This window comes from Oceanirhabdus seepicola, from assembly GCF_023684385.1.
GTDB classification, from domain to species: Bacteria; Bacillota; Clostridia; order Clostridiales; family Clostridiaceae; genus Oceanirhabdus; species Oceanirhabdus seepicola.
In genome coordinates this window covers 1,006,489-1,121,831 of record NZ_JAGSOJ010000001.1, presented here as the reverse complement: position 1 = coordinate 1,121,831, position 115,343 = coordinate 1,006,489, and the positions used below count along the sequence as shown (strand labels likewise).

The window sequence follows — 115,343 nt, the reverse complement described above, 5'->3', positions numbered from 1 at the left end:
AAGAATCACTACTTTTAATTAGAAACTTTAAAAAATCAAGTTTTAGGTATGATGATATAAATAGATACTTTATGGACAATATTGAAACATATAAGAATATACGGAGTTGTAAAGAAGCCTTAAGATTTATGTATAAGAAGGGCGTTCTAGGAAACTCCTGGATATATAAAAAGAACAAAAGAGGGAAAGAGATATACCATTTTTCATGGGCATTCAGAAATGATTCAAGTCCAGAACCAAATTATACTCAAGCGTTTACAGTGCATAAAGCAATACATAAAAAGTTTTCTATGTAAGAATAAAGAGTACTTGAGTAGAAAAGAGAGTCCTAGTAACCATGAGATTGGGCTTTTTCAACAGCCTGAAAGAAAGAGAGCTCATAAGAGCTCTCTTTCTTTATATTCGTAGGCATGAATAGCCTAGTTTTTTTTCGTAGGCACTTTAGTCCTAGTTAATATATCAAATTATAAAATTTGAACAAATTTAGTTTATAGCTAAAGTCTATCCATATTAATATATGTTTATTCCTTTAATAAATGATACTATTTTCAAAAAATTTTAAGGGAAATAATTACTAAAATTTAGGATAGGAATAAACTCTCCACATATTATTATAAACCAAATAAAGGGAAAAGTACAGTATAAATGTAAAAAAATAACAATAGAATGGAGGCTTAATTAAAGTAATAGCGATTATCTGTGAAATGTAAAAATATAATATGAGAAAATATTTACTTTATTGCTTCCATATGCTAAAATTAAAGTAAATATTTACATATAAGGAGATTTGAGTTTATGGAATTTGGGATTATTACACAGGGCTATAGATTAAGGGAAATAAGAAAAAAATTAGAGTTAAAGCAAGAAGATGTAAGCGGAAATGAAATAACTAGAAATCTTGTAAGTATGATTGAAACAGATAAAGCAACTCTAACTGAAAAAGCTGCTAAAGTAATACATGGTAATCTGAAAGATGTAATAAAGAAAAGAAATATAAAATGTGATGTAAATATAGATGAAATTTTTATAACTGAAAAAGACCAAGCAGAAGAAATATTTACAAGATATTTAAAATACATAGAAGAAATAGGCATATTGGCAGAAGAAAAGCTTGAAAATATGTTATTTCTCTTAAATAAATATAATATGAATAGTAACAAAGTGTTTATGTATAAAAAACTCGCTGAAAACTTTGAAACTTCAGGTAAATATGAAAAGGCATTAAAATATTTTAATCTTGCAAATGAATTTGCTGTTATGAGTAATATTGATCATGAAGTACATGAAGAGATTATATTGAGTTTAACTCACTGCTGTTCAGAATTAAATTTACATGAAGAAGTAATTAGAGTAATTGATAAATACATGGATAATAATGAAGAAAGAGATATTACTAAATCAAATCATATCAAGATTTTATATAATAAAAGTGTTACACTTAAATTGATGAAAAGGTATGATGAGGCATTAGATACATTGAAGAAAATTCAAATATCCTATTCAAAAAAAATAACTGATAACAATATGTTTATTAAGAGTGAGATGATAAAGGGTAATTGTTACAGAGAAAAAGGATATTACTCTAGAGCTCTTTCAATTCATAAAAAAATATATAATAAATTAAGCAAAAGCAAAGAAAATTCAATATATGAAATTCTTGCTTTAGCAAATATATTAGAAATTGGAAGAATCCTAGAAGAGGATGTTGTGGAATATATTGAGCTTATTATAAACAAAATAGAAGAGACTAACGAATTCGATGATTATAATTTGGCGGGAGAGATTTGTAATATAATTGCAGAGGCTTGTGAAAATTCTAATATTCATGATGCGGATAATCAATCCATTAAGTACTATTACAAAGCTCTAGAATTATCTAAGAATAAGAAAAATAAGGCTGTTATTGATGTAGCAGTATCAAGAATACTAGATAAGGTTATTAAAAAAGAAAACAGTTCAGAAATTAATGATATTAGAGGAGAAATATTAGAATTATTGTCTTTAGAATTATTAATGGTTAATTCAAAAGTTGTAATGATTTTATTAGGATATTATATGTCAAAAGAAGAACTTGGAAAAGTGCAAGGAATAATTAAATATTGTGAGGAAAGAGTATCTTAATAAAAGCGTAATGGAAAATTGAAAATGGATAATGGAGAATGTAGGACATTTCTCTTCGAGAAATTTTAATATTATTGTTTTTTGGACAAGGTGGGGTTACTCGTTTTATTTTGGATGAAACATTGTATTTGAAATACTCATAAAGAATGAAACTTTATTGTAGAAAGACTTATAAAAAAACTGATAATAGACTTAATCTATTATCAGTTTTTTTGTTAGTATATTATTTTTGATTGTCTTACTTTGATAATACATTTAAATTTGGCTATGTTTAAGAACTTTTTTGATATTGTATATTAATTTCACACTAAGATATAATTAAAATAAGAATATTGGTTCGGAAGATTGTCATTATGCCAAATGTGTGATTATGGGATATTCCATTAGAAGGTGTGCTAAAATAGTTGAAATTAACATATCGACTGCATTCTTTTGGAGACATAAGATTTTAGATGATATAATATATTATATAGTAAATTTTCAAGAGATTTATAAAGAGGAGTGAGATTATATGTATAAATATATATATGTTGAAGCAAATGCACAAGGCTTATTATTTCAACAGGCAAATCATAGAGAATTAATTGATAAATATAGTGCAGAAGGTTGGAGATTTGTTACTGCTATCCCTTCAGCATTCGATGGACATGGGGTAATTAAAAATTTTGATTTAGTTTTTGAAAAAGAAGAATAAATTTATAATTTATATAAATTATAAACATCTCTTTAAAACATAACCTTTAATTTAAATACAATATTTTATCTATTGATAAAATGAGTAAACACATATACTTCTAAAGAACAATAAGATGTAGGTTCTGCGAAAGCAGAACCATCCATCATTCTCCATTCTACATTTTCAATTCTACATTTGTTTTTAAAAGTACGGAGTACTTTTAGATTTTAAACTTGCCAGCAAGTTCATCTAATTCATTTGAAAGTTCAAATAATCCTTCGCTTGAATTTGCTATTTGTTCCATAGAAGATACTTGTTCTTCGATATGAGAAGCGGCTTCTTCTGTGTTTGCAGCGTTTTCTTGAGATATAGCAGATAGATTATTTATTATATCTTGTGTTTCATTTTTTCTATGTGTAATTTCTTTGATTACAATGTCAAGTTCATCGATATTATTGCTAGAATCAGCAATAGCATCTGATATAAGCTTATATTTATCCTCAGTTTTTTTAGCAGAAAACTCTTGTCTTTCAACGTTGTCAGTTACAGTTTTCATTTTTTCAACAACGTTTCCTACTCTTATCTCAAGTTCATTTACCATTAAATCAATTTCCTTTGTAGACTCAGTTGATTGCTCAGCTAATTTTCGTATTTCATCTGCTACAACTGCAAATCCTTTTCCAGATTCTCCGGCTCTTGCAGCTTCAATAGCTGCATTTAATGCAAGGAGATTTGTTTGTTCTGCAATAGAAGCAATCATAGTGCTTGCTGTTCCGATTTTCTTACTACTTTCATTTGCTTCATGTATCACACTAGTGATATCTTTAGCTGATTTTCCACTCTCTTCAACAGCAGATTTTAATGATGCGATTTCAATTAGCCCTTCATTTGCTAAATCAGTTACTTTATCAGAGTTAGCTCTTGTCTCAATCATATGTTCATTTTGTTTCTCAATAAGATTACCTAATTCGGTTAAATTATTGAACCCAGATTGTGTATTGTGTGCTTGATCAGATGCGCCTGTTGCTATATATTGGATTGTGGAAGATATTTCTTCCGATGATTTAACTGTTTCGGCAGTTACTTCAGTCATCATACCAGATGCAGAGTTTACATCTTTTGATATATCAGTTATTTTCTTTATTAAATCTGTGAAGTTTTCTTGCATAGTGAAAAGAGATTTTGTTATAACTCCAATTTCATCTTTTCTTTTTAGATATTTATTTGTTACGGAATCATTATTGACTTGCAAGTCATAATTTGATAATTTATTTATTATTTCTGATAATTTAACCAAAGGAGTAGTAAAGGATACTCCAATAAAATAAATTACTACAGCTGAAATAAAAAGCATAATGATTGCAGCGATTATACTAGATCTTTTAAGATTATCTAATCCACGTAGTACTTCATCAATAGGTGCAGTTACTCCAAGAGTCCATTTTGTATTTGCTATAGGAGCATATCCAACTATTTTTGTTACATCATTATATGTATAATCTCCTGTACCAGCTTCGCCGTTCATCATGTTAGTAGCTATTTTTTCTAAACTCTTATTATTTAACTTCTTTGAGTCGTCAAGCATGTTAACGTTAGACATTACTCTATCTATATTTTTATCTGCTACAACATATCCTTTGTTATTAATAACATATGCATATCCTGTTTCTCCTATTTTTATGTCAGATATTATCTTACTGAATACACTTGCATCATATACAGCAACTAAGACACTATTGATTTTTCCATTGTGTTTAAGTGGAGTAGCGTAAACAATTACTTTTGTTCCTTTTGCTCTTTTACTATCCAATAAATCAGAAACTACAGTTTCACCCTTGGATGCTCTTTGGAAGTATTCTCTATCACTTACATTTATTGTATTACCAGAATGGGGGGTTGCTTGGCCGGTTAAATCAGCAATATACATAACTTCATAACCGCTTCTATTAACTTCCTTGTTTAATAATTCTAATTTTTTATTAAAATCATAGTTAGGATCCGATAATCTATTATCAGATGCAATTGCCTCTAATACCGACATTCCATTTTGAATTCTTTGGCCAATAACCTTTGATGATTCTCCAGAAATAATTTTTAGATTAGCTGTAGTTTCAGATAATAATGTACCTGCACTACTATTGTATGAGGTATAAGCTAATCCAAAACAAGTGATGGAAATCAAAATAATAAGTCCTAGTATTAATTTTGTTTTAATGCTCTTCATGGTGAATTTCTCCTTTGTGTTTTTTTAGTAATGCTCAAAATAGTAATAAATTAGAAATATTCCTTTGAAATTCAATAAAAGGACGTTTAGGTCGCAAAAACGAGAAAAATATCCTTTTTTGGCGTATAATATATTTATCGAATGAATTATATTAAAGTTTAGTAAATATCTACTATTATTAACGATAGCATGAAAATATTTAGAAAATTATTATTAAAGAATTGTGAATAAAGAGTAAAAACTACTGAATGAATGTTCAAAAAAACTTAAAATGTAGACTTTTATTTATTGTGTAAAGACATAGAATTTTAATCAACATTATTGGGACAATAAGATTAAAGGGATATGGAGATATCCCCACGAATAAAATAATTAAGGTTATGTATTATTAATTTATAATAATTAAAAAATAAAAAAATATTACTATTGGAGGCAATTGATGATTGCAGGGTTTGAGTTAACAAGGGAATTTATTCAGTTTCAAGATGAAGTGCATTCATGGCAAGATGCTATAGTGGAATCATCTAGGCCATTATTGGAAAAAGGATATATTGAACAAACATATGTAGATGCAATGATAGATTCCGTTAAGAAATACGGACCATATATTGTTATAGCTCCCCAAATAGCATTACCACATGCAAGACCAGATAGAGGAGCTAAAAAAGCAGGATTCAGTATTTTGAAATTAGAAAAGCCAGTAGCGTTTTCAGAAGAGGAAGATCATAATGTTCAATTGTTGATAGTATTATCATGTGAAGATTCTAGTACGCACATGGAGCTGTTACAAGCAATTGTTACCATATTAGCAAATGAAGAGAAACAAAAGCTTGTCTTCCAAGCTAAGACACCTGAAGAGTTATTAGATATATTTTCATAACGGGTGACAAGTTCACTTTAAAAAGGTAGAAAAAATTTAAAAATATAGAAAAAGCCATCCTTTATAGGGTGGCTTTTTACTTTAATTAATATCAAAAGAATATTAGAAAAGCATAAAAAAAACATAAAAAAAACTTATTTGATATCTATACTATATTTCATACCAAATAATATTTAAAAAGGAGTAAATAAACTATGCTTAAATTTAAAAAGTTTATATCAATATTATTGCTAGGAGCAATCACACTATCTTCTGTTGGATGTTCAAAACAAGGGGTTGTTAAAAACAACGACCAATCAGAAGGTGCAAAGGTAACAGCTAGTACTGTCCATGTAAATACAAAAATATCTATCGAAAAATTAGGTATTAAATTTGATACTCCTAAGTCTTGGATAGATAATGTAATTAAAAACCTTTTTGCAAAACAGATATATCCAATGAATCAAAATGAAGAGGAGGCTATTTTTGGTGCCTTAACGTATTATTTCTCACCTGAGGAGATAAACAAAGAGTTTAGAGCAAGCGAAAAACAAGAAGAGAATTATAAAAAAGCCATAGAAAATTCAAAACTATTAGTATCTATCACTGTGTTTAGTAAAGCTAATTTAGAAAGGGAATTAAATAGCGGAAAGAAATTAGAGGACTATATAAACGGTGAGAATATTGAAAAGCTAGGTGAAGAAGGGGAATATGCATTCTATTTTAGCTATGATGAAGTGAATGATGAAGGGCTAAAAGATGAAGACAAAGCTGTATACAAAGAGATGTATTCAGGAATAGAAGATGTAAAAAATACTTTAGAAATATCTGAACCATACAAATTTGATTTTGGATACATTGGTGATTTTAATACTAAGGATTTACAAGGAAATAACATTGATACAAGCATTTTTGAAGATTATAAATTGACAATGGTAAATGTATGGGGAACAGGCTGTAATCCATGTATACGTGAAATGCCTGAACTTGAAGAATTATACCAAGAAATGAAAGATAATGGAGTTAATGTAGTTGGAATTGTGACAGATGGGGATAATGAAAAGAGAAAAGAAAATATTGAAAAGATTATAGAGATGACTGGTGTGACTTATCCAAATATAATACCAGATGAAGTGCTGAAAAAAGGATTATTAAGTCAGGTAATCGGGTACCCAACTACAGTATTTTTTGACAGTAAAGGTAATGTAGTAGGAAAAGAAGTAGTAGGTGCAGGAAGTAAAGATTATTATGAAAAAGCTATAGAAGAGAGACTTGAAAATATCAAATAGAAATTAGAGGTGGATAATGATAAATAAATTGAAGTATGGAGTTCTTACAATGAGTATCCTATCTATTCTGTATGGCATCAGTGATGGTGAAGTAGACGTTGTACTCAATAAGGCGATAAATATATGTTTGGAGTGTATAGGAATTGGATAAAAGAAGAATAGTACAAATATTATCTGCATCATTTACAAATGGATATATAATAGGTTTTTTAAAAGGTAAGATATATACTGGTAATCTAAAGAAAATTTGTGTTCCAGGATTAAATTGTTATTCATGTCCTGGTGCTTTAGGTTCATGTCCTATAGGTTCATTACAAGCAGTTATAGGAAGCATGATGCATAAGTTTTCTTTTTATATTCTAGGTTTTATAACAACTATAGGGATATTATTTGGAAGACTAATTTGTGGGTGGGTATGTCCCTTTGGATTAATACAGGATCTACTTAATAAGATTCCTTCACCTAAAATAAGAATTGTAAAAGGGGACAAGTTCTTAAAATATTTGAAATATGTAATATTAATAATGTTTGTTATATTGCTTCCTATGGTTCTAGCAGATGAACTTGGGATGTCAGATCCATATTTTTGCAAATACATATGCCCAGTTGGAACATTAGAAGGTGGAATCCCTTTAGTGTTAATGAATGAGCCGCTAAAATCTACCATAGGGTTATTATATACATGGAAAGTTACGCTTTTGGTCATTACAATTATTTTATCAATTCTAATATATAGACCATTTTGTAGATACGTATGTCCACTGGGAGCTATGTATTCAATATTTAATCCTATTAGTTTTTATAAATTTAAAATAGATAAAGATAAATGTACTGAATGTGGATTGTGTACAAAAAAATGCAAAATAAATATTGAAGTTTATAAAAAGCCTAATAGCCCAGAATGTATACGATGTGGAGAATGTAAAAATGCATGTCCTCAGAAAGCAATAAAAAGTGGTATAATTAAGTAATAAATATGAGAAAAAGCTCAGGTGTAGAGGATTCTACACCTTGATTGTGTTATATGGAGGGATTTAGATAATGCGTTATACTGTATTAGTTATTGAAGACGAGGATAATATCAGAAAAATTATATGTGATTATTTTAGAGCAGAAGGATTTCATGTTATACAAGCCCCTAATGGTAAAGAGGGTATAGAAAGATTTGAAGAAGAAAAAATAGATCTGATTATTCTAGATATAATGATGCCTGAGTTAGATGGCTGGACAGTATGTCGACGAATACGTAAAAAGTCAGATGTTCCTATTATTATATTAACTGCTAGAACAGAAGAAGATGATGAATTAATGGGATTTGAGCTTAAAGCAGATGATTATGTAAAAAAGCCCTTTAGTCCTGGGATATTAGTTGCTAGAGCAAAGGTTTTATTAAACAGAACAAGAGGAACAATTTTAGAAGATAAAGATAAAATCACAAAAGCTGGGTTAGAAGTTAATAAACTAGTAAGAGAAGTTAATATTCATGGCAAAAATATTGAATTAACACCTAAAGAGTTTGAAATATTATGGTATCTTATGGAACACAGTGAAATGGTTCTTTCTAGAGAGAAAATTTTAAATTCAATATGGGGTTATGATTATTTTGGAGATATAAGAGTAGTTGATAATCATATTAAAAAGCTTCGTAAAGCATTAGGAGATAAATCATATTTAATAAGGACGATTTTTGGAGTAGGATATAAATTTGAGGTGAAGGAATGAGAAAAAAAAGTATTGTAACAAAGTTATTTGTTATAACGGCATTATTATTGCTGATTTTTTTTAGTATGCAATTTATTTTTCAATGCTTTTGTTTGGAGAAATTTTATGCATATAATAAGAACAAAAGAATGATGGAAAATGTGGTCACATTAAAAGAAAAGTTAGAGAACAGCTTATTAAATGATAAAGAAATAGATAAGCTATTAATGATGTTATCTGAAGAAAATAATTCTTCATCAGGAATTGTAAATATATATGGAATACCTAAGTACGGTTTCAGTGGAAATAGTAGTGTTTCACATATAAAAATCAAAGAAATAAAAGGTGATCAACATTTAGTATACATTGAAAAATTTTTAAGGTATCCAGGTTTCCAAGAGGCACTTCAGAATAAGAAAAATATCAATATAACGGGATATGTAATACCAGGAAAAGAAAACGAATTTTATCCTTCTAATATCACAATAGATCATAAGACTTTTGGGTTACAATCAGCGGATATGGAGTCAATTGTAATTCCACAAACAAAAGATGCAATTAAAAATATGGTTGAAGGTAATAAAGAACCTAGTAAGGATAAAAAAACATATGTTTTAATACCAACATTGAGTGAGATAGATGGAATTATAGAAGAGATTCAACTAATGGAACAAAAAGATTATGTCATGGAATATAAGAAGAATCAATTAATGAAAGAAGTCAGTTTGTTTTTACAAGAGAATAAAGATATGAATGAATTATTTTCGAATAGGGAAGTAATCCACTATTCTAAAGTTGATCCTATCACTGGAATTAAGAACTTGATATTTATTCAGCCTGTATTTTTAAAAAGTGAGGAACCCATGTTTTTGTTTTCATTAACTTCTTTAGAAACTATTAATGAAGTAACAGAGATAATGGAAAGTTATTTTTTTATAACATTTTTAATAGTATTAGTTGCAGCAGTTATTGCAGCCTTTTTTTACTCTAGAATAATCACCAAACCACTTTTAGAAATAAATAAAGTTACAAAGCAGATGGCTGGATTAGATTTTTCAAATCAATGTAATATGAATAAGGAAGATGAAATTGGAGAATTAGGGGAAAATATAAATATATTATCTGTAAAATTAAAAGAAGCAGTGGGAGAATTAGAGACTACAAATGAAAAATTGTTAGAAGATATAGAAGTAAAAGAAAAAGTAGATAAATTTAGGAAAGAATTTATTGCTAATGTTTCACATGAACTTAAAACTCCTTTAACTGTGGCTAAAGGAATTTGTGAGGGCATTCGGGATGGAATTTATGATCCAACTGATGTTCAGTATATAAATCAAGTGTTAAATGAAATTAATGGTATGAATCGATTAGTATACAATCTATTACAATCATCAAAAATTCAGGTGGAAGTTCAACAATTGAGAAATGATATTTTTCAATTATCAGATGTAATATTAAAAGTTCATAATAGGTTAAAACCATTGATTGAGGATAAGAGTATACAGGTTATGATGGAACTAACTGATGAATTTGTTATGGCTGATGAGCAGAAGATAGAAACTATAATAGAGAATTTATATAGTAATAGTATCAGATATTCAACCATAGGAGAAAAGATTAGAATTAAAATGGAAACTAAACAGGGCAAGTGTATGTGTATAATCGAAAATAGTGGAGCAAGGATTCCAGAGGAAGAACTATTTAAAATATGGGAGCCTTTTTATAGAATCGAAAAATCAAGAAATAAAGATTTAGGTGGAACAGGACTAGGGCTATATATTGTGAAACAAATTTTAGAAAAGCATAAAAGTGAATATGGAATAGAAAATACTGAATGGGGAGTTAAGGCTTATTTTTCTTTACCAGTAATAGATGCAGATTAGATAATTGAGGACTAAGAGATAGTCCTCAATTTTCATATAGAGATTTTTAAAAACAATACGGATTTAAAGTGATTATATTTAAGTATTGACTTTAATTGGAGGTGCATGTTTTGCGTAATATAAATAAAATATCTGATGGGGAGATATTATCTATAAATGGCTTGTACAGTTGACTGTTTGCATCCATTGGTTTAATCCTATTGTTTATATTGTCAGTAAAGAAATAAATAAAGCTTGTGAGTTTTCTTGCGATGAGAGTGTACTAGCAAGTGATTATGTTGCAAATAAATATATTAAACAAGCAGAGGAGCAACAATATGGTGAATTTTTTGTTCCATATCTAAAAGGGGAATAGAAGTATTTGAAAATAAAAAAATGATTAATATAGTATGTTAAAGCATAACTATATTAATCAGTAAATCCTTTAATAGCATTTAAAGAAAAACTATAAATATTATCAGCAATTTTTTCGATTTCTGCTAAAGAAAGTGTTGAGATTTCAAAATGTTTTTTTATAATATGGGGTGAATACTGATAGAATGTACATTGTCCTAAAATGCTTGAACTGTAAAGACGAATTGTTTCGTCATTAGCATTCTTTCCTAAGAGTGCTTTCACTATTGAAAAAAGAAGGTCAATAGCAGGGCCGATGCTATCTTCTGTCAGTTCTTGTATTGCCTTCGTAGGCTCAATACTTTCTCTTGACATGAAGGTTCCAAACCATGGAGATTCAATTTCATAAAGTGTATGAAGTAGAACACATTTAATAAAATATCTAAGTCGATCTTCAGGTGGATTTGATTCATCCTCTGCAAAATCAAAAGGATATTTTTCAAAAGCAATATTTTTCCAATGTTTTACAACTTCAATATATAAGGATTCCTTATTGCCGAAATAGTAATTAATAGCAGCAGTATTAACTTCTGCACTTTTACATATCTCACGCACTGAGGCATTCTTAAATCCTTTTTTTGCAAAGATTTTTCCAGCAGCTTTTAAAATTCGTTGCTCAACATTAGACTTTGAATCAGTGTTTTTTTCCAATTTTTCCACCTCGTATATTTATTCGCATGTAATTATCTAGCATATTCTTAGTTTTAACAAGTCATTTACCTAGACCATTAGCACAAATTATAGCATAAATTCTAGGCATTTTCCATAACTGCAAAACGTCTTCACCTTATTTTTAGTTATTCTTCAGATTACTAGAATCTAAAATTAAGCTATAATTTATTTAAAATAAACGAAAAAGAGTATATTATTCAAATAAAATACTCTTTTCCTTAGTTAGCTATAAATCCTTATCAATACATGTGAAATATTACAATAAAATACATATTAAAAATCATTCTAAATATCAATATAATATTAGTTTTTGTTTAGATTCTTGATGCAAAATAATTTGCTTGGTAAACAGCATCAGCTATCTTACGAGCACGAACAGCGTCTCCAACAACATATACTTCAGATACTTTTTCATTTAAACTTTCAACAATTTTATTATTAGCAACATATCCTAATGCTAAAACAACTGTATCTGCTTCAACTTCGTATTCGTTCCAATTCTTACCGCAAATACGAACACCTTTTTCAGTAATCTCTTGAAGTTTAGTTTCAGTAACTATCTTAAGTCCGTTTCTCATATGCTTAGGGAAAACAGAATCGTTATGGAAAAGCATAGCCTTATCTAAAGGACTCATATCTGCTCCAACTTCTTTCTGCATTTCTACAACAGTAAGATTTTGGATTTCGTAGTTCTCCATAATTGAATCAGCTGTCTCAAGTCCAACTTCTCCAGCACCTGCTACAACAACGTTATTACCAACTTTTACTTTACCTTGTAATACATCTTCAGCTGTAACAACGTGAGGCATGTCAACACCTTTAATAGGTGGAACAAGTGGGTTTGAACCTGATGCAACTATAACAACATCTGGCTTTAACTCATCAACCATTTCTGCTGTAGCTTCAGTATTAAGTTTGATTGTTACACCAAGCTTTTCACATTGCTTCTCAGCCCAGATAGCAAACTTCATAAGGTCATCTTTAGAAACTGGAAGAGATGCAATATAAAGGTTTCCGCCAACTTTTTCTTGTTTTTCAACAAGTGTTACTGAATGTCCTCTAAGAGCAGCTACTCTAGCAGCTTCAAGACCAGCAGGACCAGCTCCGATAACTAAAACATTTTTAGAAACAAGTGCTGGAGTAACGGGTTTGTCCATTCTTCCACAACCAGAATTTACTGCACAACTTAGTTGCCAGTTACTTATTTCGCCACTAAACAGACAGTTTCCACACTTGATGCAAGAACGTATATCTTCAAGGTCACCTCTTACAGCTTTACCAGCTACATCTGGATCTGCAAGCATTTGTTTTCCTAATCTTACAGCATCAGCTCTATCATTTTCAAAAGCTTCATTCCACTCGATTGGGTTGTATTGTCCAGCACCACGTGTTACTACTGGAATGTTTAGTATTGATTTATAGTATTCAGTTTTATCAAATTGACCTAAAGGTTGACGTCTATATCCTGCTGATGCAGTTACAAGATGGAATGTTTCGTATGTACCATCTGTTTGTAAATCAAGATAATTAATTCCAGCTCTCTCTAGCTCTTTTGCAAATACAGTAGTTTGTTCACGAGTTATTCCGCCCTCGATCATATCACAATCTACTACTGTATAACCTATTACAAAATGAGGTCCGCAGTTTGCACGAATTCCTCGTACTATTTCTAGAGCTAATTGCATACGTCCTTGTAGGCTACCACCGTATTTATCAGTACGTTTGTTGTTGTGAGGAGAATAGAATTGTTCTAGTAAGTAAGCTGTAGAACCGTGTAATTCTACTCCATCATATCCAACTTCATGTGCTCTTTCAGCAGCTGCAATGAACATATCTCTAATTTCTTCTACTTCTTTAGTAGTAAGTTCACGAGGCTCTATGAATTGTCCGATTTTTCCCATATCCTGACATGGTATACCTGATGGAGATACTGGGTCATTTCCAAACATACCTGCGTGATGAAGCTGACAGATAATTGGTACATTATACATATGAACTTCTTCAACTAGTCTACGGTGACCAGGAGCAAATCTATTGTGGTCAAGGCGCATTTGGGGTTCTACCCAAGTATGTCTACCATCAACGGCAACACCCTCAGTTGAGATTACACCAGTTCCACCTTTAGCACGTGCTACGTAGTGTGCTATTGTTCTTTCAGTTACTTCACCCTCTGCAGAAGCAGTACGAGTCCATAGAGGTGAATTCCAAATTCTGTTTTTAACATTAAGTCTTCCTAAACGAAGTGGTTTAGTTAATCCATTTAACTTGTTGTTCATATTGTCATCTCCCTTAATCGAATAAATTAAAACAAGTATTTAAAACACTTGTTTTAAACGTGTGTTTAATATAACACTTTCCTTGTGTTTTTACAAGGGTTTTTTGATATTTTTTTGACAAAGAAATATCTTCCAGATCTTGTTGCCGTTCTAGTGTTGCATTTATGTGATATTTAAAGGTTGACAATAAAAAGATACTTTAAAATGAGAAGAACTATCCATTTTCAAGTATCTTTCTTTATCGCAGAACACTAATTGGTAAAAAAAGATATCAAAAGGGCGTAGGTATACTGTTAAGACAAGAGTAAAAATGCTAAATTGTGGGAGCTGAACAGTTTGATATTGATAATATTTCTACAGATTCTAATAAGTTCACTTTTATGATTCTAGTAAAGGAAATCACAGTTATTTTAACATCTAAATTAATCCTAAGTAGATCTAAAAGCAGATATGCTATTAAGGCAGAATAAATTTGAATTTTAACAGCATTCTCATTATATCCAAGCAATCATTTAATGGGATGGTTCACGAAATTCATGAACCGTCCTAAATTTATATAGCAAATCAGTTTACTATGTTAAGTGAAAACTTTTATCCTGGTATAAGATATTATTTTAGAAGAAAAGATATTGAGGCACATTCTAAATATTGTCTTGACGGATATCATGCAGGAAAAGTAAGAGATTTTATAGATTTGGATGAATATATGATTTGTTGTATAATGCCTAAAGCTGAAGAAGAAAATTTTAGGAATATAATACCTCAAAATTTGATAGATAGAGTGGTATTTGTAGATTATAAAGAAGCTAAAGATATTTTTGAATGGACAAGCAGAGTTTATAAGATTGCTAATGAGAGGGGATAGTTTATTCAAGTTTTAATTGAAACATAACTCTCTTTTTTAAAAAGATGTTGAAAAATATTTAGGTCTAATGGACAAGTACGTTTTTCAACATTATATTAAAAAAGAGAGCTATTAATTAATATACATAAACAATTCATGCAAATTGTTTATTCGTTAAATCACATTTTATTTTAGGTTATCTTTTAAAATAGTGTTGATATTAGGACAAATTAACTCATACGGTGCTGTTCCATCAAAAGTATTTTTATAAGAACACATCCAAGTTGGAATAAAACCACTTCTATATGCTACGGATTGTGATGGTATATTAGATGAAGCAGTTCCATAGTATGGAACTATTCCTCTATCCATAATCATTATAGCAAGATTGCTAACTAAAGTTGTAGCTAGACCCTTATTTCTGAATTTGGGTAATACATCAATACCTATTTGCCACATTAAACTACTATCGGCAGATGCTCCTGCCATGGCTACAATTTCATAACCGTACATTGCATATATTACAAGTGTATCAGGACAAGGATGGTTGATATCATATTGAATTGCATTTTCAAAACCTGGAATTTTATATAGTTTGTGTATTTCTTTCCCCTCTTTTATGTGAAACGTAAAACCATCAGGGGGAGATATCTTTTTTATCCTATCGCAATCAGGAATATAATAAAGAGAATGTCCGAATAAAAACGGGGCTACAAATATATCTTCTCTTGTTTTAGTCTCCAATAAAGGTTTTACCTTTGTTAAAATATCACTATCTGCTGAAACAACTGTGCTTTTCCCCATTGTTGCAATCTCAAGAAAAGGAGATTGTCTATCAAACATTCTTCGCCCTTCATTGGATTTTGCTTCACAAAATACTATGCCATCTTTAATAAAATCTTGTATATTACAATTCATATCTATTGCTAATTGTTTTCTTACAATTTCTATCATTTTTGATTTGTTAAATTCCATAATATACACCTCCATAAGTAACTCTTGTACTACTATATAAATAATTTTGTTTCATATTTTTTTGCTAATTCAGAGATTGTTCATGTGCTAAATACTATATCTATCAAGAATCATTTCTTGTAATATTTCATTCAGTTTCCTAGCATCAAAACTAAAAATATCAATTAATAGTTTACCATCAAAATCAGAAGTTTGGTTTTTTACCTTTCCTCCAAGTTTACGGTAATATTGATTTGAAGGGGAAATGTTGTAGTTGTAAACAATAAGTTCTTTAAAATCCCTAGGTATAAATTCACTCAATAATTTATTAATTAGCTTAAGTGAAATCCCTTGTCCTCTATATTCTTCCTTAACAAATAGATAATTTAACTCGATTCCATTTTCTGAATCGATATTTTCAGCAATACTTGCTCCTGCAAACCCCATGAATTTTTCATTATCAAAAGCACCGTATAGTAATCTAATATCATTATATTTTTCTGCTGAATTTATCCAATCTAGTATTAAGTTTAATTCTTTTTCTTTTATCAAAGGATTAGAGACTGTTCCAGCCACTTCTTCATTAAAAGAGTAAATTTTAAAATCAATTGCTTGTGAATATTCTTCTTCATTTAACTTTCTTATAATCATATAAACATCCCCTTAAATATAGATATTTTTTAAAACAAAAATGCATAATATAAATATTTATCTGTTTTTTCAAAGCCAAGTTTTTCAGCTAAAGCTACTGATGAATAGTTATCTTCATATGCATCCCAATGAGGAGTAATATTATTTGATACACAGTAATCTACAAAAGCAGTTGCTGCAAGCGAGCCATATCCTTTGTTTCTATCAGTCTCGTTATAGGTGACTATTGATATTTCATATTCTCTATTAACAGCCTGACATGAAATACAACTGCTTACGGTACGACCATCTTTTATTACACAGAAGCCAATACCTTTTTCAAAAAATTTATCTTTACTGTTCCAAAACTCATGAACATCAACACTTATTGTTTCGTCAGTATCACTTTGTAAAAGTTCATTATCTATTTTTTTTACATAACAGTTCTCTGGAAGTTCGCTTGTTATATTGGTAGATTCTAAATATTTTCTTTTATTAAATCTAAAGTTTTGTCTAAATCCTATTTCAGGATTTTTACATTTAAAAATAGAATCAAGAGTATCTTTCCATCCATCATCCCCTAAAAAACAACCAATAAATGTTGTAGCACCTAAAGATAAATTTTCAGGTCCAAGTTTATGGGTAAAAAAATCTTCTAGTGAGTTGATAAACTCAGGATTTTTGCTATCACCGATGAGAATGTACATGGAAAACATAGCCCAAACAAGTGCTGTTTTAGGTTTTTCAATATTATCTACATATATTTTCCCTCTGTTATTACCTTCAAGGATTGCGTTTAGAGTTACATGATTCTGAGCATCATATTTTTCCATTAGTGATCTAATTCTTTCAAACTGACTTTTGTCTAATTCATATATCATATATTAACATCCCTCTCGTATTAGTAATTATATAGATAAATCCATAATTTAACCCCAGCGTATGTTTTTTGATTAAGCACCGCATTATTTCAAGTTAGTATAAATTAAGTTCTTAATCTCATAAATATCTTTCAGTTCATGAACATTCTTACCAGTATATTTCTTATAAATATCTTCAATAAAATTAGCACCAAAATCATGTAATAAGGTACTAATAAAGAGTTTTTCTATGAAAATATCATAATCCATCTCCTTGATAAATTCGTGGATTAATTCAAGAGCAAAGTCGAATAACTCAAATATGATAGGTGGATATTCATATTCAACAGGCGCTATAGTGCTATCTGCAAAATCGATTATAAAGAGATTAGCATCCTTATCAATCATAACATTATCAGCGGTGATATCACCATGAACATATACACATTGTGAAATATCATAGTCACTTAATATATCTGCAATTTGCGATTTTACTGAAGGTGAGAATTTATTCCATCTCTCATTATTTATCGCTCTTTCTTTAATAAAACTACCATTTGTATGTTCTTTGGGTTTTGCATTAAGCTTGTTCAAATTCGCTTTAAGTTTCTGTACAAAACTAGCTTTTTGAGCATAGGAGTAATCTTTAAGTATACTACCAGCTTCTTTGCCATCAATATAATCCATTATAAAATATTTGAACAAGTATTTATCTTGTATACTACCAGCTGAAATTATATTAGGTGTATTTATACTTTTGGCAATAGCTCTTTCCATTGCCTCCATTTCTACAGTATAGTCAGCATCAGTATTGGCACCAGATTCCTTCGGCGCAAAGAGTTTGATTACATAGTTACCTACTTTAAAGACTGCATTAGTTCCAGGTGTCAAATTAGATATATTATCATATCCCTGAAGATTCTCTTTTTTAAATATTTCTTCTATTAGTTTTTTAAAATCATCAATTGATTGAAAGACCGCCGCCCATGAATTCCAATCACTAATATCTTTTTTAAATAAATATCCCATATTCTTGCCTCCACAGTTCTATTATTTATATATTAGCATTTTAAGTCATTAATTTTAACCTCTCAAATGAATCAGAATCAAAGATGTTCCACATCTATATACTCTTGACAAAGATACTATGGAGATTTTTCAAAATAATTTGATTCTACAAAAAGGTTTTATAATTTTGAGTGAAAACCCAAATACTTATCGTATATATAAGTGAAAGGGTAATCAAGGCTATTGAAAGGAGTTACAAAATGGATGATAGTAACATATTATTACTTCTCAAAAACAGTCCATCCAAGGGTTTATATGAAGCTACTAAAAAATATGGTGGAATGGTAGAAGTAATAACAAAAAAGATACTTTACAGAAATGAAGAAGATATTGAAGAATGTGTGGCAGATACATTTGTTACCTTATGGAAAAATACAAATGATGTAGAATTTCAAAGAGGTACACTTAAAGGGTATATTGCATGTATTGCTAGAAATAAAGCAATTGATAGATATAGAAAATTGTGTAAGGATAGTACTGTTTATATAGAAGATAAAGAGATTGTTTCAGCTACGGATATAGAAGAAGAAATTGTCATAAAAAGTGATGTTGAGGTTGTACAAGAGCTTATTAATGATATGGGTGAGCCTGACAAAGAAATTTTTATAAGACGTTTTTTCTGGTTTGAAAAGGTGAAAGAAATAGCAATTAATTTAGGTTTAACAGAAAAGAATGTTGAAAATCGTATATACCGTGGTAGAAAGCGATTAAAACAAGTACTAATTGAAAGAGGGGTTACAATATGAAAAAAATTGATGATAAATTTTTAAATAAACTTGATGAAATGGAGATAGATATGCCTAAATTATCAGAAGAGAAACTTAATCGAATTTATAAGCTTGAAATGGAAAAAGTAGGGCTAAAGAAGCCACAAAAGAAAAAATTTAACTGGAAAGTTAGAAAAGGACTTGTAGCAGCATGTTTCGTTGTGGCCTTTGGAGCCGCTATACCTAGTATATTCAATCAGATAAATAATATTAAAGAAAATCCTATAGCAAGTGTTCCTAATGATAGTGTAAAAGAAAAAATTAAGATTATTACATCACTGAAAGATGGTGAACACTCTTCTGTTGTAGAACTTTCAAAGGGTATACTGAATTTTGGTGAAGCTACACCCCCTATGGATAGTATTATGTATTTTGACCCTAAAACTACAACAGAGCGTTCTTTGACGCAAAAGGAGTATATTGAGTATTTGGGAGTAGACCCAAGACCTTCATATATGATAGCAGGATTAATAGAACAACCAGTTGATAATTTGATGATAATAAAAAATAAAAATGGAACGATGGCTTATGATAATGGTTACTTCAACTATTTTTCAGAAGATAATAATAAAGTTCTAACTATATCAACTTCAAAAGGTGGCTATCCAAAGAATTGTGCTTTAATTGCAACAGAAAGTGAAAGTAAGTCAAATATAAATGGTATAGAGGTAAATGTTGGGCATTCACTAGATAGCATGTATGTTGCAACTTTTATGTACAAAGGAATCGGATATGAAATAGAAAGTTATAATATTTCTCAAAAGGAATTTATAAATGTGCTTGTTTCTATACTTCAGTAACTCAGTAAAAGATGAAAGATATGTTTTCTAGTTTATTACAAAAATTAATATATAAGAAAAGAGGAAAAATGATATGATTAGAAAAAAATTAATAACATTAGTTGTAGTAGGAACAATTCTTTTAGGAGGTACAGCTTTTGGTGTTTATGCATCCTCAGAGCAAAGTGATAAGCAGACTAAGGCTACTGTTCAAGAGGGTTTATTAGCAAGTGGACTTACTGAGGAATCTAAAGCTGAGTTAGCATGGGAACTTACAGAAGAACCTAAAGGTGAATTAGCATGTGAATTTACTGTGGAACCTAAAAACGCTATAGTAACACTAACAAATGAAGCTGACATATATAATGTTGTTTTAGATTATTTTATTGAACTAGATGTAGCACTAAACAATGATATGAAATATATTGCTGTGAATTTTGATACAAACATTGATAATGAAACCAAAGAAAAGATTAAAGAGAATCTTAAGAAATATAATGTAGATGTAATAGAAGGGAACGTGGAGGAGTTATTAGCAAAAGGATTAGGTGACGAATATGGTAATTTAGATGGAATTCTATTATCAATAAGTGATATTAAAATAGAATCAGAAAATAAAATAATCATTAATGGTTCTAAATATCGTTCAGGAGTTGGTGCAGTTTCCACTCATGTTACTGTAAACAATGATAACGGAACTTGGAAAATTCAATCATCAACACCGGTGATTGCATCATAAAAAATATAATATATTTTTGAAAGAAGTAGAATATACTAAGACTCCCCCCACTTGAGCGTAAGCAAGTGGGGGGAGTCTCATTATAATTATAATTCAGTTCGCCAAAACTTTGGTGTTAACAACGCAATTACAGTAAAAAGCTCAAGCCTTCCTAATAGCATAAAGAAGGAGAGTAACAGTTTACTAAAAGCTGAAAAGTCAGCGTAGGTATGAGTTGGTCCAACAAAGCCAAAACCAGGGCCAATATTACCGAGAGTTGCAGCAACTGCACTTGTCGCGCCCATAAATCCTATTCCTTCTAATGATATGACGATAGAACCCAAAATGAATATCATCATATATAACATAAAGAAACTAGAAATATTAAGTAAAGTGCCTTCTGATACAGGTTTGTCACCAAATTTTACAGATACTATTGCTCTAGGATGAAGAATTTTAGTTAATTCTCTTTTTATGAGTTTTATTAAAGCAAGAATTCTTATTACTTTTATTGAACCACCTGTTGAACCGGCACTTCCTCCTACAAACATAAGCATAAAGAGGATTCCTTTTGAAAAAGTTGTCCACTGTTCATAGTCAAAGGTTGTATAGCCTGTGGTTGTAATTATTGAACTCACTTGAAATAAGGAGTGTTTAAAAGATTCAAATAAATTATGATATAGATGTGTATTCATATTTAGAGTAATAGCTATAACACTTATTGAAATAATACTTAGATAGAGTTTTAATTCACTGTTTTTGATAACATCTCTCCACTTTCCTTTATAAAGATCATAGTAGAGTGAAAAATTAGCCCCGGACATAATCATAAAAATAGATATGACAATGAATATATAGGAACTATTAAAGGCGCCAATGCTGGAATTTCTTGTAGAAAAGCCACCTGTACCTAGGGTTCCGAAAGTATGAACAGCGGATTCAAACGGAGACATTCCACCAAGGAGTAATAGAATAAATTCTGCTAATGATATTATGATATAAGAGACATATAAAATTTTTGCAGTATCTTTAATTCTTGGTACGATTTTATCAGCAATAGGACCTGGACTTTCTGCCTTAAACACATGAAATCCTCCTGCTCCCATCATAGGTAGTATAGCCACAGCAACAACTAAAATTCCCATTCCACCAATCCAGTGAGTAAAGGAACGCCAAAATAGTATTCCCATAGGAAGTATTTCAATATCAGTAATGATAGTTGCTCCAGTAGTTGTAAACCCAGACACCGTTTCAAAGAAAGCGTCTACATATGATGGTATGCTACCTGACAAGTAAAAAGGAAGAGCTCCGAAGAGGGATGCGAAAATCCATCCGAAGGTTACGATAGCAAGACCTTCCTTCGCTTTTATTTTCTTTTTAGTAATCGGTATTTTAGTCAAAATAAAACCAGTTAAAGTGGTTAAGGAAATGCTGATGGCAAAAGGAATCAAATCATTTTGGTTGTTTGCAGCTGAAATGATTAAAGGTGCAATCATTCCAAAGGCAATAATGAGTAAGAGATATCCTAGCACTTTAAAAATCATTTTATAGTTCATCTAACGTCCGTCCTTTAAGCGAAAGAAAGTTTCTAAAGTTGGCACTTCTGCTAAAAGTGAAAAAACGACGATACGATCCCCTGCTTGTATTTTTGAATTACCTTTCGGAATAATTACCTCATCATTGTGAACAATAGCACCAATGATGATCCCTTTAGGAAGATTAAGATTTTTAATAGGTTTATTTAAAACTTGTAAATTATTAGATGCAATAATTTCAGTAACTTCAGCTTGTCCATCAAGGAGTAATGACACTGAAACAACTCTACCACCTCTAATGTACTTCAGTATTTCACTGGCTGTAATGTTTACAGGGTTAATAGCCAAATCAATTCCTAATTTCTCAATAATGTGAACATAACTTTGTCTTGAGATTTTAGCAATAACTTTACCAACGTTTAATTGCTTTGCTCTTAAAGACATAAAGAGATTTTCTTCATCATATCCTGTTGCGCCAATGAAGGCATCCATTTCAGCGAGATCTTCTTCCTCTAAAAGATTAATATCAGTGCCATCCCCATGAATAACTAAGACATTATCATTAAGTTTATCTGCTAAGGCTTTGCAACGATTAATATCAGATTCAACAATTTTAACATTTATGCCTTTTTGAGAAAGACTGTCTGCTAAGTAGTAACCGATTTTTCCACCGCCCAGGATCATTGCTTTTTTAATTGTTTTTTTATCAATGGATTCTTTTAGAATTTTAGCAATAATTTTAATTTTATCTCTTTGACCAATGACATAGATAAAATCATTTTCCTCTAAAATAGTTCCTCCGTGAGGGATAATAATATCACCGTTTCTTGAGATAGCAACTATTAATAAGTCATCAATACAGTTTAACTCACTTATCTTTTTATTTACAAAATCAGATAGATTTTTAATGTTAAAGTTCACTAAAGAAACTTTTCCCGAGGCATAATCGCCAAAGGAGAATGTATAGCTCTCCATTAAATATCTTAAAATCGCATTTGAAGTTGCTAGTTCTGGATTAATTACATGGTCGATATTATATACATTTTTCATAAAATCAAGTTGATTTGCATACTCTGGATTTCTAATTCGAGCAATGCTGCTAGTGCATCCAAGGCTTTTAGCCATAGAGCTTATAAGTACATTGGTTTCATCGCTACTTGTCACAGAGATGATTAAATCATAAGAAGAAATATTTAGTTCTTCAAGAACTTCTTTTCTTGCTCCGTTAGCATTTATCGTTAATACATCCAAATGATCCTTAAGTCTATCAAGAATAATGGGGTTGTTGTCCATTATGGTAACGCGAATTTCACCGTTAAGCATTGCGGTTGCGAGTTTTGTACCAAGTTTTCCTGCTCCAATAATCATTACTTTCATGATGCACCAGCCTTTCTGGTATAATTTTACTATAATATCTATTCTATAGTATGTTAGATGTTATTTCAAGAAATTGCAATAATTAACTTTGGGTGACTAAAATAATTAAACATCTTTAAACTTAATTATCAGCAAAAATATTTTGAATTTGTTTAAATCTCAATGGTGCATTTTTAGTTCAGAAAAATGTTGTAGGTTGATGTACTGATGTATCTGATGATATCATTTGAATAGAGTTTTTAGAAGATGTCTTCAGAAAAAAATAAAATAGTAGTTGGTTATATGAGGGGGGAGATTATAGCATGTTTAAAGATATTTATATTGAAACTGAACGTTTAATTCTTAAACCATATTGTATGGAGGATATTGATGATTTATATAAAGTATATAGTGACGAAAAAGTTATGTCATATATACCAGAAGGAGTTATGTCATTCCAATGGGTAAAAGATTTAATAGAATGGATGGTTGAAGATTGTTATGAAAATAATACACCAGATAATATAGATAAGTTTGGGGTTTCAGTAGTGGACAAAAAGAAGAATAAGGTAATAGGTTGGTGTGGGTTAGGTTCGCTTGATTGTAAACCAGAAGATGTAGAATTATTTTATGGCTTATCCAGTGAATATTGGGGACAAGGATTAGCAACTGAAGCAGCTATGGCAATGCTTCATTATGGATTTGACATAATAGGACTAAAGCGAATTATTGCAGTAGTAAAATCTGATAATATAGCTTCAAAAAAAGTGATTGAGAAATTGGGAATGAAGTTTAAAAATATTCTTAACGTTGATGACCCTAATTATAGTGGGTATGATGGGGAACTCTATTATGCTCTGACTAAGGACGAATATAATGAAAATAATGTCCTTTGAGGAAAGAATTTCCCCCAAGTTTACGATAATATTGATTTGAAGGGGAAACATTGTAGTTGTAAATAACAAGTTCCTTAAAATCTTTAGACTCAAACTCACTCAAGAGCTTACTAAGTAGCTTTAGGGATATACCTTTTCCTCTATACTGTTCATTAACAAATAGATAATTTAATTCAATACCATTTTCAGAATCACCTTTTTCATCAAAAGAATAAATCTTTAAATCGATTGCCTGTGAATACTCTTCTTTATTTATATCTATTTATTATATGGTACCATTCCAAGTTACTAACATTAAACCTCTCAAATGAACCCGAATCAAAGATGTTCCAGAAAATAAAGAAGGCATGCTACCAATAACTAATTGATAACATGCCGTATATATGTCTAAGCACATAATTTTTTTTCTTGTCTAATGATTCTACTTATGCTCTTTTCAGCAAGATGATATTGCTTAGCTAATTCTCTAACTGAAACTCCATTATTATGTTTATTTAAGATCTCTATATTCCTACTCTTCAGGTTATGTCTTGTACCTTTTTTCTGTCCCCAAGACTTTTCGTTTCCTTCTTTCCTAGGAATATATATATATTCACCATCTATATATTCTTGAATTAAATCTATTATTTCCTTTGGTAATACATTCTTTGCCTTAATATGCTGCATTGCTCTGCTCCTCCTAGTAATATCTTAATAATTACTTGAAGCAAAGACTACTAAATGTATTTAACCTCTTTTAGCTATTATAGATATTTTACCCCAAAGTTAAGGAATGCATGTTCAAAAGTTTAGAACATCTTAAACCTATGCATATCTTAATTACTGAGCTGAGATATCTGTAGTGATAAATAGCTCTAAATAAAGTATAGCCATCTATTATTAGTAGTCTTTACTTAGAGCTTAGATACAGTTTCGCGTCTATCAGTAATATTAAATTCCTTCATAATAACACCCCCCATATGCCCATTATTTATAAATTATTTTAACAGTTTTTGGTTATGAATTCAAATCATCAAATAATGAACACATAACTCTCTAATACGTTTTAGGAGGTTTCAAATATGGTGTAAAAGTAATATTTCTTTCAACATTATCTTAAAAAAGAGAGTTATTGTTTGTGTAAAGAATAGCTATAATTATACTCTACCTATTAATTAAGTAGTACATATGAGAAAATGAAATTGACAGGGGTGATAAATGTGATTTTTCAAACTAAAGAATTCATAAATCCCACAGGGGATGAGATGAAAAAAATTCATAAGAAAATTAGTGAATTATTAAAGAATGAATATAGAATTGAAATTAAAAATATAAAAGAGATTGAAGATGGGCAAAATCTCAATTATCTTCTGGAAGGGTATGAACATAGTGGAGAGAGAAATATTAGATTATTTCTTAAGATAATGTCAAAGGCTGGTTATCCAGATGTGGGTACATTGAGTACATGTTATGAACTGTTAAAGTCCAACGGATTTCCGTATTATAATATGGTTCATTATGATACAAGCAGTCTTATAGCACCATATGGATTTATAGTGCAGGAATGGATTGATGGGGAAGTGAGAGTTTCAAACAGTGATTTTTACATTGAAGAGGGGCAAAGTCTTGGAGAGGATGAAGATATTCCGTGGCTTAGAGATTATGCACATGTTTTAAAGAAGATACACTCAATAAAGATTGATCACTTTGGAGATATTAAAGGTCTTGTTAAGTTTGATAATATTCATGAGTATTATGATAATATAGATGAAGTTATACGTTGGTCATTTGGTAATGTTAAAGATGAGGGAATAGTGCTTAGTGATCTAGTAGAACATGAAATCCTAGATGGTGATTTCTTGAGATATGTTTTAGAAAAAGTAAGTGATTTAGGAAGAAAGATAGGAGCGAAGGAGAGTGTACTCATATATGGGGACATGTTCCCCTCAAATATCATATATAAAGATGATGAGCCTAGAATAATAGATTGGGATGAATGTAGAGCCAACTGGTGGGTATATGAAATAGCAAGGACAAGTTACTATATTGAAAATAGAGATTTTGCTATGAAGTTTATTGAATATTATGATTCACAAGATTCCTTAGAAGAAATAGATATTGGAATAAGGATCGAACATGTTAAGCAGCATTTGAGAAAATTATGTATCATGTGTATGAATAGAGAAAAAGATCAACAGCTCATGGAGAAGGTTGAGAACTTTAAAGATAAAATAATTGATAGATTGGAGAATAGATTTTTATGGGAAAAGAACAATTAGTAATTAAAAGAATCAATGAGGAGAATTACAGAAAATTTTCAGAGGTGCTTCAGTGGAGAGGCACAGGGGTGAAAGAGGAAAAATCAGAGGAAGAAATCAAAAAAGTATTGGAGTTTTTTTATGAGCATGATATCTTCAAAAATGATCACTTTCTTTTATTCGGTGCTGAGTTAGATGGAGAATATGTTGGATACATAGGAGCAAGTTTCATACCAAAGCCAGATAAAAGATTAGGAGTATTTTTTGTTGACGAGCTATGGGTACATGAGGATTATAGAGGAAAAAATATTGCTCAGGCATTACTTGATGAGGTATATAATGAAGGTAAACGTTTAGGCGCATGGAGAGTAAGATTATATACTAGTGAAGATAATCTATCAGGAAGAAGAGCATATGCTAAGAATGGGTATAGTGAGGAAGGTGGATGCTTGTTTTGTGAGAGAGATTACTAGTAAAATATAATAATTTTAAAGGTGGAAATAGAGTGAATTTAAAAAACATAATTACAGAGAGATTAATATTAGTGCCAGTAACATTAGAAATCACTCAATCTTTATTAGATGGAAGTAGTCAAGAAATTGAAAAACTTGGAATGAAAGTACATGAACAATGGCCTACAGCGGATACAAAAGATATCTTGCCTATTATAAATAAGTCATTAGGAAAAAATAAGATTCCAAGTGGATTTGAATTTTGGATCATTGTAAAAAAAGATAATATGACAGTTGTTGGGGATATAGGATTTCACGGAAAACCTAATGAAAAAGGAGAAGTTGAAATAGGTTATGGTTTAATTGAGAAGGAAAGAGGAAAGGGGATAGGTTTTGAAGCACTAAGAGCTATTATGGATTGGGTAAGTACTCAAGATAGTGTTAGAGTTATTAAAGCTGATTGTTTGATTAATAACATACCATCTATACGAATATTAGAAAAGGTGGGTATGAAAGAAATTAATCGAGATGAGAATTTAATTTACTGGGAATGCATAAAAACAGTAAATAGGTAATTATATATAATAAAATTATTAAATAATAGCTCTCTTTTTTAAAAAGATGTTGAAAATCATTTGTTCAACTGGACAAGCGAGATGTTTTTTCAACATTATCTTAAAAAAGAGAGTTATAAATCTTAAAGGATATTTAAAGTATTTATTGAATTTAATATTAATGATTCATACAAATTATGGAATAAAAATGGAGGCTTTTTATATGTTAGAAGGAATGAAAATTTACTGGATTGGTGGATCTCCATGCTGTGGCAAGAGTACAATTTCTGAAATGTTAGTTAAGGAATTTGGATTTGAAATGTATAAATGTGATGACTATTTAGAAAGATACATTCAATTAGGTGTTGAAAATGGCGTTGAGATTATGAAAAAAGTTAAGTCTATGAATTTAGATGAAACTTGGTTTAGAGACATTGAAGAACAAGTTGAGGATGAATTTAAGTTTTATAGAGAGGCTTTAAAAATAATAGTAGCAGATTTAGAGAAAAATTATAAAGGTAAAAGTGTATTAGTTGAAGGTGCTGTTATATTACCTGAATTTATAAAAAATAATGGTATAGACAATAGTAATTATATTTGTATGGTTCCTACTAAAGAATTTCAGATTGATAACTATAGTAAGAGAGAATGGGTTAAATACTACCTAGATGGTTGCTCAGATACAAAAAAAGCCTTTGAAAATTGGATGAAAAGGGACGTTGAATATGCAAAAATTGTAAAAGAAAATGCTAAGGACTATGGTATGAACGTAATAGTTGTGGATGGTAGTAAATCGATTGAGGATAATTATTTAAGAGTAAAGAAACTGTTTGGATTAGTTTAATTGGTTAATGATTAAACTAGATATTATATAAATAAGTCATAAAAAAGGGGATGTTATTATGGATACAGTAAAGCAACAACGTGAATGGATGAAGGCACATTTTGATAAAATGGATAATGTACAATCAGATCAACAATTACAAAAGCCACAACCCCCATTGCAAAAACCTTATAATGAAAATAATGAAGTTATAGATTTACCAGAAGTTAATGAAAGCATACTGACAAAAACAAATATTTTTGATATTTTCACGGATAGAGTAAGTCACAGAAAGTTTACTGATGAAAGTATAAGCTTAGAAGAGTTATCATTTTTATTATGGGCATCACAAGGAGTAAAAGATATAAAGGGTGATAACTACTGCACAATGAGAACAGTACCTTCTGCTGGAGCAAGACATCCTTTTGAAACATATATTGTGGTAAATAGAGTTGAAGGATTAAAGAGTGGAGTATATAGATATTTAGCTTTAACTCATCAGCTAGCATGTGTTTTTGAAAAGGAAGATTTAGAAGAAAAAATAGCTCAAGTAACTTTAGGTCAAAAATTTGCGGGTAAAAGTGCTGTTACCTTTGTATGGAGTGTAGTTCCGTATAGAGGCGAGTGGAGATATAGTGTAGTAGCTCATAAGCCTATGGTTTTAGATGCTGGACATGTTTGTCAAAACTTATATCTTGCTTGTGAAGCAATAGGATGTGGAACATGTGCTATTGCAGCTTATGATCAGAAAGAAATTGATGAATTTTTAAATCTTGATGGAGAAGATGAATTTGTAATTTATGTGTCGCCTGTAGGGAAGATATAGTAATAGTTAATAATTTTAAAAACAAAAGGTACGAGATAGATTGTCTATCTTGTACCTTTTTGATCTTTGTCTATTTCCAATGGTTTTGAATCTTGCAATTTTCTAATATAAATAAACTTTCTTATTTCTTTTTAAAAAGAATAATGAAACAAAGAGCGAAGAAAATTCTGCAAAGGGAACTACTAACCATAATCCATTCAATTTAAAAAAGTTAGGTAATAACAAGAAACCAATAATACAAAATATAAAGGTTCTTGAAAAAGAAAGCAATGCGGAAGTCTTTCCATTTGATAAAGCTGTAAACAATCCAGAGGTATAAATATTTAATCCAGTAGCTAGAAATGAAAAAGCAAAAATTCTTAATCCGTTTAATGTTAGAGTATATACAATATTTGTTTCAGAGATGAATATCTTAACAATAAATGGAGAGAAAGCAAAACATAAAATAAATATAATGATTGAGGATATCATAACGAAAACTTTTGAATATGTATGATATTCTTTGATTTTTATTGAATTTTCAGCACCATAATTAAAACTAATAACAGGAGAAACACCTGCGATATGTCCTAGATAGACGGATGTCATTACGAATTGAATAAATAATATTATTGTAATTGCCGCTACTCCATTTTCACCTGCATATTTAAGGGCTATGTAATTAAAAAATAATGTAGTTATTGCTGCAGATAACTGAGTTACCATTTCAGATGAACCATTATATATAGTATCTTTCAATAATCTTAAATCTAATGATGGCTTAACATATTTCAATGTAGATTTTTTACTTATAAAATATAAGGCACATAAAATAGTAGAAAAAGCTGCGCCAATAAGGGTTGACAAAGCTGCACCTTTTATACCGAAATTTAATTGAAATATAAATACATAATTAAGTATCAAGTCAATTAGTCCACCTAATAAAGAGGCTAATAGACTAAAGTTAAAGGCACCATCAACTCTTGTAAAATACTCAAAAACCATCTTAAGTATATAGAATGGAGCACATAACAAAATTATTATTCCATAGCTCTTACAATAAATCATTAAAGTTTCTGTAGCGCCTAAAAGAGAAAAAATTCTTTCATTAAATACAAGTCCTAGAGTACTAAACATAACCCCAATTATTAAAGAGAATAAAAGAATTAAGGTGAATCTATTATTAGCTTCATTTAAGTTCTTTTCCCCTAATGATATAGATATTAAAGCACTGCCACCAGTTGCAAACATGACACCAATACCACATAATAAGTTAATCATAGGGAGTACAATATTAATGCTAGCTAATGCATCAGAACCAACTTTGTGAGATACAAATATACCATCCATAATTGTATATAATGATAAAAAAAGCATAGATAAAATTGGTGGTAAAACAAATTTAAAGAATTCCTTTAATGATGTTTCTTGTGAAAATGTAGTTTCCATATATAATCCTCCTTGTTCTAAATGTTTACTAGTAGAATAATAAGGTATATAGTAACTATATAGGCAAGGATTTTTTTGAAAGGAATTATAAATATGAAAGATAAAGAATATTTTTCTACAGGAGAGTTTGCAATGTTAGCAAATGTATCTAAGCAGACTTTAATTTATTATGATAAATCTGGTGTTTTTTCTCCTATGTATAAAGATGAAAAAAATTTCAGGTACTATTCTTTGAGTCAATTTGAGGCATTAGATACATTAATAAGCTTGAAGGAAATAGGAGTGCCACTAAAAGAGATTAAGGAATATCTAAGTAAAAAAGATATTGAAAGTTTAGCAGAGTTACTTAAGAAGAAAAATGAAGTAATAAAGAATCAAATTAATAAGCTGAGACATATTAGCAATAAAATAGAAAATAAATCTGTAAAATTAGAAAAAGCTATAAAGCAGCAACTTATTGAGGAACCTTATTTTAAAAGATGTAACTCTACAAATATTTTGACTTCCAGTGTTGAGAGTGATGACTATAAAAAAATAATGGGGAAAATTATTGAGTTTATTAATAATTGTAAGGATAAAGAGGAATTTGATAATGGAAATCCTATTGGAGGTATTATAAAAAAGGAAGATATACTCAGTGGAAAGTTTAATAACATAAAGGCTATTTATATTATGATAGACAGTAAAAGTATAATTGATGATGAGAGTGTTAAACCAAAGGGGATTTATGCACGTATTAATCATAGAGGAGGGTATGATACAACACATATTTCTTATAAAAAGCTAATAGATTTTATAGAAAAGAGTGGATATGAAATTATAGGAGATGCTTATGAAAATGAACTTATAGGATATCTTTCAGCTCAATCACAGGAGGAATATTTAATAGAGATATCTATACAAGTACAAAAAATTTAAAACTAGACTTTGATAATATGGGGAGGGTCAATCATGAAAATTGGAGAGTTCATAAAAATTAATAATACAACTAAAGATACTCTAAGGCATTATATAGATATTGGTCTCTTGATACCAAAGAAGAATGGAGCTCAATATGATTTTGATGATGGGTGTAGAGCTGATTTTCAAGAAATTCAGAGACTGAAAAATATGGGGTTCAAGTTAAATGAGATAAAGAATATTTTCTTCTATATGAAATTAGGAAAATTAACAGGGTATAGAGAAGATGAATTATATAAAGAAATATTTAATAGAAAGAATAAAGAATTAGAAGAACACATTCAAAAATATAGAGAATACAAGTGCATGATTGAAGAAGAAATAGATGATTTGAGTAAGGTGCAGAGTACCAAAAGAAACACGGTTGGAGTAAACTTAAATATACTTCAACTTCTAGCATGTCATAAATGTAAAGGTAAGTTAAAACTTAAGAATGGGGAGATTGAGGATAATAAAATTATAAATGGTTGTCTTCAGTGTGAATGTGGACAAAGTTATTCTATAGAAGAAGGTATTTTAAAGGGGAATAAGATAATTGAAAGGGAAAAGAAGGAATATGAGTGGTATGATATAAGCAAGTATATACTCAATACAGAGGATGATTATCTAGAGGAGATAATGAAAAGTATCGAGTGGAGTCTAAGGATAAAGGAGCAGAAAGGAATAGATTTCACTGGTAAAGTTCTAATGGATCTTGGGGTTGGTTCAGGTTTTTCATTAAGATGTTTATATGATAAACTTCAAGATGATACTGTATATTTTGCTGTCGACCATTTTATGGAAGATCACAGAAATCTTAAAAAAGTTTTAGAAAAAGCTCATGTAGAGAAAAATATAGTTTTGATGTGTATGGATTTTGAAGAAATTCCTTTAAAAAATAATTGTGTAGATAGTATAATTGATGGATTTGGAAGTAGTAATTATGCTTTTGAGAATAAAGAATTCCTTCTAAGAAAGATTAATAAGGTTATAAAAGAGAGTACAGATTTATTTGGATTATATAACATATTTAAAAAATTTGATACAAACACCGAAATTAAAGCTGAGGTTAGAGATAATTTTATACTGAATAAAGTTAAAGAGGAATTGAATAGTTTGGGATATACAATAAGCAATGAACATATTGGAGAGTGTTTGACTAAAGGCGGAAAATATGATGATTATTTTTTAGAAAGTGAGAATATGTATTTCTATAGTTGTTATGGTAAAAGAGAGTAGGATTTTTTGTGGGGTAACCCCACTTTTTTTATTTAAATAAATAAAAAATACTAAAAAAAGTACTTGCAGTTGGGATTTCCCCTCTTGATAAGATTAAATAAAGGCATGTGAAAATAAATAACAAGTCAAATATACGAGTATACTGACTGGTTATTTATTCGAACTTGCCTAAAGGAGGAGATTAATATGGAAAAAAGAATTGAGAAGGTTGAATTTAGAAATAGATTATATTATATTGTCGGTAATTTTATATCAGTATTCGGTTCTTCCATCTACAAATTTGCTATAGGATTATATGTATTAAAATTGACAGGGTCAGGTTTAACATTTGCAGTATCATTAATATTTTCAATATTACCTAGTATCTTAATGGCTCCAATTACAGGGGTTATAGTTGATAGGGTAGATAAGAAAAAATTGATTGTTCTTATGGATATAATCAATGGGTGTATATTTTTAATGTTGTTTCTACTATTCATTACAGATAATATTAATCTTTGGATAATATATGGTACTAATATGGTGATAGGAGTTTTATCAGATATATTCTATACAGCATTTACTTCAGCAAAACCTAAGTTTGTTTTTAAAGAAAATCTTATGAACATTAACTCTATAGGAACTATAATTAGTTCAATATCTAGTATATTAGGACCGGTCATTGGAGGAATAGTATTTGGATTCATGGGGTTAGAAGTCTTTGTATTATTTAATGGTATATCATTTTTAATATCTGCCATTATGGAAGCTTTGATAGATTTTAAGATAAATGAAGATACAGAAAAAGAAGTTGTCCAAAAGAAAAATAGTTTAGGAATTTTAGAAGATATGAAGGGTGGCTTCAGATATATCAAAAGGAGAGAAGATATTGTATATGTTATAGGGTTATTTATAGCCTTGAACTTCTATTTAGCACTATCCATAAATGTACCGATTCCCTATATAGTAAATAATGTTCTAGGCTTGTCTTCTCAGGTTTATGGAATTATACAAGGGGGATTCCCTATTGGAATGATAATTGGTGCGCTTCTTGTGAAGCGATTGAAAGTGATTCAATATATGAAAATAATAATGAACACTAATCTTGTTATCGGTGTGGCATTCACTATAATGACAGTTGCTGTGGTGAGTAATCCCTTGCTTGGGAATTTACTAACAGCAGGACTCTTAACAATCATGATGTGTTGTATCGGGATATGCATCTCATTCATTAATATTCCCATAATGTATTTTATGCAAAAGGAAGTAGAAGAAGAATTCAGAGGACGAGTCTGGTCAGCTGCAATGTGTACGATTAACATAGTTATTCCACTAGGACTTGGGATCTCAGGAGTTATGACAAAGGTAACCCCACCATATACTGCATTCTTGGTAGGGGTGGCTATTATATTAGCTATGAATATTACAACTATTATAAAAATGAATAAGAAACAAGTTCGTGAAATTATAATAGATATTGCTTAAACCACAGTCATCCAAAAGGGTGGCTGAGTTAATTTTCCCAATTATACTAAAAACAGAACTATATCACTTTGAATATAAAATATATCTAAATAGACAATTATACATAAATATCCTATAATTATAAATAATAACATTTGTGAATTGAAGGGAGATGTATCATGAAAAAAATATTATATAATATTTTTTACTTGATATTAATGGTGCTAATATATTTAGATGTGCGATTTATTATACGCTTCATAAGATTATGTAATATTAATTTTACTATATTGTTAATTTTCATATGCTTTTTATTAATGGTGTTGCTGTTTATTATTGGCGGTAAGTTAAAGTCAATAGAAAAAAAGGAATCTAAATTTAAATCATAATGATGTAAAACACTTTGAAAAATCAAAGTGTTTTTTGGACTATGCCTATATTTTTTGATAATTTAGGTAATTACTAATAGTAAGCGAATTTTTGAGAAATAGGAGGCTTGCTATGGAAAGAGACATGTATTGTTCAAATTGCACCTGTTTTGAGGGAAAAGATGATGATGGAGGTTGGTGTTTAGAGTATAATTGTCTAAGGATAATTGGTGATATGTGTATAGATCCTGACGATTGGAGCTATGAAAGAAAAGTAGAGAGTGAGTAAAAGGTGAAAATGATCATACTTTGGAAATTAATGCTTTTCCCTTTATGAATAAGATCATGTAGGGAAAGCATTTGAGGTATGGTTTTTACCCGCAATAAATCCTTTGAATAAAATATAAGCGGATTTGGTATAGATTTTATAGACAAGCTTCACAAAACTAGTATTGTTATTTTGAAAAAAAGACTATAATATAAGATGGGACAAGTAATTATTGAGACATGAAGAGAATGGAGGGAAAATATGAGACAAACTAATACTGAAGAGATGCAAATAGAAAGAGAAATAGAATTTGAAAGACCATTTGCAGGGCTTCTAGCAGGAGTAATTGGAGCTATATTAGGGACTATATTCTTTGCTTTAGCAAGTATACTAATTGGAAGTACAAATATAATCATATATGGTTTAGTTGGGTATTTCATTGCAGTAGTTGTAAGGAACCATGGAAGAGGAAAACATATATATTTTCCAATAGTTGCGGTGATTTGTACTATTGTATCCTGTATTATGGGACAATTAATAGTATATATTTACGCAGTGTATTTGGCTGCAACAGAATATGGGGTAAAAGTACTGATGGTTATAGATATGAATGATTGGGAAACACTACTAAATGGGATAATATATTTATTTAAGAGTGGGACAATAATTTATCTTCTACTTGGGGTAGTATTTGCATACCAGCATTCGAGAATAAAGAACAAAGAATAGAGAATAGGTAACGAGTAAAATTTTAATATAACAATATGGATAAAAATGTAACAAGTTGAACTTTTATCATATATGACGTATAATCATAAAGAAAATTATCAACTAGGAGGTCTATATGTTTTTTAATTTAAATAAATGAGTTAATTATATAACAGAGGGTGCTATGAAACAGATCTCTGAAGCCTTCAGTCGAAGGTTGCAAAATACAGGAATAACAAGAATACAATGGATTGCACTTTATCATATTAAAGACAATCCTTCTATATCACAGAGAGAACTATCCAATAAAATGAGAGTTAAAGATTCAAGTATTGGACGACTATTAGATAGACTTGAGCGTGATGAATTAGTGATTAAAGAGCGTAGTAGCAAAGATCGACGTATTATTTATGTTAATTTAACTGAAAAAGGTGATAACTTGATTGAAGAATGTTTACCAATAGGTGCGAAATTCAATGAGGATTTAACTAAAGGTATTTCTGAAGAAGAGTTGAAAATCTTTGAAGATGTAATCATGAAATTGAAATTAAATGTTGTTGAAGAGGACGTGTAAGTTTATGCGTTCTTTTTTTATTTTTTGAAATATTGTTTGAAATTTAACAAATTGTTTGCTATACTTAATATTGCATAAGCAAATAATAAGTGGGAGGGGTATAATATGAAGTATAATGTTAGAGAAATGTTAAATAGTTTTGTGGGTGGATTAGAAGGTCTTTCAACTACAAACCCAGAGCACGTGGGAGCGTTCATGGGATTATTAGGTGCAGCATATGAGCCTAAGGCGTTAGATTTAAAAACAAAGGAATTAATGAGTGTAGGAATTGCGTGCTTTAGTAGATGTGAATATTGTATAGTATATCACTCATACAAAGCATTTGAAGCTGGTGCAACAAAAGAAGAAATATTAGAAGCAGCTATGATTTCAGTTGCATTTGGTGGTGGCCCATCAATGGCTTACTCTGTAACATTACTAAAAGAATGTATTGAAGAATTTGAAGGCGACTTTAAGTAAAAAAGGGAAAAGCTTAAAAAAGCACGGCTTGTCGTGCTTTTTTTATAACAGGAGGCAGCAACTATGGAATTTAAATTAAAAATAGAAAAACTTTCTGGTCATGATTCAGAAGGTAAAGTTGGAAAAATAAATTTAAAAACAGGAGCATCCGTTAAGTCAGGTGATGTGATTTTTACTATCGAGTCTGGAAAAGGTGCTTTAAAATATATATCAAAATATAATGGAACAATTAAAGAGTTGAACATTGTTGAAGGACAAACTATAAAAAAGAATGAAATCATTGGAAGTATAGATGGTGAAGAAGTTAAGGCGGCTGAACCAATAAAAAAAGGATATTCATTTGGCATAGCAAAACCAAAGGAAGAAAAACTAGAACCAGATGTGCTTATTATCGGTGGGGGCCCGGGCGGTTATGTAGCTGCAATTAGGGGGGCTCAACTAGGATTAGATGTTGTTTTAATTGAAGAGGATAAACTAGGAGGGACTTGCTTGAATTATGGTTGTATCCCTACTAAATCTATTGCACATAGCGTTAATGTTTTAAATCATATTAAACATGCTGAAGAGTATGGATTTAAGGTATCTGACTATGAAATATCTATGGAAAAGATAATTGAACGAAAGAATAATGTTGTTGGTACACTTGTGGGTGGTATTGAACACCTTATGAATACCCATAATATTAGAGTAATTAATGGTAAAGCTATTGTAAAAGATAAGGATACTATTATAGTTAAAAATAAGAAAATTGATGCATCGATTCAATTTAAGAATTTGATTATTGCAGCTGGTTCTAGTCCAAGTTCAATCAATATTGAGGGGCATGATTTAGATGGAATTTGTACAAGTAAAGATTTATTAGAAATGACTGAGGTTCCAAAATCAATCACTATTATTGGTGGTGGGGTTATTGGGATGGAATTCGCATTCATTTTAAATGAATTAGGATCAAAAGTTCACGTTGTTGAGTATATGCCAAAGATTTTATCTGTTTTAGATGAAGATGTAATTGAAGTGGTTAAAAATTCAGCTCTTGAAAAAGGTATCCATATCCATGATGGTGCAGGTGCTGCTGCTATAAGAAAGACACTTGATGATGAGTTTATCACAGAAATAGCTATTGGCGAAGAACATCATTTTATCACAAGTGAAAAAGTGATGATGGCTGTTGGAAGAAAAGCAAATATTGATTCATTAGAGCTTGAAAAGCTAAATGTTCAATTAAACGAAAGAAAAAATGGAATAGCTGTAAATGACAGAATGATCACTTCAAATCCGAAGGTTTATGCAATAGGTGATATTACAAATACTGTTCAACTAGCGCATGTTGCTTCACATCAGGGTATAGTTGCAATAGAAAATATAGCCGATATGGATGTATCAATGAAGTATGATAATATTCCAAGTGCAATATTCACAACACCTGAAGTTGGGTCTACAGGAATCACTGAGGGTCAAGCAAAGGCTAAAGAAATTGATTACACTATTGGAAAATTCCCTCTTATGGCAAATGGTAAAGCACTTGCTATGGGAGAAACAGAAGGTTTTGTTAAACTAATTTATGATAATACAAATAATAAAATAATAGGTGGCTCAATAGTAGGTGCTCATGCTACAGATATGATTGCAACAGTATCTAATCTTATTGGTAAAGCTGTAACAAAAGAAGAAGCAAGTCACATTATCTATGCTCATCCAACAACAGCTGAATCAATTCATGAAGCTATCTTAGATATTTCAGATAGGGGTATACACTTTGGATAAACTAAAATGCAATATATATATTTCACAATCAAATAATACTGGGTTTAATTTGTCTTTAGAAGAATATTTTTTAGATAATGTTAATGAAGATGAATGTGTATTCTTTTTGTGGCAAAGCAAAAACTCAATTGTTATAGGTAGAAATCAAAATGCTCTCAAGGAGTGCAATATAGAGAAAATAAAGGAAGATAATGTACAACTCATTAGAAGACTATCTGGTGGTGGCGCTGTTTATCATGACTTAGGTAATATTAACTTTTCATTTATTGCTCATGAGGATAATTATTGTATAGAAAAGCAGTTTAAAGTGATACTAGATGCTCTTGAAAAGTTGGGGATTTGTGCAGAATTCAACGGTAGAAATGACTTAATTACAGAGGATAAAAAATTCTCTGGGAATGCCTTTATTTCTGAAAAGAATAATAGATTACATCATGGTACATTATTGGTTGATGCTAACTTAGAAAAATTAAAGGATTATTTAAATCCATCAGAATTAAAGATTAAAGCTAAAGGATTTGATTCAGTTAAGTCTAGAGTAATAAATCTTAAATCTATTGATAGTACATTAACAGTAGAACTTTTAAAAGAACATTTAATTACTTCATTTGAAGAAGTATACGGTGCTGCGCAACACATTTATAGAGTAAAAGAAGCTGCACTTAAAGAAAACCTAGAATCCTATGTGGAAAAGTATTTATCAGATGAATGGAATTTGGATGATACACCAGAGTTTGATATTAACTTTGAGGAAAAATTCAGCTGGGGTATAATAGAATTTAAAATTGTTATTGATAATGGGTTTATACGAAGTTGTCATATCAATACAGACTCTATTATTTTAGACAACTTTCATGGGCTTTCAAAGAATTTAACACAGGCAAAAGTAGAGAAGGATATTATTTATAAAATTGTTGATGATTCTATAAATGATTTACAACTAAAAAAAGATATCTATGGTCTTTTGAAAAGAGATATTCATTTATAAGTTAAAAGAGTTGAGGGTAATATATGTTACCCTCAACTCTTTATATATTAGATATTAAATTCAAATGTTCTTAGATTTTTTTCTTCGTTTATTACTATACATATTTTCATCTGCAGTATTAATAACATCTCTAACAAGTCCTAATGATTTTTCAGAAAACGCAAATCCTATAGAAACTTCAAGTAGAAGGTCTTTATTGAATTTATTATACTTTTCTAAAGTATTACACAATAATGATAACATTTTATTGCAATCATGAAGGGTTGTATCTGTCAGAATTACAATGAATTCATCTCCACCAGATCTTGACACTATTGCATTTTCATTAAAAAGTTCTATTAATATGTTAGCCAACATATCCCCACATTCATGTCCAAAAGTATCATTTGTTATTTTAAGGTTATCCAGATCACAGAAAATAACCCCAATTGAAAGATTCTTTTCTTTGTCTAATATAGATATTTCTTTCTCAAGATAAGTTTTGTTATGTAAACCTGTTAATCCATCATAAAAGCTTAACTTTTCTAGTTTTCCTTCTAAAGCTATTCTATAGCTAACATCTCTAGAAACACCTTCTAGTGCGATTAATTTATTTTCTTCATTATAAATAGGAATAGTAAAATCCTCTAACCATATATAGTTTCCATTTTTATGTCTATATTTAACAGGTTTGGGTGTTGAATAATCAGTCGTACCATTTATTTTAGATAGAACATATTCTTTATGATCAGGATGTACTATATTTAATGGGAGATTTGGAGTAATAATATGGTCCTCAATGGTATATCCAAGAATATTTTCAATTGATGGACTTAAATAAGAAAATTTAAACTCTGGGTATACCTCTGCTCTATAAATAATATCTAGTGAACGATTAAATAGATCTACAATTTTTTCTTTATTATCATTTATATATGTATGTTCATTTATATTAATTAATGAAAAGCTTGAACTGATTTTACTGTTATTAGATGTTTGATTCATATAAGTTCTCCTTTGCAATTACAGTAATTCGGTCATTTTAGGTTTATGGAAAATGCGAAATATTAATACATAGCATAGATAATTATAAGATTTTATAAGATAACTTGTCAATAGAAGGTTTTATTGGTAAAAATAGTGTAATTACACATGTAATTAACATAGTACGACTCTAAAAAGTTAGCAAAGTAGATTATAATTTGCTTGTGGTATATAATGTAATATGAATTAAATATTAGGTAATAACAAAGAAGGAATATGATAAATGTTTGATGAGGAGTGGAATTATCATGATAATAGGAAGAACAGTAAAAGTTTTAGAAGATACCAATAGAAAAGAAATCTATTCTAAAAAAGAGGAGAATAGAAGAGTAATAATAAGTATATTCTATCCAGTAGATGGAGCATGGAAACCAGAACATCAAGCTTATTATAAAGATTTATATAGGCCTTGTGAAGAGGAATTTATCAACAGATATAAAGATGATATTAAAGTAAGTGAAGATTATCTTAATAATATTAAAATCAATGCATATAATGATGCACCAATTGCAAAAGAAGATAAAGAATATCCATTGATTATATTCTCACCAGGACTAGGCATGGGAAGAGATTCATCAATGTTTAATGTGGAAAGATTAGTTGAGGAAGGATATATTGTTATTACTATTGGTCATACATATGATACAGTATTCACTGTTTTTCCAAATGGTAAAATTATCACGCAAGTTACACTTGAAGATGGATCTACGTTTGAGAAGATGTTTGAGAAGATGATTGAGCTCAAAGATATGAGAAAGAATGATATAACTTTTGTAATTGATGAATTGAAAGAACTGAATAAAAATGATTCAATATTAAAATGTAAAATTTCTTTAAACAAGATAGGCACGATTGGACATTCTCTTGGAGGAGCATCTGTTTTGGATGCTGGGAGAGAAGATACAAGAATTAAAGCAGTTGCTATGTTAGATGGAGCACCACAATACTTAGATTTAAAAGAAGATATACAGTCAAAGAAATTTTTGAGCACTCCAGTTTTGAATTTAAGAATGGGTTCTATTGATTATAAATCAGCAATGAGCGAATATATAAATAATATGAAAGAAAAACTTGAAGGGGATGAGTTTAAGGAAAGAGTTGTGCAATATGATGAGATATTGAACAGAAAAATAGAGAGACAAAAAGAGCTTTATGAATATTTATCAGGAGATAAATCATTTATAAAATTAAAGGATTCAGAGCATATGACATTTACTGATTGGTATATAATCAATAATGAACTTGAAGAAGAGGGTATTATTCTGGTTAGAAGAGCTCATGAGATAATTAATGATGTTGTAATTGCATTTTTGAATCAACATTTATGTGGAAAAGATGGGGAGTATGATAGATTGATTCATAGTGGTAAGTATAAGGAGTTGTGCGAGATTTAGATATAGGTTTATTATATAGAATTAGAAGTTAATAAAGTGATATTTGAAGTATATTAATCACTGGAGGTAAAATGAAGTTTATTACGTTTTTTATAATCTATAGTGTTTTGTTTGTTATCTTTTATTGGATAATAAAAGAAATTAACATTTTTAAAAAGTTATTTAGTAAACATAGAAGCAAGAAACAGCATAAGGCAATTTTGTTTTTAACACTATTTTTATCTGCATTACCACTTGGATTTGCAAAAGAATTAACAAATATTAAATATGTTTTTCCTAACTATATAAGTATTATAATAAGTGCGTTTTCATGGTCTATTTATATAAATATTGCACGTTCATATATAAAAGAAGCAAAATGATAAAGTTATTTTTAAGCAACGATGATGAGTAAATAATAGGACAAACTATTTAAAATACTCGAAATGTATTAGTCCAATATATTTTTTACTTTCAAATTAGGAGGTTTCGTATGGAAATAAGGATATTACAATTAATTGATGGTGCAAAGAAAGCAGAAGGATTAACAGTAATAATTGATGTTTTTAGGGCATTTTCTGTTGCATGTTACACTTTCGGCAGAGGAGTAAAGAGACATATTCCTGTAGGAGAAGTAAATTTTGCACGTAAATTAAAAGAAGAGAATAATGACTATATTTTAGTTGGGGAAAGAAATGGCATAACTTTACCAGGATTTGATTTTGGAAATTCACCGACTCAAATAATTGGAGCAGATTTATCAGATAGGACAGTAGTACATACTACAACAGCAGGAACTCAAGGAATAGTTAATGCAAATAGAGCAGAGGAAATTATTACGGGAAGTTTTGTGAATGCGTCAGCAATAATTAGATATATAAAACAGAGAAATCCTAAAATTGTTTCTTTAGTTTGTATGGGGTATGCATATGAAGATGAAGCAGAGGAAGATGTTTTATGTGCAGAATATATTAAGAGTGCTTTAGAAGGAAAAGTTTTAGATCATAATGAAATTAAAGAAAGATTAAGGCAAGATGCAGGAAAAAGATTTTTTCAGCCGGAGAGTCAAGGTTGGGCACCTGAAGGAGATTTTGATTTATGCTTGGACTTTAATAGATTTAATTTTATTTTAAGAGCAGAAAAGAATGATGATGGGTTGTTTTATTTGAGGAAAATTGATATTTAATGATGGAAAAGATCTAATTAAAATATATGAAAATATAGGCATTTAAAAATCTAATATAAGAATTGTAAAACGAGGGGGCTTTTACATGGAACTAAATATAAAACAAATGAATTATGATGAAGCAAAAGAAATATCAAAATGGATTTATGAAGAGTCTTATTCAATTTATAGTATGGATGATAGTGAGGACTGTATCAATGAACTGCTTAATGGTCATTATTTTTCAGTTTCTGATAGAGAAGATAATCTCGTAGGGTATTACTGTTTTGGCGCGGCTGCTCAAGTTCCAGTAGGCAATCAATTTGGTGTTTATGATTCCAAAGATTTTACTGATATTGGTTTGGGAATAAAACCTAATTTGTGTGGTCAAGGATTAGGGCTTAAATTTTTAAATAGAGGAGTAGACTTTGCTAGAAATAAACTATCAGCAAAAGAATTTCGTTTGACGGTAGCGGCTTTTAACCAACGTGCAATAAAAGTATATCAAAGAATAGGGTTCAAAAAAGTTAATTCTTTTGAAAGAATATCAGAGAGTGGGAGAATTGAATTTTGGGTTATGGTTTTGCGTTAATACTGTATATATTTAGAAGTAATAAAGTAATTGAGGCATAAAATGTTTTGTGCTGTAAAGTAAGTATAATAATTACAACAAAATAGTAAGATAATACGCAACAAATATGAAATTTAGTACCTAGAATTTAAGGGGGATTAGTTTATGATTATATGGATAAATGGAGCGTTTGGTGCAGGTAAGACACAGACTGCTTTTGAACTACATAGGAGAATAGAAAATTCGTTTGTTTATGACCCAGAAAACTTGGGTTTTTTTATCTCAAAGAATATCCCATCAAGTATTAAGAATAAAGGAGATTTTCAAGATTATGAAGCGTGGAGGGATCTTAATTTTTCATTTATAAAGTATATAGAGGAGAAGTATGAGGGGGTTTTAATTATTCCAATGACTATAGCTAACCCAAAATATTTTAATGAAATAGTGGGTTCTTTGCGAAATCATGGAGTGATTGTAAAACACTATTCATTAATGGCTTCAAAAGCAACATTACTTAAAAGACTAAAAAGCAGAGGGGATGGAGAGAATTCTTGGGGAGCACAACAGATAGATAGATGTTTAGAAGGTTTGTCAAAGGGCGTTTTTCAGTCACACATAAATACAGAAAATATGTCAATTGATGATGTTGTAGAGAAAATAGCTTTAATGGCTGACATCAATCTCTTGCCTGATGATATAGGTAGATTGAAGAAAAAAATCAATCGTATTAAAACTCAACTCAAACAGAGACTCTTTTCTTGGCGATTTTAAGATATTCATAGAGTATAAAGAAATTCAAGTATGTATAAATATCAGTTAATGTTTCTGTCATCAAGTAACATTTGGGGAGGGGATTTAAGTGTCAGAAAAAGATAATCTTTCAATTTATTTAAGACTAGGAGTAATAACATTAATTCTATTCGTAATTACTATAGGAGTATACTTTTTATGTTTCTATAAACCATATGATCTTATTACTACTAATGTATACATGCCTGAAATTGCAAGTGTAAATCAAAGCATTAAGGATATGAACCGTGATAATTTGATATTCTTTTCCATATTTTCTTTTATAATTTGTATATTTGTTTCTTATATTATATTAATCTTTATTACACCTGTTACTGAAGTTAATGCTAAATTGAAGTCAAAAAAATGTGATAGTAAGATAAACGTAAGTCTTAAAGGTGGGGGGGCATACCGTGTTAACACATACAAGCTAACATTTGAATTGGATAATGGTGATGAAATGAGTTTTCCTGTTTATGATAAACATTATGTCACAATCCTTGAAGGGAATAAGGGGATTATGAAATATAAAAAAGGTCTAGTAAATAGATATGTAGGGTTTTATGTTAAAGAAGTAGAATGATATTTATAATCATTGTAAAAATACGTGAATACATAAATATTGAGTAATAGAGATTATATATGATATAGTTTAAGATATAATTGTTAGATATGACTAATTAAGGAGGAAAACAAAAGATATGGTAAATAGACAAATGATGGACAAGGTTAGAATAAATATTGATAATTATTTTAACAAACTTGAAGGAAATGAGAGGTTCAGTGGGGTTATCTTAGTTTCAATTAATGGGGAAAAAGTAGTTTGTAAAGGTTATGGAATGGCAAATTATGAGTTGGAAATTCCTAACAAATCAAATGCAAGAGTTCGTATTGGGTCGGTTACAAAACAGTTTACAGCTGCGATAATACTCCAATTATGTGAGAAAGGACTATTAAATTTAGATGATACATTAGATAAATATATACCAGACTATCCTGATGGGAATAAAGTAACTATTCATCATCTTTTAACTCATACCTCAGGAATATTCAATTCTACTAGAATTGAAGGTTTCTTGCAAAGTATGAGAAATAAACATAGTGTTGAGGAATTAATTAATGAATTTAAGCACTTGCCTTATGATTTTGAACCAGGAACAAAATACTCATACTCTAATTCAGGATATATATTATTAGGATACATAATAGAAAAGGTTTCTAAGATGACATATGAAGAATATTTACATAAGAATATTTTTGATAAGTCTTCAATGAATGACTCAGGATATGATGATTTTAAAAAAATAATTAAGGGTAGAGCTAGTGGCTATGCGTTAGCAGGGGAAGAAAAAACACTTGCAAACTGTGATTTTATTGATATGAGTGTACCTTATGCAGCAGGAGCATTATATTCAACAGTTGAAGATTTATATAATTGGAATAATAAATTGATAAAAGGTGAGATTCTTAGTGAAAACTCATTAAATCAAATGTTGAGTAAGCATGTTAAAACTGAAGAATGTTATTATGGATATGGACTATTCTTAGATGATATAGAACTTGGCGGAAAAGTTAGAAAGAAGGTATGGCATACTGGAGGGATACCGGGATTTCTTTCATGTAGCAAAGTCTTTCCAGATGATGATATACAAATTATCATGATAACTAATATTGCAAGTGAGTTCTTTGCACCAAAGGTTTCGGATGTAGAGGCTATTGTTTTTGAACATATACAGTAACAGATATCATATCAAATATTACAAATTGTTCTTATAATGAGAAAATAGAGAAATGGGGATATACTATGATAATAGATGAAAAAATTATAGAATGCGAATTAGAATACACAAAATGTTTTTCAGAGTTTTGTGAGAAAGAAAATATAGTTAGATTTCGTGATGATCAATTAAAGGATATGTATTATCACAATTATACATTTATAACAAAACCAATAAGTGAGATTGAGTTGAAAGATATTATTCAAGATGAAATTTCTTTGAGGTTGTCTGAAGAGAGTAATTTTTGTAATTTTCTTTTGAATTCAGATGTCAGCGATTCTCTGTTGGGTAGCCTTAAGTACAAGCCTGAAATATCTACTAGTGGATATTATTCTTTTGATATTTCACAGTTTTCAAGACTAAATGCTCTATCTGATTGCTTAGTAAAGAAGGTCAACAATCAAGAAATGTTAGATGATGTTTTATTTTGTGACTTACAGCATGATGAGAAAAATCTTGGGAAAAATTTTTGTACAAGAAGATGTTACAGACGTGGAAAAGTATATGTTTCTGACAGAGGTGTCAATTCTTATGTTTGTTATTATAATGGAGAAATAATCGGTAATTGTGATTTATTTATGTATAAAGGTGTTGCGAAAATCGAAGATTTTGCTGTTAATCCAATTCATCAGCGTAAAGGATACGGAACAACTATTCTCAAATTCCTAATTGATATAGCAATAAAAGAGAATTGCCATACTATTTATTTGGTTACTGATGAGGATGGTACTGCAAAAGAAATGTATGAAAAAATTGGGTTTAATAAAATAGGTGAAAGAATAGATTTATTTTTTGAACTTTAATAAACTTATGCAAAATTGATAATATAAATATTGATATGGAAAAAATAACTATAATTGTTCTCTGCATAGAATTAATACTCAGGAACCTACTAGGTTCCTTTTAAATTATCATATTATCAACGCTATTTTTATATTGAGACTTAAAATAGATTGAAAAAAGATATAGATAATTAATAAGGGGGATCATGAATGGCGCAAACAAAATTAGTTGAATACAACAATAAATACGCCCAAGCTGTGGCAGATATGTGGAATGAAAGTGAAGAAAGCTGGGGCGGATATGATAGATTAAAAACTAAAGAAGATATTATAGAGGAAGAAGAGATTTCGGGGAATATAAATGTACTTTTAGCCTTAGATGATAAAAAAGTAGTGGGATATTGTAGTTTTTCAGAGTACAAGGAAGAGAAAAATGTTGCATATATACCTATGCTTAATGTAGCACCTAATTATCAAGGGAAGAAAATTGGTAAGAGCCTTGTATTAGGTGCAGTAAAAAAAGCTATTGAGGAAGATTGGAATAGAATAGATTTATACACATGGGCTGGAAATGTACAAGCTATCCCATTGTATAAAAAGTGTGGATTTTTCTGGGAAAAGAGAGATGATATTACCCATCTAATGAATTTTATGCCCATTGTACTAAACACAGAAGTATTAAAAAAATATTTTCGCAGTATAGATTGGTATGAAGATAGCATAAGAAATATAGAAATTGTAACAGATGGAAGAAAAGAAAATGGATTTGAGTTTTTTGAATATATGTGGGAGAAGGATAGTAATAAGCTTAAAGTTGAATTTTGCAAAAAAGGAAGAGGTCTTAGGCTAATAGAAACTGAGGATTACAAAATAAGTATTATCGCAGAAGATAATGAGCTTGTAACTGATAATAAATATAATATTACATATCATATTGTAAATAAAAGTGGAAAGGATTTAAATATAGACATAGAAGGGTTTAATGATAAAAACATTGAATTTAAATTTAAAAAGTCTATTAATGTTCACAATGAAGAGTTTATTTATGGTGAGTTCTATCTAGGTAATATTGATGAGGAGATTAATCCCTTTATAACTCATCCATGTGTTTCTTCCAAGGTAAAGATTAATGGAGAAGAATCTATTTTCAAACTTGGAATAACTCCAAGAAAGCCTATAAAGTTAAATCTAGTTATTCCTCAAAAGTTAATCCATTTAGGAGTAGAATCAATAGGTTATTTAGATATGGAAAATAGATTTAATGAAAATATTAAACTAAATATTCTAATGGAAGATTCAGAGGATATAGCTTTTGTTAATAAGAAGATTATTGTGGATATGAAACCAAAAGAGAAAACTTCCATAGAGATAAATTACATTTTGAAAAAGTATCACTATTTCTCTAAGGATGTAACAGTTCAAATTAGTAAAGTTAATAATGTTTTAGAAAGTAAGATTAATTTATCTGCCATTTTTAAAGGGAACAATGGAATTTTTAATGGTGAGACAAAAAAATCTTGGAACATAATAAATGGAAAGTATTCTGTAGAACTTCAGAAGCTTAATAATGAAATTATAATAGACAATTTAGAGTTAATTCCTTTAGAAAAAGTGCGAATTTTAAGTCCAAGACTAGGACTTCCATTATCATCGGAATTTTCTAAGAAAAATCCTGAAAATATAGAATACGTGAAGGAAGATGAAAGTATTCTTTTAAAAGCTCTCTATGTTTCTAGTGATTTTCCATCCATTGAACTTGAATCTATTACAAAGCTTCAATCAAGTGGTGTTGTGGAGCATTATTATAATATATTTAATGTTAGCGATGATGAAACAGAAAATGATATTTATATAAGTGAAAGTTTTATATTCAATTTAGGTAATGCGTATATACCTTTTGATGATAATGTTGTATCTGTAAAAGGATATTATGGAACTAATTTAGATTATTGGAATACTAAGAGGATAAGTGAAAATTGGTTATTTAGTGAAGATAAAAATATAACCTATGGAATAAGCTGGCCAGATGAATGTAGAATCAAATTTAATGAATGGTATATGTCTATTGATAATAACCTAGGCAAAATTAAAGGGAAGACATGTATAACAACAAAACCTATAGTATTGGCATATGGAGTTTATAATAATTGGCAAGGTTTTAGAAAATTTGTACTAAAAAAATACCAGTTAAAAGAAATGATATCAAAAGATCATTTACATTTATCAATTAATGATGAAAATCCATTTGTTAAGGATGAATTAAAAGCCTCAATAGTGGATTATAAATCTTCTGCTTTTAATGGGAAATTATCTTTAAAGTCTTACAATGAAAGCTTTAAAACTATTGAAAAAATCTATAAAAGTGAAGATGAAATCAGAGAAGAAACATTTAATGTAAAAGTAAACAGTAAAAAGTTAATTGATATGGTTGAATTAAATCTAGACTTTGAAGCAGTAGAGATAAAAAGAAAGCGATGTATTTTTAATGTTGGAAATAATAAAGTGAAAAATGAAATCGTAAATGAAAATGGAGTAGATACATATACAGTTGATAATGGAAATTTAACAATGAAGGTAGCCCCTAAGTTTTCTAATTCATTATATTCCTTAGTGTATAAGGGAAATGAATGGCTAGATAGTGACTTTCCCAAAATAGGAACTAGATCTTGGTGGAGTCCTTGGACAGGGGGAATACTTTGCAGTCCTGGTGAGCCTAATGCACTTCAAAATACTGATGTTTTTGAGGGATTAGATGAAGAAAGAAAGGCTGAATTTATTGAAATAAGTGATAATCATAATAATGTATGGAGTGGAATTAAGCTTAATATTAAGATTAAAGAAAATGAAAAATACAAAGGGTTAGAGATTAATCAGTATTTTTTAACCATGCCACAAATTCCAATGGTATGTTATACTGCAGAGATTATTCAAAACTCAGGTAAGTACTTAAACAATACAGATTTTGTAACAACCATGTTTATAAAGTCAGATGAAAATTTAAAAGACAGTTATTTTATCTCTAAAAATAATTATGGAGATGAAGTAAAGTACAAAGCTGGAGCGGTACAAATGTGTACTTATGATAATGAACTTATGATGTATGGAGGAAATAATAGAAAAGATAAACTTGAGATATATTCCCCAAAAGCATTGTCAGTGGACGGATACTTAGATATAAAAATGAATGGATGTTTTATAAGAAATAAAGTAAGGTTGGCCAATAGTAATAGAGTATTTCTTCCACTTACCTTTATGATGTTTACGGAGGAATATATAGATGAAAATTTATTGAGTGTGTTAAAGGGTATTAAATTGGATAAGTAGAATATAGTCGGTTGCTAGATTATTAATAAAAAGGATAGGTTACTATCAGATTTTTGATAGTAAGCTATCCTTTTTATTAAGGAATTAATGGTGCAAAAAAGACTCAAGTTTAATTATGTATTATCTATGAGGTTTTAAGAGAGTTAGTGCTATGGTACCATTAAAACAGTAATAGATTGGAGATGAAAAAATGAAAAATAAGAAATATTTTGGTTCATTTGTAATGAAATATCTGAAAGGTCAAAGGAAAACCATGATATTACTGGCAGTATTTTTTATTGCAAATATTATGCTTCAGATAATTGCACCACAGATGTTGAGTAATTTTATTGATTCAGCGAAAATGGGGAAAACCTTGGGATATATAAGCATGATAGTTTTGATTTACCTGGGAACAATCATTTTGAAAATGGCTTCAGGTGTATGCGAGTCATATTTTGCACAGCGTTTCGGATGGAAGATTACCAATTCATTCAGAAAAGATGTATTGGCTCACTTTCTGAAAATTGATATGGAACACCATGAGAGGTGGACAAGCGGCGAGGTGATAACAAGGCTGGATGAAGATGTGGAGGGGCTTTTCACCTACTTTTATTTACTGATCTTCAAGATGGTAGGAAGCACTCTTCTTATGGCGGGTGTCCTTATAGTATTAGCATTGAAAAATTTGGTTATTGCTATTGCGATGTTTGTGTTTTGTATTATTGCAGTTTGGGTATTCAAGACCATACAGGATTTTGGAGGGAAATTATATGTTCGTCGTGCAGCAGCAATTTCAAAATTCAACGGGATCATGAAGGAAAGAATCGACAATGTAGTTGAGATACGAACAAACGCTGCTGAGGAATATTATATTCACAGTTTGAATGAGGCAATGAAAAAGCGATTTAAGGAAAGTCTTCCTGCAGGAATGATGTATTCAAGGCTTTGGAGTGCATCAACAGTTCTCGATGCCGTAGCTACTGTGCTTTCATTAGGAATTGCCGTTGTGCTGTGGGACAAAGGTTTTATATCACTGGGAACGGTATATTTAATTCATACATATACGGAGTTGATTTATTATCCACTTCAGGATTTTAGAAATTACCTTAAAAGTCTACAAGAGGCTAAAGCTGGACTTATACGGGTTAGGGAAATGCTGGATATTGAGAGCAGTATTGCTGAAGGTACACGTGAGATAGATGACAGGGATATCACACTTACTGTAAGAGATCTGAGCTTCGGGTATTTTGAGAATAATGATGTGATAAATGATATCTGCTTTGAGCTGAAGCCAGGAGAAAGGCTCGGTGTCATGGGCGAGACGGGGAGTGGGAAAACCACACTTGCGAAGCTTTTGGCGAGATTGTACGAGTTTGAACGGGGAGAGATACTGTTAAATGGAGTAAGTGTAAAGGCGTTGAAAGGAGAAAATCTGAGAGACATAATTGCATACTGCACTCAGGATGTTCAGTTCCTCCATGGGACCTTACGAGATAACATCACTTTATATAACGAGGAATTTTCGGATGGGGTGATACATAACGCTATAAAACAGATGGGACTGGAGCAATGGTTTGAAAAGTTTCCTAAAGGGCTTGATACATATTTGGAGATGGCGGAAAATAATCTATCTGCAGGTGAGGCGCAGCTGATTTCTATAATCCGTTTGTTCCTAAAAGACCCATCAATCGTTATTCTGGATGAAATTTCTTCACGGCTAGATTTTGTGACGGAACAGAGAATTCTATATGCCCTTGATGTTCTTACACAGAACAGAACGGTCATCACTATTGCGCATAAACTTTCGGCGTTGAGATGGACAGACAACATAATGATACTGAATGATGGAAGAATAGTTGAATACGGTAGAAAAGAAGAACTAGAAAAAGATGAATCTGGTAGGTTTTATAGTATGTGCAAAGCTATGGAAACAAGCATGGAGGTGAGAATAGATGAAAAAAACAGGGTTTAATAAGCTTCTGAGGCGATTGCTAGCGTATAGGCCGTGGATTTTCATTATCAGCCTGTTTTGCAATATATTGATTTTCTCACACAGCGCAGCCGTGGCATATTTTATACGTGAGCTTCTGAACACCGTTGAAGCTGGAGTACAGGGCAGTGTGAACATTTTTCAAGAAGTAATTCCCTTTATTGTTGGAATTCTTGGGGTTGCAATGATAAGGGTTGCAGCTATTATGGTATCTGCTGTGATTGATAATATTAGGCGCTTCGATTATGAAAATCTTCTGAGAAACAACATAATGAAGATAGTATATAAAAATAAAAATATTAAAAGCATTGCAGGGAAATCAGAAAAAGTATTTGAGATTGTTGATGATGATGTTCCAGTTTGTGCTTTTCCGGCTGATCTTCTGTCAGAAGTACTGGGATATTTAGTATATTCATTGATTGCAATTTCATCCTTGTTGATAATAAACTGGAGAGTAACGATCTATATCTTTATTCCTCTGTCAATAGGGATACTGATAATCAGAACTGCTTCAAAGAAGATTAAGGAAAACAGAAAGGTGAACCGAGAAATTCATGAAAAAGTAAGCGAGACAATCAGTGATACCTCAAATCTTGTTCAGACAATCAAGATATCTGGTGCTCACAACAACGTCTTGAAGAATTATGAAAAGTTGAACAGGAAAAGGCTTGATGCTGTGTTGAAAGATACCCTGTTTGAATCAATCATACAGGCAGTAACGGGTGGTACGGTGTATATTGGTACGGCTATTATGATGCTTGTTGTAGCTAAAAGTATGATGCAGGGAGAGTTTCCTATAGGTGACTTCAGCATGTTTGTGTGTTATCTTGGAACTCTTGCAAGCTGTGTGGATAGGATTACGGAGTTGGTTGCTGAAACAAAGCAGGCAGAGGTTTCATATGAGCGTATCATGGATCTTGTGGGGACACAGAATGAGAATGAGTTGACCGTACATCATGATTTAAGAGCCTTTAGAGATATGGAGAAATTCGAATATGGATGCATGAAAAGAACGCCGATGGAGGAGTTTGATGTAAAAAATCTTACATACTGCCATGATAACAGAAACGGCATACACGATATAAGTTTTAATCTCAAGCGGGGAGAGATAGTCGTTCTGGCAGGTGGGATTGGTTCGGGAAAATCCACTGTACTCAATGTTCTGATGGGAGTGGTTCCAAAAGATTCGGGTCAGGTTTTCTGGAACGGTACCGAGATTCAGCACCAGAAGGAGTTTTTTATACCGCCGAATGTGGCATACACGCCTCAGATTGCGAGAATGTTCAGCGAGCCAATACGTGAAAATCTACTACTTGGTAAACATACATGTGAGGGCGAAATCAACCATGCCCTGTACCACGCAGTGTTTGAAGGTGATGTGGCAGAAATGGAAAGTGGACTTGATACGCAGGCAGGTAGTCGTGGTAGTAGACTTTCGGGAGGTCAGAAGCAAAGACTTGCACTGGCACGAATGTTTATTCATGATGCAGAGCTGTATGTGATGGATGACAGCTCCAGCGCAATTGATATAGAAACGGAAAAGGAATTTTGGAACCGTTTTGAGAAAAATATTGATAAAAAGAAATTCGCCTGCATAATCGCATCAAACAAAAAGTATGTATTGCAACGGGCGGATAAGATTATATTTTTGAAGAATGGGCATGTCATCGACTGTGGAAAAGCCGAAGAACTGTCAAAACGTTGTGAGGAATTCGCTAGGATTTACATGAGATAGACTCAAAATATCCGTCGCATCTTTGACTTGTTATTTATTTTCATGTACCTAAATAATATCTATAAAACATAAAGGAGATAAATGTATGAAAACAAAGACTGAAATTTTAGAAATCACTAAAAATCAATTGGCACTGGATTATAATTGTCAGCTGTCTGATTTTAAAAAGAATGAAAATACAATAGTTGAAAACAAGCTTCTTAAAGGAAGAAGAATATATGACAGTGATGGATGTTTTTTTAAAGTGGTTTGTTTTGGTGGCAGAGCAATTATCAGCACATCACCAGAAATGATAACTTGGTGTCAAGATAAACTGACTAAGTACGATGCTGCATGGCTTTTTGAATATCCAGCTCTTCGACCAATCGATAAAAAATTGCAAGAATTTGGACATGAAATTGCTGATTGCCATCATTATTATCTTCCAAAGCCTGATGTAGGAGAGATAAAGCCTATTACTGATGTAAAATGGTATGAATATGAAGATATTCTACAATTTGAAGATGATGATAGATTTACAGAGGCGTTCGTCTTTGATAAAAACAGCCCAGATATGCTTGCGGTTGCAGCTGTGGAAGGAAACAAAATAATGGGCATGGCAGGGGCTAGTTCAGATAGCGAAACTCTATGGCAAATAGGTATTGATGTTTTGCCAGAATACCGTGGTAGGGGCATAGGAACAAACTTAGTTGGACTTTTAAAAGATGAGATTTTAAAGCGAGGGAAAATACCATTCTATGGTACTGTGGAATCCCACATATATTCCCAGAATATTGCTGTGAATGCTGGTTTCTTTCCAGCATGGGCTGAACTTCATTCAAAAGCAATGAAGTAGACTTTATTGAATTTTTATGTTCTCAGTATAGATAAGTAGTAACGTTAATTTTAACAAGGAAGGGGTAAATATTTTGAGTATTACATTTAGATATTATACAGATGAAGATTTTTTAAAATTAGAAGAACTTATTTTAGCTAGTTATGGGTGGGGAAATCCACCATGGGGATTAAGTCGTCATGAGTTTTGTCGTGGAGCTCACAGTGCATGGGGGAATGTAAAAGATAATTGGAGACATACCGTTGGGATATGGGAAGAAGATGAAAATATTATTTCAGCAGTTATATGTGAAGGCGCATGGAACGCAGATGCATTTTTCCTTTTTGATTCTTCAGAAAGACAAAGAGACAGCGAACTACTTGAGAGAATGTTTCATCATGCAGAAACACATTTGTCCTGTTTTACAAAAGACTATAAAAATAATACCAGATATTTGCATTTAAGAATTCCACCAGAGTATGATTTGATAAGAAAGATGGCAAAAGAAAGAGGGTATGGGTTATCACAGAAGGTAGAGCGGTCACTGATACTTCCTTTTGCAGGAAAGAAATTTGATGTTGTTCTTCCAGAGGGATATACCATAGTTGATGGAAACCAAACACCAGACTTTTTCCTTTCCAATACCCATATGTTTTCTTTTAACTATACACTTCCAACAGCGGAAACTGGTGAAAGAGGATTTCATGATTTGAGACAAATGCCAGGGTATAAACCAGAACTTGATTTGTGCGTATTGGATAATGAAGGAAAGCCAGTGGGATTTGCTATCATCTGGTATAACGACAAAATGCCTTATTGTGAATTAGAGCCACTTGGAGTTGTATGGTGGTGTAGACGTAAGGGAATAGCAAGAACATTGATATATGAGGCAGCCAACCGTGTTATGAAGATGGCGCCACAGTGTAGAGGAATACTTGGAGGAGACCAGCAATTCTATTGGGATTTAGGGTTTAAAGTTGAAACAAGTAATGAAATATGGGATTGGAGCAGAAAATTTTAGAAGTATATAGCAAAGAGGGTATAGACTTAATAAAAGTCTTACCCTCTTTATTCATAAGAGTATAGTAAAGAAAAATATCAATTGTTTTAACATAAATGCTCAACTTTAGTTATGTATTGTTTATGAGGTTTTTTGAGCGAGAAAGCTATGATACCATTAAAACAGATACATTCGAGGGACTACATACCATCGGGGAAGATATTGGGATGAAATCCATTATGGTTTGTTTGCAGATGAGTTTAATGCACTTCATAGAAAATCATAAGGAATTCAAGTTTTTTAGTTTAAGGTAATGTGAATAGAGTAATTACAACGTAATAGTATTATTGTGTAGTAATAGAAATGTGAAAACATACATTAGAGTAGTTAATTCTACGTAAAATGTAATAGGAGGTTATATGATGGCTATAAGTAAAAGAAATTTTAAGTGTGAAAGAGACTTTGAACGGGTTAACAGGTTCCTAAGTGATACATATATCTTGAATCAGAGAGTTTATAATTGGGAAAATGCCCGTTGGTCGTTTAATAGATTTTGTATCCATAATAATGAAGAAGCCACAGGCAATAGGTTGTGGGAAAGTGGAGTTCAGATATGGGAAGATGGTGGCGTGATAGTAGGTGTTTGTCATTATGAGGACCCAGGAGATTATTTCTTACAAATCCATCCTGAATATAAGGAAATTGAGGAAGAAATGCTCGTTTGGGCTATGAAAAATTGTAGAGAATTATACCCCAATATTGAAAATATCCATGTTTCATCACACTTTGATGATGAAAAGCGTAAGTCTTTACTCTTAAAATATGGTGGAATAAAAAATGAGTTTGTTGATGATAACAGGAAGTTAACCATCAGTAGAGAATTTGAACTACCCGACCTTCCTGAAGGATATAAAATCATAAATATTGATACTTCAAATAGAAATATGTGTGAAAAAGTATCCAGACTGTACACAAAGATTTGGCCAACCAGTGTGTATATGCCAAATGGTGAGACGGTGATGAGTTTCATTAACTCACCAGCTTTTAACAGTGAGTTGTCTTTTGTTGTAGTAAATGAAAAGGATGAGTATGTGGCTTTTTATGTTTTATGGAGTGACAGCTACAATAAGCACGCCCACCTGTATCCTTTTGGCATAGATCCTAAATATAGAGAAAGTGTGATTCCTAAGGTTATTCTGGGAGTTGGCATTAATACCATTTATAATCGGGGGTTTGAAAGTTTAACATTAAGTGCCTGGTATAGTGAGGAAGAAGAGGTTGTATTTGAAAGCTTCGAATTTGTGAAGACTGGATATGGTGAGACCTATAAGTTGACGTTATAGTTTAGGATTTTATAACCTGAACCACGTCATAAGTAGTGTGAAATTTAATATTAGTTTTGAGTAACAATAGTATAGTGGAGTATAAGCAAAGAGGGTATAGACTCCAAGTCTTATCCTCTTTATTCATAAGAGTATAGTAAAGAAAAATATCAATTGTTTTAACATAAATGCTCAACTTTAGTTATGTATTGTTTATGAGGTTTTTTGTGATAGGCTACTATGTTACCATTAAAATAGATAAAGATGGAAAAAAGATTTTACTAAGAATCACATACCTTAATTATTATAGATGGAATACACAGAAAAGGATTAAAAACACTAGAGATTAAAAGGAGATTTTAAATATGAATGATTGGAATATAAATAATAAAATATATGAATTAGGAAAAGGATATACGCTGGAGGCTGCAGAAAAGGAAGAGTATTCTAAATATTATGCAGTTTACTTCAAAGGTGATGTAGGATTCAAGAAGAATTTTAAGCAAAAAATGGCAGTAGTTTCAGAGGATGACTTTTGTTTCTGGATAAAGAAAGATGATGTGAAAATTGGAGGAGTTTTTCTAGAACCAAATTTTATTCAGGAATTATTCTTAATACCACCATTTGATAACGCTTATGAGGTATTAAAATTAATTAAGAGAATATTAATTCATTGGTCAGATAGAAGTAAAGATATTGAAGCTAATGTGGTGATTCCTTCACAAGTTGAAATTTATGAGAAGCTTGGATTTAGAATTGTAGAAACAGGAAGATGGATGTTAAGTCCAACGAGAAAATTTGATGTTAAATGGGATGACAAACTTCAAGTTGTATTACCTAATAAAGATCACACAGAAGAATTAGGAAAGTTATTCTATGAAGCGTTTAAAAATGCACCTGGACAGAAGTTTAGTTTAAAGGAACGTACAGAATTTGTGGAATACTACTTTGAACATAATTCACATATTGAAATGTTAAATAAGGCATCTTCAGTAATATTTGATAGGGAAACAAATGAATTAATTGGTGTATGTTTAATATCTGAGTATAATGAATGGCCGCTAATATATGATATTGCTGTTAGAGAAGATTATAGGGGGAGAGGAGTTGCTTCTAAATTATTAAAGAAAAGCTTAACAGTTTTAAAAGATAAATATTCAGCAGTAAGACTACATGTAGAAGGTGGAAATGACGCTGAAACAGTTTATTACGATAACGGATTTTTACCTGGAATCAAATTAACATCCTTGATAATACCTTCAGAGAATTTGTAGGATACCATTAAGATAGAAAGAGGACAACAAATATGAAATTTAAAGATTTTGAATACAAGAGAGCTGATATAAAAGATATTAAAAGGAATTTTCAAGTATTGATAAAGAAATTTAATGAAGCTGATTCTTTTGAGGAACAGTGTTCAGTAATAGATGAGATTAATATTATAAGAGATGATTTTACATCAATGAACTCACTAAGCTTTATAAGAAAGAGTTTAGGAGTGAATAAAGAATTTTATAGTAAAGAATTGGATTATTATGATGAGGCTGAACCTATTCTAGATGGATTAGTTTGTGATTATTATAAAGCTTTAGATAACTCAAAATTCAAGGATTTGCATAGAGAAAAATATGGAGATCAGCTATTCAATTTAGCAGAAATGAAGATGAAATGTATTTCAGATAACATAATAGAAGAGCTGCAGCAGGAGAAAAAGCTGGTAACAGAATATGTTAATCGAGGACAATCATTTAAGATTGAATTTGAGGGAGAAGAACTTGGAAGATGGGATTTTGATCCATATATAGATTCTCAAGATAGAAATATTAGAAAGAGAGCATTTGAAGTTCAAACTGAGTTATATAAAGAGCATGAGAAAGAAATGCAAGAAATATTTGATAGGTTCGTGAAATTAAGACATAAGATGGCTCTTAAGATGGGTTATGAGAACTTTGTTGATATGGGATATGCACGTATGAATAGAATTGGCTATGATAAAGACATGGTTGCTAAATTCAGAAAACAGGTATTAGAGTATGTTGTACCTTTAAATAAGGAACTTATAAGAAGACAAGCCGAAAGACTTGGTATAGAAACAGTCAAGTATTATGATGAAGCAGTACAGTTTTTAGATGGTAATGCTGAATTGAAAGGTGATATTAATCTAATTATTGAGAAAACATTAAAAATGTATAAAGAATTATCACCTGAAACCAGTGAGTTTTTTAAGTATATAGTAGAAAAAGATCTTTTTGATGTTGAGAATAGAGAAGGAAAAGAAGAAGGAGGTTTCTGCGAGTATATACCAAAATATAAAGCTCCATTTATATACTCTGTATATAGAGGAACAATAGATGATTTTAATGTATTCACTCATGAAGCTGGACATGCTTTCCAAAAATATTTATGTGCAAACTACGAAATACCAGAGTATTGTTCCTCATCAGAGGATATAAGTGAAATTCATTCAATGAGTATGGAATTTCTAACAGAGCCATGGGGAGAAGATTTCTTTGGTGAAGATGCTGAGAAATATAAGTTTTCACATATGTGTAATGCATTATCCTTGCTAACTTATATTTGTGTAGTTGATGAGTTTCAGCATTTTATTTATGAAAAACCTGAGGCAACATATGAAGAAAGGAATAGTTTCTGGAGAGAACTTGAAAAGAAATATCTTCCATATAGAGACTATGAAGAGAATACATTCCTTGATAAAGGTGCCTATTGGCTTCGTCAATCTCATATTTTCTGGGGACCGTTTTACTATATTGATTATGGGTTAGCACAGGTGGCTGCATTCAATTTCTGGTATAAAGCTAAGGAGAATAGAGAAGAGGCTTGGAAAGATTATATGAAAGTATGCAAATCAGGTGGAAGCAAGTCTTTCGTGGAGGTTGTTAAGTTAGGAAACTTAAAAAATCCTTTTGAAGAGGGAAGTATTGAAAAGATTGCTCAATCAATTAGAGAATGGGTGCTTGGGGTTGAAGAAGAATTGGCAAAATAAGGGGGGGATCAACGGTACTTACACTTTGTCCAGAGCAATTTCCAGCACCAAATAGATTATATGAATCAGTGGGATTTAAGGTGGTTGGAAATTCATATGTATGGAGGAAAATTTAAAGGGGGGCTTAATATGAAATTTAAATTTGTTCCAATGAATTTGGAATATGCACAAGAAATGATTCAGAATTGGAAATATGATGGTGAATATCATATATATGATTATAAAAATGAAGAGGAATTTTTGCTAGAAAAAGAAACATGGGGATTAGGAAAATTTGCAGTTTTAAATGAAGAAGATAAACTTATTGGAGAATTAAATATAGAGTTCTTCAAAGAAGGTGAGGAAGATTCAGAAGATGAGGGTTACGTTGAGCATGAAGTGGTTAAAAATAATCCTCAAAATATATACGAAATGTGGATGGGATGGGGATTAAATCCCAAATTGTGCGGAAAAGGTCATGGGAAAAAATTCGTTTCACAATGTATTGATTTTGCAGTAAAAGAGTACGACTACAAAGGGGAATTTGTTAGATGTGGAGTTGCTGCTTTTAATGAAAGAGCTATCAAGGTATATGAAAGAGTAGGTTTTGAAACATTTCATATACATGAAGGTGAAATTGCTAATGAAAAGTTTAAAATTTATCATATGAGAAAAAAATTAATTTAATTGTATTTTTTATTAATAATCAAAATTAAAGAACAGTTTGGGGGAATTGATTATGGAAAGATATAAAAATATAAATTCAGTCAATGAAGTAAATGATATTCTTGGAGGTTTTCAAGATTTATATAAAGAAAAAGATATGACAAAGGTTGATGATTATGTAAATGAAGTATTTTCTTCAAAGGAGGGACTTGTAGTATTTGGAAGTAGCATGGAGCAGTGGTGTTTTAATACTGATGATATAAAAACACTTATAAAATCTCATTTGGCTAATGAAAATAACTACTGGAAAGATATAAATTTTAAATTTGAAGAAGCTAAGGTCTTTGCAAATGAAAATGTAGCTTGGGTTGTTTCTATTGGAATTATTAAGAATATAATATCTGAAGATAAACACATTGAAGACACTATTGAGAAAGTAAAAGAAATCTTAGGTGGAGAAAACAAGTGTAAGATAAATGCACTTAAAACAGCAAGTAATATGGCTAATACATTAAGACAGATAGAACAAGGTGAAAATTATATATGGCCTTTTAGGTTTACTTGCGTACTTATAAAGGAAAATGATACTTGGAAATTTCATCAAATGCAGTTTTCCTTTGATTCAGAGTCATGGCCATATAGATTAAATGATGAAACCTATGATAAACGTATATTTGAAATGCCTAAAACAAACTCAAATAAAGAGTATGAAGAAGTTAGAAAAACACTTCAGGTATTTCAAGATGGATATACAAAAAGGGATGTAAATTATGTTGATGAATATATGAAGGAAGTTTTTCTATTAAATGAGGATTTAGTGGTAATAGGAACAGATGCAGATGAACTTTGCTTAGGTGTTGAGGCTGCAAGAGGAATTGTTGAATCAGATTGGAAATATTGGGGGGACTTTAAGTTTAATGTAGATAATGCATTGATATCTGTTAATGGTGATATTGCTTACTTTACTACAAAAGCATTTTTAAAAAGAATTGCATCTGATCAAAAGATACTTGAATGGGTTAATGATTCAAATGAATATACATTTAATTCTGAAGAGTCACCAAAACAAAAACTATTGACAGCTCTTTATGGTACGATAGATTATATTTACCATATGGAAAAAGGAGAGACCATTATTATACCAATGAGATTTTCCGGAGTTTTAGTGAAAAAAGAAGGAAAATGGCTTATTCAACATCTACAATACTCAGACTACAATGAGGGAATGCCAGAAGTGAGAAAATTTTAGTGATAGAGTTACAAGTAACTATATACGAGGGACACAATTATATTTTGTCCAAATTTCTAATGCTACTGACTTAACAGGCATGAAATTGAAAACCTTGGACAGTAATTAAGAATATGTATAAAAATATAAAACTTCAAGAGTAAATGGTGAAGCTAAAAAATGGAAGTCAAAATGACTTCCATTTTTATGGTTATAATATCAAGATTCTCACGTAAGTGAGAATCATCAATCATTATCCATTATCCATTATCAATTATCCATTTGTTTTCAGGCACGTTAGTGCCATTATTTAAACTGACTCTCATGTTTCTTGAAGAAATCAATACGTGGCTCTAAGAACTTAATTTCATGGTCAGAAGCATTATCCATAAAGGTACTTAGAGGTTCGAAAATATATTCCCAATCCCAAAGGTTTTCATTAACTTGTAAATATTCTCTTACCATCTCACAGCTGCTTGGAGCAATAGGATGAATCAGTGTCAGTGCTGTTCTTACCCCATAGAATGAATCTATCAAAACTTGTTTTCTAAGTTCATCATTCTCATCTGTATCTGCTTTTTTCATTTGATTTACCCAGTATTTATTCAGTTTACGGATAAAACTATCGAGAACATAAATTATACGATGGAAATCATGATTAAACATATGACGCTCGTACTCAAGAACTGAATCCTTAGATAAAGAAATAAATTCTTCACTAACTTCACCTTCCGGAATCTTTGAATCAAAGTGTTTCTGTGTTGTGTAGAAACATGATCTCACAAGACGGTTAAACACATTAGTTAGCAAGTTACCATCTTTTAATACTGTATCTGGACCTTGACGCTCTTCCTCGGGCATATAAACTTGTGGCATAAAACTTACACTCTTCTTAGCTAATCCAAGACTTAAAAAGTGCATACGTAACTGCTCTGGAGTGTAGTGATCCAATAACTCTTTTGCCATTGGGGGTTTTATATCACTACTGCTGCTTGCTTTTTTATCCATAAAGAGCACATGATTATTTGGAATTAAATGCGGCAAGTTCATTGTCGCCCAGTTAATTTCATCTTGACTTTCTTTACCTTGCAGAGCTAGGAACACTGCCATTTCAGCAATACCATAGAAATATATATTATCCTCGCCGATGAATTGATAAACTTTAGAATCTTCTCCTTGCCACCAGTTAGTCCAGTCTTCAGAATTTTTACCAATGGATTCTAAATAAGCTCTAGTAAATGAGATAGGTGCCCAAAGTGATTCTGGCCATACCCAGAATGTTAGTTCATCAAGACCTTCTTTTTCAGGTACTTTAATGCCCCAATCGATGTTTCCAGTTAATCTAAATGGAACAAGTGTCTTACCTGTTCTAAAATGAAGCCCCATCTCTTCCATCACTTCTCTTGCTTTGTCACGATCAGCTAAGCTTTCAAAGATAAAAGTAAGAGATGGTTTCTTTGGTTCATCAATAAGTGTATGCTTTGGTAGCTTCTTTACAAGACCTTCAACATCACCATCTAATTGCTTACGTTTTACATATATTATTGGCTCTTTAAGGAATTCTTCAATGGTCTTCAAAAGATATTTTCTTGCATTTGAATTTCTTTTTAAATCATCTACTTGGTTTTGAAGAGCATCTTTATATTCATCTAATTTAAAATACCAGTTAGTTACTTCTACTAGCTCTGGTTTTTTACCTGATAAGGTACTCTTTGGATCAATCAATTCACTTGGCATATACATATGTCCCAGTGAACACTCATCTGCATAACCTTTATCAGATTGACACCCTTCAATAGGACACTTACCAACAACTTGTCGGCCATTTAACAATACTTTAAAATCAGGATCATAAAATTGTGGTGTGGATAGCTTTTCAAGAAATCCGCCTTCATATAACTCATTGAATATTTCTTCTGAGACTTCCTTGTGTATTTCAGCTGCACGGTCTAAACCTGATGCTGCATAAAGGTTAAGGCTCATCTCATATTCATCTAAAACCGATTTTTGCTTATCATGATTTTGTCTAACATAGTCTTCTATACTTCCAGTGAATGTACCTTCTTCAACAAGCTTACGATAGTTTGCTGAGATTGGTGATCCATAACAATCTGTACCAGAAACAAAAATTACATTGTCTTTACCTATACGGTCTCTTAAAAATCTTGCATATGTGTCAGCATGAATAAACACACCACCAACATGCCCGAAATGCAGTTCTTTATTACCATAAGGCATACCAGCAGTAATAACAGCTTTTTTAGGAAATATCGGTCGTTTTATATTTTTCTCTTTCATAATCATTCTCCTCGTATAATAATGTTTTCAAAGATAAAGCCATATTTTCAAGTAAGGTAATTTTATAATAAATAACTAGTTATAGGTTTTAAACTGGCTTATTATTTATTTAAAATTGCCTAAAAAAGTATATAAAAAAACACCTCCTATAGCTAGCTATAGGGGCGATTATATCGCGGTACCACCCTAGTTTATTAATATGTCACCATACTAATCTCATCAAGTACAAAATTATACTCTAGTTCTGTAACGTGAACAAACGTCATAGCATCACCTATTTTCACATGCCTAAAATAAGATCCGTATGCAGCTCCAAGTCTTGGTTCATCAAATTTTCAACTGTTCCATCTCAGCATAAGGAACTCTCTGTAAGCTTCTAATATGATTACTCTTCTCTTCATTGCTTTTATGTTTTGAATATATTAAAAAAATTGTGTTTTGTCAAGGGGGCAAAAGAAATTTTATCAAAATTCTGATATTTTACTTCGGTTTCCTTTTATTATAATCTATCAATAAAAATAGTTTTGTTATTTATAGGTAAATGTTATACAATATAGAAAAATAATAATCGTTGGGAAATAATTTTTAGATATGATTACTAAAGACAATTTTTAAAGTGGGTGGTGTTAAAAATGACAATAAATTTGTCTCTTCAAGGGTGTATGGCTGTTGGTAAAACAACTGCTGTGAATTATATTAGAGAAAATGCACAATATGTAAATATAAGTTATGAGTTAAATGGTGATGTAATTGATGAAATTAAAAGAAGAAATTTAGATAAAAATAAATTCTCTGACTATATTGAAATTCAAAAATTATGGATAAATAATGAAATAGAACGTTGGGAAAAAGCACAAGAATTCAAATGCTCTCTGATGGATTTTGGAGCAGAGGAAATTGAGTTTTATACATTAAACTATCCCAAATCAATGGGATTTGATTGGGATGTAGAATCTAATCTGAAAAATGAATTATATAGATTACGCCAATGTATGCCTAATAGAATATTGTTTTTAGATGCAAGTGAAGATGTTCTAAGGGCTCGTAAGGAAAGTGATAACTCAAGAAGTAGGAACTTTTTTGAATATTACTTGGAACATTTGTTACCGTTAAAAAAACAATGGTTTTCAAAAAAAGAAAATGTTGACTTTTTGAATGTAGATAATTTAAATTCTGAAGAAGTTGCAATAGCAGTTAAGAATTGGATTGATGAGAGATGTATTTAATAGGAGGAATGTATGAATCAATTTTTTGTGGGAATTGGAGAATATAAAGCTAGAGTCTGTGAGTGGGGAGATAAAAACAATTCTGATATTGTTTGTTTTCATGGTATGGGAAGTACATGTATGAGTTTTATAGAGGTTGCTGAGAATTTGAAAGATAGTTATCATGTTTTATCTGTTGATCTGCCAGGTCATGGGAAATCTGAAAGTTTTGAAAATGATGAAGATTATGAAGCGAGTAATCTGATAAAATGGGTAGATAAAGTGATTGATCAGATTGGAATAGATAGCTTTAACATAGTATCTCATTCTTGGGGAGGGAGTGTAGCTCTTCATTATGCGGCTGAATATCCTGAAAGGGTCAAAAAAATAGTATTAATAGATGGTGGCTATTATGAGCCTAAAGTACAGTATGATTATTTTAAAACATTATATGAAGCTGGAAAACTTGATTATAGGCCAACAGGCTCTTTAGAGGAAGCGATAAAGTTTAATGAAAAAGACTATGAAGAATATATTTTTGATAATCATCAAAGCTTTGTGGAAGAAGAAAAGGCTAATTGTACAAGATGGTCTGAGTTATTGGAAACAGCAGTATATGATTTAATGAGAGAAGAAGATGGGAAGATAAAGTGGCATGCATCAGGAGACACTGCTAGAGGGGTTCTCAAATCACTGAATAATCTTCAAAAGAAAGTGAAGTTCGAAAATATTAAAAGTGATATATTACTTTTGTATGCTGGACTTCCAGAGGAGTATTTAGAGATAAATAGTCAAATGGTGAAAGAGTTTGAAAAAAAGATAAAGGTGAATACGAAATTATATAGAGATGCAACTCATATGATACATTGGGACAAGCCTAATAAAGTCTCAGAAGAAATTGCTAATTGGTTTGAAAGGGGAGTAGGGGACGGTTCATTAATTTAATGAACCGTCTCATCGCTTTTAAATAAGCATAATTTGTAGATATATTTGATTGTTTGGAGGAAAATGTTGTACAATATAGAAAAAACAATAAATTCCATCTAGTGGATTTTGTAGAAAATATAGGGCAAGTACCTGGTCCGCAACCTAAATAATGTAATTTATATATGATATTAAAGAGTCGTACGGCTCTTTTTTCTTCTATTATCTATATAGGTATACGAAGGAAGAAGAGTTATGTAATTGGATATATTAGATTAATGTAAAGATCATAAGGGGGACGAGCTATGAAAGAAATGACTGAAATTACATCAAAGAGACCAGGGGAGGAGGTTAATTTAGAATCTTCTGGACTAGCACAAAAAAAACTATGGAATATAAACTTTTATTTACTACTACAAGGGCAGCTATTTTCAGTTTTTGGAGATAATATTTATGATATAGCACTTCGTGTTTGGATTCTTGCTAAGACCGAGTCTACTGCTATAATGGGAGTTCTAATGGCAGTAACATATATACCGAGAGTAATAATCTCCCCCTTTGCAGGTACGTTTGTTGACAGACATGATAGAAAAAGAGTGCTAATTATTTCTGATATAATTTGTGGGGTGTCTACCATTTTGATTGGTATAGCAGCAATAATAGGTTTTTTAAAAATCTGGATGGTAGTTATAGTAGGAGTTATTGTAGGAAGTTGTAGTTGTTTTTTTTATCCTGCAATTAATTCTATTGTACCTGATATTGTTCCAAAATCTAAGTTAATAAAAGCAAATTCAATATTTTCCTTGATAAATACAGGAGATAACATTATGGGGAATGCTATTGGAGGTTTTTTAGTTCAGATTATCGGGGCACCTATATCATTTTTGGTTAATGGAGTTAGTTTCTTGCTGTCAGCAATTTCACAGTACTTTATTAAAGTACCTCAAATAGAATTCACATCAAATAAGGTGAGTTTCTTACAAGATTTAAGAGATGGATTTAATTTTATAAAAAAATCAAAGGGACTGAAGCAGCTCTATATTATACTCTGCTTTTTTAATTTTTTTGCTTCTATGTCAATGATGCTAACTTTACCATTGTTTAAAGCAAATAATAATCTTGGTATAGGGTTATATGGAGTAGCAATGGCAATAAATGGGGTGGGGATGTTCCTCGGATTTACTATGTTATCTACAATTGAAATAAAAAAAGAAAAAAGATTCCATTTATTTATTATTAGTGGAATTATAACTTCAATTACAATGATAATATACTCATTGACAGTAAATTTTTATTTAATTGCAATACTATTCTTTATAAACGGCTTTGCTGTGGCAATAATTAACTCACTAATCCAGTCTAGCATACAAATTAGTGTGCCTTCAAATATGAGGTCAAAAGCATTCGCATTTAAGAAAACTTTATCCTCTGGATTAATGCCTTTGGGAATGATACTTGCTGGTGTATTGGCTGAAAAAATAGGTATGAATATTGTAATTTTTGTAGATTATATAATTTTCTGTATATTGTTTGTTTATACATATTTCTTATCAAGTGTTAAAAAAATAATTAATGAAATTCCAATTATTTCTTATTAAATAAAACTATTAATTTTTGAAAGTTGGAGGTGTTAAATGGGTTATTAAAGAAAATATTAAGTTGAGGAAAGGGGATTGAAAAATGAAAAAGAAAAATATAGTTATAGGGGCATTGATATGTTTTATTATTTCCATGGTTACAATTCAATATATAAATTATAGAAAAAATATTGAAGTAACTTCTGCTATACCATCTGAAAAATGGAGTAAAGAAAAATCTATTTCAAAAGGGGATGTTAAAAAAAATCCAGGTATTATAACTTTTGAAGATGAGATATATGTAGTACATACTACAGAGAATGGGATTAAGTTGGTTAAAACTAATATGCTTGGAGATGTTATTGATACGAAAAATTATGAGTTTGGTAATTTTGTGGCAGATGTAACATTTACAACAGATAAAGAAAACTTATATATCAGTTGGATAAGTATTAATAATGCAAAAAGAAGTTTTAATATTGGATTTGTGGACAAAGAACTTATGATAAATGATATAAAAGTTATTGAAGGGATAACTGAAAGTATAAAAGTTTCAGACGAAGAGTTACTTGTTTCTTCAGGCGAAAATATTAAGATTGTAGATAATAATCTTAATACGTTATTTGAAACCGAAAAAGGTATCTTTGAAAGTGTTTCAGCTGCTAAAGATAAAGAAAATACTTATATAGTATACTATAGTGACAGTGATAGTTCTTTTAAAACAATAATTCTTAAAGATAACAAAAAAATCATGGAAAAGGAAATTGTAAATGTATATAGGGGTTTTGGATTAATTTTTAAAAATCCTGTGATTAATATTAATGATGAAGAATTGGTTATGACTTACGAAGAGATAACAAAAGGAGAATATAGAAGTACAAAGGGTATATCTTATTCGCTAAATAATAGTAAGTCACAAATCGGAATTGTTCAAATTCAAGGACAACCTGTAAGAGGAATAGTAAGAGGGGATTCTGCTGGAACATTTTTTGGATATATAGAAAGGTATGTGGATAAGAGATTTCTTGAACAAGATATAGTAGAATTTAGAATAAAAGATGGGGAAATTGTAGATTACAATTATGTTTCAAATAGTAGAGAAATAGGGTTCTATTCAGCAAATTATAAAGAGTATGTAGTGTTTTGTGAATATATTGAAAAAAATTCTTATGAGATTAAATTGAGCTCTTCAGAAGAGGTATTTAAAGAGAGTATAAATTTCATTTCCAAAGAAGAAAAAAATGAGGCTTGGAGCATTTTATTGGAAGGAATTGTTTTTTCTTTTGCATATATATTTATGATGGGAATAATTTGGATACTCTTTGCATTGGTCATCATAGGAGTAATATCATTCATATCTTATAATCTTAGTGAAAAGATGAGGAAGATAACCTATATAGGAGCCTTAGTAATAGTGGGTTTATTCCAGTTATATATGATGAAAAATATGATGTATGGTAAGTATGCAGGATTAATGCCAGACTATTTGAGTATAAGTGTAGGGTTAGTGATAACTTTAATTATATATTTCATATCAGGGATATTTAGTTATTTAATATTTAAATGTGATTTAGAATCAATTCCACTAATACCTTTTGGAATTGTATTAGTAATGGAAACATTCTTGGTATTAAGTGTTTTTGTACCATATATTATCTAGATGTAAATTTAAATGAGAAAAACAAGCAGGGGCGGTTCATAAGATGTTATGGACCGTCCCCGCGTTTGGGAGTTAAATAAGCTTAATTTGTAGATATATTTGATTATTTAGAGGAAAATGTTGTACAATATAGAAAAAACAATAAATGCCATCTGGTGGATTTTGTAGAAAATCTATGGTGCGTATCTGGTCCGCAGCCTAAATAACAAATTTATATATGATATTAAAGAGTCATACGGCTCTTTTTCTTTCTATCTATATACATATATATGTATACAAGGGAACAAGAGTTATGTGACTGGATATATTAGATTAATGTAAAGGTTACAAGGGTAGCAATTTTCAGTTTTAATTAATGAAATTTCGATTATTTCTAATAAATTAAAATTATAAAATCTTAAGAATAGGGGGAGGTGTTAAAAGGGTTATAAAAGAAAATATTAAGTTAAGGTGAGGAAAGGGGATATAAAAATGAAAAAGAAAAATATAGTTATAGGGGCATTGATATGTTTTATTATTTCCATGGTATCGATTCAATATATAAATTATAGAAAAAATATTGAAGTAACTTCTGCTATACCATCTGAAAAATGGAGTAAAGACAAATCTATTTCAAAAGGGGATGTTAAAAAAAATCCAAGTATTATAACTTTTGAAGATGAGATATATGTAGTACATACTACAGAGAATGGTATTAAGTTGGTTAAAACTAATATGCTTGGAGATGTTATTGATACGAAAAATTATGAGTTTGGTACTTTTGTGGCAGATGTAACATTTACAACAGATAAAGAAAACTTATATATCAGTTGGATAAGTATTAATAACGAAAAAAGAAGTTTTAATATTGGAGTTGTGGACAAAGAACTTGCTATAAATGATATAAAAGTCATTGAAGGGATAACTGAAAGTATAAAAATTTCAGATGAAGAGTTACTTGTATCTTCAGGTGATAATATTAAGATTATAGATAATAAGCTTAATGTTTTATTTGAAACCGAAAAAGGTATCTTTGAAAGTGTTTCAGTTGCTAAAAATAAAGAAAAGATTTATATAGTATACTATAGCGAAAGTGACAGTGCTTTTAATACAATAATTCTTGAAGACAACAAAAAAATCATGGAAAAGCAAATTCTAAGAGTATCTAAGGGTATTGGATTAAATTTTAATAATCCTGTGATTAATATTAATGATGAAGAATTGGTTTTGACTTATGAAGAGTTATCAAAAGGGGATTATGTACGTACAAAGAGTATATCTTATTCGTTAAATAATAATAAGTCACAAATCGGAGTTGTTGAAATTCAAGGACAAACTGTAAGAGGAATAGTAAGAGGGGATTCTGCTGGAACATTTTTTGGATATATAAATAGGTATGTGGATAAGCGATTTTTTGAACAAGATATAGTGGAATTTACAATAAAAGATGGAGAAATTGTAGATTACAATTATGTTTCAAATAGTAGAGAAATAGGGTTCTATTCAGCAAATTATAAAGAGTATGCAGTGTTCTGTGAATATATTGAAAAAAATTCTTATGAGATTAAATTGGCTTCTTCAGAAGATTTATTTAAAGAGGGTATAAATTTCATTTCCAAAGAAGAGAAAAATGAGGCATGGAGTATTTTATTAGAAGGAATTGTTTTTTCTTTTGCATATATATTTATGATAGGTATAATTTGGATACTCTTTGCGTTGGTTATTATGGGAGTAATATCATTCATATCCTATAATCTTAGTGAAAAGATGAAGAAGATAACATATATAGGAGCCTTAGTAATAGTGGGTCTATTCCAGTTATATATGATGAAAAATATGATGTATGGTAAGTATGTAGGATTAATGCCAGATTATTTGAGTATAGGGGTAGGGTTAGCGATAACTTTAATTATATATTTCATATCAGGGATATTTAGTTATTTATTATTTAAATGTGATTTAGAAGTAATTCCACTAATACCTTTTGAAATTGTATTAGTAATGGAAACATTCTTGGTATTAAGTGTTTTTGTACCATATATAATCTAGATGTAAATTTGAATGAGAAAAACAAGCAGGGGACGGTTCATTAATTTTATGAACCGTCCCCTGCTTGTTTTGTAGAAATGCTCAAGTTTAGTTATGTATTATTTATGAGGTTTTAAGAGAAAGAGAGCTATGTTACTCTTAATATAAAGGAAAACACCCATGGGAAAATTCCCCAGGGGTTATGAAATGGGAGGATTATTTTATGGGTATAACATTAAGAAATTATAAATTATTATCGGATTTTGATCGTGTCAATGAATTGCTGAGACATAACTTTACTAAATACCAACAAAACGGAAATATTGAACAACCATTCTGGGAATATGCACATACACACCCTTGCTTTAATCACAAATTAACACATAGATTTGGTATATGGGAGGAAAATGGTGAAATCATCGCTGTTGCCTGTTATGAAATGGATTTAGGTGAATGTTTGTTGATTACAAAAAATGGGTACGAACATATGAAACCAAGCTTAATTGAATATGCAGAAAAAGAGCTTTCTAAAGAGGTTGAAAATCAAAGGAGTCTTGATATTTGGGTATTTGATTATGAGATCCAGCTAAAAGAAACACTTTTGCAAAAGGGATATAAAAAAGAATATTCTGCGCCAATTACAGTATTTAAATATGAAAATGGATTTCAAGAACGCGAATTACCAGAGGGATTTTCAATTATCTCATTAGAAGATGAAAATGATTTTCGCAAAATAAATGATGTATTATGGAAAGGTTTTGACCATGGGGACGAGCCAGATGACGATTTAGATTGCAGAAGGCTTATGCAAAGTGGACCAAATTTTCGAAAAGACCTTACAACAATTATTAAAGCACCTAATGGTGAATATGCTTGTTTCGCAGGTATGTGGATGGATGGGGTTAATGATTATGCTTATCTTGAACCACTTGCAACTGATCCTCGTTACCGAAGAATGGGGCTTGCAACTATTGCCTTAACTGAAGCTATGAAAAAGACTAAAAAACTAGGTGCAACTTATTGTTTTGGTGGTATTCGTGAGTTCTATCATGATATAGGTTTTGAGACAGTTTGTCATCGTGAAAAATGGTCAAAAACATGGTAAAGAGTATTAATGGAAGTCGAAATGACTTCCATTAATTATGGTTCATTTATTAAGGTTAACCCTTCTGTGCTATAATTGAGTACCACTCCATATCTTCAAACTTCATATCATTAATAATAGCAAAACTATTAATTTGAAAATCATGAAAACCTAAACTCTTTAGAGTTTCAACTATTAATTCTTTTTTTAGAGGATAATATATTTCAGTAAATTCTTCGCGTCTAATAATTCTATTATCCTTTTCAAATGAATAAAGTATGTTAAATGTCATTGTTTCATCAGGGTTATAATCCCATACCTGCATAAGATTTATTCTCTCATCTCCCTTAAAGGCAGGGTTATAATAGTAAAATCTTTGCTTCATATTTAATATTCTGTCCCAATTTCTAGTGTCTATATGGATATAACCATTCTTTTTCACCAGCTTACTCATTTCGCTTAATGTTTTTTTTACATCCATGTTATTGACATGAGCAAGTGAATTACCTGTGCTTAGCACACAATCAAAGGTTTTATGTATTTTGCTGGATAACTCTCTAAAATCACATTGTGTTAAATCTATTTCTAACCCTTTTGAGTTCATCTTCTCTTTTGCAGTATCTAACATATCATTACTGATATCTGAACCTGAAAGCTCATATCCCATTTTTGATAAGACAAAAGATAAGTTACCAGTTCCAAAACTGCAATCAAATATAGTTTTTATCTCTTTTCCATCAAAAATAGTACTATAGTATTTTGACAGTACTTCCTCTATTTTTTCTGAATACGTTATATCATAGATATCTGGTCTACTATAAAAGCTTTTACTCATTTAGAGTTCCCCCCTTGAATCAACAATTATTATGCTTGCAAACTATTTCATGTAGTATACCATTTTATTGAATACATTCCAATACTATGCGTTACTAAGCTGAACTTTGATAAAAAACTACACAAAAAAGTGTGGTTTTTTATTATCCCAATATCCTAATAAAATGTTGCTAATCCTTACTCATAGTGATAAGATATAAGCAAGAATACACAGGTGTATATACACCTCGAAAATATAAAGTAACTTGGAGGATTATATATGGATATTGTTAAGGATATAAACAGGTTAAAAGAAGAAAAGGGAGCAACTATTCTAGCCCATTATTACACTTTACCAGAGATACAGGAGATTGCTGATTATGTAGGGGATTCATATTTTCTGAGTAAGAAAGGGAAAGACGCAGAAGGAAATATTATAGTTTTTTGTGGTGTTAAGTTTATGGCTGAGAGTGCTAAATTACTTTCTCCAGAGAAAAAGGTGCTCTTCCCAAACGAGGGAGCAACATGCGGAATGGCAAGAAGAGTTGATTTAGATAAGGTTAAGGAACTAGTTGAAGAGCATAAAGATGGAGTTCTTGTAAGTTATATAAATTGTTCTACTGAGCTTAAGGGAATTTCATATACTTGTGTAACTTCAGCAAGTGCTGAGAAGATAATAGGTAATATTAAGGAGAAAAAGATACTTTTCGTACCAGATAGGAATCTTGGAGGATATATAAGTGAAAAGTTTCCTGAGAAGGAGTTTATCTTGTGGGATGGATGCTGCTGTATACATGACAATATAAAACCAGAGGATGTTATGGAGAAGAAAGAGAAGTATCCAGAGGCAAAGGTGCTAGTACATCCAGAGTGTAGGAAAGAGGTTAGGGATTTAGCTGACTATATTGGTAGTACAAGCGGGATAATGAACTATGCTACTGAGAGTGAATGTGATGAATTTATAATTGTAACAGATGTGGGAATACTTCATGAACTTAAGGATAGAAACCCAAAGAAGAAATTTCATGCGCTACCTATGGTGTGTGATAATATGAAGATTACTACACTTGAGGATGTGTATACATGCTTAAAGGAAGAGAAGAATGAAATCATAATTCCAGAGGAACTATCTCAAAGAGCTGTGAAATCATTGGAGAAGATGCATTTTTTAGCTGAGTAAGAGATTAGTGAAGTAATAATTTTTCAGGAGGCGTATTTTTAGTGAATACAGATGTATTGATAGTTGGAGCAGGAATAGCAGGATTATATACTGCACTGAATATAGAGGAGAATACTCAGGTGCTCATTGTAACAAAAGGAGAGGTTAATTGTTGCAACTCATATCTTGCGCAAGGAGGAATCTCTGTAATAAGAGATGAGGAGGACTTTGATAGATTTCTGGTGGATACATGTAGAGCAGGAGGGAATGAAAATTCAATAAATGCGGTGAATTTACTTGTACAAGAATCAAGGGAAAATATTAATAGGCTTATTGAATTAGGGGTAGAGTTTGATAAAACAGGGGATGAGTTCGATTATACAAGAGAGGGTGCTCATAGAATAAATAGGATACTCCATTGTGAAGATAGAACTGGAGCAGTTGTTCATGATGTTCTTATCAAGAGATGCATAGAGAGAGAAAATATCAAGATTATTGAGAATTGTCTTATGGAGGACCTCATAATTGAAGATGGAGAATGTTTGGGAATTCAGATAAATCTTAATGATAAAGAGGATGATATTTTTGCAAAGACTGTAGTCATGGCAACTGGTGGTGTAGGTGGAATATTTAAATCTACAACTAACAGAGATGTAACTAAAGGAGAAGGTATGGAAATTGCCTTAAGTCATGGGATAGTCATGAGAGATATGGATAAGATACAGTTCCATCCCACTGCATTATATGAGAAGGGGAAGAAGCAAAGATTTCTTATCTCTGAATCTGTAAGAGGAGAAGGTGGAATTCTCCTAAACCATAGGGGTGAGCGATTTGTGGATGAATTGAAACCTAGAGATGTGGTGGCTAAATCGATTCATAAAGAACTGAAGGAGAGCGGAGAGGAACATGTTTTTCTTGAGATGAGACATCTAGGAAAAACATTTATAACTCGTAGATTTCCATCAATTTATAAAGAGTGTTTAAAAAGAGGAATAGATATTACAAAGGAACTGATACCTGTTCTACCAGCCCAACATTATATTATGGGCGGTATAAATGTGGATATGAATTCTAGAAGTTCATTGGAAAATCTGTATGCTGTGGGAGAAGTGAGTTGCACGGGGGTTCATGGTAATAATAGATTGGCAAGTAATTCTCTTCTTGAATCCTTGGTATTCTCAAAAAGAGCGGCAGTGGATATAAATAATGAATTGGGGAAAGTTTGTATTAAAGAGAAATATGATATTTCAGAGCATATAGAAAGAATGAAAGTAATGATTAAAAATGAGCATATAACCGAAGGGCTTCTTAGAGAGAAAATTCTAAGTTTGAGAGGGGATTTAAAAGATGAACTATGTGATTATTGATGATTTAATTCAGAGCGCTTTAGTGGAGGATTTATATTATGGAGATATAACAACAGAATCCCTCATAGAAGAAGATAGTACATGCACTGTTGACTTAATAGCAAAAGAAAAGGGAATACTTGCGGGAAGGGATGTATTTAATGCAGTCTTCAAGAAGCTTGGAGAAGTTGAGATTAATTGGACAAAAAAAGATGGTGATCACCTTGAAAATGGACAGGTGATAGCAAAGATAAATGGTAACACAAGAAATATATTGACTGGTGAGAGAATAGCATTGAATCTATTACAGAGGATGAGTGGAATAGCTACAATCACAAATTCTATGGTGAGATTAACAGAGGGTACTAGTACTAGAATAGTATGTACTAGAAAAACAACCCCTACATTTAGAATATTAGAGAAATATGCAGTCAAAGCAGGGGGAGGAGTTAATCATAGATTCTCTCTTAGTGATTCCTTTATGATAAAGGATAATCATATAAAAGCCTGTGCTGGAATAAAAGAAGCAGTAAAAAAAGCCAAGGAGAGTTATCCATATCTTAGAGCTATAGAGGTTGAGGTTGAATCGTTGGAAGAGGTTAAGGAAGCGCTAGATACTGAAGCGAATGTGATAATGCTGGATAATATGACAACTGAAGATATGACAGAGGCTGTAAATCTTATTAATGGAGAAAAAATTACTGAGGCATCAGGAAATATGACAATTGATAGAATTAAAGAGGTAGCAAGCACAGGGGTTGACTTCATATCTTGTGGAGCCTTAACTCATTCTGTGAAAGCTTTAGATGTGAGTATGAAAAATTTGAGAATAATAGAATAGGTGAAAAAGAAGAGGGAGTAAATAGAAAAGCGAATGGAGAATGGGAAAGGGATAATGTCATTCATTTCCCATGTCCCATTTATTTTTAACTGCACGCACAGCGTGCTTTTCTTAATTATGAAGGAAGTTTGAGTGCTCTTGGTAAACATTATTTAGCCGTATTCCTATAGTAGACTCATCATTATCATCATAATAATATTTAATCTCTTTTATTCCTGGGCCCATTTTGTAAAGAGTTTGTATTTTTTTTACATGATATGAAGGGTCTAATATTTTTGTTTCAGTAAGAATAGTGTTTTCTAAAACTTTTATTATAGTTGTTTGTCCCTTCATATTATCATACCATTCATGTGACCAAGTATTGCCGTATTCTATAGGTCCTTTCAATAAAGGTATGGTTACATCATTGTGTGTGAGATCTAAACTGTTTTCTGTTATTGTATATTTCTTAGTATATGATCTATCTTCTAAAACATCATCAGAGTGTGGATCAATCTTTCCATTAACTATAATAATTTTTTTATCAGATTCATTCTCAATAGATACAATTTTCTCAATACATCCATAATCCAAAGAACCAAGGTAACGCCAAGTGAATCCTTTTTTATAAGGCATTAAATTATTTAAGTCAAAGCTTAATTCTTCTCCTGTGTCAATTACAATAAGAAGAGTTGTATATATTCTATTCCCAACTGCATCAAGTGCAGTACTAAGATCAATTTTTGAATCAATCCGTTCTTTGACAGCTCCAAATGAGATTTTCAATTCTTTATCCGATACCCAAGTGTATTCAGGGTTAAACTCATGGTATGTAGAATTAACATTTTCTAAAACACTATCTGTATTTACTGCTTCATTGAATATTAATGAAAAGGAAAAACTCATGTTTTTCTTAACATTGGTGAAGTAATTATTGAAGGTTTTATCCTTAGAAAAAGGAAAATTTTTATTATCAGAAACTACTTTCACAGATAAATGAGGAATAGCTTCTAGTTTTATAATTGTATCCTCAGCTAATCTGTTTCCTGAATTAGATGACATATCTTTCGGTAATATAATATCGATTTCCCTCTGTTCAGTATCATCTTCAGGAAGTGTAATACCAATAGTAAGAATCGTACGCTCCTTTAACCAAGTTTTTAAGTTTATATTTGGATTAGCAATTTTTATTATTTCTTCATAATTAGTGTTGAATATTTCTTCAGAGAATTTAATATTTGCAAAGACTCTTTCACCGTAAAATGTTGTTCTTTGCCCAGTGTATTCCGCATCTAGTGGTTTGTCATAATCATATCTTCCAGTGAAATTTACTAAATTTTCAAGAGTAATAGTTTCAATTTTTAAAGTAGTATTATTTGATACCTGAGATATAGCATGAAGTTGCTCTTCTGATGAGTAATCTGGGATTGATGTGCTCTCTGATGAAACTTCATTTGTTGATATTTCTTCCACAATTTCAGGGCAAGGAATTCTCGATACATGGTTAATTTTAGTTATATTTGAGTTGAAGTTAGATTGGTTAGCTTTTATAGTGATCTTCCAATGACAGCATATTATGGAGAGCATGAAGATCAATAATATGATAATTACTTTTTTCATGTTTTTTTATTACTCCTTTATATATGAAAATACTATATATACTAATTATATTTCTCTTCTGATGTAGTAACACTCATTTGAAAAGTTTTTCTAAAATAATCGGTGAACAATAAAAAAAGGGAATTTAAGAAAAATAGCATTCCTGTAGTTTCGAAAATCTCCTCGATGAACTGTTCAACTCGCAAGAATTCTATACTCATTTCATGAACATTTAGTGAGTCCATTAGGATTGCTGTAACGGCAAAAAATATACCAATAATAAAAAATATAAGAGCAGTTTTTCTCTCTCTAAATAGTTTCAAGATTTTAGGTAACATTAAAAGTCCAATTACCATAAATACTAGAAGTATGAAATCACCAGCGGATGTCCAAAAGAAGAGTGGTATTTTTATTCCTTTAGGTGCTAAAAAACCATCTCTGATTCTTTCATGTAAAGCAAATCTCTCATCAAGAGTAAGGAAGGCAAATCCAAGTACAAGAATAATCCAAAGTATAGATTTAGATTTTTCTTCTCTTAAAATGGAAAATAGTAAACAACCACCACATAACATAAAACATGACCATAAAAGCATAGATTCAAACCAGGTCATTGGTGATCGTTCCAGTATTACATATTCCCACCAATTAGGCCATTTTCCAATAACCAATAATGAAATAAAAGAAATTGATATTATTATATTTAAGATGATAATAAATTTTTCGAGTTTTTTTAACTTATTCATTGATTAGCACCCTCTCGTTAAATAGATTGCGATTTATCCCTTTAGCTAAAGCTACGATATTATTTGTCCATTCTTCGGTTCCTCTTTCAATTGCTTCAGTAGAATACCATGCAGTATGTCCAGTTTGGTAGACTCGTCCGTAATCAGCTAAGTGTTCATCTGCTAAAGGAGCAACTTCATCATCAACAGTATAGCCACTTAGATGCTTGGTGTTTAAGGATTCCAAGATAGCCTCGTTATCAACTAAATCCGCTCTTGCAGTGTTTATTATGTAGCAACCTTTTTTTATGAGCGAAAGTTCATTATATGATATTATTGGAGGAGCATTTCGTACTTTAGAACAAGTTACAGCAATCACATCTGATGTTGAGAGTAGAGAAGAGTATGATTCATATTCAGCAATATCTGAAGGTGTTTTTATTGGGTCGTAGTATGTTATATTCATTCCAAAAGCATTTGATAATTTAGCTACCTCTTGACCAATTCGACCAAACCCTACTATACCTAGTTTCTTACCTTTAAGATCCCATCCCCTTAAGGAGATGCTTTGAGGAATGGTATTTTTAATCTTATCAGAACTCAAATGTATTCTTCTACCCATTAAAAGCATACAAGCTAGAGTATGTTCAGCAACAGGCGTAGTGGCATAATGAGGTAGATAGCTCAATTTTATTCCTTTTTTATTTAGATGATCAACGTCAATCCATTCGCAGCCAGTTGTATAAACAGCAAGACTCTCTAATTTAGGTAAAGAATCAATTAGCTCAGAATCAATATCTTTTAATGGACGTCTTGTAATAGCTAAAATTTCAGCATCTCTTGCCATTTCAATAAACTCGCTTCTAGTTGCAGAACCAGCTTGTGTTTTGAATTCTACATCCATTACTGTACGTAGCTTGTCCACTTGTTCTTTAGAAAAACTTTTTTCGCCTTGGGCAGATATTATTACCCCTTTCTTTTTCCGTGTACCATCATATTCAGTGATATTTTTATATTCAATTTCTTTGTAGTTTAAGTTGTTCTCTGTGTTAATATTAAATCGCCTCACTTCTTTAGAGTATATTTTAATTGTTATAAGATTGGAATGTATCCTAATAATATATTACCTATAAGCTTTAGTTAGTAGGTAACAAAAAGGTAACATAAATCTAAAGATAAAAAACACTACTTTAAAGTGAAAATTATACAAATTTAGTATTATATAATAATTTTACTGTATTATTATGGCTCAGTCAATATGCGGAGATTTAGTTGGTAAAAGAGACAAGAATTCATGATTTATTGATAATTATTTAAGAGAAGATATAATTGAATTATTAATTGATTTAAATATATACGCAAATTTAATGCGTTTTTTAGTTGTATTCGATAATTATGTAAAAAAATGATGATTTCTTAATAATAATATAGTAAAATAAATATATGCTAAGTAAAGAATAAATTTCAATTAATTGAAATGAATTAAAAAAATAATAAAATGTAGATGAATTATTGAATATAGAGTAATTACAATAGCCTTTAAAGAAGTCAATGTTTTAAGAAAAAATTTTTGTTAAATTGATTTATAGAGTTTTTATGGAGTGGTTTATTAATGAACTTGAAGCTCTATATAAAGGCGAGAAGAGGGTGGGTTTATGGTATCTGAAAAACTTTTAAATGAATTTCAAGCTGGAGAAAATACATTTTTATTCAGTATAAAAACACGGTTAGTGTGGAGACACGAGCAGTTTATTGTGTTATTAAAAACAATGCTTAAGTATTGTGAAGAGAAGTGTAAGGAAAAGGAATCCAATAAGGTGGAAGAATCTGATAATGTAGATGAAGATGACAAGCTATACGAATCCCCTAAAATAATGTCTAAAGGATTTTGGTATATCTCTTGGTTCATAAAAGAATGGACGAACCATCCGAATTTTAGGAGAATTAATCCTAAACCTGAACAATACTACAATGTTGCATACGAACTGATACATGCAATTTCAATATGGTACTTCTTAGAAGAATGTCCATATATGGATTGTAAAGATTTTTATAAGGAACTTAAAGTGTTAGAAAAATATAAATATTAGCTATTGGAAAATTCTTTTCACGAGCAATCTAGTAAATAAGGGTCACGCATTATGTGTGGCTCTTCAGGCTGTTCAAAAAAATTAAACACGGCGTCGATAAGGCTCTCTGTGCTACTCACGTGCCTAATTTCTTGAGTTTTCAAATGATGCATAATTATTCCGAGCATAGAAAATTATATTATATATAGGTATAATTAATAAAGGGGAAATGACGGTAAATCTATATATCATATAAGATTTAAATAAAGGAGTAAGGAGTGAGGGAAATTAATAATCTAAGTAAAGTTGTCAACATAGGAAAATCACTTGAGGAAAAGTTAAATAAAGTTGGTATAAACTCATATGAAGAACTAAAATATTTAGGAACCAATGAGGTGATAATAAGATTAAAGAATGAAGGGTTAGAGCCATGCCTTAATATGTCATATGCAATAGAGGGTGCTATTAAAGGCGTAAGGTGGCATGGGTTGAGTGAAGGTGAAAAGAAAAGGGTTAGGGAAATATTTGAGAGGGTTAGCCAATAAAGATTAAAGATTATAGAAGGAAAAAGGTTGTGACGGAAAATGATATATACATTGACATTAAATCCATCAATAGATTATGTAGTTCAAGTTGTTGACTTTAAACAAGGAGAAATAAATAGAGTAAAAAAAGATTATAAATATCCTGGTGGAAAAGGAATTAATGTATCAAGAGTTCTGAATAATCTTGATATAAAAACTAAAACTTTAGGATTCATCGGAGGATTCACAGGAGAGTACATCAAAAATTTTTTAGAAAATGAGGGTGTAGATACAGACTTTATAGCTACAGGTGGAGATTCAAGAATCAATGTAAAGCTTAAATCTAATAAAGAAACAGAAATAAATGGAGCGGGCCCTAATATAACCGAAGATGACTTGGAAAAATTATTTCATAAGCTAGAGCAATTAACATCAAATGACTATCTTGTTCTTGCAGGTAATATTCAAAAAAATTTACCTAGAGATATATATGCACAGATACAGAAAAGGTATATTAACAATGATGTAAAAGTAGTAGTTGATACCACAGGTGTTGGGTTAACATCTACTTTAGTACATAAACCTTTTTTAATTAAACCGAATAATCATGAATTAAGTGAAATATTTGATGTTGATATAAACACAACAGAAGAAGTTATACATTATGGAAAGAAACTTCTTGAAATGGGAGCTGAAAATGTAATAGTTTCTATGGCTTCAGAAGGCGCACTACTAATATGTAATGAAGGTGTATATCATGGGTCTGCACCAAAAGGGAAAGTGAAAAACTCAGTTGGAGCAGGGGACTCCCTTATTGCGGGATTCTTAGCTAGTTATTCTAAAAATCCAGATATTATCGAAGCCTTTAGATGGGGAGTTGCATGTGGCAGCTCTACAGCTTTTTCTTTTGATCTTTGTAAAAAGGAAGAGGTTGAACGCCTATTACATGAAGTTAAATTAATAAAGAGTGAAGACAATATATTATAACTTTGTCAACAATTTCAGGAGGGGATTTCCCCTCCTGATAAGTAACTCCTATTATTCCTGCAATACTCTTTTATTCTTTAAATCCTTGATTTTGGTGCCAATCTTGTAAACTCCTATTCCAAGTAGAATATAAACAATTATAGATGGCAGAGCGGACACCATATTTTTTACTTCAATATGTTGAGCTGCAATATCTTTTATACAAGTAATCACATCTTCTATACCAACATAGATTTGTAAACATAAAAAGAAAGAAATTACCCTTAAAATCTTCATTAAATGTGCAATTTTCGAATCAATATTACTAAACAGTTCAAATTCTCCATCTGATGTTTTCTTTCTCAAATAAACCCATCTTAATACATTACCAATATATTCAACTCCTGTATCTTCTAAGAATTCAATATATTCCTTACTTTCATCTGATGTAACATAATTATCCAGCATTTCTAATTTGTATTGATAATCTCCTGGGTTGCATTCTTCAAATGTATATGTGCATCCTTTTACTTTACAGAGTTTCATTCCATTTTTGGACATAGTATTAAGCCAGTTCTCTTCTTTTTCAAAATCCCATGCCATAAAAAATTTACGAATTACTTTACTCATGACAACTCCCTCCTATAATTTTTTCACCGTTAAGTAATAATTCTTTTAGTCTTGAAATTTCAATCTTAACAGCTTCCTTGCCAGTATCAGTTATAACATATTCTTTTTTTCTGCTTGATTTTTCTTCTTTAAGAGCTTCTATCCAGTTTTTATCCAACAAGGTGCTAATTGCTCCGTATAGTGTACCGGGTGCAAGTTTTACTCTACCATTACTTAGTTGTTCAATATTTTGCATAATACCATATCCATGAAGCGGTTCATATAAAGATAATAAAATATAATATACCGCTTCCGTTAACACAATGTTTTCATTTGATTTACCCATACTAGATCACCTACAATATTATTGTTTCCGATATAATGTTTGCCGTTATATCGGTTAACGTTATATTAATTATAACGGCTCCCGATATAATTGTCAATCTCAAAAAAGGGATATTTTTCATAATGATTAATTTGTTAACAAAATTACACTATATTGTTTTAAGTCTGTTTTATGTATTTAGAATTTCAGGTTATTGAAAAGGGGTATCTCTCGAAATGATTAATTAATCATTTCGAGAGATACCCCTTAAAGTTCTAATTTTTATTTAAAAATTTACTAGCTTCCTCAGAAGAGCTAGGCCGAGCAAAATAATAACCTTGAATTACATCACAGTGGTTTTTAGCAAGCAAGTCAAATTGTTCTTTAGTTTCAACACCTTCTGCAACAACTGTAAGGTTCATTTTATGTGAAAGTAGAATTATACCTTCAATTATTGATTCCTCCATAGAATTACTACACATATCCTCAAGGAAAGTACGATCTATTTTAACTGTTTTAATAGGCAAGCGCTTTAAATAATTTAGAGAAGAGTAGCCTGTCCCAAAATCATCTAGTGATACATTTAAGCCAAGATCAACTAGTTTTTGTAAAGTTTTAATATTGAGTTCTAAAGTATGCATAAGTGCAGTTTCAGTTATTTCAATATCTAGATGATGTGGAGGTAATCCTGTTTCATTGAGAGTCCGTTGTACTATATCAATAAAATCACTTTGTTGAAGTGATAAAGGAGATATGTTAACGGATACTGTTTCAAATATGTAACCTTCATCTAACCATTTTTTTGCTTGTGTACATGCAGTTTTTAAAACCCAAGTACCAATCTGACGAATTAAGCTGGTTTCTTCAGCAATTGGGATAAACTCTCCAGGTGATATCCATCCTAATTTAGGATGATTCCAACGAATAAGTGCTTCAAGGCCACAAAAACATTCTTTTTTAACATTGTACTGTGGTTGATAATACAGCTCAAATTGGTTGTGTTTTAAGGCATCTCTAAGTGCGTTCTGAATAGTATTCTTTTTAAGAATTTCCTTGGAAATATGATCATGATAAATCTTGTATTGATTCTTACCCAGTTTTTTAGCACTATACATTGCAGAATCAGCCTTTTTTAATATTTCATATTCATTATTTCCATTGTCAGGATAAACGCAGATACCAATACTTGCGGTTATGTAGGTGTTCATATCCTCAACTAAATGCCATGGATTATTAAAAATATTCAAAATGATTTTAGCTTGAGCTTCAATGTAGTCCTCGTTATGGATGTCAGTATACATTATTAAAAATTCATCCCCACCAAACCTAGAAATAATAACATTATCTCCTAGGTTAGATTGAAGTGTCTCACTTATTTTTATGAGAAGATTATCTCCTACTTTATGACCAAGAGTATCATTAACATTTTTAAAGTTATCAAGATCCACAAAAAATAGAGCGCCTTTTTTTCCATGAGCAATAGTGTCTTTAATAGAAGCTTTTAATCGTTTTCTAAAAAGATGACGGTTAGGTAATTTAGTAAGCATATCATAATAAGCTATGTGGTAGATTTTTTCACGCCATTGAGTTTCCTTTGAGATATCCTTTTGAACAAAAAGTATTCTTGAGGGTTTTCCATCTTTATCCCAAGTGGCTATTCCATTGCATTCCATCCAAATATAATGTCCATCTTTATGTAACATACGATATTGAGCACTAATGGAATCCTGTTTTTTTTCTAAATAACGATTAATCTCAGTTATAATCAATTGGCGGTCATCATCATGAATAAGATCAAAACAACTTCGTGTTGTATCAAATTCTGATTGACTATAACCAATCATAGATAAGAATTGAGAAGAATAAAAGAATTCTTGAGTTTGCACATTACAGTCCATGATTCCATCGTTTGAAGCCATTAAGGCTAGTTCATATCTTTCTTCGCTTAGTTGTAATCTCTTATTACTTATTTCAAGATTATTGAATTGCGATTTAAGTTCTTCTTTAACATCTGAAAGTTCTTTGGAAACCTGTTGAATATGCTTATGAGCAGTTTTCTTGCGAAATATATAGTGTACATATAAAAATATAATATTTATAATTGCTAATATGATAATCAAAAATTTACTAGTTAAGATTAGGTGTTGAATTCCTATAGCTTCTAAAGGATTTAACGTATCTAAAGGTTGAATTTGAAAAATTATGTATTGCAAAGTTATTAATAAAGTTGTAATCAATACAATAAGGATAATAAAAATTTTGTTAGTTCCCCTATTCATACGTCCCCCTCCTTATGTCAATAGTGAATTAATTATAGCAAATGTATGTATAAACTATTAATAATCTCTCTAATTGATATTTTATAACAAAAAATGTTAAGTTACTAGTGATTTCGACAAAACAATTAAGAAAGATATTTAATACAAGAATAAAATATACGTTTGAAATATGTAAGAAAATAAAAAGAAAATTTGTATTTTAAAAATACTGAATTAGACTATTGAAAGGATGTGATAAAAAAGATTTACAAAAAGTGATCATTTTATGGTGTTATTTGACAATTAAAGGAAAAACATCTAAAATTTATTATGTAATTAATATTTATGTAATTAGGGGGAGAGATTATGGATAAAAACTATAAATTAAAAGGTCTTAGAGCTATGAGAGATATAAAGCAAAGGAATATGGCTGAAATCCTTGAAATGACTAGGGAGTCTTATGCAAGAAAAGAGAACGGTCATAGTCAATTCACCTTAAATGAAGTAAAGGTAATAAAAGATTTATTTGGAATGAGCGTGGAGGAAATATTTTTTGATTAAGTTAAGGCACATTCAACTTCCCAGTATCAACATTAATGATATGTTGGTACTGGGAAGTTTTTATGTTATCAATTTTCTTTTCACAACTAGGTTCTTAGTAGTACTTATGTATTTGTTACGCTTATTATCATAAATTCATATTATATAGTAGAGTAAAATAATAAGATGTTAAAGTGAGGTTCGATTTTATGAAATATCAAATTAACTCCAATTGGGATGATAATCTCTACTGGGAGAGGAATCTCTATAGGTATATTGAGCTCTATTGTGAGAGTTTTTGTGAATCTCAAAGTATACAAAGACCTAAGGAAGAATTTAGTTGCAATATAGATGTGGACACTGAAAGAACAATAGAATACGTTGAATTAGAGTACGTTTGTAAGTACAACGATAAAGAGTGTACAATAAACAAAGTTGATATAGCGCTGATAGTTGAAGGTGAAGAATCTGAGGTTCAATATCTTTCTCAATGCCCTTGTAAGTGGGACTTGAACAAGAAAGTTTCAGAGTTGAAATTGGTATCCACTAAAAGTTTTAATTTTGAATGTATGAGGATAAATGTAGTGTATCAAGATGAATACTTTAAATTGGAACCAGGAGAAAAATTCCCATTACCTCCTAACCCAACTGAAATTAGTATGATTTCTTTTGAGGCTAAGACTTCCCCAGGGTCTATTTCTGTTATAGCAGTATTAGAAACTGGAAGTCTCATTCAAAGAAATTTTCTAAAAGAGACTCCTTCAATGGTTATTGTTACTTTTTTTCCAAAATCAGTTGAAGGTATGCAACTTATGAACACAGGAAATTCAGTTGTATTTTATCGTAATTTAAGAACTGAATAATATGAGAGGTGTGACAACAGAAAGTTAATAATATAAAAACGTAACCACTTGGTTCATAGTGGTTACGTTTTTTTACTCTATAGGAAATTATAAATTCATGAATCTGTTGATAGGTGAAGTAGGCTTGTGATTTTCTCAAGGAGAAGAAGAATGAATATGAGTGAATTGGAGATAAAACTTATTGGGTGGTAAAGGGTTAATAAAAAAGTTAAATATTACAATAAATATAATAAAATTATTGAAATTAAAACATAATTAAAAGAGGAATGTTATACAAAATGTAGAATATAGAAGATGTGTGATGTAGTATTTATAAAAATAATATACTATATTGCTGAAAAAAGGCTGATGTAGTATGCGAATATAGAGGCTGAATAAATGGTATTAAAAAAGGGTAATAAAGAAATTAAATAATAATGGAGAGGAAGTCTGAAGAATATGAAACTAAAGAGTAAAATAATTTTAATTATTGGTATTTTAGTAATTTTCATTTTAACGGCGCTTACTGTATTTAATATTTCTTCTGCCAATAATATGGCAGAGGAAATTGTTGAACAACAAATAACTATGCAATTGGAGAGCGTTGAAAAATCTATATTGACTGCTGAAGAAATTGTAAACATTACCATGGATGAATTAGATAGAAAAAATATCAATTTAGCAAAATCTATAGCTGAAATTATTAAAGCAGATCCAACTAAATTAGAAACTTCAAAAATTACAGATTTAGCTAAATCATTGAAAGTCGAAGAAATTCATGTTATTGATGAGAATGGTATTATAGCAAATGGTAATATACCTGAGTTTTTTGGATTTGATTGTAAAGCTTCAGAGCAAACAAAACCATTTTTAGAGTTAATGAATCAAGTAAACGGAGAATTGGCTCAAGTTCCTTCTAAACGTGGAACCGATCAAAAAATGTTTCAATATATTGGGGTATCGCGATTAGATCAAAAGGGGATTGTTCAGATAGGCGTATCAGTAGAAGCTATTGAGAGCATTACATCTAAAATGGATGTTCAGAAAACAATAGAAAATCTCTATCTTGGTAAAAATGGTTTTGCTTATATTGCAGATACTTCTGGAGTAATTATTAATCACAAAGATCCATCTCAGATAGGAAAAAATCTAGAGGAAGTTACAAGGGGATTATCCGCATTACTGAATAAAGATAAAATGTCTAAACTGGAAGTTCATGATGTCAATTATTATGTTAAAAGTAGAAAATTAAATGATAGTGTTATAATGATTGCATTACCTGCAGAAAAAATAGAAGGAGCTTATAAGAGTAATATCAGAAATTCAAGTATTATTGGTATAGTTGGCTTTTTAATTCTTATTGCATTGATAAACATTACAATAGGTAAAACTATCATTAAACCCATTCAAGAGATTGAAAGTTACATGAAAAAAGTAGGAGAAGGATACTTTGATTTAAAACTTGAAGTTAAAAGTAAAGATGAAATTGGGAACCTTTCTAATAACTTCAATAAGATGGTGGATAATGTAAGAAATCTTGTAATAGAGACTCATAATTCAGTACAATTCATTGCAGATGAATCTATTAAAATAAACGAAACTGTTAATGGGCTTTCAATGGCCAGTAATCATGTAACACAGGCTGTAGAGAGTATTGCAAATGGCTCAGCAGATATGGCTCAAGAAGTAGATGAAAGAGTGGAACTTAGTAAAGAGTTAAGTAATAGGATAGAAGAAATGTCTAGTATGATTGAAGAGGCTCGAAGTAACACGGATAATATGAATAATAGTAATAAAGAAGGTAAGGAATCTATAGTTATATTAAATGATAAATTTAGAGTTACTGTTCATTCTACAGATGAAGTTGATGAAAAAATTTCAGAACTCAATGAAAAATCTAAGTCAATTTTAAGTATTGTTGAATCTATAAAAAGTGTTTCAGAACAGACAAATCTTTTATCACTTAATGCATCAATTGAGGCGGCGCGAGCAGGAGAACATGGAAGAGGTTTTGCTGTTGTGGCAGAAGAAGTTCGTAAATTAGCAGAAGAATCTGGACAGGCAACTAAAGAAATTGCTGAAATTATTGGAAGTGTAGTGCAGATTGTAAATGATACTAATAACACTATGGAAACAGCAAGAGTAACAGTAAAGGAAGCAAATCATAATCTAAATAATACCAATTCTGTTTTTGAAGAGATTGATGGGAATACAAATTTTGTGGCTTCTTCAATAAGTAAATTAGCAAAAGACATGGAGTTTGTTAACACAGCAAAGGAACAATTAGTTAATGCTTTAGAAGCTATTGCAACACTATCACAAGAATCAGCAGCAGCTACTGAAGAAATTAGTGCTTCTACAGAAGAACAATCAGCACAAATAAATGAGATTGCTAGCTCAGTTGAAAAATTTAATAATAATATTAAAAATTTAGAAAGAGAAATGAATAAATTTAAACTATAATAACTGGTGTAACTTTGAAAAAGGTAGTGGGCTTCCACTACCTTTTTTCGTTATATAGTTCTCTTTTTTTAGATAATGTTGAAAAATTTTTATAACTTTTTTCCTACACTGCATATATCCTTATGAAAGCACAAAACAGTAACGCTTTCGAAAAAAATATCGAGGAGGAATTATATTATGGCAGTAACAAACACAAGAGTGGACAGTGATTTAATTGTAGGAGTAAAGACTGGTACGAAAGCATCAGGCGGGGATGAAATCAAGAATTTCAGATTCTCAAAGATTAAGATTGATGCAGCTGATGATGCAATATATGCGGTAGGGGCTAAGATAGCATCAGTATTACCATATCCAACAAAGTACATTCAAAGAGTTAATGACAATCTTTTGATGAGTGAGTAATTAGGGCTGATGAAGCATACTCAATTGAAGAATAGGTATAAGTTGAATAACTACTAGATTAAGAGAAAAAATAACAATAAGATGAGGGTGGGACAAGCTGTATCTAAAATATAAAAAAATAAAAGGAGAGAAAAACTATGAAGAAATTAAGCATGAAATTCGTAACAACTAACGATGATATAACAACATTAACTATCAATGAGGTGAGAGAGGATATAACAGATGAAGAGGTTAATTCACTTATGGAGGGGATAATTACTCAAAACGTATTCTATTCATCTGGTGGATCACTTGTTAAGAAGAAGAGTGCAAAGGTTATTGATGTGACTGAAGCAGAAGTAGCGATTGCATAATTTATGAAGAAAGGCTGAATTCGTTTCAGCCTTTTTTATTTGACAGAATTGAGATATTTATCAACCTCATCATAGATTTGATTTATATCTACATCTTCAAAATTTGTTGTATCTATATTGAGAGTGGGAGCTATATCTAATTTATAATTGCTTTTACTTAGCAATTTTTTAAACTCCTCAAATTCACAGGTGAGCTTAAAATGTCCTGGATGTCTAGTTCCAGAATTATCACGTTCTATATATCTTTCATATAGAATCTTATCTTGTCCATGACAAAATATCTGTAATATTTGATAATTGTACTTTGACTTAATGTCCATGAAAACTTTTGTTGAAAATTCATTTCTGAAATTACCTTCAACAATGAAGGATTTTCCTGTTTGAGCTAGTTTTTCAGTAAAAAAGTGAGTAAATTCAAAGCTAGTCATACCTAATTTTCCTGCCCATTCTTTATCTTTAATTCCTAAATTATCGAATAAAAGTTCCTTAATATCATCTTTATTGATTACTGATAGATTAAATCTTTTAGCTAAATTTCTACTCAAAGTCGTTTTACCAGTAGCGGATGCTCCAGTAACAATAATTATTAAATTGTCTGTCATTTCAAATCCCCTTGTAATGTATTTTATTAATATACTTTATATTCAAATGTAATTAGACGTTACAGTCATCCTTTTGTTTTTTAATCTTTTTATAAAAATCTATTATAAGATTAGTTGGAAATAAACGTTTCTCAAACAAAACAATTATTGATAAAATAGCTTCAATTACTCCAATGATAAAATATATAATATGCAAGAAATGAACCGAATTAATCATTATACATTGGACAACAATCCAAATAACTAAAGCCCAACTAAAAATGCTACTTATATACCCTTGAAATCTTAACTTGAAACGAAACAGAAAAGTTGTAATAACATTCCCAAGTCCGATTACAGTAAATAAGAGAATACCAGGTATAAAAAAATTACTAAAAGGTGAATTTTTTAAAAGATCTACTGTTGCACCAGCTGGATTTTGAGGATTGGTAATAGCAGCAAATCCCCCAAACATAGCACCTACCCCTACAAATGCATGTAAAATACACAATAAACGATATACTTTCTTCATATCTATTCCTCCACCTATAAAATCTTTTTCAAGTAATATCTTTTATGTCCTTCTGGAACATTGTCCAATTCACCAAAAATCTGATATTCATTTTTCATATAGAAGTCTTTTGCTTGAAAATCCATAGTTTCTAAATGAACCAACGTACAGCCTTCTTCCTTCCCAATTAATTCAATTTCTTTTAAAAGTCTTGATGCATGACCATTTTTTCTATACTCTTCTTTAACCCATAACATATCGATGTACATGGTATTCCAAACATAATTCAATTCACAGTTGATGCCTCCTATGATGTTACCTGCTGAATCCTTCATAACTCTATTGACAGGAACAAAAGGAACATCTCCTTTAAGAGAAAGTTTAGATGAGTTATATTCTATTATACCTTGCCAGATTAAGTCAGATTCTTCTTTTGTACTTTCTTTAATAATATACATATCCATATAGATCCTCCTTAATGGTAATTAAATGTGCATAAACATATTTTACCATAATGCATGGCATTGTAAAATACAGGAATAAAATCAATATAACATGTTATAAAGTTATCCTTTTGCAACTTTTGCTGGATACCATCTAGAAAACCAAGCAGTAAAAACACCCATAATAGCAGGAATAATAGAGTTAATCAATCCTGTAAAGCTTGCCATATTACTCTTCATAAGAAAATATGAAAATATCGAAACTATAAGATATAATAATCCCCAAACGAATGTTAGTATTCTGTTTGTTTTTATAAATAAAGGATTATCAAAGGCTTCTTCACCATTGTAACTATTGCATGAATAGTGCGCTGTAAGGGGAATCTTATGTGTACTTGAGATAAGCCACATTCCACCAAAAATCAGGTAAGATAAACAGGGAAGTGTTACTGCACTGCCATATCCTAAAAGGGCTGATACTCCTAAAGTTGAAATAATAACTGTACTAATTCTTTCGTATTTAGTTGTTTTAATTTTATTGCTTAGGAAAAATACAAAGGAACAAACTATAATTGAAATAGCACCTCCTATTTTAAGGTTTATAGGAAATGTTAACCATTGTACAATCCATGGTAAAAGAAATAAGCTCATATTTGTTTTTATCATTTTATCAGTTATGTTGGTATCAGACTGTTCTGGTTCATAATTTTTCCCACCAAAAATTTCATCAAGTTGTAGCATTACATTAAAATCTCCTAAGACTTTATACTTCTTTTTCATCATAGCCTCAGCACCATTTTCCTTTCCCTCTGAAATTTTTACCCATAATTCAAAGGGGACTTCAATTCGTGTGGTGAATGGTTTTAAATTAGAGTCAAGCATTGTACATTTGTTATTTTCAATACAAAGCTGATAGGTTTTATCTAGATCAGTAAAGCACATTTCTAAAATAAGGTCTTTTCCTTTTATAGCATCAGGGTTACAAAGAGCAGCCATCTGCTTCATAAAGTTATATGATTTATTTGAACTCTTTTTAGGCTCATTTATTTCCCAACTTGCATCTGCCATTTTCACAAAAACTTCAGGAGGATATAGAAGTTCTGATAATTTATCATGTGTTTCATCACTGATTTTAAAGGTCTCTGAATATTCCATTCCTGCTTTTTTAGCATAAGATAAATACTCACATGTTCTTCCCTTAAGTTGAGGAACACGAAAAAGTTCACCCTCTGTACAGAGTATTTTAGTTAAATCCTTACCATACATAATTTCAAATTGACGAATAAGAGCATCATAATTATTTTCAGTAGAGTAAAAGCCACAGGTTGAAATTAAAACAAACTTTTTTCCACTAAGATCATAACGAGGAACATGCCTTGAACCGCCATCTTCACGTTCTGACATATAAGGTAAATTCGTTGGAAGAAGTCTATCCAAAAAAGCTTTTATTTTTGATGGCATACCAAAATAATAAAGAGGAAAGCTCCATATGATTAAATCAGATTCTAAGTATTTATTAATAAGCTCTGCCATATCATCTTTTAAAATGCATTCTCCAGGGTTTTTTGTCCAACAAGAGTAGCATCCGATGCAGTGGTTAATCTCCATTTTGCTTATATTTATTACATCTACATTGTTATTTTTGTTTTCATTTAAACCTTCTAAAAAGGCTGTTGTTATTTTAAAGGTATTGCTTTTCTCACCTTTAGGACTGCCATTTAATAGGAGTATTTTCATGCTTTTTCCTCCTCCAATAGTTTAATGGTGTCTTCAGCCCAACGTATGCACATTTCAAAATAATACTTACCAAAGCTTGCAGTCGCACCCCAATAAAGGGTCTTTTGTTTATCAGTAATACAATCTTTGTAACTATCAATATTACTATTTTTTCTTTCTATACCTAAAAGTGCTTCTCTACATCTCTCTTTATAGTTTATTAGCATTTGTATGTTATCATCTGTATCCTTTTCACCAGAAAAAAATGTTTTCATCAAAAATACACTTCTGATACACAATGATTCGTCTATACAATCTAAGGATAACCAGTTTTGAAATTCCAGTTTACCTTTTTCGGTTAATGAATAAAGCTTTTTATTTGGTTTGTCTGATTGAAAAATAATAGTGGAAGATAACCACCCTAGCTTTTTCATAGTGTTTAATTCACGATAAATTTGACTTCTTCCAGCTTGCCAGAAAAAGTTTAAAGAATCCTTGAAGGCTTTATCAAGCTCATAACCTGACATCGGTCCATAATTTAATAATCCTAAAAGTCCATGTTTAAGAGACATAATTTGCACCACCTTTTATATTATACAATCATTATATTATACAAGTGTAATATGATGATTGTATAATAACATATTTAAATAATTATGTCAATAAAAGGAAAAGAATTTGTATGAAAAAAGAGATCCTTAGAATCCCTTAAATTAATCACATGTGCTAAATTATCTATATATGATAAAATATTACCATACTAATTTTGATATTTAAAATAGAGGATACTTAAAAGAAAAATGGGTGGGGAATAATTATGAAAAAAATTGATTTATCAAACGAGATATACAGAAACAGAATGTTAGAATTTTTATATAAAGATGAGATGTACAACACAAATATGATAGAACTAGTTGAATGTTTCAAAGATGAGATTGGGGAATTTTATATAAATGAAGAAGAGGGGAAGATTACTGAATTTATACATATGAAAGATGATGGGAATTCAATCTTTACTAGTTTTAAATTCTCTTATGAGAATGGAATTAAAGATATAGCTAATATAATAAGAACTAAACAAAGTGAAGGTAAGAGTAAAATACTTCTAGGTGGAAGGCTAGATAATGTACATGCTTTGTTAAAGGAACTGGGAGATAACAGGGAATGTGTTGAGAATATAATCTTCGGTTTAAATGAAGACAAATTCAATGAGCTGAGATTAAAAGAACATTGTTCAATGAGAGAAGTAACATATGAAGATAAAGATCTTAAAATAGTTAAGAAGTATACAGTAGAGTTTTTTGGAGCGGAGACTCAAGAAGAATTTGAGAAAATAACCTCTGAGGATAAAATAATTCCAAAAATAACGAGAGGTATGTTCTTTCTAGTACAGGAAGAGGGAGAACAGGAAAATATTATTGGTATGGCAAGATTTTATGGGAAAACTGAGAACTATATTGAAATAACCAGTGTATATATAGATAAGGATTACAGAGGAAGAGGTTTCGGAAAAGAGCTAATTTATAAAATGATAAAAGAAATATTGAGAAGGGGAAAGACACCAATATTAGAGACAAGCACAAAGAATATTCCTGCTATAAAACTATATAAATCTATGGGATTTGTGGAGAGGGATAAATATGCATTTGAGTTTGTATAGAATTTGATAGATAAGAAATGAATGAAACACAATAATATTAGGAGGCATGTTTATGGCTGATACACATGAATTTGGAATAATGGATAGTATAGAAAAAGATAAAGTTTATAATGATTATGAACCTGAAAAGTATAGTTGTATTTCTATTAACGGTGATATTATTGATGAAATATTTTTTAAAAACAGTAAAGATAAAATAATTAAAATGGAAACATTTGCACATAGCGTAAATCATCCATATAAAGGTTTTGCATATTGTGGAATAACCTTAATACCACCAAAATCTCTTAAACAATTTTTAGATATTATTGTTGAGGAGAATGTTAAGTTTAAATCAAAAGAGCTTGATATATTGATTGAAAAAATATCTCATGCAATGAAAGAGAAGAAATGGTTAATCCATTTTGGAATTTAATTATTACTAGAACAATAAACTCAGTAAACCTATTAGGTTCACTGAGTTTAAATAATTTATTTAGATTTTAATCTTCAGGAGGTAGCTCAAAATCCTCTTGGAAAGTAATTTTACCTAAGTTAAAGAATTCGTTTTCAGAGTTGAATTTATATTCTATTATAACTGTGCCCACATATAGGGTAGCTGTTGCGCCTACATCTATATAAGCATATAATTTATTCTCATTAACTCTCCAATAGATTTTACCTCCAAAACCTACCTTGTCACCCCACATTCCAGGATGAATATTATCCATTTTAATATTATACTCATTATCATTAACCTTTATTTTTATCAAAACATCTTTTTCTCTTTCTGTTATTTTTGAAGTAATATTTTCTTTAATGATAATAAAAGGGTCTGTTAGCATATACTCATCAAAATACATATTTTTATCTTGGGGATTTATGTTAATTACATGGACTTCTTCTTCATGAATACCAGAACCAGTCCCGTATGTTAGAACTATAATTAGTTCATCAACTTTATCACCATTAAGATCACTTAGAATAAGTTTTGGTTCCCGTGTTTTACTTGTAGTACTATGCCAATCATGAAAAACTCCTCTGCTATCATTTATACTTAGTAGAAATTGATCATATGTACCTGGATAATGGCAGCTTTTCAGTGCAAATAACTTTATATTTTCTTCAGGTAAGTATTGTATAAGTCTATATGGTTCATCATTGTGTTTATACGGAGTATCATCTTGAGGTTCTACATTGGCATATTCTGTGTTCTTATAAACTAATTGATTCATAGGGTTTATAAGGTTTTGTGAATTTAAGCAGCCGATTAAAATTATAGAGATTATTTTATATAACATTATTCATCACCCTAAGTATATTATCGCCATATATAATACTTTTTATTTTATAAATTGTGTTTAAATGTTGAAGGACTTCCACAGAATATTAATGATAAGAAATGCAATATTTAGGGGAGGGTGCTAACATTGAAAAATAAATTGGGCACAAGCTTTTTAATAGCAATATCACTTTTATTCATATATCAATCAAATGTTTTCTCATTTACTGAAGAAAGGGATAAGATAATTAAATTTGCTGATCCAAATTTAGAAAAAGTTATTAGAGAAGTAATAAATAGACCTGAAGGGGATATTTATCAAAGTTATGTGAAAAGTATTAAGTCTTTAGAGATTGATACAAGAGGAATCACTAATTTAGAAGGGATAGAGCATTTAACTGCATTAGTAAAATTAGATTTATCTCATAACTATGAACTAAGAAATATAAATGAATTGAGTAAATTAAAAACATTAAAAGAATTGATTTTGCATGAAGATGGTATAAGTGATATAACCCCACTAAGTAATCTAAGAAATTTAGAAAGTTTGGATTTATATCACTGTAAAGACTTAGAACTAAGTCAATTAGCAAATTTAACTAATCTAAAAAAGCTAAAACTAAGTAGCAATGAAATAATAGATATAAGTCCCTTGAAAAACTTAAAGAATTTAACTAAATTAATTTTAGGTAATAATTATATTTGGAATATAAGCGCTTTGAGTAATTTAACAAATTTAGAAACACTAGTTTTGGGTCGAAATATGATTAATGATATCATACCATTGAGTAATTTAACAAATTTAAAGGTTCTAGACTTAGGTTCAAACAAAGTTACTAATATTAATGCATTAAGCAATTTAACTAATCTAAATGCATTAGGGTTAAGAGGAAATTATATTTCAGATCTTAAACCTTTAAAATATTTAGTTAATTTAAGATCCTTAAGCTTAATGGATAATAAAATTACTGACATCAAAGTATTAAGTAACTTAAAAAACTTAGAGACTTTGGATTTGTGGGGGAATAAAATTAAAAATATTAAACCATTAAGAAGATTGATAAAGCTAAATAATTTAAACTTAGGTGTAAATAAAATTGAAAAAGTTAAAGATTTAAAGGATTTAACTAATCTAACTAGATTAAGATTAGTAAGTAATCAAATAAAAGATTTAAAAGGATTAGGTTCATTAACTAATTTGGAGTCACTTGATTTGGATAGTAATCAAATAACAGATATTAATGAGTTAAGTTCTTTAACAAAATTAACTTATTTATATCTTGGATATAATGAAATAACTAATATTGATGGATTAAGTTCATTAACTAAGTTAAAAAAATTGATTTTAAGTGAGAATAAAATAAACAATATTCAAGGATTAAGCAAATTAACAAATCTAAGAGCGTTATATATTGGAGACAATGCAATTACCGATATTGGTCCAGTACAGGAATTACCTGACCTATTTACTTTAAATTATAAAGGCAATCCTCTACCAAATTATGTTCTTAAAGATGCTATGTATAAAAAACTTTTATTGTCAATCTTTGACCCATACATTAAGAAAGAACTAAATAAATATTATGGTTATTCCCCAGCCGATTATAAAGGAATAATTTTAGATATAGAAACAGTTTATAGCGTAATATATAAAGTGAAAGTACGAATTAAGCCTTATGGAACTGATGTGTTTACCATGATAATAGTTAAAGATAATAAAGGAATACATATTGAAGACGTTCAACATGAAAAAATGGAATATCTATATTGAATATTGTAGTGTACAGCAAAAAAATATATAGAAAATGTGAACTAGGTTAACTTGAAAACAGAAAATCTAGTTCACATTATTATAAAAAATCCCTTATGTTGTTGCGGAACTAACTGCTGCTGTTGAAGCGGCTGCAGTTGCAACCATTGCAGCTGTTTGAGCTGCAATTAAAGCTTCCACAGTTATACCTAAAGTTGTAGCAATTAAATCTTTTTGATTTGTTTTGTCTTCTATATATTCTGTACTTACAATAGCAGAAGCTATAAGTACATTCATTCCTTTTCCAAGCCACTTATACTTCTTTAATCCGTTCAAATATTCAGCTACATCAATTAAGTCTTGTATTACCTCATTGTTATCTTTACTTATTAAGGTTATAAGGCCAAGAGCTGCATAATAACTAGAATAAATTCTTAGTTTATTTTCTTTTAAGCTATCAAAGATTTTCTTGCATCTTTGAACTTTTTCACTATTGTATTCATCTCCAATAGATAATATATGAGATAAAAATTGTAATCCATTTCCTTTAGAAAATCCTTCTTCGTTTAAAAGCTTATAGCAATCTTCAATATTTTTAATATTTGTATCTATAGGTTTATCAGAGTTTGCAAGCAAAACACATAAAGGATAGTCATCACCACTAGTTAACCATGGATGATTTTTTTTCATTTCGCAATATATTTCATAAGCCTTTTTTATTCTAGAATCAATTAAATCTTCTTCGCAAGTTAGCAATAAAGCATAATTAGCAATAGGTAAGTAAGTATTATTCTTAAATCCTTCTGCCTTTAATTTTTTATCATAATCCATCATCTTTATGAATTTTTCATTTGGATTATCATACTCACTACACAATAACATAGATAAAATGAACATAGTATTACCTCTATAACTTGAAAAAACACCTGTATTTTCTTTTATTACTTTTTTCATATCATCTATTTTCTCTTTTTCAAATTCTTTGTTCTTTAGTATATATGTCAAAGCTGCAAAATGTTGCGATAGGTTGTTTTCCCACTTATAATCTTTTGATATTTTTATGAAAACATCTAACATGTTATCTACTTTACTTTTTAATTCTGATTTCATAGTGCGTACCCCCTTAAATTTATTGAGTAGAATATATTGTATATTAAGATTATCATACTTTCAATAATTCATCTCTATATAATACATATTTGACTATATAAACAGCTTATAAATGGTTAAAAACTCATAAAAACTAATATATAATATTTATATTTTTAAACATGACAAATAGAAGTCATATTTTATGGAGTAAACTATAGATAAATATGAAAGTAGGGGGAAATAAGTATGGATAAAATTGATTTCAAGAAAGAGTTTAAAGAATTATACAAAGCGTCTTCAAAACAGGTTCAAATAGTAAATGTTCCAAAATTAAATTACTTGAAGATTGATGGAATGGGGAATCCGAATACCGCACAGGAATACAAAGATGCCGTAGAAGCATTATTTAGTTTGTCTTATACTGTGAAGTTCATGATTAAAAAAGGTAGTATGGGTATAGACTATGGTGTTATGCCACTTCAGGGATTATGGTACCATGATAATATGGAACTTTTTTCTCAAGAAAGAAAAGAAGAGTGGAAATGGACTTCATTAATAATGCAGCCTGAGTTTGTTGATAAAGAGTTAATTGACGAGGCTGTGGATCAGGTCAAGAAAAAGAAGGATTTATCTTCAATTGATAAGATAAAATTTGAAAGTTTGGACGAGGGGTTAGTTGCACAAATAATGCACATAGGACCTTACAGTGAAGAAATGCCTACTATAGAAAAGCTACATAACTTTATTGAGGAAAATGGATATATTAAAGTTGGAAACCATCATGAAATTTACTTAAGTGATCCAAGAAAAGCTGCTCCTGAAAATCTAAAGACTATATTAAGACAACCGATAGCTAAGAAATAGATAATATGAGACTTATCCAAGTAAAGTGATGGGTCTCTTTTTCGTACATAAATAAGCAATTGTTAAAATAAATTGTATTATACATGAAATAATTTTTAAATGAAATTAATGGGGGGAGATAAGATGGATATTAGGTTTATCTCAACCAATGATAAAAAAATAAAAGAAGTTAGAGCTTTTTTCAATGTTAAATATGAAGAAGAGGAAAAAGAGAAGCGTAATAGATTCAAGAAACAAAATATTTCAGAAGAAGATATTGAGAAAAGGTTACATAAGGAACTTATAAAAGTTAACATTGTTTCAAATAATCTTCAGATCGAAGAAATTCAATGTGAAGATATGAAGAAGATTGTTAAAGATAAGGCACTTAGAGCGTTTAAAAAGGTAGGAAGACCTCTTATTGTTGAACATACAGGATTATTTTTTCATGAGCTGGGGGGATATCCAGGGGGACTTACTCAGATATTCTGGGAAAAGCTACAAGGGGAAAAGATTGTGGAATTATTTAAGGATAAAGAGGCTACTGCAAAGACAATTATATGTTTTTGTGATGGTAAGAGTTTTAGTTATTTTGAAGGAGATGTACAGGGAACCATATCTGAAGAAGTCAGAGGGACATCAGATTTTGAATGGGATGTTATTTTTATACCAAAAGGAGAGAAGGAGACCTTTGCACAATTAAAGAATAACAAGAAAAACATATCTATGAGAGTGAAAGCTCTTGAAAGATTTTATGCATTTCTTATGGAAAATGGTACGAAATTCGAGAAAAATATAAGCTATGAAGATGAAATAGAGGATTTAGGAGAACTTATAAGTAAAAATAAAGTGATGCTTTTTGTTGGAGCAGGAATATCTAAAAATGTTGGACTTCCTGAGTGGGGAGAACTTATGTTGAAATTATCTCAGAGATGCGGTATTTGTCCAGAACTCTTTGAGGACTATGATGATTTTCTCAATTTAGCAGAATTCTACGAGCAATATGATAAAGACCTCTATAAAATGAAAAAGTGGATGAAAAAGAAATGGAAAGTTGATGAGGATAAGATTAAAGAATCTAAGATTCATAAGAATATCTTAAAATTAGATTTTCCTATAGTATATACAACTAACTATGATGAAAGTTTGGAAAAATTATATCAGGTCAATGACAGAAAGTACATTAAAATCGCTAAAGTAAAAGATCTAACTGAGATTGAAGCTGGAGCAACAGAGATAATAAAATTTCATGGGGATTACAATACTGATTCACAGTTAGTACTCACTGAAAGTAGTTTTTTCAATAGGATGAATTTTGAGAGTCCTCTTGATATAAAATTGAGAGCAGATATATTGAATAAATCAATTTTGTTTATTGGCTATAGCTTAAGTGATATTAACATGAGATATATATTGTATAAATTAGATAAGCTATGGAGGCAAGCAGGGGAAAAAGGAATAAGACCAAAATCATATATATTTTTATCAAGACCAAACATTGTTCAAGAAGATATATTAGATAGAAGAGGGATCATTCCCATAGTATCACAGGAGGATGATCCTGCCAAAGGGGTAAATGAGTTTTTAGAAGAACTATTGAATAAAGTTTTTTTGTATAAAAGTAATATTTAATTATAATTAAAAAAGTTATTAGATATGAAATCATTTGTATATGGTTAAATATAGCTAAAACATCTTAGTACTTGGTGTTTTAGTTTTTTATTCTTAAGGAAATCGAAAATTTCTTTAAGAAATTATCACGTGTAATGTTGCTTATATCAATAGGTTATATGTTTGTGTAAAATTGTACCAGTGCAATTTTCTTATGAATAAAAAAATGAAGGGGTTGTAGGGGAAGTATTTCCCCTGCCGACTTAAGAAGGGTGCTCAGCAGCGATAGCTGCGTCGAAGGGAAACATAGGTTTCCCTAGCGAATCGCGTGTAACGCGACTTTTTTATTAATATGTTACTTAGGGAAAGTATATGATGAAAGTGGTCAAATAAGTGGTCAAATGTTAATTTTTATTATACTTTAAGTAAAAAAGATGAATACAATCCCTAAATATAGTAAAATATGTATATGATAATAGTAAGGCAAGTTCAATGAATCTATCACAAAATATGGAGGGTAATCTATGGATTGTTTATTTTGTAATTACGATAAAACTAAATATATAGCAGAGAATACATATGGGTTTGCGATATATGATGAGTTTCCAGTGAATAAGGGACATGCACTTATCATTCCCAAGAGACATTTTGAAAGTTATTTTGATGCTACGCATGAGGAGATTACGGGGTTATATGCTCTGATGAATGATGTGAAGGAGATAATTGATGAAGAATTTTCACCTGATGGATACAATGTTGGTGTTAATGTAGGCGAATGGGGTGGGCAGACAATAATGCATTTACATATGCATATGATCCCAAGATATATGGGCGATGTTGAAAATCCAAGAGGTGGAATTAGAAAGTTTAAGAATGAGCTTGTTCCTTATGATGGATAATGAAAATAAGAGTTTTTACTGGAGCTAAGGTGAATTAGAACTTTATGTGTCAATTAAGTGGCACATAAAGTTCTTTTGTTTATTCAAAAATACTATACATGAATCATCTTCTATAGAAAAATATAATATAAATTGACAGTACATGAAAAATTAAGTAATATTAGCGATGTTGCTTATCAAATATAAAATATACATATAAAAAAATATTTTTTTAAATTAACTAAAATATGAGAAGAAGAGGTGTATGTTATGATCAGAAAAAGATTAATAACACTTGGATTAACAATGTTAATGATTCCTTCTATTTTTTTAGCAGGATGCGGAAGTAATGGTGATAAAGCTAAAACTAATAACAAAGGAAAAGCTCAAGTTTCACAAAAAGAAGATCAAGATAAAAAAATTAAAGATAAAATTATATATGCGCTATGGAGTTCTCCAACAGGCGTATTCAGTCCAATTCTTACTGATACTACATATGATGATGCTGTAATTGCACTTACATATTCATCATTACTTAAGTTTGATAAAAATTTAAACCTAGTATCAGACCTAGCAGAAGAATATGAAGTTTCTGATGATAATTTATCAATAACATTTAAATTAAGAAAAGATGCTAAATGGCATGATGGAGAGAAAGTAACAGCAGATGATGTTGCTTTTACATTTACAAGTATTACACATAAAGACTATGCAGGTTCAAGATATGGAGATGTTGAAAAGATAAAAGGTGCCAAAGCTTATCATGAAGGAACAAGTGATAAAATAGAGGGTATACAGGTAATAGATGAGAACACTATAAAGATTGAATTTGAAGAAGTATATTCTCCAGCGCTTAATAATATTGGTACAATGGGTGTAATTGCAAAACATGTTTGGGAAAAGGTACCTGTGGCAGAGTGGAAAGAGAATAAAGAATTATTAAATAATCCTGTTGGTTCAGGACCATACAAACTTATTGCTTTTGAAGCAGGCCAATATGCTGAACTAGAAAGCTTTGATGATTATTATGGAGAAAAAGCTAAAACTAAAAAGTTTATTTTCAAAGTAAGTAATCAAGAGACAGCACAGGCAGAATTAATGAATGGCACTATAGATATTGCTGATATATCTACAATGAAGAAAAGAGATATTGATAATCTTGAAAAAGAGAATTTAAAAGTTATTGCTTATCCAAACAGTATGTTTCAGTACATGGGCTTCAATTTAAGAAAAGATATGTTTAAGGATAACAATGTTAGACAAGCATTTATGTATGCAATTGATAGAAGATTAATGGTAGATAAATTATTAGAAGGTAATGGAAGTGCGGTGAATACACCTATATTACCATCAGGCTGGGCTTATCCAGATAAAAAGTTATTAAATTCTTATGATTTTAGTGTTGATAAAGCTAAAGAATTGCTTGAAGAAGCAGGTTGGGAAGATAGAGATGGAGACGGAATTGTTGAAAATGCTAACAATGAAGATTTTAAAGTTGTATTAAAATATCCAACAGGAAACAAAACAAGAGAGTTGAGTGCACCTATTATTCAGAAAAGCTTAAAGGATATTGGAGTAGAGGTCGAGCTTGAAAGTCTTGAATTTGGTACTTTAATGGATCAGGTAGTTGGAAATCATGAATTTGATTTATATCTAATGGGTAATAATTTAGGTTCTGACCCAGACCCTAAACCATACTGGCATTCAACTGCTGCTTCAGACGAAAAAGGAGATTATGGATGGAATATATCAGCATTTAGAAATGAAGAAGCTGATAAATTGATGGAAAATGGACTTTCTACATTAGACATGAATGAGCGTAAAGAGATTTATGAACAATTTGGACTACTGATGAATAAAGAGCTTCCATGGGTATATCTATACTGCCAAAATATCGTAAAAGCATATAACCCTAATTTAAAGAATTTTAACCCAGTTACTTTTGGAAATTTTTTAGACGTAGAAAATTGGTATATAGAAGAATAATAATAAAAAGGTGATATTAGTATCACCTTTTTTCAGTGTATGAATGAAGTTTTTATGAAATTTACGAGGTGAAATGATGTTTAAGTTTATTGTTAGAAGATTATTAATTACTATTGGAGTTCTTTTTGGAGTTTCACTTATAATATTTTCACTTGTACATATGCAGCCTGGAAATCCTTATTCAACAATGATTGATCCTTCAGTGCCTAAAGAGGTATTAGAAGAAATGCTTATGAAGGTAGGATATTATGATCCTATTCATGTTAAGTATATAAAATGGATTACTAGAGCTCTTAAGGGTGATTTAGGATACTCAATTTATTATGGAGCGCCTGTGTTAGATGTTATTAATTCTAGAATGGGGAACACAATTTTATTATCTTCATTTGCATTACTTGTAAGTATGTTGATAGCTGTACCTTCAGGGGTGATTTCAGCGGCTAAGAAAAATTCAATATTTGATTATATAGTGACTATAATTTCTCTTATAGGAATATCTATTCCAGCATTTTTCTTTGGATTACTTCTTATAAAATGGTTAGCTTTTGATATTAAAATCTTTCCTGTTTCGGGAATGCAAACCATAGGTGAGCACTATACAGGATTAGAAAAGATTATAGATATTGGAAAACATATTATACTTCCAGGGATGGTTCTTGCATTTTTACAGATGGCTTCTTTTATGAGATATACTAGGGCATCTATGCTAGAGGTATTAAATAAAGATTATATGAGAACTGCCAGAGGAAAAGGGTTAACTTTAAGCAAGTCAATCTGGAAGCATGGGTTTAGAAATGCATTAATTCCTTTAATAACAATACTGTGTATGCAGATTCCATTTTTATTTTCAGGGGCTTTACTTACTGAAACGATATTTGTTTGGCCTGGTATAGGAAGGTTGAATTATGAAGCACTATTACATAGAGATTATCCACTTTTAATGGGCCTTTTGATGATAATAGCAGTGATAATATTATTATCTAATCTACTGGCAGATATTTTATATGCAGTAGTAGATCCTAGAATTACATATAAATAGAGAAAGATATAAAGGAGAGAAATGACTTTGAGCAGTAATATATGTACAAATGATCAAGAGAATAGATCTTTATCTATGGGTAAAATGGCATTTATAAAGTTTAAAAAAAATAAATTAGCTATTGTGGGAGCAGTGGTATTGACATTATTAGTTTTATTTGCAGTTTTTGCTCCATTATTAAGTAGCTATAAAATAGATGATATTGATTTATATAACATTAGTGTTGAGCCAAGTGCTGAACATATTTTAGGAACTGATGAAATAGGAAGAGATGTATTCACAAGACTTATTTATGGAGGAAGAGTTTCCTTAGGAGTAGGAATTTTTGCTACATTAATACAGGTTTTTATAGGCACAGTATTGGGGGCTTTAGCAGGCTATTATGGTGGAATAGTAGATAGCGTTATTATGAGAATAGTTGATGTAATAATGTGTTTTCCTTTCTTTATGATTGCAGTTACAATAGCAGCTGTTATAGGTCCAAGTGTATGGAATTTAATTATTATTATAGCCATGTTGTCTTGGACAAGCATAGCCAGAATTGTAAGAGCAGAAGTTTTGGCTCTGAAAGAGCGAGAGTTTATTGAAGCTTCTAGAGCATTGGGAATGAATAATTATGAAGTAATATTAAAACATATACTTCCAAATATATTATCACCTATTCTAGTATCTGCTACATTATCTATTGCCAATTCCATACTTACAGAATCGGCTTTAAGCTTTTTGGGAATGGGGGTTAGACCACCTCAGCCTAGCTGGGGAAATATGCTTACAGCAGCTCAAAGCATGAATACATTGAAATATGAATGGTGGTTGTGGATACCTCCTGGATTAATGATTTTCCTTACAGTGTTATCAATAAACTTTTTAGGTGATGGTCTTAGAGATGCATTAGACCCTAAAGAAAAGGTATAGGAGGAGAGTATGTTACTAGAAGTTAAGAATTTGAAAACTAGTTTTAATACTTCAAGAGGAAAGGTTCGTTCTGTAAATGATGTATCTTTTTCATTAAGAGAAGGTGAAATATTAGGACTTGTAGGTGAATCGGGGTGTGGGAAAAGTGTAACTTCTCTTTCTATAATGGGATTAGTTCCTAAACCAGAAGGTATTATTGAAGGTGGAAAAATTTTATTAGAAGGAATAGACTTATTAAAACTATCCGAAAAAGAAATGTGCAAAATAAGAGGAAATAAGATTTCAATGATATATCAGGAGCCTATGACAGCGTTGAATCCGGTTTTCACAATTGAGGAGCAGATTGGAGAGACAATCAAAATTCATGAAAAATTAAAGGGGAGAGTAGTAAGAGAAAGAGTCATAAAGCTTTTAGATTTAGTTCAGATACCAAACCCTGAAAAGAGCTTAAAAAAATATCCTTATGAGTTAAGTGGTGGTATGAGGCAAAGAGTTGTGATAGCTATGGCACTTGCATGTAATCCTAAAATATTGATAGCCGATGAACCTACAACTGCTTTAGATGTGACTATTCAAGCAGAAATAATAGATTTATTAAAGGATATAAGTAAAAAATTAAGGACTTCAATTATATTTATAACACATGATTTAGATGTAATAGCTGAAATAGCAGATAGAGTTGCAGTTATGTACGGTGGAAAAATAGTTGAAGAAACTGATGTTAATAATTTTTTTGATAATTCACTTCATCCATATTCAAAGGGTCTTATGTTATCAAGAACAGATAACATAAATAAAGGGGAAAGGTTATTTTCAATTTTAGGAATGGTGCCAAGTCCCTATAATATGCCTGCAGGATGTCCATTCAATCCAAGATGTGAAAAATCCAAGGATATTTGTAGTGTAAAAGTACCTGAGTTATTTGGAAGAATAGAAGGTCATAAAGTAAGATGCTGGTTATATGCAGAAAATGAGGGATAGGTTATGAATGATAAAGATTATTTACTTGAAGTGAAGAACTTAAAGAAATATTTTCCTGTTAAGAAGGGGATTTTTTCTAGAACATGTGGCAATATTAAATCCGTTGATGATGTTTCCTTTAGATTATCTAAAGGTAGAATTATGGGGCTTGTTGGAGAATCGGGATGTGGTAAATCAACTACAGGAAGAACTATATTAAATTTATTAGAACCCACTGGAGGGTTAGTTAAATTTGAGGATAAGATAATTTTTGATGTTGAAAATAAAATAAAAATATCAAGAGATGAGATGTTAAGCTTAAGAAGAAACATGCAGATAATATTTCAAGATCCATATGCTTCATTAGATCCGCGTATGAATGTAGGGACTATATTGACTGAAGGTTTAAAAAAGCATAATATAGCAAAAGGAAAAGAATCTTTAGATAAAGCTAAAGAAATATTAGAGATGTGCGGATTGGATTCATCTTATATTACTAGATATCCTCATGAATTCAGCGGAGGACAGAGACAGAGAATAGGGATAGGACGAGCATTATCATTAAATCCAAAATTTATTGTATGTGATGAGCCTACGGCTGCACTAGATGTTTCGATTCAATCACAAATTTTAAACCTGATGCTAGATTTAAAAGATAAATTTAATCTTACATATTTATTTATTTCTCATAATTTAAATGTAGTAAGATTTTTCTGTGATGAGATACATGTTATGTACTTAGGTATTATAGTAGAAAAAGGTGATTCAGAAGAAATATATAGAAACCCACAACATCCATATACAAAGGCGTTATTATCATCAATACCTGTTTCACATCCTAGCATGAAGAAAGAGAGAATTAGGTTAAAGGGAGTTGTACCAAGTCCAGCGGATATTCCATTTGGATGTAGATTTCATACAAGGTGTCCATATGCAAAGAAAATATGTAGTGAACAGATACCTGAATATAGAGAAGTATGTAAGGGGCATTTTGTGGCTTGTCATTTAATATGAATATCTAATATAGCTAAGGTTTAGTAGCTATTACTGGAGCTAAAAAACAGACAAGTTTATCTTAAAAGACAAACATGTCTGTTTTTATTTACTTGTAATAGGTAATAACTTTTACATAAGTCCTTTTACTCTAAGAATAATAAATAAACTAAATCCTATGAATAGTATTATTACACCAATGAATGGAAAGTTAATAATTTTTTCATCAGAAAATACTTTGATTTTGTTATTTTCCTTAATATTTACATTATATATTTCACATAATTTCTTAAATAGTTTAGTAGTAATAAATAAGCCAATCACAGCAAAAATAGCCATAATAATTAAAGTTGAAATACTAGTAACACTTGAAGCACTGGTAGATTCAGCTGTTTCTGATACAGCTGGTCCACTTAAAATATTCATCCACTGAGGAAATGAATTATTTATAAAGTGTAATAGCATTGAAGAAAAAATAGAACCTGTTATATACACTAAGTAAGTCATTACAATTCCACTTATAAAGGTATGTACAAATTGAAATGTATTTAGGTGCATCATTCCAAATATAAGTCCATTCATTATAGCTGCAATATGTATTTTTTTATTTCTATATCCATCCAAAATAATTCCTCTCATTATTAATTCTTCAAATATAGCTGGAGTTACAGCTGTTAGTAGTATTAACACCCATGGATTACTTACAGTATGGGAAGAGACTATAGTAGACAATTCATTTCCAAATAAAAAGTCGTACGTAGAAATGATGGTGATTTTTAAAGGTAACATACACATCCATATCAATGGAATAATTAAAATAGCACGGATTTTTAATGGTTTATATCCAGTACATATTCTTTTAAAGGCTTGTTTATCATATATAAAATATACTACACAAGGTAGAAAAATTGCTATGGGTTGATAAGTCCAATCAGGTAGAGGAACAAATTGCATTGATATTGACCAAGCCATCATAAGGAAGAAAAAAGTATGTACCTTAAAAATGGTGTTATCTTTTTTAGATTGTACATGAAGGTTTAAGTCTGTCATATTTTCCATAGTCTAAGTCTCCTTAATAATTAACGTCCGCTCTATTATATCTAAATGTATTACCATATACAATCACAACGTCCTTATTTTACAAATTTTTAATACTTTATATGAAAATTGTATTTGTTTAGGTCGTTTTTACTGGTTCCTTAAGAAAAAAAGAATACTGAGCGATGAAATTTTTCATATTATGATAACAAAGTATATATTAAGATAAAGATACATATATTTCTTGAAAATATCCTATATATTGATATAATGATGTAGGATACAAATTGTAGTAAAATATCCAGTAATTTTAACTTGTGTATTGTAACTTTGGTTATATTTTTAATATTTTAAATATATTTAAAGTAACAATTATTAAAATAATAAGAAAAGAGGTTATTTTATGTTACAAAAGTCAAAAAAAGAAAATGAAAACAATAGTACAAAGTCATTTATGAATTTTAGGAAGATAAGTACTAAAATTACAGTGGCAATTACATTAATGATAATTATTTCTTCTTTAACATTATCATTAATAAATGCAAATCACACAGGAGATATATTAGAAAGTGATGCTTTAGAACAACTAGAGTTACTCTCTCAAAGTAAATCTAATGAATTTGATGTTTTACTTGAAAGTGCTGAAAGCTCACTTAAGAGTTTCAGTTCATTGATAAATGCTACATTTGACTTTGAACAGTTTAAAAGTGACCCTAACTATGTAGCTACATATGATGGAGTGATATCTAAAGTTGTAGAGGAAAATATCGAAAATAATGATGTTTTAAGTATGTATGTTGTTTTCAATCCTGATTTAATAGGATTTACTTATGATGTTAATTATTCAATAAAGGATGGAAGTTTGGTAAGAGCACCAATGTTTACAATGAAGGATTTTGAACCCAATTCTGGAAAGACAGATTGGTATTATGCTGCAAAAAATGCTAAGAAACCTCTATGGTTAAAGCCATATTTTTGGGAAGATTTTAATAGGGATATAATCTCTTATGAGATACCTATATATCAAGATGGTGAACTACTAGCAGTATTAGGTACAAGCTTTGATTTTAATATCTTTAGAAATGAGATAAATGATATAAAAGTATATGAAGAGGGATATGCTTTCTTATTAGACCAAAATTATGATGTTTTAGTTCATCATACTCTTGCTATGGGAGAGTGTTTTGACAAAGTATTAAATGGAAAATTTAAAACTATAACTGCTAAAATGAGTGAAAAAGAGTCAGACACAATAAAATATAAATATGATGGTCAAGAGAAAATAATGAGTTTTACACGAGTAGCTAATGGTAATATTATAGCTCTTACAGTTTCAAAAAAAGAGATATTTCAAGAGATGAATTCTGCTATGTTTTTTATGATAATAGTAAGTTTAGTAATTGTAATTATATCTATAGCTATGAGTTCATTTTTAGGGCGAAGCATTTCAAAACCAATAGTAAGAGTAACAGAATTAATAACTAAAACAGAAGAATTAGATTTATCCTATGCTTCAGATTATGAAAACTTATTAAAATATAATGATGAGATAGGTATAATGTCTAGAGCACTGTTTAACACTAGAAAAGTTTTGAGAAAAGTTATAGGTAATATAAAAGAAAATTCTAATGTTATTGATAATGAAGCTGCTACTTTAAGTGCTTCATCAGAAGAAATGTCTTCTTTAGCTGAAAATGTATCTGATGTAATAGAGGAGGGGGCAAAAGGCTCTCAATCACAAGCAGAAGATTTAGCTAATATTAATCAAATATTGAATGAATTTGGTGAAGAATTAGATAACATTGTACAAGCAATAGATAATGTTGATTCAAATGCTAAAGATGTATCAACGCTGGCTAATGAAAGTGGTAGTAATATGAAAACCTTTACAATGTCTGTAGGTAAGGTTAGTGATACTTTTGAAAATTTACTTTCTAAAATTTCAGCACTTAATTCAAATATGAGTAAGATTAATGAAATAACAAATCTAATCAACAGTATAGCAGACCAAACAAATCTACTAGCATTAAATGCAGCAATTGAGGCTGCAAGAGCTGGGGAAGCGGGAAAAGGTTTTTCTGTTGTAGCTGATGAAATTAGAAAATTAGCTGAACAGTCAAAAGCTTCATCTGAAAATATTAATACATTAATTGATAAAATAACAAATGATACAAACATAATGGTAGATACTACAAATACAGTTAATGATGAATTAAATAATCAAAAAACAGATATAAATGTTGTAATAGAGTCATTTAAAAAGATAATAAAAGCCTTAGATGAAATAATTCCTAAAATAGATGTTGTAAATAGTTCGGCAATAAATTTAAACAACAACAAGAATAATATTTTAGAAAAAATTGATAATACATCTTCTATTGCAGAAGAAATTTCAGCATCAAATGAAGAAATATCAGCATCAACTGAAGAAGTTAAAACTTCTTCAGAAGAAGTAACTAAAATCGCTCAAAAATTAAGTAATATGACTGATAAAATGACAAAGGAAGTAAGTAATTTTAAATTATAATTATAATTATAATCATATATTTAAAGAATTTAAGGTAGTGGGTAATCCACTACCTTTTAACGTATATAGAATATTATTACTAAAAATAAGCAGGAAGTTCTTTTAACACGGTAAAGCAATAACAAATGACATCAAAGTATAAATTAAGACAAAAATACATATATTTCTTGAAAATATCCTATATATTGATATAATAGTAATGCTAGTGTAGAAATTATAATATAACTTACAGTATTATTACATTTTGTCTTGTTATTTTAATTGTATTTTAAATATTTTAAATATAACTAAAGTAACAATTATTAAAATTATAAGAAAAGAGGATATTTTATGGTACAAAGGTTTAAAAAAGAAAAGAAAAACAATAGGACAAAGTCATTTATGAATTTTAGAAAAATAAGTACTAAAATTTCAGTAACAATTACATTAATGATAATTATTTCTTGTTTAGCATTATCAATAATAAATGTAAATCATACAGGAGATATATTAGAAAGTGATGCTTTAGAACAACTGGAGTTACTCTCTGAAAGTAAATCTAATGAATTTGATGTTTTACTAGAAAGTGCTGAAAGCTCACTTAAAAGTTTGAATTCATTAATAAATGCTACATTTGACTTGGAAAAGTTTAAAAGTGATCCTAATTATGTAGCTACATATGATGAAATGCTATCTAATGTTGTAAAGGAAAATCTCAAAAACAATGATGTTATAAGTCTGTATATTGTTTTTAATCCTGATTTAATAGGATTTACTCATGATGTTGATTATTCAACAAAGAATGGAAGTTTAGTAAGAGCACCAATGTTTACAATGAAGGATTTTGATCCTAATTCTGGAATGACAGATTGGTATTATGCTGCAAAAAATGCTAAGAAACCTCTATGGTTAAAGCCGTATTTTTGGGAAGATTTTAATAGGGATATAATCTCTTATGAGATACCTGTATATGAAGGTGATACACTAATAGCGGTACTAGGTACAAGCTTTGATTTCAATATCTTTAGAAATGAGATAAATAATATCAAAGTATATGAAAAGGGATATGCTTTCTTATTAGATGAAAATTATGATGTTTTAGTTCACCCTAATTTTGATATGGGAGAGAGTCTTGACAAAGTATTAAATGGAGATTTGAAATTTTTAACTGATAAAATGAGGGAAAAAGAGTCAGACACAATAAAATATAAATATCATGGTGAAGATAAAATACTGAGTTTTACACGAGTTGCTAATGGTAATATTATAGCTCTTACAGTTTCAAGAGATGAGATATTTCAAGAGATGAATTCAGCTAGAACTTTTATGATATTAATATCATTGGTAATTGTAATAATATCAATAGCTGTGAGCTTATATTTAGGACGAAGCATTTCAAAACCAATAATAAGAGTAACAGAATTAATAACTAAAACAGAAAAATTAGAGTTAGATTATGCATCAGGTTATGAAAGATTATTAAAATATAATGACGAGATAGGCGTAATGTCTAGAGCATTGTTTAACACTAGAAAAGTTTTGAGGACAGTTGTAGGTAATATAAAAGAAAATTCTAATATTATTGATGATGAAGCTGCTACTCTAAGTGCTGCATCAGAAGAAATGTCTTCTTTAGCTGAGAATGTATCTGATGTAATAGAGGAAGGGGCAAAAGGTTCTCAATCACAAGCAGAAGATTTAGCTAATATTAATCAAATATTGAATGAATTTGGTGAAGAATTAGATAATATTGTACATGCGATAGATAATGTTGATTCAAATGCTAAAGATGTATCAACTCTGGCTAATGAAAGCAGTAGTAATATGAAAACCTTTACAATGTCTGTAAGTAAGGTTAGTGACACTTTCGAAAATTTACTTTCTAAGATTTCAGCACTTAATTCAAATATGAGTAAGATTAATGAAATAACAAATTTAATAAACAGTATAGCAGATCAAACAAATTTATTAGCATTAAATGCAGCAATTGAGGCTGCAAGAGCTGGGGAAGCGGGAAAAGGTTTTTCAGTTGTGGCAGATGAAATTAGAAAATTAGCTGAACAGTCAAAAGCTTCATCTGAAAATATTAATATATTAATTGATAAAATAACAAATGATACAAACATAATGGTAGATACTACAAATACAGTTAATGATGAATTAAATAATCAAAAAACAGATATAAATGTTGTAATAGAGTCATTTAAAAAGATAATAAAGGCCTTGGATGAAATAATTCCTAAGATAGACGTTGTAAATAGTTCTGCAATAAATTTAAACAACAATAAGAATAATATTTTGGGCAAAATTGATAATGCATCTTCCATTGCAGAAGAGATTTCAGCATCAAATGAAGAAATATCAGCATCAACTGAAGAAGTTAAAGCTTCGACAGAAGAAGTAACTAAAATCGCTCAAAAATTAAGTAATATGACTGATAAAATGACAAAGGAAATAAGTAATTTTAAATTATAATTAGTAATTTAATATTTTCAAAAGACTCAGGTAGTGGGTAATCCACTACCTTTTGACGTATATTAAAGCATATTTAACATGTGATTTTATCAAAGAAAAGAGAATAATGTAGTAAGTGCGTTGAAAAAACTGTAATACAAGAGTATAATTGGTATTGAAATTTTTATGAATAGGAGATGACTTTATGATATTTGAAATATTGATGTTGATATGCTTTGGAGCTGCGTGGCCTTTGTCCATTTACAAATCATATACATCTAAATCTGTTGAAGGTAAAAGTGTAGCTTTTTTATTTGTATTATTAGTAGGTTATGTTTTTGGAATATTACATAAGTTTTTTTATTCATTCGATAATGTTATATATTTATACATATTAAATTTTGTAATGGTATCAATAGATACAGCATTATATTTTAGAAGTAAA

General features: G+C 30.3%; 108 protein-coding genes, 1 pseudogene and 1 other annotated feature (2 of these 110 only partly in view). Of the genes and pseudogenes, 80 read left to right on the top strand and 29 right to left on the bottom strand.

Translation table 11 applies throughout. The features are described 5' to 3' along the window. The 4 genes and pseudogenes from KDK92_RS04835 to KDK92_RS04820 all read left to right on the top strand — a co-directional run. Window positions 1–296: the 3' end of a P-loop ATPase, Sll1717 family gene (locus tag KDK92_RS04835; protein ID WP_250857926.1), read on the top strand. The gene continues 1,252 nt to the left of window position 1, outside the view; the window shows 296 of its 1,548 coding nt (coding positions 1,253–1,548); its start codon lies off the left edge, out of view; its stop codon occupies window positions 294–296. Window positions 297–795: 499 nt separating this feature from the next. Then, window positions 796–2,121 carry a hypothetical protein gene (locus KDK92_RS04830; RefSeq protein ID WP_250857925.1) on the top strand — a complete coding sequence of 442 codons (1,326 nt, stop codon included), beginning with the start codon at window positions 796–798 and terminating at the stop codon, window positions 2,119–2,121. A gap of 352 nt (window positions 2,122–2,473) precedes the next feature. Beyond that, window positions 2,474–2,593, top strand: a pseudogene (locus KDK92_RS04825) (IS1595 family transposase); the annotation flags it as partial. Window positions 2,594–2,632: 39 nt separating this feature from the next. Then, complete coding sequence (locus KDK92_RS04820) at window positions 2,633–2,815, top strand: DUF4177 domain-containing protein (RefSeq protein ID WP_250857924.1); 183 nt, start codon at window positions 2,633–2,635, stop codon at window positions 2,813–2,815. 202 nt (window positions 2,816–3,017) lie between these two features. Here KDK92_RS04820 and KDK92_RS04815 read toward each other — a convergent pair whose 3' ends face one another. Further along, window positions 3,018–5,021 carry a methyl-accepting chemotaxis protein gene (locus KDK92_RS04815; protein ID WP_250857923.1) on the bottom strand — a complete coding sequence of 668 codons (2,004 nt, stop codon included), beginning with the start codon at window positions 5,019–5,021 and terminating at the stop codon, window positions 3,018–3,020. Window positions 5,022–5,460: 439 nt separating this feature from the next. Between KDK92_RS04815 and KDK92_RS04810 the strand changes: the two genes are divergently transcribed. The 7 genes from KDK92_RS04810 (at window position 5,461) to KDK92_RS24775 (ending at window position 11,108) form a co-directional block, all read left to right on the top strand. Then, complete coding sequence (locus tag KDK92_RS04810) at window positions 5,461–5,901, top strand: PTS sugar transporter subunit IIA (RefSeq protein ID WP_250857922.1); 441 nt, start codon at window positions 5,461–5,463, stop codon at window positions 5,899–5,901. Between the two features lie 194 nt (window positions 5,902–6,095). Further along, window positions 6,096–7,169: a TlpA disulfide reductase family protein gene (locus KDK92_RS04805; protein ID WP_250857921.1), complete on the top strand. Its 1,074-nt coding sequence runs from the start codon at window positions 6,096–6,098 to the stop codon at window positions 7,167–7,169. 16 nt (window positions 7,170–7,185) lie between these two features. After that, window positions 7,186–7,320 carry a CD1871A family CXXC motif-containing protein gene (locus KDK92_RS24450; RefSeq protein ID WP_276575866.1) on the top strand — a complete coding sequence of 45 codons (135 nt, stop codon included), beginning with the start codon at window positions 7,186–7,188 and terminating at the stop codon, window positions 7,318–7,320. Continuing rightward, window positions 7,313–8,140, top strand: a complete 828-nt coding sequence (locus tag KDK92_RS04800) for a 4Fe-4S binding protein (RefSeq protein ID WP_250857920.1) — start codon at window positions 7,313–7,315, stop codon at window positions 8,138–8,140. The genes KDK92_RS24450 and KDK92_RS04800 overlap by 8 nt, the downstream gene beginning before the upstream one ends. A gap of 70 nt (window positions 8,141–8,210) precedes the next feature. Further along, window positions 8,211–8,891: a response regulator transcription factor gene (locus KDK92_RS04795; RefSeq protein ID WP_250857919.1), complete on the top strand. Its 681-nt coding sequence runs from the start codon at window positions 8,211–8,213 to the stop codon at window positions 8,889–8,891. Further along, window positions 8,888–10,753, top strand: a complete 1,866-nt coding sequence (locus KDK92_RS04790) for a sensor histidine kinase (RefSeq protein WP_250857918.1) — start codon at window positions 8,888–8,890, stop codon at window positions 10,751–10,753. The genes KDK92_RS04795 and KDK92_RS04790 overlap by 4 nt, the downstream gene beginning before the upstream one ends. A gap of 145 nt (window positions 10,754–10,898) precedes the next feature. Further along, complete coding sequence (locus tag KDK92_RS24775; protein ID WP_338115241.1) at window positions 10,899–11,108, top strand: M56 family metallopeptidase; 210 nt, start codon at window positions 10,899–10,901, stop codon at window positions 11,106–11,108. A gap of 53 nt (window positions 11,109–11,161) precedes the next feature. Here KDK92_RS24775 and KDK92_RS04780 read toward each other — a convergent pair whose 3' ends face one another. Together KDK92_RS04780 and KDK92_RS04775 are read right to left on the bottom strand one after the other, a co-directional pair. Then, complete coding sequence (locus tag KDK92_RS04780; RefSeq protein ID WP_250857917.1) at window positions 11,162–11,797, bottom strand: CerR family C-terminal domain-containing protein; 636 nt, start codon at window positions 11,795–11,797, stop codon at window positions 11,162–11,164. 335 nt (window positions 11,798–12,132) lie between these two features. Continuing rightward, entirely contained in the window at window positions 12,133–14,094 is a 1,962-nt protein-coding gene (locus tag KDK92_RS04775; RefSeq protein WP_250857916.1) for an oxidoreductase, read from the bottom strand. Between the two features lie 320 nt (window positions 14,095–14,414). On the opposite strand from KDK92_RS04775, the gene KDK92_RS04770 reads away from it, so the two are divergent. Next, a complete protein-coding gene (locus KDK92_RS04770; RefSeq protein WP_250857915.1) occupies window positions 14,415–14,564 on the top strand; it encodes a hypothetical protein in 150 nt (49 codons plus the stop codon). 104 nt (window positions 14,565–14,668) lie between these two features. Beyond that, on the top strand, window positions 14,669–14,959 hold the full coding sequence (locus KDK92_RS04765; RefSeq protein WP_250857914.1) for a hypothetical protein: 291 nt from the start codon (window positions 14,669–14,671) through the stop codon (window positions 14,957–14,959). Window positions 14,960–15,124: 165 nt separating this feature from the next. On the opposite strand, the gene KDK92_RS04760 is transcribed toward KDK92_RS04765, so the two are convergent. From KDK92_RS04760 to KDK92_RS04745, 4 genes are all read right to left on the bottom strand, one after another. After that, entirely contained in the window at window positions 15,125–15,913 is a 789-nt protein-coding gene (locus KDK92_RS04760) for a GNAT family N-acetyltransferase (protein ID WP_250857913.1), read from the bottom strand. Window positions 15,914–16,000: 87 nt separating this feature from the next. Continuing rightward, window positions 16,001–16,543 carry a GNAT family N-acetyltransferase gene (locus KDK92_RS04755; protein ID WP_250857912.1) on the bottom strand — a complete coding sequence of 181 codons (543 nt, stop codon included), beginning with the start codon at window positions 16,541–16,543 and terminating at the stop codon, window positions 16,001–16,003. A gap of 29 nt (window positions 16,544–16,572) precedes the next feature. Then, window positions 16,573–17,403: a GNAT family N-acetyltransferase gene (locus KDK92_RS04750; RefSeq protein ID WP_250857911.1), complete on the bottom strand. Its 831-nt coding sequence runs from the start codon at window positions 17,401–17,403 to the stop codon at window positions 16,573–16,575. A gap of 84 nt (window positions 17,404–17,487) precedes the next feature. Further along, window positions 17,488–18,411, bottom strand: a complete 924-nt coding sequence (locus KDK92_RS04745; RefSeq protein ID WP_250857910.1) for a phosphotransferase family protein — start codon at window positions 18,409–18,411, stop codon at window positions 17,488–17,490. Window positions 18,412–18,650: 239 nt separating this feature from the next. Between KDK92_RS04745 and KDK92_RS04740 the strand changes: the two genes are divergently transcribed. The 3 genes from KDK92_RS04740 to KDK92_RS04730 all read left to right on the top strand — a co-directional run bounded on the left by KDK92_RS04740 (window position 18,651) and on the right by KDK92_RS04730 (window position 20,735). Continuing rightward, a complete protein-coding gene (locus tag KDK92_RS04740; protein WP_250857909.1) occupies window positions 18,651–19,196 on the top strand; it encodes a sigma-70 family RNA polymerase sigma factor in 546 nt (181 codons plus the stop codon). Continuing rightward, window positions 19,193–20,017, top strand: coding sequence for a DUF4367 domain-containing protein (locus KDK92_RS04735; RefSeq protein ID WP_250857908.1), 825 nt, complete (start codon window positions 19,193–19,195; stop codon window positions 20,015–20,017). Before KDK92_RS04740 ends, KDK92_RS04735 begins: the two co-directional genes overlap by 4 nt. 73 nt (window positions 20,018–20,090) lie before the next feature. Then, the gene (locus KDK92_RS04730; protein WP_250857907.1) at window positions 20,091–20,735 is read left to right on the top strand and encodes a hypothetical protein; all 645 of its coding nucleotides are present in this window, start codon (window positions 20,091–20,093) and stop codon (window positions 20,733–20,735) included. Window positions 20,736–20,821: 86 nt separating this feature from the next. Here the strand turns inward: KDK92_RS04730 and KDK92_RS04725 are convergent, their stop codons facing one another. After that, window positions 20,822–22,270, bottom strand: a complete 1,449-nt coding sequence (locus KDK92_RS04725; protein WP_250857906.1) for a TrkH family potassium uptake protein — start codon at window positions 22,268–22,270, stop codon at window positions 20,822–20,824. After that, entirely contained in the window at window positions 22,271–23,626 is a 1,356-nt protein-coding gene (trkA, locus tag KDK92_RS04720; RefSeq protein ID WP_250857905.1) for a Trk system potassium transporter TrkA, read from the bottom strand. Between the two features lie 302 nt (window positions 23,627–23,928). Between trkA and KDK92_RS04715 the strand changes: the two genes are divergently transcribed. Next, window positions 23,929–24,501: a GNAT family N-acetyltransferase gene (locus KDK92_RS04715; protein ID WP_250857904.1), complete on the top strand. Its 573-nt coding sequence runs from the start codon at window positions 23,929–23,931 to the stop codon at window positions 24,499–24,501. Here KDK92_RS04715 and KDK92_RS24900 read toward each other — a convergent pair. Together KDK92_RS24900 and KDK92_RS04710 are read right to left on the bottom strand one after the other, a co-directional pair. Further along, the gene (locus tag KDK92_RS24900; RefSeq protein WP_420852325.1) at window positions 24,467–24,718 is read right to left on the bottom strand and encodes a GNAT family N-acetyltransferase; all 252 of its coding nucleotides are present in this window, start codon (window positions 24,716–24,718) and stop codon (window positions 24,467–24,469) included. The two genes, KDK92_RS04715 and KDK92_RS24900, sit on opposite strands and share 35 nt — an antisense overlap. Window positions 24,719–24,888: 170 nt before the next feature. Beyond that, window positions 24,889–25,167 carry a CD3324 family protein gene (locus KDK92_RS04710; RefSeq protein WP_250857903.1) on the bottom strand — a complete coding sequence of 93 codons (279 nt, stop codon included), beginning with the start codon at window positions 25,165–25,167 and terminating at the stop codon, window positions 24,889–24,891. Between the two features lie 533 nt (window positions 25,168–25,700). Between KDK92_RS04710 and KDK92_RS04705 the strand changes: the two genes are divergently transcribed. The 5 genes from KDK92_RS04705 to KDK92_RS04685 all read left to right on the top strand — a co-directional run bounded on the left by KDK92_RS04705 (window position 25,701) and on the right by KDK92_RS04685 (window position 29,393). Beyond that, a complete protein-coding gene (locus tag KDK92_RS04705; RefSeq protein WP_250857902.1) occupies window positions 25,701–26,759 on the top strand; it encodes an aminoglycoside phosphotransferase family protein in 1,059 nt (352 codons plus the stop codon). Next, window positions 26,741–27,211 carry a GNAT family N-acetyltransferase gene (locus KDK92_RS04700; protein ID WP_250857901.1) on the top strand — a complete coding sequence of 157 codons (471 nt, stop codon included), beginning with the start codon at window positions 26,741–26,743 and terminating at the stop codon, window positions 27,209–27,211. The genes KDK92_RS04705 and KDK92_RS04700 overlap by 19 nt, the downstream gene beginning before the upstream one ends. A gap of 32 nt (window positions 27,212–27,243) precedes the next feature. Beyond that, complete coding sequence (locus KDK92_RS04695; protein WP_250857900.1) at window positions 27,244–27,765, top strand: GNAT family N-acetyltransferase; 522 nt, start codon at window positions 27,244–27,246, stop codon at window positions 27,763–27,765. A 202-nt stretch (window positions 27,766–27,967) separates the two neighbouring features. Beyond that, window positions 27,968–28,588 (top strand): hypothetical protein, encoded by a 621-nt coding sequence (locus KDK92_RS04690; RefSeq protein WP_250857899.1) that lies wholly within the window; start codon window positions 27,968–27,970, stop codon window positions 28,586–28,588. 58 nt (window positions 28,589–28,646) lie between these two features. Further along, complete coding sequence (locus KDK92_RS04685; RefSeq protein WP_250857898.1) at window positions 28,647–29,393, top strand: SagB/ThcOx family dehydrogenase; 747 nt, start codon at window positions 28,647–28,649, stop codon at window positions 29,391–29,393. A gap of 102 nt (window positions 29,394–29,495) precedes the next feature. On the opposite strand, the gene KDK92_RS04680 is transcribed toward KDK92_RS04685, so the two are convergent. Next, complete coding sequence (locus tag KDK92_RS04680) at window positions 29,496–30,821, bottom strand: MATE family efflux transporter (RefSeq protein WP_250857897.1); 1,326 nt, start codon at window positions 30,819–30,821, stop codon at window positions 29,496–29,498. Between the two features lie 93 nt (window positions 30,822–30,914). Here KDK92_RS04680 and KDK92_RS04675 point away from each other — a divergent pair, with 93 nt between their 5' ends. The 9 genes from KDK92_RS04675 to KDK92_RS04635 all read left to right on the top strand — a co-directional run bounded on the left by KDK92_RS04675 (window position 30,915) and on the right by KDK92_RS04635 (window position 39,571). Then, window positions 30,915–31,739, top strand: a complete 825-nt coding sequence (locus KDK92_RS04675; protein WP_250857896.1) for a MerR family transcriptional regulator — start codon at window positions 30,915–30,917, stop codon at window positions 31,737–31,739. A gap of 33 nt (window positions 31,740–31,772) precedes the next feature. Further along, window positions 31,773–32,999 (top strand): MerR family transcriptional regulator, encoded by a 1,227-nt coding sequence (locus tag KDK92_RS04670; protein ID WP_250857895.1) that lies wholly within the window; start codon window positions 31,773–31,775, stop codon window positions 32,997–32,999. A gap of 186 nt (window positions 33,000–33,185) precedes the next feature. Continuing rightward, on the top strand, window positions 33,186–34,463 hold the full coding sequence (locus KDK92_RS04665; RefSeq protein WP_250857894.1) for an MFS transporter: 1,278 nt from the start codon (window positions 33,186–33,188) through the stop codon (window positions 34,461–34,463). A 480-nt stretch (window positions 34,464–34,943) separates the two neighbouring features. After that, on the top strand, window positions 34,944–35,099 hold the full coding sequence (locus KDK92_RS04660; RefSeq protein WP_250857893.1) for a hypothetical protein: 156 nt from the start codon (window positions 34,944–34,946) through the stop codon (window positions 35,097–35,099). Window positions 35,100–35,339: 240 nt separating this feature from the next. Beyond that, a complete protein-coding gene (locus tag KDK92_RS04655) occupies window positions 35,340–35,807 on the top strand; it encodes a hypothetical protein (RefSeq protein WP_250857892.1) in 468 nt (155 codons plus the stop codon). 163 nt (window positions 35,808–35,970) lie between these two features. Continuing rightward, window positions 35,971–36,360 carry a MarR family winged helix-turn-helix transcriptional regulator gene (locus KDK92_RS04650; RefSeq protein ID WP_250857891.1) on the top strand — a complete coding sequence of 130 codons (390 nt, stop codon included), beginning with the start codon at window positions 35,971–35,973 and terminating at the stop codon, window positions 36,358–36,360. Between the two features lie 105 nt (window positions 36,361–36,465). Beyond that, window positions 36,466–36,819, top strand: coding sequence for a carboxymuconolactone decarboxylase family protein (locus tag KDK92_RS04645; RefSeq protein ID WP_250857890.1), 354 nt, complete (start codon window positions 36,466–36,468; stop codon window positions 36,817–36,819). Window positions 36,820–36,882: 63 nt separating this feature from the next. Beyond that, complete coding sequence (lpdA, locus tag KDK92_RS04640) at window positions 36,883–38,583, top strand: dihydrolipoyl dehydrogenase (protein ID WP_250857889.1); 1,701 nt, start codon at window positions 36,883–36,885, stop codon at window positions 38,581–38,583. Next, entirely contained in the window at window positions 38,576–39,571 is a 996-nt protein-coding gene (locus KDK92_RS04635) for a lipoate--protein ligase (protein WP_250857888.1), read from the top strand. Before lpdA ends, KDK92_RS04635 begins: the two co-directional genes overlap by 8 nt. Before the next feature lie 60 nt (window positions 39,572–39,631). Here KDK92_RS04635 and KDK92_RS04630 read toward each other — a convergent pair whose 3' ends face one another. Continuing rightward, window positions 39,632–40,555, bottom strand: coding sequence for a sensor domain-containing diguanylate cyclase (locus tag KDK92_RS04630; protein WP_250857887.1), 924 nt, complete (start codon window positions 40,553–40,555; stop codon window positions 39,632–39,634). Window positions 40,556–40,842: 287 nt separating this feature from the next. Here KDK92_RS04630 and KDK92_RS04625 point away from each other — a divergent pair, with 287 nt between their 5' ends. The 18 genes from KDK92_RS04625 (at window position 40,843) to KDK92_RS04540 (ending at window position 62,117) form a co-directional block, all read left to right on the top strand. Continuing rightward, window positions 40,843–41,988, top strand: coding sequence for an alpha/beta hydrolase family protein (locus tag KDK92_RS04625; protein ID WP_250857886.1), 1,146 nt, complete (start codon window positions 40,843–40,845; stop codon window positions 41,986–41,988). Between the two features lie 71 nt (window positions 41,989–42,059). Then, a complete protein-coding gene (locus KDK92_RS04620) occupies window positions 42,060–42,350 on the top strand; it encodes a hypothetical protein (RefSeq protein WP_250857885.1) in 291 nt (96 codons plus the stop codon). A 110-nt stretch (window positions 42,351–42,460) separates the two neighbouring features. Further along, window positions 42,461–43,153, top strand: a complete 693-nt coding sequence (locus KDK92_RS04615; protein WP_250857884.1) for a 2-phosphosulfolactate phosphatase — start codon at window positions 42,461–42,463, stop codon at window positions 43,151–43,153. Between the two features lie 85 nt (window positions 43,154–43,238). Continuing rightward, window positions 43,239–43,724 (top strand): GNAT family N-acetyltransferase, encoded by a 486-nt coding sequence (locus KDK92_RS04610; protein WP_250857883.1) that lies wholly within the window; start codon window positions 43,239–43,241, stop codon window positions 43,722–43,724. A gap of 144 nt (window positions 43,725–43,868) precedes the next feature. Next, window positions 43,869–44,474 (top strand): AAA family ATPase, encoded by a 606-nt coding sequence (locus KDK92_RS04605; protein ID WP_250857882.1) that lies wholly within the window; start codon window positions 43,869–43,871, stop codon window positions 44,472–44,474. Between the two features lie 88 nt (window positions 44,475–44,562). Next, the gene (locus KDK92_RS04600) at window positions 44,563–45,075 is read left to right on the top strand and encodes a DUF2500 family protein (RefSeq protein WP_250857881.1); all 513 of its coding nucleotides are present in this window, start codon (window positions 44,563–44,565) and stop codon (window positions 45,073–45,075) included. 118 nt (window positions 45,076–45,193) lie between these two features. After that, entirely contained in the window at window positions 45,194–46,231 is a 1,038-nt protein-coding gene (locus tag KDK92_RS04595) for a serine hydrolase domain-containing protein (protein WP_250857880.1), read from the top strand. Window positions 46,232–46,296: 65 nt separating this feature from the next. Then, window positions 46,297–47,073, top strand: a complete 777-nt coding sequence (locus KDK92_RS04590; RefSeq protein ID WP_250857879.1) for a GNAT family N-acetyltransferase — start codon at window positions 46,297–46,299, stop codon at window positions 47,071–47,073. A gap of 189 nt (window positions 47,074–47,262) precedes the next feature. Beyond that, complete coding sequence (locus tag KDK92_RS04585; protein ID WP_250857878.1) at window positions 47,263–50,376, top strand: GNAT family N-acetyltransferase; 3,114 nt, start codon at window positions 47,263–47,265, stop codon at window positions 50,374–50,376. A 190-nt stretch (window positions 50,377–50,566) separates the two neighbouring features. Beyond that, window positions 50,567–52,330 carry an ABC transporter ATP-binding protein gene (locus KDK92_RS04580; protein WP_250857877.1) on the top strand — a complete coding sequence of 588 codons (1,764 nt, stop codon included), beginning with the start codon at window positions 50,567–50,569 and terminating at the stop codon, window positions 52,328–52,330. Next, window positions 52,311–54,083 (top strand): ABC transporter ATP-binding protein, encoded by a 1,773-nt coding sequence (locus KDK92_RS04575; RefSeq protein ID WP_250857876.1) that lies wholly within the window; start codon window positions 52,311–52,313, stop codon window positions 54,081–54,083. The genes KDK92_RS04580 and KDK92_RS04575 overlap by 20 nt, the downstream gene beginning before the upstream one ends. Window positions 54,084–54,168: 85 nt before the next feature. Continuing rightward, window positions 54,169–54,918 carry a GNAT family N-acetyltransferase gene (locus tag KDK92_RS04570; protein ID WP_250857875.1) on the top strand — a complete coding sequence of 250 codons (750 nt, stop codon included), beginning with the start codon at window positions 54,169–54,171 and terminating at the stop codon, window positions 54,916–54,918. A gap of 73 nt (window positions 54,919–54,991) precedes the next feature. Next, window positions 54,992–55,918, top strand: coding sequence for a GNAT family N-acetyltransferase (locus KDK92_RS04565; RefSeq protein ID WP_250857874.1), 927 nt, complete (start codon window positions 54,992–54,994; stop codon window positions 55,916–55,918). A 401-nt stretch (window positions 55,919–56,319) separates the two neighbouring features. Then, window positions 56,320–57,240, top strand: a complete 921-nt coding sequence (locus tag KDK92_RS04560; RefSeq protein WP_250857873.1) for a hypothetical protein — start codon at window positions 56,320–56,322, stop codon at window positions 57,238–57,240. A 344-nt stretch (window positions 57,241–57,584) separates the two neighbouring features. After that, window positions 57,585–58,493, top strand: coding sequence for a GNAT family N-acetyltransferase (locus KDK92_RS04555; RefSeq protein WP_250857872.1), 909 nt, complete (start codon window positions 57,585–57,587; stop codon window positions 58,491–58,493). Between the two features lie 32 nt (window positions 58,494–58,525). Beyond that, on the top strand, window positions 58,526–60,223 hold the full coding sequence (locus tag KDK92_RS04550) for a M3 family oligoendopeptidase (protein ID WP_250857871.1): 1,698 nt from the start codon (window positions 58,526–58,528) through the stop codon (window positions 60,221–60,223). 129 nt (window positions 60,224–60,352) lie between these two features. Then, entirely contained in the window at window positions 60,353–60,889 is a 537-nt protein-coding gene (locus KDK92_RS04545; RefSeq protein ID WP_250857870.1) for a GNAT family N-acetyltransferase, read from the top strand. Window positions 60,890–60,941: 52 nt separating this feature from the next. After that, window positions 60,942–62,117, top strand: coding sequence for a nuclear transport factor 2 family protein (locus KDK92_RS04540; RefSeq protein WP_250857869.1), 1,176 nt, complete (start codon window positions 60,942–60,944; stop codon window positions 62,115–62,117). Window positions 62,118–62,402: 285 nt separating this feature from the next. Here the strand turns inward: KDK92_RS04540 and KDK92_RS04535 are convergent, their stop codons facing one another. Then, entirely contained in the window at window positions 62,403–64,394 is a 1,992-nt protein-coding gene (locus KDK92_RS04535) for a class I tRNA ligase family protein (protein WP_250857868.1), read from the bottom strand. A 157-nt stretch (window positions 64,395–64,551) separates the two neighbouring features. Beyond that, window positions 64,552–64,804: a binding site (T-box leader), on the bottom strand. A gap of 222 nt (window positions 64,805–65,026) precedes the next feature. Here KDK92_RS04535 and KDK92_RS04530 point away from each other — a divergent pair. From KDK92_RS04530 to KDK92_RS04505, 6 genes are all read left to right on the top strand, one after another. Continuing rightward, window positions 65,027–65,620, top strand: a complete 594-nt coding sequence (locus tag KDK92_RS04530; protein WP_250857867.1) for an ATP-binding protein — start codon at window positions 65,027–65,029, stop codon at window positions 65,618–65,620. Between the two features lie 12 nt (window positions 65,621–65,632). Beyond that, window positions 65,633–66,544 (top strand): alpha/beta hydrolase, encoded by a 912-nt coding sequence (locus tag KDK92_RS04525; RefSeq protein ID WP_250857866.1) that lies wholly within the window; start codon window positions 65,633–65,635, stop codon window positions 66,542–66,544. A 284-nt stretch (window positions 66,545–66,828) separates the two neighbouring features. After that, entirely contained in the window at window positions 66,829–68,121 is a 1,293-nt protein-coding gene (locus KDK92_RS04520) for an MFS transporter (RefSeq protein WP_250857865.1), read from the top strand. Between the two features lie 82 nt (window positions 68,122–68,203). Beyond that, entirely contained in the window at window positions 68,204–69,760 is a 1,557-nt protein-coding gene (locus tag KDK92_RS04515) for a hypothetical protein (RefSeq protein ID WP_250857864.1), read from the top strand. 471 nt (window positions 69,761–70,231) lie between these two features. Further along, entirely contained in the window at window positions 70,232–71,788 is a 1,557-nt protein-coding gene (locus KDK92_RS04510) for a hypothetical protein (protein ID WP_250857863.1), read from the top strand. A 202-nt stretch (window positions 71,789–71,990) separates the two neighbouring features. Beyond that, window positions 71,991–72,872 carry a GNAT family N-acetyltransferase gene (locus KDK92_RS04505; RefSeq protein WP_250857862.1) on the top strand — a complete coding sequence of 294 codons (882 nt, stop codon included), beginning with the start codon at window positions 71,991–71,993 and terminating at the stop codon, window positions 72,870–72,872. A gap of 55 nt (window positions 72,873–72,927) precedes the next feature. On the opposite strand, the gene KDK92_RS04500 is transcribed toward KDK92_RS04505, so the two are convergent. After that, entirely contained in the window at window positions 72,928–73,686 is a 759-nt protein-coding gene (locus KDK92_RS04500; RefSeq protein ID WP_250857861.1) for a class I SAM-dependent methyltransferase, read from the bottom strand. 258 nt (window positions 73,687–73,944) lie between these two features. Between KDK92_RS04500 and nadA the strand changes: the two genes are divergently transcribed. Genes nadA through nadC form a run of 3 tightly spaced genes read left to right on the top strand, consistent with a single transcriptional unit; the run spans window position 73,945 to window position 77,010 of the window. Beyond that, entirely contained in the window at window positions 73,945–74,844 is a 900-nt protein-coding gene (nadA, locus tag KDK92_RS04495; protein WP_250857860.1) for a quinolinate synthase NadA, read from the top strand. Window positions 74,845–74,885: 41 nt separating this feature from the next. Then, a complete protein-coding gene (locus tag KDK92_RS04490) occupies window positions 74,886–76,190 on the top strand; it encodes an L-aspartate oxidase (protein WP_250857859.1) in 1,305 nt (434 codons plus the stop codon). Beyond that, complete coding sequence (gene nadC / locus KDK92_RS04485) at window positions 76,171–77,010, top strand: carboxylating nicotinate-nucleotide diphosphorylase (RefSeq protein ID WP_250857858.1); 840 nt, start codon at window positions 76,171–76,173, stop codon at window positions 77,008–77,010. Before KDK92_RS04490 ends, nadC begins: the two co-directional genes overlap by 20 nt. A 111-nt stretch (window positions 77,011–77,121) precedes the next feature. Here nadC and KDK92_RS04480 read toward each other — a convergent pair whose 3' ends face one another. The 3 genes from KDK92_RS04480 to KDK92_RS04470 are packed head-to-tail and all read right to left on the bottom strand — an operon-like array spanning window position 77,122 to window position 80,379. Continuing rightward, the gene (locus tag KDK92_RS04480) at window positions 77,122–78,609 is read right to left on the bottom strand and encodes a hypothetical protein (protein ID WP_250857857.1); all 1,488 of its coding nucleotides are present in this window, start codon (window positions 78,607–78,609) and stop codon (window positions 77,122–77,124) included. A gap of 41 nt (window positions 78,610–78,650) precedes the next feature. After that, complete coding sequence (locus KDK92_RS04475) at window positions 78,651–79,331, bottom strand: hypothetical protein (protein WP_250857856.1); 681 nt, start codon at window positions 79,329–79,331, stop codon at window positions 78,651–78,653. After that, window positions 79,324–80,379 (bottom strand): D-isomer specific 2-hydroxyacid dehydrogenase family protein, encoded by a 1,056-nt coding sequence (locus KDK92_RS04470; RefSeq protein ID WP_250857855.1) that lies wholly within the window; start codon window positions 80,377–80,379, stop codon window positions 79,324–79,326. Before KDK92_RS04470 ends, KDK92_RS04475 begins: the two co-directional genes overlap by 8 nt. 586 nt (window positions 80,380–80,965) lie before the next feature. Here KDK92_RS04470 and KDK92_RS04465 point away from each other — a divergent pair. The 3 genes from KDK92_RS04465 to pfkB all read left to right on the top strand — a co-directional run bounded on the left by KDK92_RS04465 (window position 80,966) and on the right by pfkB (window position 82,890). Next, complete coding sequence (locus KDK92_RS04465) at window positions 80,966–81,400, top strand: hypothetical protein (protein ID WP_250857854.1); 435 nt, start codon at window positions 80,966–80,968, stop codon at window positions 81,398–81,400. 257 nt (window positions 81,401–81,657) lie between these two features. Next, complete coding sequence (locus tag KDK92_RS04460; RefSeq protein WP_250857853.1) at window positions 81,658–81,924, top strand: TfoX/Sxy family DNA transformation protein; 267 nt, start codon at window positions 81,658–81,660, stop codon at window positions 81,922–81,924. Window positions 81,925–81,963: 39 nt separating this feature from the next. Further along, window positions 81,964–82,890, top strand: coding sequence for a 1-phosphofructokinase (gene pfkB / locus KDK92_RS04455; RefSeq protein WP_250857852.1), 927 nt, complete (start codon window positions 81,964–81,966; stop codon window positions 82,888–82,890). Window positions 82,891–82,941: 51 nt separating this feature from the next. On the opposite strand, the gene KDK92_RS04450 is transcribed toward pfkB, so the two are convergent. From KDK92_RS04450 to KDK92_RS04440, 3 genes are all read right to left on the bottom strand, one after another. Next, window positions 82,942–83,499, bottom strand: a complete 558-nt coding sequence (locus KDK92_RS04450) for a DUF2812 domain-containing protein (RefSeq protein WP_250857851.1) — start codon at window positions 83,497–83,499, stop codon at window positions 82,942–82,944. Continuing rightward, window positions 83,492–83,824: a PadR family transcriptional regulator gene (locus tag KDK92_RS04445; RefSeq protein ID WP_250857850.1), complete on the bottom strand. Its 333-nt coding sequence runs from the start codon at window positions 83,822–83,824 to the stop codon at window positions 83,492–83,494. Before KDK92_RS04445 ends, KDK92_RS04450 begins: the two co-directional genes overlap by 8 nt. A 254-nt stretch (window positions 83,825–84,078) precedes the next feature. Beyond that, window positions 84,079–86,082, bottom strand: coding sequence for a putative bifunctional diguanylate cyclase/phosphodiesterase (locus tag KDK92_RS04440; RefSeq protein WP_250857849.1), 2,004 nt, complete (start codon window positions 86,080–86,082; stop codon window positions 84,079–84,081). Window positions 86,083–86,427: 345 nt separating this feature from the next. Between KDK92_RS04440 and KDK92_RS04435 the strand changes: the two genes are divergently transcribed. The 5 genes from KDK92_RS04435 (at window position 86,428) to KDK92_RS04415 (ending at window position 90,661) form a co-directional block, all read left to right on the top strand. Further along, complete coding sequence (locus tag KDK92_RS04435; protein ID WP_250857848.1) at window positions 86,428–86,622, top strand: helix-turn-helix transcriptional regulator; 195 nt, start codon at window positions 86,428–86,430, stop codon at window positions 86,620–86,622. Between the two features lie 188 nt (window positions 86,623–86,810). Next, complete coding sequence (locus tag KDK92_RS04430) at window positions 86,811–87,464, top strand: hypothetical protein (protein ID WP_250857847.1); 654 nt, start codon at window positions 86,811–86,813, stop codon at window positions 87,462–87,464. A 438-nt stretch (window positions 87,465–87,902) separates the two neighbouring features. Beyond that, window positions 87,903–89,906 (top strand): methyl-accepting chemotaxis protein, encoded by a 2,004-nt coding sequence (locus tag KDK92_RS04425; RefSeq protein ID WP_250857846.1) that lies wholly within the window; start codon window positions 87,903–87,905, stop codon window positions 89,904–89,906. 177 nt (window positions 89,907–90,083) lie between these two features. Continuing rightward, entirely contained in the window at window positions 90,084–90,308 is a 225-nt protein-coding gene (locus KDK92_RS04420; RefSeq protein WP_250857845.1) for a DUF1659 domain-containing protein, read from the top strand. A gap of 137 nt (window positions 90,309–90,445) precedes the next feature. Beyond that, entirely contained in the window at window positions 90,446–90,661 is a 216-nt protein-coding gene (locus tag KDK92_RS04415; RefSeq protein WP_250857844.1) for a DUF2922 domain-containing protein, read from the top strand. A gap of 35 nt (window positions 90,662–90,696) precedes the next feature. On the opposite strand, the gene KDK92_RS04410 is transcribed toward KDK92_RS04415, so the two are convergent. The 5 genes from KDK92_RS04410 to KDK92_RS04390 form a co-directional block, all read right to left on the bottom strand. Further along, complete coding sequence (locus tag KDK92_RS04410; protein ID WP_250857843.1) at window positions 90,697–91,263, bottom strand: P-loop nucleotide/nucleoside kinase family protein; 567 nt, start codon at window positions 91,261–91,263, stop codon at window positions 90,697–90,699. 52 nt (window positions 91,264–91,315) lie between these two features. Continuing rightward, window positions 91,316–91,774, bottom strand: coding sequence for a hypothetical protein (locus KDK92_RS04405; protein ID WP_250857842.1), 459 nt, complete (start codon window positions 91,772–91,774; stop codon window positions 91,316–91,318). A gap of 14 nt (window positions 91,775–91,788) precedes the next feature. Further along, window positions 91,789–92,217 (bottom strand): GNAT family N-acetyltransferase, encoded by a 429-nt coding sequence (locus tag KDK92_RS04400; RefSeq protein ID WP_250857841.1) that lies wholly within the window; start codon window positions 92,215–92,217, stop codon window positions 91,789–91,791. Between the two features lie 102 nt (window positions 92,218–92,319). Next, complete coding sequence (locus KDK92_RS04395; RefSeq protein WP_250857840.1) at window positions 92,320–93,933, bottom strand: NAD(P)H-dependent oxidoreductase; 1,614 nt, start codon at window positions 93,931–93,933, stop codon at window positions 92,320–92,322. Next, window positions 93,930–94,484 (bottom strand): PadR family transcriptional regulator, encoded by a 555-nt coding sequence (locus KDK92_RS04390; RefSeq protein ID WP_250857839.1) that lies wholly within the window; start codon window positions 94,482–94,484, stop codon window positions 93,930–93,932. The genes KDK92_RS04395 and KDK92_RS04390 overlap by 4 nt, the downstream gene beginning before the upstream one ends. A gap of 245 nt (window positions 94,485–94,729) precedes the next feature. On the opposite strand from KDK92_RS04390, the gene KDK92_RS04385 reads away from it, so the two are divergent. Together KDK92_RS04385 and KDK92_RS04380 are read left to right on the top strand one after the other, a co-directional pair. Continuing rightward, on the top strand, window positions 94,730–95,572 hold the full coding sequence (locus KDK92_RS04385; RefSeq protein ID WP_250857838.1) for a GNAT family N-acetyltransferase: 843 nt from the start codon (window positions 94,730–94,732) through the stop codon (window positions 95,570–95,572). A gap of 52 nt (window positions 95,573–95,624) precedes the next feature. Beyond that, window positions 95,625–95,987 carry a hypothetical protein gene (locus tag KDK92_RS04380; RefSeq protein WP_250857837.1) on the top strand — a complete coding sequence of 121 codons (363 nt, stop codon included), beginning with the start codon at window positions 95,625–95,627 and terminating at the stop codon, window positions 95,985–95,987. Window positions 95,988–96,054: 67 nt separating this feature from the next. Here the strand turns inward: KDK92_RS04380 and KDK92_RS04375 are convergent, their stop codons facing one another. Then, the gene (locus KDK92_RS04375) at window positions 96,055–96,852 is read right to left on the bottom strand and encodes a hypothetical protein (RefSeq protein ID WP_250857836.1); all 798 of its coding nucleotides are present in this window, start codon (window positions 96,850–96,852) and stop codon (window positions 96,055–96,057) included. A gap of 129 nt (window positions 96,853–96,981) precedes the next feature. On the opposite strand from KDK92_RS04375, the gene KDK92_RS04370 reads away from it, so the two are divergent. Beyond that, window positions 96,982–98,604 carry a leucine-rich repeat domain-containing protein gene (locus KDK92_RS04370; RefSeq protein ID WP_250857835.1) on the top strand — a complete coding sequence of 541 codons (1,623 nt, stop codon included), beginning with the start codon at window positions 96,982–96,984 and terminating at the stop codon, window positions 98,602–98,604. 93 nt (window positions 98,605–98,697) lie between these two features. Here KDK92_RS04370 and KDK92_RS04365 read toward each other — a convergent pair whose 3' ends face one another. Next, on the bottom strand, window positions 98,698–99,693 hold the full coding sequence (locus KDK92_RS04365; RefSeq protein WP_250857834.1) for a DUF4003 family protein: 996 nt from the start codon (window positions 99,691–99,693) through the stop codon (window positions 98,698–98,700). Between the two features lie 228 nt (window positions 99,694–99,921). Between KDK92_RS04365 and KDK92_RS04360 the strand changes: the two genes are divergently transcribed. From KDK92_RS04360 to KDK92_RS04325, 8 genes are all read left to right on the top strand, one after another. Then, complete coding sequence (locus KDK92_RS04360) at window positions 99,922–100,539, top strand: GyrI-like domain-containing protein (RefSeq protein WP_250857833.1); 618 nt, start codon at window positions 99,922–99,924, stop codon at window positions 100,537–100,539. A 123-nt stretch (window positions 100,540–100,662) separates the two neighbouring features. After that, entirely contained in the window at window positions 100,663–102,150 is a 1,488-nt protein-coding gene (locus KDK92_RS04355) for a non-canonical purine NTP pyrophosphatase (protein ID WP_250857832.1), read from the top strand. A 503-nt stretch (window positions 102,151–102,653) separates the two neighbouring features. Then, a complete protein-coding gene (locus KDK92_RS04350; protein WP_250857831.1) occupies window positions 102,654–103,028 on the top strand; it encodes an HIT family protein in 375 nt (124 codons plus the stop codon). A gap of 249 nt (window positions 103,029–103,277) precedes the next feature. After that, a complete protein-coding gene (locus tag KDK92_RS04345; protein ID WP_250857830.1) occupies window positions 103,278–104,993 on the top strand; it encodes a peptide-binding protein in 1,716 nt (571 codons plus the stop codon). A 76-nt stretch (window positions 104,994–105,069) separates the two neighbouring features. Then, on the top strand, window positions 105,070–106,032 hold the full coding sequence (locus KDK92_RS04340; protein ID WP_250857829.1) for an ABC transporter permease: 963 nt from the start codon (window positions 105,070–105,072) through the stop codon (window positions 106,030–106,032). Between the two features lie 75 nt (window positions 106,033–106,107). Continuing rightward, on the top strand, window positions 106,108–106,947 hold the full coding sequence (gene opp4C / locus KDK92_RS04335) for an oligopeptide ABC transporter permease (protein WP_476739429.1): 840 nt from the start codon (window positions 106,108–106,110) through the stop codon (window positions 106,945–106,947). A gap of 9 nt (window positions 106,948–106,956) precedes the next feature. Beyond that, on the top strand, window positions 106,957–107,928 hold the full coding sequence (locus KDK92_RS04330) for an ABC transporter ATP-binding protein (RefSeq protein WP_250857827.1): 972 nt from the start codon (window positions 106,957–106,959) through the stop codon (window positions 107,926–107,928). A gap of 3 nt (window positions 107,929–107,931) precedes the next feature. Next, window positions 107,932–108,921 (top strand): ABC transporter ATP-binding protein, encoded by a 990-nt coding sequence (locus tag KDK92_RS04325; RefSeq protein WP_250857826.1) that lies wholly within the window; start codon window positions 107,932–107,934, stop codon window positions 108,919–108,921. Between the two features lie 111 nt (window positions 108,922–109,032). Here the strand turns inward: KDK92_RS04325 and KDK92_RS04320 are convergent, their stop codons facing one another. Continuing rightward, entirely contained in the window at window positions 109,033–109,959 is a 927-nt protein-coding gene (locus tag KDK92_RS04320; protein ID WP_250857825.1) for a CPBP family intramembrane glutamic endopeptidase, read from the bottom strand. Between the two features lie 382 nt (window positions 109,960–110,341). Here KDK92_RS04320 and KDK92_RS04315 point away from each other — a divergent pair, with 382 nt between their 5' ends. From KDK92_RS04315 to KDK92_RS04305, 3 genes are all read left to right on the top strand, one after another. Beyond that, the gene (locus KDK92_RS04315) at window positions 110,342–112,465 is read left to right on the top strand and encodes a methyl-accepting chemotaxis protein (RefSeq protein ID WP_250857824.1); all 2,124 of its coding nucleotides are present in this window, start codon (window positions 110,342–110,344) and stop codon (window positions 112,463–112,465) included. Window positions 112,466–112,795: 330 nt separating this feature from the next. Continuing rightward, a complete protein-coding gene (locus KDK92_RS04310) occupies window positions 112,796–114,919 on the top strand; it encodes a methyl-accepting chemotaxis protein (RefSeq protein ID WP_250857823.1) in 2,124 nt (707 codons plus the stop codon). Between the two features lie 184 nt (window positions 114,920–115,103). After that, window positions 115,104–115,343, top strand: partial view of a PQ-loop domain-containing transporter gene (locus KDK92_RS04305; RefSeq protein ID WP_250857822.1) — the 5' portion only. 39 nt of this gene lie beyond the right edge of the window; only the first 240 of its 279 coding nucleotides appear in the window; the start codon lies at window positions 115,104–115,106; the stop codon falls past the right edge of the window.

What these genes read in the sequence shown, in the direction of transcription:
- KDK92_RS04505 (WP_250857862.1), top strand. Translation starts at nt 71,991, where the DNA reads ATGGGTATAACATTAAGAAATTATAAATTATTATCGGATTTTGATCGT.
- KDK92_RS04330 (WP_250857827.1), top strand. Translation starts at nt 106,957, where the DNA reads ATGTTACTAGAAGTTAAGAATTTGAAAACTAGTTTTAATACTTCAAGA.
- pfkB (WP_250857852.1), top strand. Translation starts at nt 81,964, where the DNA reads ATGATATATACATTGACATTAAATCCATCAATAGATTATGTAGTTCAA.
- KDK92_RS24450 (WP_276575866.1), top strand. Translation starts at nt 7,186, where the DNA reads ATGATAAATAAATTGAAGTATGGAGTTCTTACAATGAGTATCCTATCT.
- KDK92_RS04740 (WP_250857909.1), top strand. Translation starts at nt 18,651, where the DNA reads ATGGATGATAGTAACATATTATTACTTCTCAAAAACAGTCCATCCAAG.
- KDK92_RS04815 (WP_250857923.1), bottom strand. Translation starts at nt 5,021, where the DNA reads ATGAAGAGCATTAAAACAAAATTAATACTAGGACTTATTATTTTGATT.
- KDK92_RS04655 (WP_250857892.1), top strand. Translation starts at nt 35,340, where the DNA reads ATGAGACAAACTAATACTGAAGAGATGCAAATAGAAAGAGAAATAGAA.
- KDK92_RS04345 (WP_250857830.1), top strand. Translation starts at nt 103,278, where the DNA reads ATGATCAGAAAAAGATTAATAACACTTGGATTAACAATGTTAATGATT.
- KDK92_RS04645 (WP_250857890.1), top strand. Translation starts at nt 36,466, where the DNA reads ATGAAGTATAATGTTAGAGAAATGTTAAATAGTTTTGTGGGTGGATTA.
- KDK92_RS04725 (WP_250857906.1), bottom strand. Translation starts at nt 22,270, where the DNA reads ATGAACTATAAAATGATTTTTAAAGTGCTAGGATATCTCTTACTCATT.
- KDK92_RS04605 (WP_250857882.1), top strand. Translation starts at nt 43,869, where the DNA reads ATGATTATATGGATAAATGGAGCGTTTGGTGCAGGTAAGACACAGACT.
- KDK92_RS04760 (WP_250857913.1), bottom strand. Translation starts at nt 15,913, where the DNA reads ATGGAATTTAACAAATCAAAAATGATAGAAATTGTAAGAAAACAATTA.
- opp4C (WP_476739429.1), top strand. Translation starts at nt 106,108, where the DNA reads ATGGGTAAAATGGCATTTATAAAGTTTAAAAAAAATAAATTAGCTATT.
- KDK92_RS04750 (WP_250857911.1), bottom strand. Translation starts at nt 17,403, where the DNA reads ATGATATATGAATTAGACAAAAGTCAGTTTGAAAGAATTAGATCACTA.
- KDK92_RS04590 (WP_250857879.1), top strand. Translation starts at nt 46,297, where the DNA reads ATGATAATAGATGAAAAAATTATAGAATGCGAATTAGAATACACAAAA.
- KDK92_RS04325 (WP_250857826.1), top strand. Translation starts at nt 107,932, where the DNA reads ATGAATGATAAAGATTATTTACTTGAAGTGAAGAACTTAAAGAAATAT.
- KDK92_RS04365 (WP_250857834.1), bottom strand. Translation starts at nt 99,693, where the DNA reads ATGAAATCAGAATTAAAAAGTAAAGTAGATAACATGTTAGATGTTTTC.
- KDK92_RS04385 (WP_250857838.1), top strand. Translation starts at nt 94,730, where the DNA reads ATGAAAAAAATTGATTTATCAAACGAGATATACAGAAACAGAATGTTA.
- KDK92_RS04350 (WP_250857831.1), top strand. Translation starts at nt 102,654, where the DNA reads ATGGATTGTTTATTTTGTAATTACGATAAAACTAAATATATAGCAGAG.
- KDK92_RS04830 (WP_250857925.1), top strand. Translation starts at nt 796, where the DNA reads ATGGAATTTGGGATTATTACACAGGGCTATAGATTAAGGGAAATAAGA.
- KDK92_RS04480 (WP_250857857.1), bottom strand. Translation starts at nt 78,609, where the DNA reads ATGAAAAAAGTAATTATCATATTATTGATCTTCATGCTCTCCATAATA.
- KDK92_RS04340 (WP_250857829.1), top strand. Translation starts at nt 105,070, where the DNA reads ATGTTTAAGTTTATTGTTAGAAGATTATTAATTACTATTGGAGTTCTT.
- KDK92_RS04380 (WP_250857837.1), top strand. Translation starts at nt 95,625, where the DNA reads ATGGCTGATACACATGAATTTGGAATAATGGATAGTATAGAAAAAGAT.
- KDK92_RS04450 (WP_250857851.1), bottom strand. Translation starts at nt 83,499, where the DNA reads ATGAGTAAAGTAATTCGTAAATTTTTTATGGCATGGGATTTTGAAAAA.
- KDK92_RS04360 (WP_250857833.1), top strand. Translation starts at nt 99,922, where the DNA reads ATGGATAAAATTGATTTCAAGAAAGAGTTTAAAGAATTATACAAAGCG.
- KDK92_RS04510 (WP_250857863.1), top strand. Translation starts at nt 70,232, where the DNA reads ATGAAAAAGAAAAATATAGTTATAGGGGCATTGATATGTTTTATTATT.
- KDK92_RS04620 (WP_250857885.1), top strand. Translation starts at nt 42,060, where the DNA reads ATGAAGTTTATTACGTTTTTTATAATCTATAGTGTTTTGTTTGTTATC.
- nadA (WP_250857860.1), top strand. Translation starts at nt 73,945, where the DNA reads ATGGATATTGTTAAGGATATAAACAGGTTAAAAGAAGAAAAGGGAGCA.
- KDK92_RS04685 (WP_250857898.1), top strand. Translation starts at nt 28,647, where the DNA reads ATGGATACAGTAAAGCAACAACGTGAATGGATGAAGGCACATTTTGAT.
- KDK92_RS04790 (WP_250857918.1), top strand. Translation starts at nt 8,888, where the DNA reads ATGAGAAAAAAAAGTATTGTAACAAAGTTATTTGTTATAACGGCATTA.
- KDK92_RS04690 (WP_250857899.1), top strand. Translation starts at nt 27,968, where the DNA reads ATGTTAGAAGGAATGAAAATTTACTGGATTGGTGGATCTCCATGCTGT.
- KDK92_RS04525 (WP_250857866.1), top strand. Translation starts at nt 65,633, where the DNA reads ATGAATCAATTTTTTGTGGGAATTGGAGAATATAAAGCTAGAGTCTGT.
- KDK92_RS04795 (WP_250857919.1), top strand. Translation starts at nt 8,211, where the DNA reads ATGCGTTATACTGTATTAGTTATTGAAGACGAGGATAATATCAGAAAA.
- KDK92_RS04440 (WP_250857849.1), bottom strand. Translation starts at nt 86,082, where the DNA reads ATGAATAGGGGAACTAACAAAATTTTTATTATCCTTATTGTATTGATT.
- KDK92_RS04395 (WP_250857840.1), bottom strand. Translation starts at nt 93,933, where the DNA reads ATGAAAATACTCCTATTAAATGGCAGTCCTAAAGGTGAGAAAAGCAAT.
- trkA (WP_250857905.1), bottom strand. Translation starts at nt 23,626, where the DNA reads ATGAAAGTAATGATTATTGGAGCAGGAAAACTTGGTACAAAACTCGCA.
- KDK92_RS04670 (WP_250857895.1), top strand. Translation starts at nt 31,773, where the DNA reads ATGAAAATTGGAGAGTTCATAAAAATTAATAATACAACTAAAGATACT.
- KDK92_RS04320 (WP_250857825.1), bottom strand. Translation starts at nt 109,959, where the DNA reads ATGGAAAATATGACAGACTTAAACCTTCATGTACAATCTAAAAAAGAT.
- KDK92_RS04390 (WP_250857839.1), bottom strand. Translation starts at nt 94,484, where the DNA reads ATGTCTCTTAAACATGGACTTTTAGGATTATTAAATTATGGACCGATG.
- KDK92_RS04500 (WP_250857861.1), bottom strand. Translation starts at nt 73,686, where the DNA reads ATGAGTAAAAGCTTTTATAGTAGACCAGATATCTATGATATAACGTAT.
- KDK92_RS04355 (WP_250857832.1), top strand. Translation starts at nt 100,663, where the DNA reads ATGGATATTAGGTTTATCTCAACCAATGATAAAAAAATAAAAGAAGTT.
- KDK92_RS04475 (WP_250857856.1), bottom strand. Translation starts at nt 79,331, where the DNA reads ATGAATAAGTTAAAAAAACTCGAAAAATTTATTATCATCTTAAATATA.
- KDK92_RS04400 (WP_250857841.1), bottom strand. Translation starts at nt 92,217, where the DNA reads ATGGATATGTATATTATTAAAGAAAGTACAAAAGAAGAATCTGACTTA.
- KDK92_RS04710 (WP_250857903.1), bottom strand. Translation starts at nt 25,167, where the DNA reads ATGCAGCATATTAAGGCAAAGAATGTATTACCAAAGGAAATAATAGAT.
- KDK92_RS04410 (WP_250857843.1), bottom strand. Translation starts at nt 91,263, where the DNA reads ATGACAGACAATTTAATAATTATTGTTACTGGAGCATCCGCTACTGGT.
- lpdA (WP_250857889.1), top strand. Translation starts at nt 36,883, where the DNA reads ATGGAATTTAAATTAAAAATAGAAAAACTTTCTGGTCATGATTCAGAA.
- KDK92_RS04315 (WP_250857824.1), top strand. Translation starts at nt 110,342, where the DNA reads ATGTTACAAAAGTCAAAAAAAGAAAATGAAAACAATAGTACAAAGTCA.
- KDK92_RS04310 (WP_250857823.1), top strand. Translation starts at nt 112,796, where the DNA reads ATGGTACAAAGGTTTAAAAAAGAAAAGAAAAACAATAGGACAAAGTCA.
- KDK92_RS04540 (WP_250857869.1), top strand. Translation starts at nt 60,942, where the DNA reads ATGGAAAGATATAAAAATATAAATTCAGTCAATGAAGTAAATGATATT.
- KDK92_RS04560 (WP_250857873.1), top strand. Translation starts at nt 56,320, where the DNA reads ATGGCTATAAGTAAAAGAAATTTTAAGTGTGAAAGAGACTTTGAACGG.
- KDK92_RS04430 (WP_250857847.1), top strand. Translation starts at nt 86,811, where the DNA reads ATGAAATATCAAATTAACTCCAATTGGGATGATAATCTCTACTGGGAG.
- KDK92_RS04545 (WP_250857870.1), top strand. Translation starts at nt 60,353, where the DNA reads ATGAAATTTAAATTTGTTCCAATGAATTTGGAATATGCACAAGAAATG.
- KDK92_RS04425 (WP_250857846.1), top strand. Translation starts at nt 87,903, where the DNA reads ATGAAACTAAAGAGTAAAATAATTTTAATTATTGGTATTTTAGTAATT.
- nadC (WP_250857858.1), top strand. Translation starts at nt 76,171, where the DNA reads ATGAACTATGTGATTATTGATGATTTAATTCAGAGCGCTTTAGTGGAG.
- KDK92_RS04660 (WP_250857893.1), top strand. Translation starts at nt 34,944, where the DNA reads ATGGAAAGAGACATGTATTGTTCAAATTGCACCTGTTTTGAGGGAAAA.
- KDK92_RS04465 (WP_250857854.1), top strand. Translation starts at nt 80,966, where the DNA reads ATGGTATCTGAAAAACTTTTAAATGAATTTCAAGCTGGAGAAAATACA.
- KDK92_RS04730 (WP_250857907.1), top strand. Translation starts at nt 20,091, where the DNA reads ATGATTAGAAAAAAATTAATAACATTAGTTGTAGTAGGAACAATTCTT.
- KDK92_RS04585 (WP_250857878.1), top strand. Translation starts at nt 47,263, where the DNA reads ATGGCGCAAACAAAATTAGTTGAATACAACAATAAATACGCCCAAGCT.
- KDK92_RS04550 (WP_250857871.1), top strand. Translation starts at nt 58,526, where the DNA reads ATGAAATTTAAAGATTTTGAATACAAGAGAGCTGATATAAAAGATATT.
- KDK92_RS04810 (WP_250857922.1), top strand. Translation starts at nt 5,461, where the DNA reads ATGATTGCAGGGTTTGAGTTAACAAGGGAATTTATTCAGTTTCAAGAT.
- KDK92_RS04530 (WP_250857867.1), top strand. Translation starts at nt 65,027, where the DNA reads ATGACAATAAATTTGTCTCTTCAAGGGTGTATGGCTGTTGGTAAAACA.
- KDK92_RS04520 (WP_250857865.1), top strand. Translation starts at nt 66,829, where the DNA reads ATGAAAGAAATGACTGAAATTACATCAAAGAGACCAGGGGAGGAGGTT.
- KDK92_RS04680 (WP_250857897.1), bottom strand. Translation starts at nt 30,821, where the DNA reads ATGGAAACTACATTTTCACAAGAAACATCATTAAAGGAATTCTTTAAA.
- KDK92_RS04700 (WP_250857901.1), top strand. Translation starts at nt 26,741, where the DNA reads ATGGGAAAAGAACAATTAGTAATTAAAAGAATCAATGAGGAGAATTAC.
- KDK92_RS04575 (WP_250857876.1), top strand. Translation starts at nt 52,311, where the DNA reads ATGAAAAAAACAGGGTTTAATAAGCTTCTGAGGCGATTGCTAGCGTAT.
- KDK92_RS04805 (WP_250857921.1), top strand. Translation starts at nt 6,096, where the DNA reads ATGCTTAAATTTAAAAAGTTTATATCAATATTATTGCTAGGAGCAATC.
- KDK92_RS04580 (WP_250857877.1), top strand. Translation starts at nt 50,567, where the DNA reads ATGAAAAATAAGAAATATTTTGGTTCATTTGTAATGAAATATCTGAAA.
- KDK92_RS04675 (WP_250857896.1), top strand. Translation starts at nt 30,915, where the DNA reads ATGAAAGATAAAGAATATTTTTCTACAGGAGAGTTTGCAATGTTAGCA.
- KDK92_RS04515 (WP_250857864.1), top strand. Translation starts at nt 68,204, where the DNA reads ATGAAAAAGAAAAATATAGTTATAGGGGCATTGATATGTTTTATTATT.
- KDK92_RS04405 (WP_250857842.1), bottom strand. Translation starts at nt 91,774, where the DNA reads ATGAAGAAAGTATATCGTTTATTGTGTATTTTACATGCATTTGTAGGG.
- KDK92_RS04535 (WP_250857868.1), bottom strand. Translation starts at nt 64,394, where the DNA reads ATGAAAGAGAAAAATATAAAACGACCGATATTTCCTAAAAAAGCTGTT.
- KDK92_RS04755 (WP_250857912.1), bottom strand. Translation starts at nt 16,543, where the DNA reads ATGATTATAAGAAAGTTAAATGAAGAAGAATATTCACAAGCAATTGAT.
- KDK92_RS04555 (WP_250857872.1), top strand. Translation starts at nt 57,585, where the DNA reads ATGAATGATTGGAATATAAATAATAAAATATATGAATTAGGAAAAGGA.
- KDK92_RS04735 (WP_250857908.1), top strand. Translation starts at nt 19,193, where the DNA reads ATGAAAAAAATTGATGATAAATTTTTAAATAAACTTGATGAAATGGAG.
- KDK92_RS04630 (WP_250857887.1), bottom strand. Translation starts at nt 40,555, where the DNA reads ATGAATCAAACATCTAATAACAGTAAAATCAGTTCAAGCTTTTCATTA.
- KDK92_RS04745 (WP_250857910.1), bottom strand. Translation starts at nt 18,411, where the DNA reads ATGGGATATTTATTTAAAAAAGATATTAGTGATTGGAATTCATGGGCG.
- KDK92_RS04420 (WP_250857845.1), top strand. Translation starts at nt 90,084, where the DNA reads ATGGCAGTAACAAACACAAGAGTGGACAGTGATTTAATTGTAGGAGTA.
- KDK92_RS04375 (WP_250857836.1), bottom strand. Translation starts at nt 96,852, where the DNA reads ATGTTATATAAAATAATCTCTATAATTTTAATCGGCTGCTTAAATTCA.
- KDK92_RS04665 (WP_250857894.1), top strand. Translation starts at nt 33,186, where the DNA reads ATGGAAAAAAGAATTGAGAAGGTTGAATTTAGAAATAGATTATATTAT.
- KDK92_RS04765 (WP_250857914.1), top strand. Translation starts at nt 14,669, where the DNA reads ATGTTAAGTGAAAACTTTTATCCTGGTATAAGATATTATTTTAGAAGA.
- KDK92_RS04820 (WP_250857924.1), top strand. Translation starts at nt 2,633, where the DNA reads ATGTATAAATATATATATGTTGAAGCAAATGCACAAGGCTTATTATTT.
- KDK92_RS04775 (WP_250857916.1), bottom strand. Translation starts at nt 14,094, where the DNA reads ATGAACAACAAGTTAAATGGATTAACTAAACCACTTCGTTTAGGAAGA.
- KDK92_RS04435 (WP_250857848.1), top strand. Translation starts at nt 86,428, where the DNA reads ATGGATAAAAACTATAAATTAAAAGGTCTTAGAGCTATGAGAGATATA.
- KDK92_RS04625 (WP_250857886.1), top strand. Translation starts at nt 40,843, where the DNA reads ATGATAATAGGAAGAACAGTAAAAGTTTTAGAAGATACCAATAGAAAA.
- KDK92_RS04445 (WP_250857850.1), bottom strand. Translation starts at nt 83,824, where the DNA reads ATGGGTAAATCAAATGAAAACATTGTGTTAACGGAAGCGGTATATTAT.
- KDK92_RS04650 (WP_250857891.1), top strand. Translation starts at nt 35,971, where the DNA reads ATGAAACAGATCTCTGAAGCCTTCAGTCGAAGGTTGCAAAATACAGGA.
- KDK92_RS04610 (WP_250857883.1), top strand. Translation starts at nt 43,239, where the DNA reads ATGGAACTAAATATAAAACAAATGAATTATGATGAAGCAAAAGAAATA.
- KDK92_RS04415 (WP_250857844.1), top strand. Translation starts at nt 90,446, where the DNA reads ATGAAGAAATTAAGCATGAAATTCGTAACAACTAACGATGATATAACA.
- KDK92_RS04715 (WP_250857904.1), top strand. Translation starts at nt 23,929, where the DNA reads ATGTTTAAAGATATTTATATTGAAACTGAACGTTTAATTCTTAAACCA.
- KDK92_RS04615 (WP_250857884.1), top strand. Translation starts at nt 42,461, where the DNA reads ATGGAAATAAGGATATTACAATTAATTGATGGTGCAAAGAAAGCAGAA.
- KDK92_RS04570 (WP_250857875.1), top strand. Translation starts at nt 54,169, where the DNA reads ATGAAAACAAAGACTGAAATTTTAGAAATCACTAAAAATCAATTGGCA.
- KDK92_RS04595 (WP_250857880.1), top strand. Translation starts at nt 45,194, where the DNA reads ATGGTAAATAGACAAATGATGGACAAGGTTAGAATAAATATTGATAAT.